This window comes from Streptomyces sp. HM190, from assembly GCF_009857135.1.
GTDB lineage: Bacteria > Actinomycetota > Actinomycetes > Streptomycetales > Streptomycetaceae > Streptomyces > Streptomyces heilongjiangensis.
In genome coordinates this window covers 4,593,267-4,705,791 of record NZ_CP047318.1, presented here as the reverse complement: position 1 = coordinate 4,705,791, position 112,525 = coordinate 4,593,267, and the positions used below count along the sequence as shown (strand labels likewise).

Genomic DNA, 112,525 nt, shown 5'->3' with positions numbered 1-112,525 from the left:
CCGCCCGCTACAGCCCGGAGAAGCTGGCCTACGTCGACCAGGTGGCCGGCAAGGTGGAGATCCGCACCATCGACGAGCTGGTCGAGCGCCTGATCATCTGCGACGAGACGGTCGCGTTCATCCCCACCCGCGACGACCAGCAGGTCGCGCTGGAGCTGCGCCACCCCGGACTGGTCCGCTACCTCATCAAGGTGTTCGAGTTCATGTGGGCCCGCGCCGTCCCGCTGAGCACCGACGCCCCCTACGAGGCCACGTCCGAGGGCATCTCCCACATCCAGCACTCCATCGCCAAGCTCCTCGTCGAGGGACACGTCGACGAGGCCATCGCGCGTCGGCTCGGGATGAACGTACGGACCTGCCGCGCGCACATCGCCAAGCTGGCCACGGCGCTCGGCAGCGGCAGCAGGGCGCAGCTCGGCTATCTCATCGCGCAGTCGGGGATCCTGGAGCAGGAACAGCCGCTCCCCTAGGGCACCCCTAGGGGCCTTCCGACGGATCTCCGGGGGCGAGGGAGCGGGGTTCGGTGCGCACTCCCGGCGTGCCGGGCGCCGCGACGCCGCGGAGGTCCGTCAGAGGGCCCCTGGGCCCGGCGGACGGGGCGGGCAGGGACAGCAGGTCGTCCCCGGTCTCCGCCGGGGGCCGCTGCGGGCCGTCCAGCCCCACCTGGGCGATACGGACGCCGAGCTGGGTGCGGCTGGCGGCGCCCAGGGTCTCGGAGAGGCGGGCGATGTGCGCCCGGCAGGTGCGAACGCTTATGCCGAGGCGTTCGGCGACGACCGCGTCCTGGTGGCCCTCCGCGAGGAGCGCGGCGATGGACCGCTCCCGGTGGGTGATGCCCGCGATGCCGGAGGACGGCAGCGGGGCGGTCAGCGGGATGCCGAGGCGCCAGAGCCGTTCGAAGACGGTGACCAGGTACTCCACCAGCGCGGGGTGGCGGATCTCCAGGGCCATGGTGCGGTCGGCGTTGGCGGGGATGAACGCCACGGTGCGGTCGAAGACCATGAGGCGTTCCACGACCTCGTCGAGGGTGCGGGCCTCCGCCACCTCGCCCATCATCTCCATGTAGTTGTGCAGGCCCTGGCCGTGCCGGGCCACATGCGTGTACAGGTCCCGCATCCGCACGCCGCGCCGGCACATGGCGAGCGCCCGGTGCAGCCCCTCCCGCAGTTCGTCCTCGCGCCGGATGCCGCCCGGCTGCACGGTCATCACCTCGGTGGTGCAGCGGTCGGTGGCCTCGTCGATGGCCGCCCGGATGCGGGACAGCCCGTCGAGGACCCGGATCGCCGCGCCCTCCGCCGGCTGGCCGGGCCGTACGGCGCTGAGGCCCGCGTACCACTCGACGGCCTCGACGGCCGCGCCCACCCGGGCCTGACTGGCACTGACCTCGGCGTGGACGCCGCGCAGCAGCCGGGTCATGACCTCCTGCGGGGAGGTGGGCACCAGCCAGCCCATGTCGTCGGGGTCGGGGTGCAGCAGGGCCAGTTCGACCAGGCAGGGCACGCTCTCGGCGTCCTCGCGCGGGAGACGGCCCCGCCGTACCGCTCTGGCGTACACCCGGTCCCCGGCCTCGCAGAGCCGGTCGGCACCGTGGGGATGCCCGTCCGTCGCATGCCCGGCCATGACCAACTCACCCCCGGTTCCAGCCTGTTCGCAGCGCAACTATGCGCGGCCCGCACCGCCTCCGCAACACGACGACACCGTCCCACTGCCCCAAATGACGGCTCTCTGTCACAGTTTGCCCACCCCTCAGGTAGTGCGCCCTGCAACAAGCTGAAGAAACGATCCCTGGAGATCGCATGGAGGGTCCGTGAAGACCTGGACGGGGCGGGGCCGGGGGCTCCGGCCGTCCGGAGGTCGCCCGCAGCGGTGTCACGGGGCCGGGCGCGTCGGTGTCACGGAGCCGGGCGCGCCGGTCGGCCACGGGTGGCTCGCGCGGAGCGACTCCCCTGCGCGGACGGACTTCAAACCCTTCGTTTCCGCTGGTCACGATCGCTCCCGCAGGACGGCGAAAACAAGACAGTGAGCAGCGCGCCACGCGGCGCACGTGCGAAGGGTCATGACGGACGCGTTCGACGCCTCCGCGAGGGCCGGCGCGCGGGGCGGGAGGTTCGAGCGGCCGGGTGAGGCCGGGGCGGCCCGCGAGCCGGCGCCGGGCGCGCTCCAGCCGGTCGAAGCCGCCGGTCGAAGCCGTCGGCCGCACCGTTCGAACTGAGGTTCAGGGCGGACCGGACGGTCCGGACGTTCACGGGCCGGGGCGCGGCCTACGCGGGTCCGGGCGCCGGCGGCGTACCTCGCCGACGCCTGCGGGCCACGTCCGTGAGGGCGTCGCCGGAGCCGGCGGCGGCGGTGGCGGTGGCGGCGAGGGTCGTGGCCGGCCGCTCACCGCCGCTGACGTCGCCGGTCACCGCCGGTGTGATGGCCCACGCTGACGTCGTTCTCATCGTTGACGTCGTTCTCACCGCTGACGTCGTGGTCGTCGCCGGCGTCGTTGTCGTAGCCGCTCGGTGCTGGTGCCGCGGCAGGCAACGTCTGCCCGTCGAGGAGCGGCGTCCGGTGCGTGCTCTCGGCGCGCCGGGCGCACGTCCTCGTACGGGATGTACTCGGGGCGTGTGCCCGGTGCGGCGAGAGTGCGTGCCGGGCGTCGCGACGGGGTGAACGTTGCCCGTCGCGGCACTAGTTCAGCTTGAGCGCGTCGCAGTCGGCCTTGTACTCGGCCGTGCAGATCTGCTTGACGGTGTAGATCTTGTCGGCGATGACCGTCTCCAGGATGTTCTTCCTGGTCAGCGCGACCGGCGGGACCAGCTGGGAGGGGATGTTCTTGGTGGTCGGGGAGTCGACGCGGTCCTTGGCGAGGGCGTCGAACTCGATGGAGCGGCCCTGGACCTTGGCGACGGCCATCTCGGCGGCGGCGTTCGCCTGCAGCGGGAACGACTTGTACACGGTCATGTACTGGTCGCCCGCGACGATCCGCTGCACCGCGTCGAGGTCGGCGTCCTGCCCGGTGACCGGCGGCACCTTGGCGACGCCGGAGGACTTCAGGACGTCGATGACGGCGCCCGCGATGCCGTCGTTGGCTGCGTAGACGGCGTCGATGTTGCCGACGCCGAGCTTGGCGACGGCCTCCTCCATGTTCGCCTTCGCGACGACCGGGTCCCAGTCCTTGGTGTCGTACGTCTCGGAGATCGTCACCTTGTCGCCGAGTTCGGAGAGGGCGCCCTCCTTGAACATGGCGGCGTTGGGGTCGGTGGTCGACCCGTTCATCATGACGATCTTGTTCGCGGCGCTGTCGCCCAGCTTCTCCACCAGGGAGCGGCCCTGCACCTGGCCGACCAGCTCGTTGTCGAAGGAGACGTAGCCGTCGATCGGGCCCTGGGCGAGCCGGTCGTAGGCGATGACCGGGATGCCGGCCTGGTCGGCGGTCTCGACGGCGCTCGCGATGCTCTTGGAGTCCACCGCGTCGACCACGATGATGTCGACCTTGTCGGTCACCATCTGTTCGAGCTGTTCGATCTGGGTCTCCGGGTCCTTGTCCGCGTTGGCGTACTGGACCGTCGCCTTGTTGTCCGTCAGTTCGCCGATCTTCTTCTTCATGATCGGCAGGTCGAACTGCTCGTAGCGCTTGGTCTCCTTGTCCGGGAAGAGAACGCCCACCGTGATGTCGTCGCCCTTCGTGGGGCTCGCCTCCGCGCTGCTGCCGACGTCCACGACCCCGCAGGCGGCGAGGGAGACGGCCGCGGCGGACGCCGCGAGGGCGGCGGCGGCGCGACGCGGGGCGGTGCGACGTATCCGGCTGGTGCCGGTCGTGCTGGTCTTACGGGCGTTCACATCAAGGGCCTTCCGGGCGTGGGTCGGCACTGAGACCCAGGTGGCTGAAAGCCAACGCGCTGATCACCGCAGCGTCAAGGAGTAATCACTTAACGAGATGACAACAGCGTCGTGTGGTCTCGGTGTGAAGAGGGTAAAGCAAGGGGCTCGCGATGTCGCCGCGCACCCTTCACGACCGGCGGGGCCGGGGGCGGCGCCGGAAACGCCAGGGGACGAACGGCCGCTCGCACACTGCGCGTTGACGCGCCACCGGGGTCCGGGAGGGCGACCGTCGGGGCCGGCCTCCGGGGAACGGGCAGGCCAGAGCGGGTGACGGGCCCGCGAAGGCGGCCCGGACATGCGCCGCGGGACCGACACGGACATGTAGGAGAAGAACGGGACGATCACCGCGAACGGCCGCCCCGCGCGCCGCCCCTGGGACACCGGGGCGGGGCCGACGGGTGGCGGACGTCACTCCGTACGACCGCGGCGGCGGGGCGGGCCGCGAAGATCACCGGGCGGTGCGGCCGCTGACCGCGCCCACCGACTCTCCGGTCACTGTGTGTGAGCGTGACCGACTCGCGTCGCCGGGGCCGCGTGGCCGGGGCCGGCCGGGGGCAGGGGCCTCAGCCCTCGGCCCACTTCCGCAGCAGCGCCTCGCGCTCCTCACGTCGGGGCGTGCCCTCCCCGGCGAACGCGCGTCCCCAGTCCTCCAGGGGGCCGACGTCCGCCGTGCCGTCCACGAGGCGGTTCAGGAGGGCGACGGAGAGGTCGTACTCGGACTCGACGTGGCCGCCGACGGCGGACGCCATGTACGCCTCCAGTTCGACGGTGGCCCCGTCGGCGGTCTCCAGGTGCACCTCGAAGGCGGCCGGGCTGTCGCCGCCTCCGGCCACGGCGCTGAGGGCGAGGTCGACGGCCGCGGTGACCATCAGCCGCCCGGCGGACCTGATTCGCACGTACCGCGTGGCGACCGACCGCAGATCCGCCCACCGCCACTCGCCGCCCTGGTCCGCACCGAGTCCCACGACGCCGTCCCGCGTCAGCCGCACCCCCCGCCCGGCCCCCTCGGGCTCCGCCCCGACGTACACCCCGCCGTCCCCGGCGATCCAGAACAGTCCGACCATGGCCATGAGTTGCCTCCCCAGCGGCGCCTTGCGCGCGTCGCCTGGTGAGACACCGACCGGAGCCGGATGGTTCAGTCGCCAGGCGTCCGGTGAAGGCCCCGGTCCCCCGCCTCCTGCGCGACGGCGCAGCACCCGACCCCGTTCCCGCGGCCGTCGGCATCGGCATCGGCATCGGCATCGGCATCGGCATCAGGGTCGGGGCCGGTCAGCGCAGCAGCAGGTCGACCACACCCGTCAGATCCTCCTTGCCGCTGCCCTCGGTCAGTCGGCGGCGCATCAGCTCGAAGTAGGGGGTGAGCAGTTCGGGGCTGACGCCCTGCTGCCGCGCGGTCTCCAGGAACGTCGGCGTGCCGGCCACCTGCATGGCCAGGTCGGAGACGACGTTCCTGGTGTAGTCGCCGCTGCGCAACTGGTCGGCGGTCTGGTGCACGGACGGAGCCATCGCGGTGAGCCAGCCGGCGAGCAGTGGGGCGAACCCGGCGGGGTCGATGTCCTCCGTGCGGATCAGCGCGAAGGCGTGCGCGGCGCCCGCGAACATGCCGTACATGGCGCTGAGCAGCGCCACGTCGTACAGGGCGGCGAAACCCGCGTTCCCGCCGACGTAGGTGGTGCCCGCCGGGACGCCCAGGGTCTCCCGGTGCCGCTCGAACACATCCTGTGAGCCGCTGTAGAGGACATAGCCGCCGGACTGAGGTACGCCGATCATCGGAGGGACGGCCATGATGCCGCCGTCCAGGTAGCGGGCGCCGAGCCCGTCGGCCCATCCGGCGCGGGCACGGGCCTGTTCGGGGGTTCCGGTGGTCAGGTTGACCAGGTCCCGGCCGGCCAGGTCGGTGCCGTCCAGCACCTCGGCGACCGACGCGTCGTCCAACAGGCATACGACGATTAAGGAGTTGGCCGCGACCGCCTCGGCGACGCTGTCAGCGACCGTCGCGCCCTCGGCGGCGAGTGCCGCGGCGCGGGCGGGGGTACGGTTCCAGACGGTGAGCGGATGCCCGGCGGCAAGCCAGGCACGGGCCAACGCGGTGCCCATCGCGCCGAGCCCCAACAGCGTGACGGGTGTCTTCTCCATCAGGTTCTGTGTCATGCCGAACAGGCTGGTCACGGCCTCATGAATGATCAAGTACGCACTTGGCGGTGGGTGGTTACCCCGCGGTGAGCGAGCACGTGGGAAAGGGTGGGGCATGACGACGCTGAACCGGCCGGGCACACCGGACGGACACGTCTGCGGCATCGATACCGCGATGGAGGTGATCGGCGGCAAGTGGAAGGTGCTCATCCTCTGGGCGCTCCACGAGCAGCCCTGCCGCCGCTTCGGCGAACTGCGCCGGCTGCTCCCGGGGATCACCGAGAAGGTGCTGGCCTCGCATCTGCGGGAGCTGGAGGCCGCCGGTGTCGTGCACCGTGTCTCCTACGACGAGGTGCCACCGCGCGTCGAGTACTCGCTGACCGAGTCCGGCATCCGCCTCAACGACGCGCTCCAGCCGCTGGCCGCCTGGGGGCGCGAACAGCCGGCCCCGGCCCGCGCGACCTGACAACCACCGCCAGTCGTTCCGGCATGCGGCCCCCCGTTCCCACCCATGGAGGCATCCCTTATCCTCGCCGCTACGCGCTCAGGCGTCCCAGCAGCCCCACCTGCGCCGTAGCGCCCCACCACCCCCACGCCGAAGGTCATTCGTTCCGTGTCTGTGGGTCGAAAGGGCTGCGAGTGATGTCCGAGGGTTCTCGTTCCGCGTCCGGGAGGACGGGGCGTCGGTGGCGCCGTGGGCGTCGTCGGCGGCGGGTGGGGACCACCGCCGTGGCGACCGTCATCGCCGCGGCGATGGGCGGGGTGTACGCGCTGACCGCCGAGGCGGCCGTGACCTGTGCGCCGTCGGTGTTCAAACGGCAGATGTTCGCGAACACGTCGTTCTCGGGTACGCCGTTGACGACGGACTGCGACAGCGCGATCGACCAGGACTGGGGCACCGACGCGCCCGCGCCGGGGCTGCCGGACGACCGCTTCGGCGTGCGGTGGAGCGTGACACGGGACTTCGGTTCCGGCGGTCCGTTCACCCTCACCGTGTCGGGGCGGGGCGGCGGCGTCCGCGTGTACCTCGACGGGCATCTGCGGAGCGACCTCCGCGGCGACGCCCCGACGCCGTTCGCGACACCGGGCGGGTCGGCGGGTGCGTCGCCGCTCGCGACGGCCGTCCCGGCGACGGTCCCGGTCCCGGTCCCGGTATCGGTGCCGGTATCGGTCTCGGAGAGCGTCGATGTCACGGTCCCGCCCGGACGGCACACCCTGCGCGTCGACTACGTCCACCGGCGCGGCGCTGCCGAGGTCGCCTTCACGGCGGTTCCGCTGTCCCTCGCGGGGACCGTCACCCCGCCATCGCCGCGATGATCTCCTCCATGTCGTCCACCGCCGCGTGCACGCCCTCCGTGAGCAGGACGGCGCTGGGGTTGAGGAGGATCTCGTCGACACCGGCGGCCCGGTAGCGGGCCAGTGTGGCGGCGATCTCCCGGGGTGTGCCCGTGACGACGACGTCGGCGCGGAGCAGTTCCGCGGCGGGGTCCGCGGCGCCGGTGTCCACGCCGGCGCGGCGCAGCATGTCGGCGTAGTGCGGGGCGTCCAGGTGCGCGCCCGCGGCGACCCGGGCCAGCCGGCGCGGGTCGCGGCCCGGCCGGGCGACGGCGACGTGCACGGCCGTCGCGATCCGGGGACGGCCGGCACGCCCCGACTCGGCCGCGCCGGCCGTCAGTTGGGGGACGAGCACGTCCCGGACGTACGCCGGCGGGGTCATCCAGGTGATCGCGACGTCCGCCGTCGCGCCCGCCGTGCGCGCCATGCCGGGCCGGAGCACCCCGGCCCCCACCTCCACGGGCGCGTGCGGCCCGGCCGGGGGCAGTTCGGCGTGGAGCCGGTGGTACGGGCCGTCGTACGCCACGCTCTCGCCGTCCAGCAGGGCGCGTACGGAGCGGACGTAGTCGCCGACCGCCGTACGGGGGCTGCGGTACGGCTCCGGCGCGAGGGCCCTGGCGAAGTCGGGCGTGCCGACGCCGTAGCCGGCCACCACCGGCTGCCCGGTGAGCAGCGCCAGCGAACGGGCCTGGAGCGCCGCCTCGTACGGGTGCCGCAGCGGCAGCAGCGTCACCGCGGTGCCCACGGGGACGGTGTGCCCCGCTCCGGCCAGATGGGCCAGCACCTGGTGGGGTTCGGCGCGGAAGGACTGGCAGAGCCACAGGCGCCGCGCCCCGGTGCGGGCCACGCAGGCGGCGAACGGGGCGACGAGTTCGGGGTGGTCGGGCTGGAGGGGGTAGAGGACGGCGGGGCGTTGCCGCGCCGGGGAGGGAGCTGTCGTCGCGGCGGTCGGCCGGGGTCCGGGCGTCGTCATCGGGGTCCTCACGAGGGGTGGTGGTCGAGGGTGGCCACGAGGGTGCGGGACGGGTCGAGGTAGTGGGCGGCGGCCTCGGCGACACGGTCGTCGGTCACCGCGGCGAGGGCGTCCGGGTAGGTGGTCAGCCAGTCCACGGGCAGCCCGGCCGCCACGAAGCCCGCCAGGGCGCTCGCCTCCTCCGCGCGCGTGGCCAGCGCGAACCGGGTGAACCCGGCCGCGTAGCGGCGGGCCCGGCGCACCTCCTCGGGGGTCGGGCCGCCGCGGGCCAGTTCCGCGAGGCAGGCGGTGACCTCGTCGGCGAGCCGGTCGCCCGTGCCGGGGGCGCCGGCGCACGCGATCTCCAGCCAGCAGCCCGCGGCGTTCTGCCGGATGCTCGCGTCGACCCCGTACGACAGACCGTGGCGTTCCCGCAGCCGCCGGGTCAGCCGGGAGGAGGCGTGGCCGCCGAGGACGACCTGGGCGAGGTGGAGCGCGGTGTGCCCCGGCTCGGGCGCCGGGACCGCGGGGCCGGCGGTCAGCAGCAGCGCCTGGCCGACGTCCGGGGCGTGCAGGGCGAGGCGTCCGGGGGTGGGCGCGGTGCGCGGGAAGGGCGGCAGGACCAGGCCCGACGGTCCCGCGCCGGTCCACTGCGCCCACTCGGCCTCGACGGCGGCCCGGACCCGCTCGGGTGCCTCCCCGCTCATCACCAGCAGCACGGCACCCCGCGGGACCACGGCCCGGCGGTGGAACGCGCGGATGTCCGGGGAGTCCGCCCCGTCCGGGGTGTCGTCGACCAGCGGGTGCGGCGCGCCGAAGGCGTGGCGCAGCTGGGCGCGGCGGAGGGCGCCACGGGGGCCCGCCGGGCGGGGCGGGGGCGTCGGTCCCCTGCGGGCGTCCCGCGCGACCGGCGGCGGGAGGGCGGGGCGCAGCACCAGCTCCGCGAGGAGTGCGAGCGCGCCCCGCAGTCCGTCCGCCAGCACGCTCGCCGACAGCACCAGTTGCTCGGCGGTCACCACGGTGCTGAACTCCCCGCCGAGATCGGCGGCCAGGTCCGCCACGGCCTGCCGGTCACGGGTCGTCGTCGCCGTCCCGAGGTGCGCGGCGAGCAGCTCCCGGGCGGCGGCGAGTCCGGGTTCGGTCCGGGCGTACGGCAGCACGAGCCGGATCTCGGCGAGCGGGGCGCCCGGCACGGTCACGAGGACGGTGTCCAGGCCGTTGGGGAGGACCGTGCGGAAGGTCTCGGCGGTGCTCATGCGGAGGGTCCTTCCAGGGGGTGGACGGTTCTGGGCGCGGCCAGCAGGGCCCGCGCGGCGGTCGACACGTCGGCCGGGGTGACGGCGGCGAGGTGCGCCGGGAGCGCGTCCGGGGTGGCGTGCGGGAGGAGCAGGGCCGCGCGGGCGTGGGTGACCGCGCGGGCCGGGAGGGAGTCGGACTGACGGTGGCATCCGGCGCGCAGCACGCGGGACGCCCGCCGCAGTTCCGTCGCCGCCGGCGGGGTCGCGGCCAGCTCGCCGAGCGCCCCCAGCCACCGCCCCACGGCCTCCTCCGTACCGGCCCCCGGCACCCGGCCGAGCAGCACGAGGGCGAGGTCGGGGGCGGCGGAGGCCAGCCACTGGCCCTGGTAGCCGCACTGGACGGCCGCCGCGTCCACCTCCGGTGCCGTGGCCACGAGCCGGGGCAGGCGGCTGCGGCGGAGCAGTTCGCAGAGGACGACCTGGGCGACGTACAGCCGGAAGTCATCACGCGGATCGGCCAGCGCGTGGCCGACGGCCACCCCGTCACGGGCGTACGGGAAGGCCGCGCCGAGCGGCGAGCGGTGCGCGGAGGGGAGGTGACCGGAGGGGGTGCGGGGGACGGCGGCCGGACGCGTGAGCGGTGGCACGGCGGCCGGACGAGGAGGGGGCGCCATGGCGGGCGGAAACGTGGCGGGTGGCACGGCGGCCAGGAACCCGGGGGCCCATGTCCCGAACTCCCGCTCCACCAGGGCCGCCACCCGTCCCGCGTCCACGTCGCCGACGACCGACAGCACCGCCCGCTCGGGCCGGTAGTGCGCCCGGAAGAAGGACTCGGTCTCCTCGACCGTCACCCCGGTCAGCTCGGCCGTCGTGCCGTAGGCGTGCCGGGCGCCCGGGTGGAGGGCGGCCAGGACGGTGTCCCAGAGACGGGCGCCCGCCCCGGCCGCGCGGATCTCCTCGGCGACGACGGCCGTCTCGGAGCGCACGGTGGCGGGCGCGGGCCGAAACCGCAGGAGGCGCCGGGCCTCCAGGGCGAGGACGTCGGGCAGCGCGTCGGCCGGGACGACGGTGTGCAGGACGGTGTGGTCGCGATGGGTCTCGGCGTTGCACATCCCGCCGGCCTCCTGCACGAGGGCGACGAAACCGGCACCCCCCGCACCGGCACCCCCCGCACCGACGGCGCCGGCCCCGTCCGAGCCCTCTGCCGCAGCTCCTGCCTCAGACCCGCTCCCCGCGCCACGAGCCGCGCCGGCAGCCATGTCGTCGGCCGCGCCGTCGCCGCGTCCCCCGCCGTGTCCGTCACCGTCACCGTCACCACGGGGGAACATCAGGTGCTCCACCAGGTGCGCCATCCCGTGGCGTCCCGGCGGGTCGTGGTCGCCGCCCGCCGCCACGGTGAGGGCGACCGCCACCAGGCCGCGGCCGGGGGTCTCCTCGGTGACCAGCCGCAGGCTCACCGCAGGGGCCGGTACACGGAGACGCACATCTTCCGGCTGTCACCGCCGTCGAAGGGCTGCTCGCGCCAGCCGGAGTAGCGGGCGGACAGTTCCAGCCGGGCGATGCCGGCGAGGAGGTCGAGTTCGCTCGGCCACAGGTAACGCATCACCGTGGTGGCCGACCTGGGAGCCGCACCGTCCAGGAACAGCGTGTTGTGGATCATCATGTTCTGCGAGGCGGGCAGCACGCCGATGGACTCGATCATCGCGCCGCGCCCGTCGATCGGGTACGTGCTGATCTCGTTCTTCTTCTGCACGTGGTAGTCGCTGGGGTCGAACGTCTCGATGACCACGTGCCCGTCGGGCGCCGTGTGCCGGGCGACCGCGTGCATCAGGGCGATCTGCTCGTCCGGGGCGACCGCGCAGCACAGGGAGTTGAAGGGCGCGAGGACGACGTCGAAGGTGCGGCCCAGGTCGAGGGTGGCGAAGTCGGCGTGGACGGGGGTGATCCGGCCCTCGGGGTCCTTGCCCGCCAGCCGGGCCAGCATGCCCGCGGAGGAGTCGACGCCGTGCACCCGGAAGCCCTTGTCGGCGAGCGGCAGGGCGACCCGGCCGGTGCCGACACCGAGTTCGAGGACGCTCGCGCCGGACGCGGTGAGCGTGAGGAGGAAGTCGGCGATGTCCTCCAGGTCGGGGGTGGCGGGGTAGATCTCGTCGTAGACCTCGGCGAGCGCGTCGCTGTACGCCGTGGTCAGGGCGGTGCCGAGCCCCGCGCCGGGCTCGGGATCGCCGGCGTCCGGGCCGGTCGCCGGGGTCTCTTCGGTGGCCACACTGGTCGTCATCGTCCGCCTCCGGAGCGGGTGTCGAGATTGTTCTGGGGGTGCAGCGGGTCGATGCCCGCCTCGTGGAAGGCCCGTACGACGTACGCCTCGCGGTCCTCGTCGCCGTCGGACAGCGCGTGGGCGACGAGTCCGCCGGCGAGGGCGAAGGCGCGGTGCTGGCCGAAGCTCATGCCGTCCTGACCGGGGCGCGGGTCCTCGGGGTCCCAGGCGGCGGCGACGCCGGGGGCGAGTTCCTCGGTGAAGACGGACGTGCCGTCGCCGGTGAGGGTGCCCGCGTGGGGGGCGACGGCGGTGGCGACCGCGTGTTCGCCGGGGCGGTGGTCGCCGTGCAGGTAGACGACGACGGAGTCCCGGCGCGGGAAGTCCTGCGGGTCGGAGAGGACCTTCGCGTGGTACAGCGCGCCCGTCTCCTCCAGTGCGCCGAGCGCCGTGCCCCACAGGGCGACCGCCGCGTCCGCGTCCCGCGCGTGCAGGAAGAGGCGGCGTACGGGGCCGGCGGGGCGGGGCAGGGGGCGTGAACCCATGACGTAGAAGAAGCCGGGGGAGAGCGCGGGGCGCGCGGCCTCCAGGGCGAGTTCGACGAGGTCGCCGGGTGCGGGCGGCGCGGCCGGGGTGGCCGGGGTGAGCAGCCGCCCGGCCGGGACGCGGGTGGTGACCTCGGGGAGGCGTACGACGAGCTGGTCGCCGTCGGGCCGGTGGAGCACCTCGACGAGGCGGCCCCGGGTGGGGGTGGTGGTGTGCGGCACGGCCGCCGCGAGCCGGGCCTCCAGGGCGGGGTCGCGGAGCGTACGGCGGGGCGGCGGGCCCTCGGCGGCCGGGCCGCCCCGGTCGCGGCCCGCGTGCAGTTCCTCGTACAGGGCGTTGGTGAGGCGGCCCCGCAGGTCACGGGGGCTGTCGGCGGTGACGGTACGCCCGGCGACGGCGGCCTCGCGCGCACCGGGCGCCACGCCGACGCCGTCCAGCGCGGTGCGCAGCCGGGGCGCGAGCCCCCGGTGCCGGGCGTCGGGGGAGGCGCCCGGCACCGGGGGGTCCAGGAGGGGGAGAGCGGTCATCGGTGGTGGCTCCCGTTCGGGTGGTCGGGGATCGGGCCGGACGGTCGGAGGGCCGGGGCCGTAGCCGTGGCCAGGGCTGCGGCTGCGGCTGCGGCCAGGGCCGGGACTGCGGGCGCGGCTGCGGCCGGGGCCGGGGTGCGTGGGGCCGGGCGGTCAGGAACGGCCGAGGCGCACGGAGCCGCGCGACCCGCCCGGCTCGGCCTCCGGCGCACCGGGGCGACTGCCGGGACCGGCGCGGAGCGCTGGTCACCCCCGGCGCGCGGGTCACCCCCGGCGCGGGCGGCGTTCGTCATCGGGCCGCGCCCGTCGCCGGAAGGGTCAGGCCGAGCGTCCGTGCCGCGCCCGCCGGGTCCAGCAGGACCGTGCGGCCGATGCCGGCGGCGGCGCGGGCGACCGGGTTGAGCGTGGCGTGGGACTCGGCGGTGGCGATGAGGCGGTCGTACATGTGCCAGCCGGCGTAGGCGGCGGCCCGCGCGGGCAGGCCGGGGTCGGGCGTCCGGCACTCCAGGTAGCCCTGCCAGAAGGCGTGGACGCGCGGCAGATGGCGGCGCAGGCTCGCCGAGCCCCGCGCGATGATCTCCTCGTGCGCGAGGCCGAACGTGTCCGCCGCGGAGCCGGATCCAGACCCGGCGCCCCGCCGCTCGTTCCCACCGTCCCCGCTGTCCCCGCCGTCCCCGCCGTCCCCCGAGCCCCCGGCGGTCACGGCCTCCCCGGTCGGCGCGAACACCGAGTACGTCGCGTGGAACAGCCACTCCCCCGCGAACGCCCCCACGTCCCGCGCCGGGTCGGCCAGCCGGAACTCCTCCCAGTCGCACAGGTACAGCGGCCCGCGGCCCTCGTCGGCGCCGATGAACTGGTCGAAGCGGAGGTCGCAGTGCGTGGGCGCGTGCGGCACACCCGCCTCGCCCTCCCGCAGCCGGGCCAGCGCGTCGACCACCTCGGCGTCGTCCTGGACGAGCTGCCAGGCGGCGATCTGCGCCATGCTGCGCTCCCGGACGGCGCTCCAGGGCAGCGCGCGCAGCCAGGCCAGCGGCGGCAGCGGCGCCTCCCCGGTGTCGAGCCCGTCCCCGGGCGGCAGCGAGTGCAGCGTCCCCACCGCGCGTCCCGCCGCCCGGCACAGCGCGTCGTCGAACTCCCCGTCCAGCGCCAGCTCCGCCCCCGAACGGGCTCCGGGCACCAGCCGGTGCACGGTCACCCCGGCCGCCGGGTCCGCGCCCAGCAGCCGCGGCGAGCGCAGCGGCGAGCCGCTGGGCAGCCATCGGGTCGCCGACTCCTCGAAGCTCAGCGCGCGTTCGAGCTCGGGGAAGCCCCCGTCCGGCAGCGGGGTCACCGTCTTGACGAAGACCTGCTCGCCGGTGGTGGTCGGCCCTGCCCAGTTGTCGTTGCGGCCGCCGAACGCGGTGACCGCGGCCGTGTCCAGCCGGCCGAGCCCGAGGCGTTCCAGCAGGGCGTTCACGGCGGGCACGGTGCCCAGTTCGGTGGGCCGGTAGCGCTGCCGGGTGCGGACCGGCTCCGCCGGGTCCGTCCTCGTGGCTGTGTCGGTGGTGATCGTCATCGTGTCGTGGCTCCCCCGGGGACCGCGCGGCGGCCCTCCTCGTCGATCAGGTCAGCGATGAAGGCGGTGTAGTCGGCCAGTTCGTCGCTCCAGCCGCAGTAGGCGGCGAAGTCCCGCGTGTGCGCGGCGATCCGCAGCACCGCGGCGCGGGCCGCGAGGTCCCGGTCCGCGCCCGGCCCGTACGCGTCGAGCAGGACGGCCGGCAGGTCGACGCCGGCCCCCTCGCCCCACACGGGCAGGGCCCAGGCCAGTTCGGCCAGATCGCCGAGCAGCCAGCCCAGGTCCAGCTCGGGCCGGGCGGCGCCCAGGTCCTCGCCCGTCAGCAGCGCCACCGGACCCCGGCTCAGGGGTGGGATCAGCGCGCCGAGCGAGGCGAAACCGTGCACGAGCACGAGACCGTGCCCGTCCCGGCCGCCGTGCCCGTCCCGGCCCCCGCGTTGGTCCCGGCCGCCGTGTCCGTTCCCGGCGGCGGACGCGGGCACGGGTGCCGCGACCTCGGCGCACCAGGAGCGGAGCACCGTGAGGCGGGCGGGACCCCACACCCGTACGGCGTGCTCCCGCAGCCGCCGTACGGCGGCCCGGTCGCCGTCGCCGTCGTCCGTGCCGTCGGCGAAGCGCCGCAGTCGCGTGAGCGCGGGCGGCGGCGCCCCGGTCGGCGGGGGCGTCGCGTGCAGGTCCCGCAGCGCCGCGCCCGCCGCCGCGAGCGCGTGCGCGGCCAGCCGCCGGGCCGCCGGCCGCGGGTCGCGGAGCCAGGCCGCGGCCGAGTACGGCCCGTCGGCGAGGTAGGTGAGCCCCGTGTCCGAGACCACCGGGGTGGCGAGCCGGGCGCCGTCGGTGTGCAGGGGGACGTGTGCGGCGAGGGGCGCCGTCGGCGGGGCCGCCCGCCGGGATCCCGCCCCGTGCCACCACGCGTGGCGTCCGTCGGCCGTGGGCCGTACACGGGTGAGCTGGAGTCCGGTGCCGAACTCGGCGACGGGAGCGTCGACGCGGGCCGCCGGTGTCACCGGTGCCGTCCGTGCCGCGGATGCCGTCCGTACGGTCACGCGTCCTCCCCCTCGGCGCACCGGGCCCGCGCGTACGCGCCGACGCACAGGCCCATCAGCTCCGACAGCGGCAGCGCCCCGCCGTCCTCCAGCTCGCCCGTGCTCGCGCTGACGGCGGGCACGGTCGGCGCGACGACCACGCCGGGGCGGTCGCGCAGGGTGTCCAGGTGCCCCTGGACCACGGGGCTGAGGTGCGCGCCGGGCGGCAGCGACGGGGCCACGCCCACGAGGGCGGACGTCGACTGCAGGGCGCACAGCAGGGGGGTGTCGGTGAGGCCGAGCGCGTAACGGCCCAGGAAGTGCATCGTGGCCGGGTGGACGAGCACGAGGTCGGGCCAGCGGGCCAGTTCGACGTGCGGGACGGCGCCCGGCGCCGCCGCGGCCCAGTCGTCGGTGACGACCTCCCGTCCGCAGAGCGCGGACATCGCGTCCGCCGAGACGAAACGCCGCGCCGAACGGGTCAGCACGACCCGTTTCTCCATTTCCGGAAAGGTATTGCCCAGCCAGTTGATCCAGAACGGCAGGAATGCCACGCTGAGCGCGCCGGTGCCCACGAGGAGCACTCGGCGGAATCCGGGATCCGCGACTCCTGTGGGGTCCATTCCCGCCTCCTCGTACATGCTTTTCGGTGTGTGTCGCGCGGGCCGCGCCGCCCCGGGGAGGGACCGGTGGCCGGCACCGGCCCCTCCCCGCGGGTCACTGCTCCGGTCGCCCGGTCGTCAGCACTTCTTCTCGATCGTGCGGGCGGTCAGCGAACCGAGGGCCGCGGCGCACTGCTGCGAGGAGCGGGCGGTGATGATGGTGGCGCGGATCGCCCACGGGATGGTCGGGCTGAACGCGGGCGCGGCGTCCTTGCCGTCGTACAGGCCCAGTTCCTCGGCGGAGGTGTAGGCGGTGTAGCCCTCGAACAGGTCCTTCTCGTTCTGCGTCGACTGCATGGTTCTCTCCTTGATTGTCACGGTGCGGAATTCCGGGTCTCCGAATTCCCGGCCGCCTCCCGGGCTTTCCGGCTTCCCGGCCGGTGCCGCTCGGCGACGGGACAACCATGGCCCGCCGGAAAAGCCGCCCGCTATTGACAGTTGCGGCATGACCGCCCCCGGCATGACCGAACCCGGCAATACCGCCACTGGCATGACCGTCCCCGGCAATACCGCTGTCGGCATGACCCGAACGGGCATGGCCGGGCCCGGTATTGCCGCAAGCGCCAATACCGCCGCACCGCCCGTACGCGTAGAAAGTCCAGGGTGAACACACATGACTCCGCGAGGCCCGAGCCTCCCCCGCCCCGGCTGACACAGACGCCCGAGCCCGTACGGGCGCCCGAGCGCGCAAAGGCGCCGGACCCCACGAAGGCACCCGCCCCCGCACCGGCACCCGCCCCGGCGCCCGACGGCTCGCAGACCACCGACGGCCCGCAGGGCGCCGACCCCCCGCGCCGCCCCCCGCTCCGCGCGCTGCTCGCCCACGCCCGCCCGCACCGCAGGGTGCTGCTGCTGATCCTCGTCCTGACCCTGGCCGGCAGCGCGGCGGGGCTCGCGCAGCCGATGGTCGTGGAGTCGTCGCTGACGGCGCTGATGACCGGCGGCGACCTGACCCGCGAACTCCTGCTGATGCTGGCCCTGTTGGCGGTCTCCATCGCGCTGACCTGGACGCAGGCCCTGGTGAGCGAGCGCACGGCGGAGAAGGTCGTGCTGCATGTGCGCCGAGGGCTGATCTACCGTCTGATCCGTTTGCGGACAGCCGAGTTGGACCGTACGGAGCCCGGCGGTCTCACCACTCGCGTCACGTCCGACAGCACGCTCGTCCAGCACGCGGCGACCAGTGGTGTGATCCAGCTGCTCGACGGCGGTGTCCATCTGATCGCCACCGTCGTCCTGATGGGTATGACCAGCCTGCCGCTGCTCGGCATCACCTCCGGTGTGCTGCTGGTGGTCGGGGTCGCGATGGGCGTGGTGATGCCGCGGATCCGCCGGGTGACCACGCGCGCGCAGACCTCGGTCGGCGAGATCGGCGCCGCCCTCGACCGCGCGCTCGGCGCCGCCCGCACCGTGAAGGCCAACGGCGGCGAGGCGACGGAGACCGCGCGGGCCGTGGCCGCCGCCGAGGACGCCTACCGGGCCGGCCTGACCGGCGCCCGCTACCACGCCACGATCGCCGTGCTCTCCGCCCTGGTCGTCCAGGCGTCGTTCCTCGCGGTCATCGGCTTCGGCGGCGCCCTGGTCGCCACCGGCGCCCTCGACCTGGCCGCGCTGATCGCCTTCCTGCTCTACCTGTTCAACCTGGGCGGCCCCGTGCTGTCCCTGGTCGGCGGCACGACCTCGCTCCAGCAGGGCCTCGGCGCGCTCACCCGCATCGAGGAGGTCGAGCGGATGGAGATCGAGACGGACGTCGACGAGACCCCGGCCCGCCCGGCCGGTCCGCCGCCGCGCGTCACCCTGGAGAACGTCACGTTCGCCTATCCGGGGCGCGCCACCACCCTCGACGGGGTGGGCCTGGTCGCCCCGGCCGGCGGCGTCACCGCCCTCGTCGGCCCCTCCGGCAGCGGCAAGACGACCGTCTTCTCGCTCCTCCAGCGGTTCTACGAGCCGGACTCCGGGCGCGTCCTCCTCGACGGCACCGACATCGCGACCCTCAGCCGCGCCGAGGTGCGCCGCCGGATCGCGTACGTGGAGCAGGACACCCCGATGCTCGCCGGCACCCTCCGCGAGAACCTGCTGTACGCCGCGCCCGACGCGGCCGACGACGAGGTCGCCCGGGTCCTGCGGGACACCCTGCTCGACACGCTGGTCGCCCGGCTCCCGGAGGGCCTCGACACCCAGGTCGGCGCCCGCGGTCTCGCCCTGTCCGGCGGGGAACGCCAGCGCCTCGCCATCGCCCGCGCGCTGCTGCGCCGCCCCCAGGTGCTGCTGCTCGACGAGGCGACCGCCCACCTCGACGGTCTCAGCGAGACGGCGCTGCGGCACACCGTGGAGCGGGCCGCCGCGCACTGCACGGTGCTGCTCATCGCCCACCGGCTGTCCACGGTGACCTCCGCCGACCACATGGTGCTGCTCGCCGGCGGACGGGTGCGCGACCATGGCCGGCACGGGGAACTCCTGGGCAGGGACGAGCTGTACCGGGACCTCGCCGCCACCCAGCTGACCGCCGCGGGAGCGTGAGCGCACCGCCCCCCGTCCTACCTGACGTACTGACCACCGTCGGACCCCCACACAGCGAAGGAACACCGCAATGCCGAAGGACCCGGCCCCCACGACCTCGCTCGCCAAGCACACGGACGACGACGCGTACGACGCCCACGAGGACCACCCGTACGACGACCGCGGCGACGACCACGGCCGCGACGACGCGGACGAGTACGAGGAGAGCGGGCCCGAGCCCGTGGTCGAGCACACCGTCGACGACGACCGGTTCGGCGCGCTGACCGTCCGGCTGGACAGCGAGCGGGGCGAGGTCACGGTGACCGGCGAGCGGGTGCCGCGGGTGGAACTGTGGCGCGCCGAGGGGACCGAGGGCGAGGACCACATCCCGGTCGGCACCCGTGACGGTGCGCGGCTCACCCTGACCGTCGACGGCGAGAAGGCGGAGATCGACCCCGCCAAGGGCCGGCTGACCCGACGCTCGTACCGCGTCGACGTGCGGTACGCGGAGCGCTCCTGGCGGCTGGTGCCCGACTCCATCCCGGGCAGCCGGCTGGTGCGGGCCGGGTCGTACCTCGGGGACTTCACCTCCGGCGGCGACGGGAGGGTCCTGGTGGAGTGGCGCGAGGACGCCGAGCCGGAGGCGCTGGACGCGGCCCTCGGCTACGCCCTCGCCGCCGCGTTCGGCACCGGCGCCCAGCCCCTGTGGATGTCGGCGATCGAGATGGTCGGCGACCTCCTGCCCGGCTGACCCCGGCATACGGCGGGAAGGGCCCTGCCGGTACTCCCCAGTACCGGCAGGGCCCTCGTGACGTCTCCCGCGGAGGTCAGCCGCAGGTCTGCCTGATGTCGTCCTCGTACAGGTGCGAGACGATCGCCGCCTCGAACCGGGACTTGAGGTCGAGCTTGCGCACGATGCTGGCGGTGTGGGCCCGTACCGTGCGTTCCGCGATGCCCAGACGGCGGGCGAGCCAGCGGTTCTGCTCGCCCGTCGCGAGCAGCAGCAGCACCTCCCGTTCGCGATCGGTCAGCGCGGAGAAGTCGAGCGCGTCCTCCCGTACGGCAACAGCCATGTGAGTCCCCCTGGTCGTGTTCGGTCGTGTCGGCTTCCGCCGGCTCGTGGCCGGAGAATCCGTGCGCCGGAGAATCCGTGCGCATCCATCGGTTCGTGACCGACGCCCACCGGTTCGTGTCCGACGTCCATCGGTCCCTGTGCGACGGTTTCCAGCCTGCCAAGCCCTTTCGGCCGGATCCCGCCCCGCGGCGCGCAGCTTGCTGCACCCGCGCGGCACCATGCTGCGAGCGAGACTCCCGGCCGACGCCGTTCGTCCGTGTCGTGGCCGGGGCTCCTCCGTCACACGTTCGCCACACTTCTCCGGCGTGCCGCCGTGACCGGGCGAAGGCTTGACCAACGCATTACTGTGAGTCCCGATCATTTCGGTGGATTCCGCATCGCCGTGGCCCGACCAGTCACACCCGCGGTACGGACCACCGGCCCGGGCTGTACGGGAGGAACACGGGGGGACAGATGAACGATGCGGGCAGCATGGGGCTGTTGGGGCTGACCGCGCTGGAGGAGCGCGTCTACCGGCATTTCCTGAGGAATCCGGGGACGACGGCGGAGGACATCCACCTCCTGCTCCACGCGTCGCAGGACGTCGTCGGGGCCGCGCTGCGGCGGCTGACGGAACTGGGCCTGCTCCGCCGCGCGGAGGGAGCGGCCGGGGCGGCGGAGGATCCGGCCGCCGGGAGCGGGGCCGGCGGCACCCTGACGGCGGCGGACCCCGAGGTGGCCGTCGGCCTGCTGACCGACCGGCGGCTGAGCGAACTGCACCACGAACTGCAGCAGGTGACCCGGCCCCGGCACCTCGTCGCGGAACTCCGCGCCGAGCAGGGCGCCCACACACAGGCGGGCGGTGGCGTGGAGCGGATGACGAACCTGGCGCAGATCCGCGACCGGATCGACGACCTGGCGTTCTTCGCCCGCGAGGAGATCCTCTCCGTCGAGCCCTACCGGGCGCTCACCCGGGAGAACATCGCGCACGCGCGGCCCCTGGACAGCCGCTGTCTGCGCCGGGGCGTCCGCATCCGCAGCGTCGTGCTCAAGGACGCCCTGGACGATCCGCCGACCGCCGCCTACCTGCGCGAACTGAACGCGCAGGGCGCGCGGATCAGGGTCGCCGCCGACATCACCGAGCGCGTCCTCGTCTACGACCGGCACACCGCCCTGGTCCCGGCGGACCCGTCGGACACCTCGCGCGGCGCGCTCGTCGCGCAGGAACCGGGCCTGGTGGCCAGCATCCTGGCCCTCTTCGGGAAGATCTGGGACCAGGCCACGGACCTCACCGATCTGCTGGGCGCCCCGGCACCCGGGTCGGAGTCCCTGACACCGATGGAGCTGGAGGTCCTGAAGTCGATGTGCCGGGTCACCAAGGACGAGATCGGCGCCCGTGAACTCGGTGTCTCGCTGCGCACCTACCGCCGCCACGTCGCCGACGTGCTGCGCACCCTGAACGCCAGCAACCGTCCGCACGCGGCCCTGCTGGCCCGGGAGCGCGGCTGGATCTGACCCCGCCGGTCAGGGCTCCTGGGCGGCACGCCAGCTGCGCAGCGCCGGATCGGCGAGGACCTCCGCCAGCCAGTCCCGCACGGCGTGGGGCGGCGAACCGGACGGGGGCCGGATCCGCAGGTGGATCCGGCCCCCGTCCTCGTCGAGTCGCCAGGCGTGGTCCCAGCCCCCGGGCAGTTGGCCGAGGACCCTGATCACGGCCGTCGCGGCGGGTGCGTCACCGTCAGCCCCGCGGACGAGGACCAGTTCCCGGAACCCGCCGTCCCGGCACCGCTCGTCCCGGTGCCCCCCGCGGTGCTCCACGGCCGGGCACCCACCGTCCCGGAACCCCCCGTCCCGGAACCTGCCGTCCCGGAACCCGCCGTCCTGGAACCTGCCGTCCTGGAACTCCACGGTCGTCATCCCGTCCGTTCGTCCCGCCGGCTCACTGCCAGCCGTTGACGGACAGCGCGACCGACGGACCGGAATTGACCGCCACCGTCGCTCCCAGCGGCAGGGCCATGATCAGCGCGAGCGCCGACAGTGCCCTGATGACGCGTGTGTTCCCCGTGTTCCCCGTGTTCTTCATGACCACGACTCTGCCAGCGGGGTCGCCCCGCCTGAAGGCTCCGCGATGTCAGGATGCTGCACCGGGCGGGACACTTGCTGCCAGGCACTTCGCTGCCACGGGGCGACGGCTCGCGGGCGGCTGTCAGTCCGACGTCTGCTGGCGCTTCGGCCGCCACACCACCAGCGCGCTCGTCCGCTGCGCCTCCTGGTAGGGCACCAGGTCACGCCGGTACGACGCGTGCACCGCGGCCTCGCGCTGCTGCATCGCCGCGGCGGCGCCGTCGAGCGCGCCCTCCAGCTCGACGACCCTCGCCTGGAGGGCCGCGACCTGGTTCTCCAGCTCGATGATGCGCTTGATGCCGGCCAGGTTGATGCCCTCGTCCTGCGACAACTGCTGCACGGTGCGCAGCAGTTCGATGTCACGGGCCGAGTAGCGCCGACCGCGCCCGGCGGTGCGGTCGGGGGAGACCAGGCCGAGGCGGTCGTACTGGCGCAGGGTCTGCGGGTGCAGACCGGACAGCTGAGCGGCCACCGAGATGACGTACACCGGTGTCTCTTCCGTCAGCTCATAGGGGTTACGACGGCGGCCGGATGTGTCCATGGTGTGGTCATGCTCCCTTCGCGGCCTGGAACAGCTCCGCCCGCGGGTCCTCACCCGCGGTCGCCTCGCGATACGCCTCCAGCGCGTCACGAGCCTTCCCCGACAGATCCTTGGGGACACTCACCTCGACGGTGATCAGCAGGTCCCCGCGGGTGCCGTCCTTGCGGACCGCTCCCTTGCCGCGGGCCCGCATCGTACGCCCGTTGGGAGTGCCCGGGGGCAGTTTCAGGGTGACCGGGGGCCCGCCCAGGGTCGGGACCCTGACCTCCCCGCCGAGCGCCGCCTCCGGGTACGTCACCGGCACCGTCACCGTGAGGTTGTCGTCCTTGCGGCCGAACACCGGGTGCGTGTCGACGTGCACCACCACGTACAGGTCGCCCGCGGGGCCGCCCCGTTCGCCGGGCGCGCCCTTGCCGCGCAGCCTGATCCGCTGCCCGTCGGCGACGCCGGCGGGGATGCGGACCTGCATGGTGCGGGACGACTTGGCCCGGCCGGAGCCCTTGCAGATGTCGCAGGGGTTCTCGGCGATCAGCCCCCGGCCCTTGCAGTCGGGGCAGGGGTCCGTCAGGGAGAAGCCGCCGCCGGAGCCCCGCGCGACCTGGCCGGTGCCGACGCACGTCGGACACACCCGGGGGGTGCCGTTGGCGTCGCCGGTGCCCGAACAGGCCTTGCACGGGGACTGCGAGGACATCCGCAGCGGCACCGTGGCGCCCTCGATGGCCTCGGTGAAACTCAGCGTGACCTCGGACTCGATGTCCTGGCCGCGCCGGGGCTGCACCCGCGTGGTGCCGGAGCTGCCCCGGTTGAACAGGCCCCCGAAGACGTCACCGAGCCCGCCGCCGAAGCCGCCCGCTCCCTGTCCGCCCTGGGCGCCGCCTCCGAAGAGGTCGCCCAGGTCGAAGTTGAACGAGCCGCCGCCCGCGCCGGGGCCCGGGCGGAAGCCGCCGTTGCCGAACAGCGCGCGGGCGTCGTCGTACTCCTTGCGCTTCTTGGGGTCGCCGAGGACGTCGTTCGCCTCGGAGATCTCCTTGAACCGCTCCTCGGCCTTGGCGTTGCCCTTGTTGGCGTCCGGGTGGAACTCGCGGGCGAGCTTCCGGTACGCCTTCTTGATCTCGGCCTCGGTGGCGTCCTTGGGGACGCCGAGGACCTTGTAGTAGTCCTTCTCGATGAAGTCCTTGGTACTCATCCCCGGCGTCCCTCCTTCCCCTCGTGTTCCGCGTCGTGGACGTCAGCCCTCGTCCGGGCCACCGTTCTCCTTGTCGTCGGGCGTCTCCGCGGACTCGGCGTCCGCCTTGACCGTCTGCGCCCCCGGCTGGGGTTCGGCCACGGCCACCCGCGCGGGGCGGATGGTCCGCTCGCCGATGCGATACCCCGGCTGCAGAATCGCCACGCACGTCGTCTCGGTGACATCCGGCGCGTAGCTGTGCATCAGGGCCTCGTGGATCGTCGGGTCGAAGGGCTCGCCCTCCTTGCCGAACTGCTGCAGACCCATCTTCGCCGCGACGGTCTCCAGCGACTCCGCGACGGACTTGAATCCGCCGACGAGTTCGCCGTGCTCCCGTGCGCGGCCGATGTCGTCGAGCACGGGCAGGAGCTCGGTCAGGAGGTTCGCCACGGCGATCTCCTTGACCGTGATCCGGTCCCGCTCGACCCGCCGACGGTAGTTCTGGTACTCGGCCTGGAGCCGCTGGAGGTCCGCCGTGCGCTCACCGAGCGCCGTACGCACCTGGTCCAGCTGGGCCGTCAGACCGGCCACCTGGGCCGCCGCTGCCGCGTCCCCGGCCGGGGCCGCCCCTTCCTCGGGGGCGGCCTTCGGCTCGGCGTCCTCGGAGCCGGAGGAGGGGACGTCGGGCTGCTGCGGCTGACCTTGCGGCTGCTGCTCGTCGAAGCCCGGGGTCTCCTCCGTCACGCGGCACCGTCCTTCCGGTCCTCGTCGACGATCTCGGCGTCGACGACGTCGTCGTCGGCCTTGGCGCCGGCGGCGGCACCCTCGGGACCGCCCGCGGCCTGCGCGGCCTGGGCGTCCGCGTACAGGGCCTGGCCGAGCTTCTGCGACACGGCGGCGACCTTCTCGGTGGCCGTGCGGATCTCGGCGATGTCCTCACCCTTGAGGACTTCCTTCAGCTCGGCGACGGCGGCCTCGACCTCGGTCTTGACCTCGCCGGGAACCTTGTCCTCGTTGTCCTTGAGGAACTTCTCCGTCTGGTAGACGAGCTGCTCGCCCTGGTTGCGGGTCTCGGCGGCCTCGCGGCGCTTCTGGTCCTCCTCCGCGTACTGCTCGGCCTCCTGGCGCATCCGGTCGACCTCGTCCTTCGGCAGCGAGGAGCCGCCGGTGACGGTCATCTTCTGCTCCTTGCCCGTGCCCAGGTCCTTGGCGGTCACGTGCATGATGCCGTTGGCGTCGATGTCGAAGGACACCTCGATCTGCGGGACGCCGCGGGGCGCCGGCGGCAGACCGGTCAGCTCGAACATCCCGAGCTTCTTGTTGTACGCCGCGATCTCGCGCTCGCCCTGGTAGACCTGGATCTGCACGGACGGCTGGTTGTCCTCGGCCGTGGTGAAGATCTCGGACCGCTTGGTCGGGATCGTGGTGTTGCGCTCGATGAGCTTGGTCATGATGCCGCCCTTGGTCTCGATGCCGAGGGACAGCGGGGTCACGTCGAGGAGCAGGACGTCCTTGACCTCACCCTTGAGGACACCGGCCTGGAGCGAGGCGCCGATGGCGACGACCTCGTCCGGGTTCACACCCTTGTTGGCCTCCTTGCCGCCGGTCAGCTCCTTGACGAGCTCGGCGACGGCGGGCATACGGGTGGAGCCACCGACGAGAACGACGTGGTCGATCTCGGACAGGGCGATCCCGGCGTCCTTGATGACGTTGTGGAACGGCGTCTTGCAGCGCTCCAGCAGGTCCGCGGTCAGCTGCTGGAACTGGGCGCGGGTGAGCTTCTCGTCGAGGTGCAGGGGGCCCTCGGCGGAGGCCGTGATGTAGGGCAGGTTGATCGAGGTCTCCGTGGAGGAGGACAGCTCGATCTTCGCCTTCTCGGCGGCCTCGCGCAGACGCTGCAGCGCCATCTTGTCCTTGGCGAGGTCCACGCCGTGGCCGGCCTTGAACTGCTGCACCAGGTAGTCGACGACGCGCTGGTCCCAGTCGTCACCACCGAGGTGGTTGTCACCGTTGGTGGCCTTCACCTCGACGACGCCGTCACCGATCTCCAGCAGCGACACGTCGAAGGTGCCGCCACCGAGGTCGAAGACCAGGATGGTCTGGTCGTCCTTGTCGAGGCCGTAGGCCAGGGCGGCGGCGGTCGGCTCGTTGACGATGCGCAGCACGTTGAGACCGGCGATCTCGCCGGCTTCCTTCGTGGCCTGGCGCTCGGAGTCGTTGAAGTAGGCGGGGACGGTGATGACCGCGTCCGTGACCTTCTCGCCCAGGTACGCCTCGGCGTCACGCTTCAGCTTCTGCAGGATGAACGCGGACATCTGCTGCGGGTTGAACGGCTTGCCGTCCAACTCGACCTTCCAGTCCGTGCCCATGTGGCGCTTCACGGACCGGATCGTCCGGTCCACGTTCGTGACCGCCTGGCGCTTGGCGACCTCGCCGACCAGCACCTCACCGTTCTTCGCGAAGGCGACGACGGACGGCGTGGTCCTGGCACCCTCGGCGTTGGTGATGACGGTGGGCTCGCCGCCCTCCAGAACGCTGACGACGGAGTTAGTCGTGCCCAGGTCGATGCCGACCGCACGTGCCATTTCGATTCCTCCAGCTGACTTGAGTGGAACGGACTCAAGTGTGCACCACCCCGTCCCGCCGGGTCAACAGACCTGAGTCAGACCGACTCAACTTTTATGTTTTACTTATACATAGGAGGCTCCTGACCTGCACATATGTAGATCACTCCTGCCTTCAGGCCGCTCTCGCACGTCGGGCCGGGGCCGGACGTGCGAGAGACCGCCCGGCGGGGCACGCCGTACGCCGCGGCGCCGCGGGGCGCGGCGGCCCCGGGCACCTCGGCGAGGGGCCTCCCCTCACCACCCGGCCTGCGCACGGCGTTCGAGAGCCACCGCGTCCGGCCGGCGCGACGCCCCGACCGCCGGCGCCGCGGCGGAGGCACCCCGGGGCGGCGGCGCATCGGCCGCGGGGAACCGGCCGGCCGCCGGCGCCGGATCGGGCCGTCTGGGACGGGACATCGCCCGCGCACCCCGGGCGCCGGAGGCGCCGAGCCCGTACACCCGCACCCGTGACATCCCCGCCACGACGACGACCGCCGCGCCCACCACCCACCACACCCCGCCCGCCGTCATCCACAGCATGTGGACGGCGACGCCGACGACGACCGACGCGACCGCGCACACCCCCACCACGACGACGACGCCGACCGGGGTGAGCCCCAGCCGACGCAGCCGGTGAGGGAGGTGGTCGGGGCCGCTCCGCCAGGATCGGCGGCCGGCGAGCCGCCGGGAGAGGAGAACGAGTACGGCGTCGGCCGTCGCCGTCGCGGTGAGGGCGAACGGTCCGCCGATCCCGACGCCGTGCCCAGCGGCGTACGCGTACACCTGCACGACGCCCCCCGCGAGCAGGAACCCGACGAACAGCGCCCCGCACTCCCCGAGCGCCACCCGCGCGGGCGGCCAGTTCTGCATCAGGAACCCGGTGAGCCCGGCGGCGAGCACACTGCACAGCGCGGCCAGCCCGTCGAGCACCTCGGCGGCGGCGCACACGCTCAGCCCGAACGCGGTGACGACGCCGACGACGCCGAGCACCCCGTCGGGCCGCCCCAGCCCCTTGAACCCGTGCACGGCGAACACGATCCACGCGACGGCGCCCACGCCGCCGAGGACACCGACCTCCTCGTACGGCACCACGAACGCGGCGGCACAGGCGACCCCGACGACCCGCGGCACCCACGGCAGCCCCCACAGATCACCGATGAGCCCGAGCCCGCCCACGGCCACGCCCGCCAGGAGCAGCCGCCCGGCCTCCGCACCGAGCGGCGCGGCCCCGCTCCACTCCCCCAGCCACGCCACACCGCCCACTCCGCAGACGAGCGCGACACCGCCCAGCAGCGGCACGGGCCGCATCCGCCGCCGCTCCACGATCCCGAACCGCTGCGCGGGCACGCGGACGGCCGCCGTCAGCACGGCGGTGACCAGAAGGGCGGACGCGGCGGCGAGGATTCCGTACAGCACGGAACCAAGTTAGGGGGGATTGTGGCGATTTCATACGAATAACACGATCGTTTTGAAACAGCACGTTCGCCCCACCCCTCCACCGAGGCACGGACAGCACGCACCGGGGGCCGGCAGCGCGGCCCCACTCAGGCGACCCTCAGCGACGCAGATCACCGCGTCGCTGGCTACAGTGCGGCAGAAGAAGTGGGTAGTCTCAGACGGACTGCATAAGTTACCGCTTAGTAATGACCCTCGCAGGCCCGAGGAGCCCCCAATGCAACTCGCCGCGATCATCGTGTCGCTGGTACTGACCGTGGTCGGCGTCGCGCTGCTCGCACGCGCCATCGGTCAGTTCGTCCGGTACTTCAAGCTGGGCCAGCCGGTCCCGGCGGGCAGCCGTACCGACAATCCCTACCAGCGCAGTGTGACGCTGGTGCGGGAGTTCCTCGGGCACACCCGGATGAACCGGTGGGGCATCGTGGGCTTCGCCCACTGGTTCGTGGCCGTCGGCTTCCTCACCCTCCCGCCGACCCTCGCCCAGGCGTTCGGCCAGCTCTTCGAGGCCGACTGGGTGCTGCCGGTCATCGGCGGGTTCCTGCCGTTCGAGCTGTACATCGAGTTCATCGGCGTGATGACGGTCCTCGGCATCGCCACGCTGATCGTGATCCGGCTGCTCAGCCTGCCCTCGCGGGCCGGCCGCAAGTCCCGCTTCGCCGGTTCGAAGGCCGGTCAGGCGTACTTCGTCGAGTACGTCATCCTCACCATCGGTCTCGCCATCTACGTGCTGCGCGGCCTCGAGGGCGCGCTCCACGACGTCGACCACTACGAGGCCGCCTACTTCGCCTCGTACCCGCTGGTCCTCGCCTTCAAGGGGCTCAGCCTCCCGGTCCTGCAGAACCTGGTGTACTTCACCGCGATGGTGAAGATCAGCACCTCGTTCATCTGGATGATCGTCGTCTCGCTGAACACCAACATGGGTGTCGCCTGGCACCGCTTCCTCGGCTTCCCGAACATCTGGTTCAAGCGGAACGCCACCGGTGAGACCGCCCTCGGCGCCCTCCAGCCGATGACGAGCGGCGGCAAGCCGATCGACTTCACCGACCCCGGTGACGACGACGTCTTCGGTGTCTCCCAGGTCGAGCAGTTCTCCTGGAAGGGCCTGCTGGACTTCTCCACCTGCACCGAGTGCGGCCGCTGCCAGTCGCAGTGCCCCGCCTGGAACACCGGCAAGCCGCTCTCCCCGAAGCTGCTGATCATGTCGCTGCGCGACCACGCGCACGCCAAGGCCCCCTACCTCCTCGCCGGTGGCGGCAAGACCATGGAGGGCGAGGAGAAGGCGTCCGAGGAGCAGCTCAAGGACGTCCCGGCCGCCGCGCTCGCGGAGGCCGAGCGGCCGCTGATCGGCACGGTCGAGGAGAACGGCGTCATCGACCCCGACGTGCTGTGGTCCTGCACCACCTGCGGCGCCTGCGTCGAGCAGTGCCCCGTCGACATCGAGCACATCGACCACATCGTCGACATGCGCCGCTACCAGGTGATGATCGAGAGCGCGTTCCCGTCCGAGGCCGGGACGATGCTCAAGAACCTGGAGAAGAAGGGCAACCCCTGGGGCCTGGCCAAGAAGCAGCGGCTGGAGTGGCTCAAGGAGGTCGAGTTCGAGGTCCCGGTCGTCGGCAAGGACATCGAGGACCTCAGCGAGGTCGAGTACCTCTACTGGGTCGGCTGCGCCGGCGCCCTGGAGGACCGCGCCAAGAAGACCACCAAGGCGTTCGCCGAGCTGCTGCACATCGCGGGCGTCAAGTTCGCGATCATGGGCGGCGACGAGAAGTGCACCGGTGACTCCGCCCGCCGCCTCGGCAACGAGCCCCTGTTCCAGGAGCTCGGCATGGAGAACGTCATGGCGCTGAACATGGCGTTCGGCGAGGAGACGGACGAGGACGGCAAGGTGACGCCGGAGTCGGCGAAGCCCAAGTCGGCCAAGAAGATCGTCGCGACCTGCCCGCACTGCCTCAACACCCTCGGCAACGAGTACCCGCAGCTCGGCGGCGACTACGAGGTCATCCACCACACCCAGCTGCTCCAGCACCTGGTGGACGAGGGCAGGCTGGTCCCGGTCACGCCGGTCGAGGGCATCATCACGTACCACGACCCGTGCTACCTGGGCCGCCACAACAAGATCTACACACCGCCGCGCGAGATCATCGGCAAGGTGCCGGGCCTGCGCAACGAGGAGATGCACCGCCACAAGGAGCGCGGCTTCTGCTGCGGCGCCGGTGGCGCGCGGATGTGGATGGAGGAGCGGATCGGCAAGCGCATCAACAACGAGCGCGTCGACGAGGCCCTCTCCCTCAACCCGGACATCGTCTCCACCGCCTGCCCGTTCTGCCTCGTCATGCTGACCGACTCGGTCAACGGCAAGAAGAACGAGGGCAAGGCCAAGGAGTCCATCCAGGTCGTCGACGTGGCCCAGCTGCTGCTGGAGTCCGTCAGGACCCCGGCCGCCGACGAGGACGAGCCCCCCGCGGGCGCGGCCGAGACGGAGAACGAGCCGGAGCCCCAGCCGGTCAAGTGACCGGGCGGCCCTCCGGCCCCGCGACACCCCCGATGCCCCCTTGCTCCCCCCGAGCACGGGGGCATCGCCCCGTCGCACGCGCCGCGCGGTACCGCGCGAACGCCTCGCGGGCGTCCGGTACGAACACCGGGTCCCGCACCATCCGGGCCAGCTCCGCCTCACCCACCCAGCGGTACGAGGCGACCTCGGCGGGGTCGGGCCGCAGCGGGCCCGTGACGACCAGCTCGTGCAGGCCCAGCCAGTAGGGGCTGATCACCCCCGCGCACCGGATCTTCAGCACGGACCGCGGTCGCCCCCGGACCCCCAGCTCCTCCCACAGCTCCCGCGCGGCCCCCTCCTCGTACGACTCGCCGACCTCGGTGGCGCCGCCGAGCAGCCAGGTGAGGTGACCGGGGAAACGGGACATGTCGTCGGGGCGGCGGTGGACCAGGTACCGGCCGGCGGGGTCGCGGCACACGACCGTCGCCACCCGGTGCAGCCACCCCCGGCGGATCGCCTCGCCCCGCTCCACGACACCGATCACCTCGTCGTCGTCGCCGACCCGCTCCACCCGCTCGCCCATGCGGCCCACCCTCGCAGAGGGCACCGACAACGCCCGCCGGCGACGGCCCCGCGGCCCTGCTGCGCCCGTCCGCACCGACCCGGCGCTCACCGCTCCGCGAGCTGCTCCGCCGCCTCCGCCTCCGGCGGCGGCTCCTCGCCGGGGCGTGTCAGGAGGACGAGCCGGCCGGCCGCGTCCTCCTCCCCTCGCCGGTCGCGTCGCCGTCCCCCGCACCGGTCGTGTCGCCGCCGTCCCCCTCGCCGGTCGCGTCGTCCCGGCCGAAGATCCGGGCCGCCGCGTCCGGGAGGGACTCGTCCTCCCCCGGATCCACCACCACGTGCACCTCGTCGCCGGGTGACTCCCGGACGGCGAGGGCATCGGAGGGGTCGACGCCCTGGACGGCGTACGCCGTGTAGACGGTCCGGTCCTCCTCGGCCGGGGCGTCGGCGGCGTCCTCCCCGCCGCCCTGGTCGTCGCAGAACGCCTGCCGGGCCGTGCCCACCTCCGCCCCGAGCGCGTACTCCACACGGCCCACGTCGATGTACCGGCCGTCGCGGAAGTCCACGACGAACGCACAGGACGCCGAGGACTCCCCGCCACCGCCGAGCGCGGCGCAGCCGACGGCCAGGGGGGTCAGGACGACGGCGGCCAGGGCGGTCCGCGCACGGGCGACGAGCATGGTCACGTCTCCTTCGTCAGGGTTCGCTTCGCTCCCTGGACGCACGGCCCCCGTCGAACGTTCGCCTCACTCGCCGGTCACCCGCACACAACCCTTCGTACGCCCCACGTGTCACACCGACGAGGCACACCCAAGAACCGCCCTACGCCGTCCTCCTGGAGGTCACCCGTGGTTGCAAGGAAGCTCGTCGTGGCCGCCTGTGCGGGAGCGCTCGCGGTGGCGGGGCTCGCCCTGCCGCTGGCCGGGAGCGCGGTCGCCGCGCCGGGGGCGAGGGACGACTTCAACGGCGACGGGTACCGGGACCTCGTCGTCGGCACCCCCGGGGCCAACGCGGTGACCGTCACGTTCGGGTCCTCCTCGGGCGTCGGCACCGGCTCCGCCAGGTCGGTGACCCTCACCCAGGACTCCCCGGGCGTACCCGGCGTCCGGGAACCCGAGGACGAGTTCGGCGAGAACGTGACCAGCGGCGACGTGAACGACGACGGCTACGCCGACCTGATCGTCGGCGCCCCCGGCGAGAAGGTCGACGGCAGGCCGGACGGCTCCCTCACCGTCCTGTGGGGCGGCGCCCGCGGACTGCGCACCGGCGGCACGGTCCTGGGCGCCCCCACCGCCGAGGACGTCCGCTTCGGCGAGGGCGCCTCCTTCGTCGACCTCGACGGCGACGGCTCCGGCAACCTGGTCGTGGTCTCCGAGAACCGCTTCTGGTGGTACGCCGACGGCGTACCGGACGGGCCCGCGCTCGCCCCGGAGGTCGACTTCCTGCCCGACGGGGTCCGGCTCGACGGCGTCCTCGGCGGGCACTTCTCGGGCGGCTCGGGCAGCGACTACGTCCTGCACGGCACCGACGCCGCCGGCCACGGCTTCGCGGGCTACCTGCGGGGCGGCGCCGGCGACATCGGCTCCTCCTACCGGCCCCTCCACCGGGGCGCCGTGTCCGACGTGATCACCGAGCCGCGGGTCGCCGCCGCCGACGTCGACGGCAACGGGTACAGCGACCTCGTCCTCGGCGAAGCGGGGGCCGGCACCGGCGGACGGATCACCGTGTGGCCCGGCAACGACCGCGGCCTCGGCGTCAACACCTGGCCCTCCCGGTCGTACAGCCAGGCGAGCACGGGCGTGCCGGGCGCCGACGAGCCGGGCGACGGCTTCGGCGGCTCGGTCGCCGCGGACGACGTCACCGGCGACGGATACGCGGACGTGGCCGTCGGCGCGCCCGGCGAGACCGTCGACGGGGTGCGGGGGGTGGGCGGCGTCGTCCTGCTGAAGGGGTCCGCGGGCGGCCCGGGCCGGGGAACGTCATGGCACCAGGCCACCCCCGGCGTGCCCGGCGCGGCCGAGACCGACGACGCGTTCGGCGCCGCCGTGCGGCTCAAGGACATCAACGGCAACGGCCGCGCCGACCTGGCGATCGGCGCGACCGGCGAGGACATCGGCACCACGCGGGACACCGGCGCGGTCTGGGTCCTGCGCGGGACGGCCTCCGGTCTCACCACGTCCTACGCCGCCTCCTTCAACGCCCTCGACCTCGGTCTCGGCGGCACCGCGTACCCCGCTTTCGGCACCCTTCTCCGTTAGGGGGTGTCGTTCGGCCGGCGTCGGCTGCAGGATCGGTGCCGTCGGGTCGGCGAGACCCGCGGACCGGGCATGATCCGAACGACAAGGCTCGGCCCCCGTCAGACCCGACGCCGCGACTCCCGCCGCCCCCAGACCAGTTGGAGCCCTCGTGTCCACCACCCCCCATCGCCGCGGCCCCCGGCCGCTCGGCGGACGAAGAGCCCTCACCGTCGCCCGTCCCTCCGCCCTCCCCGCCGCCGTCCTCGTCACCGTCGCCGGCCTCGGCCTCGGCCTCGGGATGGTCGTCGCGCCCCCGGCGACGGCCGCGGGATCCGTACGCGGCGACTTCGACGGCGACGGCTACGCCGACCTCGCGGTGGGCGTGCCCGCGGGCACCGCGGACGGGCACGCGCGGGCCGGTTTCGTGCACGTGCTGTGGGGCTCCGCGGACGGCCTCGGCGGCCGGAGCACCAGGATCGACCAGGCGAGCGGCGGCATCCCGGGCACGGCGGAGGCCGGTGACCAGTTCGGGTACGCCGTGCGGGCCGCGGACTTCGACGCGGACGGGTACGCCGACCTCGTGGTGACCGCGCCCGGCGAGCAGGTCGGCGGCACCGGCGGGCACGAGGGCGCCGCCTATGTGCTGTGGGGCTCGGCGAGAGGGCTCAGGGCGGGGCTGACGGTGGCGAAGGGAGAACCCGGGCAGCGGCTCGGACGGCTGGTCACCGCCGGGGACTACGACGGCGACGGCGACCGCGACCTCGTCCTCGCCGTGAGCGGCGAGGAGGGCGGCGCGACGGTCCTGCGGCCGGGGCCGCTCAGCGCCGCCGCGCCCACGACGCTCGTCGAGGGCTACGACTTCGGTGACGCCCGCGCGCTGACCAGCGCGGACTTCGACGGCGACGGCAGGGACGACCTGGCCGTCACGTACAAGGGCCTGGAGATCTCGGGCACCCGCGTCCGTTCCCTGGCCCCCGGCGGCTGGACGACACGCTGGCAGGCCGCCGACTTCGGCTCCGCGCTCGCCGCCGGTGACTTCGACGGCGACGGCCGGACGGACCTGGCGATCGGCGAGGTGCTGCCCGACCCCGAGGCGGAGCACCCGTCCTGCGCGGACCGTCTCGGCGGCGCCCTCGCCACGGTGTACGGGGCGGCGGACAGCACGCTCGGCGGCCAGGTCACCTGCACCACGCAGTCCTCCCCCGGGGTGGGCGGCACGGCGGAGGCCGAGGACAACTTCGGTGCCGCGCTGGCGGTCGTCGACCTCGACAGGAGCGGCCCCGACTCCCTGCTGGTCGGCGCGAGCCATGAGGCGGTGGGGTCGGTGGTCCGCGCGGGCGCCTACTGGGAGCTGGAGGCGGGCGGCGACCGGGTGTTCACCGGCCCGGCCTTCACCCAGAGCTCCGCCGGGGTGCCGGGCACGGCCGAGGAGGGCGACCTGTTCGGGGCGGCGGTGGCGGCGGCCGACTTCGACACGGCGGGCTACGACGACCATGTGATCGGGGCGCCCGGCGAGAACGCCCCCTCGGGCGCCCTCTGGTACCGCCCGTCGGCGGGCGACGCCTCCCGTCTTCCGGCGGTGTCGCTGACCCCGGCGAAGCTCGGACTGACGGGAGCGTCCGGGTACGGGGCGGTGCTCGGCGGGTGAGCCGTGCGGAGCGCGGGGGAGTAAGAGGGTCCCCCGCGCCCCACCGGTTCCACGCGCCACAGAAATTTCTCGAACTCCCGTACAACCGTCGCGTGTCTTTGGCGGTCTCCTGTTCGCCGACTTCCCCGTGACCCCGGAACGAACTACGGGCGAACCGGACAGGAAGGGCACCCCATTGACTGCGGACGCCCGCGAGCGTCCCCGCATGCAGCAGGAGATTCCCGCATGCACAAGCATCTGCGACTCGCCCTCGCGACGGCCTCCGCGGCCGCGCTGACGGGCGGTCTGCTCACGTTCTCGGCCGTGACGGCGACGGCGGCCGACTCGGTCCACCACCCGGTGGCGGACTTCAACGACGACGGCTACGGCGATGTCGCGTACGCGGCCGGAGAGGCCACGGTCGGCGGCAGGAAGCACGCCGGACAGATCGTCGCCCTGTACGGCTCCGCGAGCGGTGTGACGTCCACGAAGCGCACCTCGATCAGCCAGAACACCTCCGGTGTGCCCGGTACCGCCGAGACGAACGACGCGTTCGGCTGGGTCAGCGCGTACGGCGACTTCAACGACGACGGATACGACGACCTCGCCGTCTCCGCGTACATGGAGGACGTCGGCAGCGACGCGGACGGCGGCACCGTCGTGATCGTGTGGGGCTCGTCGGCCGGGCTGTCCGGCGCCACGACCCTGAACGACCCCGCGCCCTCCTCCCACGACAGGTGGGGCAAGACCCTGGCCGCGGGCGACTTCGACGGCGACGGCAAGGAGGACCTCGCGGTCGGCGCCACGTCGAGCACGATCCACGTCTTCCAGGGCGGCATCAGCAAGTCCGGCACCTACGGCAAGCGCTCCACCGTCAAGCCGCCCATCCTGTCCGGCGACGGCACCGGCCCGCTCAACCTCACCGCGGGCGACGTCAACGGCGACAAGCGGACCGACCTGATCGTCGACGGCTTCGAGACCGACAGCGCGTACAACTGGAACGCCAACTACTACGTGCCGGGCACCGCCTCCGGGCTGTCCGCCGCGTCCGCGCAGAAGCTGAAGCCCGGCGTCATCACCGGCATCGGCGACGTCAACGGCGACGGTTACGGCGACATCGTGACCGGTGAGGAATGGGACCCGTCCAAGGACGGCAGCGAGCCCTCGGTTCCCGAGTCCGCCACCGGCGGCAAGGTCCACATCGTCTTCGGTTCCGTCGACGGCCCGGCCGGGTCCACCTCGCTGACCCAGAACACCGGCAACGTGCCCGGTTCCTCCGAGCGCGGCGACTTCTTCGGCAACGATCTGTCGCTCGGCGACATCAACGGTGACGGCTACCAGGACCTGGCGGTGGGCGCCGCCGGCGAGAACCTCGGCGGAGCCGTCAACACGGGCGCGGTGACGGTCCTCTACGGCTCGGCCGCCGGTCTCGACACCTCCTCCGGCTCCCAGTACTTCGCCCAGTCCACGGCGGGTGTCCCCGGCTCGGACGAGACCAACGACTTCTTCGGGTCCGAGGTGAAGCTCACCGACGTCACCGGCGACGGCCGGGCGGACCTCACGGTCGGCGCGTACGGCGAGAACGCGGGCAACGGCTCGGTGGTCTACCTGCCGTCCAACGGCACGAAGATCAGCACGACCGGGTCGCGTTCCCTCGCCCCGTCCTCGCTCGGCGTGTCGACGGACGCGTCCCCGCTGTTCGGCGGCAACGCCGCCAACTGACCCTTCGCAGGCAGGAATCGGGCCCGCATCCTCGGGGGTGCGGGCCCGCTCCCCGTCCTCCCGCACCGCATCACCCCCACCCCTCACCTTCACCCAGGGAAGAGACCTCATGAAGCGCCCCCTGCGGACCGCCCTGGCCGCGGCGACGGCCGCCGCCCTGACCGGCGGCCTCCTCACGATCGCCACCGCCGCCCCCGCGTCCGCCGCCCCCGCGAAGTACGCCGACGACTTCAACGGCGACGGCTTCCGCGACTACGCCGTCTTCTCGTACGGGCCGGGCGAGCCCAACAAGGGCGGTGGAGTCCTCGTCACCTTCGGCACCGCCGACGGGCCGGGCACGAAGACGCAGTTCATCGACCAGTCCAGCGCGGGCGTCCCCGGCGCCGACGAGAACGACGACTTCTTCGGCGAGGTCCGCACGGCCGCCGACTTCGACAAGGACGGCTACGGCGACCTCGCGGTGTCGGCGAACGGCGAGAACGTCGGCTCGTACAAGGACAACGGCACCGTCACCGTCCTGTGGGGCAGCGCGAAGGGCCTGTCCGGCGGCACGACCGTGCCCGACAGGGGCGCGAAGGGCGCGTCCGGTCTGGCCGCCGACCTCGCCACCGGTGACTTCAACGGCGACGGCAACCAGGACCTGGCCCTCGTCCGCGACCACAAGACGTACGTCTACCGGGGCGCGATCACCAGGTCGGGGGTGAAGGGCTCGGTGACCGTCCTGGACAAGGACACCTCGTCGTTCTACTCCACCGCCGTCGTCGCCGGGAGGATCGACAAGGACGGCAAGACCGACCTGGTCGTCGTCGGCGACGTCGTCACCGACACGTACATCGCCTCCGACGCCTGGTTCGTCAAGGGCGGCAAGGCGAAGCTGTACCCCGGCAAGACCCTCCGCCTGGAGTCGGTGAAGGGCAACGGCGGCCAGGCCGAGCGGGGCGGTGACGGCGTGATCGCCGACTTCGACAAGGACGGCTACGGCGACCTCGCGATCGGCACCCCGCTGTACGACAGGTACCGGGGCCGCGTGACCGTCTGGTACGGCGGCTCGACCGGCCCCTCCTCCAGGACGGCCCGTTTCACCCAGGCCACGAAGGGGGTCAAGGACACCCCCGAGGTCGACGACGCGTTCGGCGCGTCCGTCTCCGCCGGCGACGTGAACGGCGACGGCTACCGCGACCTGGCCGTCGGCGCGTACGGCGAGAAGCTCGGCACCCACCCGTACGCCGGCGCCGTCCACGTCCTCCTCGGCTCCAGGTCGGGCCTCACCGGCACGGGTTCGCAGTGGTTCGCCCGCGACACCCCCGGCGTCCCCGGCGGCCTGCAGGACGAGTCCTTCGGCAACACGGTGCGCCTGCGCGACACCAACCGCGACGGCAAGGCGGACCTGTACGTCGCCGCGAACTACGGTTCGCTCGTGCTGCGGGGTTCGTCGAAGGGCATCACCACCACGGGCGCGCAGCAGGTCGGCGGCGACATCATCCCCGGCATGCTCCAGTAGCCCGGCGGATCGCTGGAAACCGGGGCCGTCGTTCGCCCCCGTGGCTGTTCGCCGGGCCCGTGGCCGTCCGCCGGACCCCGGTCACCAGGGCCCGGCGGGCGCCGGCGGTCAGTGGCCGCTCAGGTGCCTGCCGTACGACAGGGCCGTCGTCGGGGACGGCAGGCCCAGGTTGGACGGGGTGAGGGCGTACGGGCCCGTCGTGGAGGTCCTCGGCAGGACCCAGACGCCGCCCGAGCCGCCGTTCTCCCCGGGGGCGCCCACCGCCGTGTCGGGGACGCCGTCCCTGTCGTAGTCGCCGGTCGCGACGGCCGTGCCGAACGCGTCGCCGGTCTCGGCCACGCCGGGGACGCGGGGGCTGTCCTGGTGGTACGGGACGGACGTGGCCTCACCGTACGGGTCGACGATGCCGCTGCCGTGGCCGAGCAGGAGCGTGGCGGCGCCGGCGCGGGCGCGGCTGCCGATGGCCTCGCCGGGCGCGCCGGCGACCAGGTCGTCGCGGCCGTCGCGGTTCCAGTCCAGCACGGCGAGGGACGCGCCGAAGCGGTCGCCGTCCTCGGCGACGCCGTACACGCCGACGGTGTCCTGGTTGAGGGTCTGGGTGCGCGCGCCGAAGGAGCCCGCGTGGCCGTAGAGGACGTGGATGCCGCCGCCCTCGGCGTACGACTCGGGGCCGCACGGGTCGTCGATGTTCTCGTCGGCGATCTCGCGGCACTCGCCGAGGGCCAGGTCGTCCAGGCCGTCGCCGTCGAAGTCGCCGGTGGCGAGGGCGGAGGCCGCGCCGTTGTCGGCGTTCCAGAAGTTGGCCATGCGGCGCTCGGCCGGGTCCCACGTCCACAGCCGGACGTGCGACCGGGTGGAGGGGGCGTCGACCGTGTGGTACGCGAGGGCCAGGTCGTCCGTGCCGTCGGTGTCGAAGTCGCCGGTGGCGAGGACGGGGGCGCGGCCGCCCATGGGTGCGGCGAGGACGGTGGTGATCACGAGGTCCTCGCCGTCGTCCACGACGGCCCGCAGGACGACCTTGTCGCGGCCGCCGACCACGATGTCCCGGCCGCCGTCGCCGGTCACGTCGGCCGCGGCGACCGACCAGCCGTACGCGGCGCCGGCGGACGGGCCGACCAGGGCGTTCGAGCCGGGGCGTGAGGTGCCCTTGCCGCCGCCCACGACGACGACCACGCCCGCGTCCGTGCCGCGGCCGTTCACGTCCTCACCGGGGGCGCCGACGATCAGCTCGGCCGCGCCGTCGCCGCTGAGGTCCTCCAGCGCCACGGCGGCACCGAAGCGGTCGCCCTGCTCCGGGGTGCCGGGGACCTCCGCGGTGGCCTGACTGATGCGGATGCCGCCGTGGCGGCCGACGCCCTCGGCACCGCCCCACAGGACGTGGACGTAGCCGGCCCTGGCCTTGCCGTTCACGGTCGCGTCGGGCAGGCCGACGGCGAGGTCCGGGTAGCCGTCGGCGTTGAAGTCGCCGGTGACGGGGGAGGGCCGGGGCGCGGCGAGCGCGTGGGGCGCCGCGGCGAGCGCGAGTGCCGTCGTGGCCGAGCAGGCCGCGACGGCGGCGGCCAGGGCGTACGTCCGTCTGTGCACGGGAGGCTCCAGGTGGGTGGCCGGATATCGGCGGTGGTGCGGGTGCACCTGTTGGACACCTGGAGACCGGGTGGGGTTGCGCTCCGCGTGAGGACGGGGCGCGCGGTGGCCCGGGAGTCGTGGGACGGCGTCAGGACCAGAACTCCTCCACCTCGTCCAGGTCCTCCTGGCACTCGTCGATGTCGGTGATCTTGTCTCCGACGATGCGGAAGACCAGGCAGCTGACCTGGTCGATGTGCTTGCCGCCCCGCTCGGCGGTGTAACGGTGCACGGCGACGACGTGGCCCCGGCCGTCGACGCACACGTGACTCAGGTCGACGTTGAACGTTCCGCCGGTCTCGTCGAAGAGCCGCTGGTAGAGCTGGACCATCGAGTCCTGGCCCTTGTGGTCGCCGGAGAGCATGTGGCTGCCGGGGACGTGGTGCGTACAGTCCGCCGTGCTGAGGCCGCGCAGAGTGTCCATGTCACCGCGTGAGAATGCCTCGTAGCACGTGCGGACGAGCTGTGCGTTGGGGTGTTCAGCCATGGGGGATCGCCGGCTTTCCCTTTGGATTCTTTGGGTCATGTGCCTGCATTTGCCCGATAAGGAAATTATCTGCGCCGGTGTGGGCCTCCGCGAGTGCGCCCCTGTGCGCACTCCGAGCGAAAAGCACGCACCAGGGCACGCCCGGCACCGGCGCCCCCCTGACACACGCCCGGACGCACTCCCGGACGCACTCCCGGACGCACTCCCTGACGCACCCCTCGCGCCCCCGTGCCCCCCTGAGTCCTCCCGGATGATCCCTGAACGGAATCTCCGACCCGAGTACCTGACGATCCCTTAGGGGATGTCACAGCTCGGCCGCAAAGCCGGTCCGGTGCCCCCCGGCCCGGCACGCCGCTCGCCGGGACCAGGTACGTTCGATGACGTGGCTGGATTCAGGATCGGACGCGGCCGGGACAACGGCGCTCCTCAGACGCGACCGCAACACCCCCCGCACGGACAGCAGGCCCCGCAGGCCGGCGGCCCGTCGTACGGCTATCCCCAGACGCCCCCGGGCCCGCCGTACGGCGGCGGCCGGGGCGGCAACCAGGGCTGGCCCCAGACGCACGGCGGCAGGCCGGGCGGCTACGGCCCCCAGGGCCAGCAGGGCCACCAGGGTCACCAGGGGAACCACGGCGAGCCGGAGTACTTCGGCGACGGCGGCGGCCACCACGGCGGCGCCGGCGCGGACCCGTACGCGGCGAACAACCCGGGCCACACCCAGATGTTCGCCGTCGGCGAGGACCCGTACCAGCAGGGCGACACCTACCGCGCCGGGCACGCCCCCGCGGCCCCGGTCGGCCCGCGCCTGCACTGGAAGGACCTCCTGAAGGGCATCGTCACCAGCCCGAACCAGACGTTCCTGGTGATGCGTGACTACGCGGTGTGGGGCCCGGCCCTCGTCGTGATGTTCCTCTACGGCCTGCTCGCCGTCTTCGGCTTCGACACGGCCCGCGAGGACGCGATCAACGCGACGCTGTCGAACGCCGTGCCGATCGTCCTGGTCACCGCCGTGACGATGGTGCTGAGCACGTTCATCCTGGGCGTGGTCACCCACACCCTGGCCCGCCAGCTGGGCGGCGACGGCGCGTGGCAGCCGACGGTCGGCCTCTCCATGCTGATCATGGCGCTCACGGACGCGCCGCGCCTGGTCGTGGCGATGTTCGCGGGCGGTGACGCGCCCTTCGTCCAGATCCTCGGCTGGATCACCTGGGTCGCCGCGGGCGCCCTGCTGACCCTGATGGTCTCCAAGTCCCACGACCTCCCCTGGCCGAAGGCCCTGGGCGCGTCGGCGATCCAGCTGATCGCGATCCTGTCCCTGATCAAGCTGGGCACGTTCTGACCCCGGAGCAACAGCCTCCCGCGCACACACGAACGACGCGATGAGGGGCTCCCGGTCACCCGACCGGGAGCCCCTCACCCACCTCAGGCTGCTGGAGCCCCCCTGTACTCACGGCAGGTCGGCGGGGGTGTCCGCCGGCCCGCTCCGGCCCCTCAGGCAGGGAAGCCGAGCACGGCGACCGGGGGCGAGGTCGGTTCCCTCGATCCGCCCGCCGGCTCCACGGTGACTCCCATGCCCGAGGCACCGTCGACGGCGCCTCGCAGCAGAACGGCCTGCTCCGTGCGACCGGAATCCATCAGACCGGCCGAGCGCATGGTGCCGCGGTCGTCGAACCAGAGCTGATAGACCTTGCCCGCGGCGGGCCGGGCCATCCCGGAGACGAGGAACACGGCCTTGTCCTGCTCCCGGGAGACCACGACCGTGCCGGTGGCGCCGCCGCCCAGTGCCGCGGTGCGCGTCCTGGCGTCCGGTGATGCCAGGACGGCCGCGATCGCCTCGGTGCCGCTCTGCGCGCTGCGCGCCTGGCGCAGGGCGTCCTCGGCCCGCTGGTGCTGCCAGACGGTCGTACCCCCCAGCGTGGCGGCCGCGGCGAGGCATGCGGCCAGGGTCCACCGGGACAGCAGCCGGGCGCGTACCGCGGCCCGAGCCGTACGTACCGCCGTCAGCCCGTCCGGCGTTTCCTGCCGTACGGACGAGACGCGGTGCAGCACCCGCGCGCGCATGGCGTCCGGAGGCGGCACGGTGACGGCGAGTCCCAGCCGGGCCGCGGTGGCCGACAGTTCGGCGGCCTCCTGCGCACACGGCTCGCAGCCCGCCATGTGGCGTTCGAAGGCGACGAGTTCGTCGCCGGACAGGGCGTGCAGGGCGTAGGCCCCTGTCAGACGGTGCAGATCGGCGGTGGTGGTCACGCGGTCACCCCCAGGCAGTCACGCAGGCGGATGAGCCCGTCCCGCAACCGGGTCTTGGCAGTCCCCAGCGGAAGGGTGAGCGCCTCGGCCACCTGGCTGTAGGTCAGCCCGCGGTAGTAGGCGAGAGTGACGGCCTGGCGCTGGATCTCGGTCAGCGTGCGCAGGCACCGTCGGACCTGTTCCCGTTCCAGCCTGGCCTCGACCTGCTCGCTCACCTCGTCGAACTCGGGTGTCCGCGCCAGCAGCGCGGCCCGGTGGTCCCGGGCGGCGGCGGCCTCGACGGAACGGACGCGGTCCACCGCGCGGCGGTGCGCCAGGGTGAGGATCCAGTTGACCGCCGTCCCACGCTCGGGCCGGTAACGGGGGGCTGTCCGCCACACCTCCACGAGCACCTCCTGCGCCACCTCCTCCGACTGCGCCGGATCGCGCAGCACGGCGCGCGCGACCGCCAGGACGGACCCGGCCACCGCGTCGTAGACGGAGGCGAACGCGTCCTCGTCCCCGAGAGCGACGCGGCCCACCAGTTCATCGAGATCCGGTTCCGGCGATGGTCTTCCGCCGATGTGCACGGCTTCTTTCACTGGATCCTCCGCGGTCGGGGCAACTCCGGACGTAATCCGATTCCGCCGTGACCGCGGATTGGTCCCGGCGGCGAGGAATACGCGCAGGTGTTCCGGAACGGGGCCGGCGCGGCGATCGGCCACCCGACTGGATCAGGTCCGGGCGGACCACCGGGTCCGGGTGGATGCCGCGGTGTCCACCCGGCACCAGACCGACGTGCCCTCGCTGTGGAAGCGGGTGCCCCGTGCCGTGGAGAGGGCGTCGACGAGGAGGAGACCCCGGCCGTCCTCGTCGGCAGATGCGGCGCGGCGCGGCCGGGGCGGGAGCGCACTGTGGTCGGTGAGTTCGACGGTGAGTTCTGTGCCCGCGAGGTGGAGGGACAGGACGAGACTGCCGTCGCCGTGTCGAATCGCCCGGGTGACGAGTTCGGTGACGACGACCTGCGCCGCCTCCGTGAGGTCCTCGGCGCGCCAGTCGAGGAGCGCGCGGGCGGTGAAGTGACGGGCACGTGATGCCGACCGCGGTTCCGAGGGCAGAACCAGGCCACGGGTGCGGGTGTCGGGCAGGCGCACGGCGAGCAGGGTGACGTCGTCGTCGTGGCGCTCCGGCCGAGGGATGAGAGTACGAAGGGCGAGGTCCGCGGTCTGTTCCAGGGCACCCAACGTGTGGTCCGCTCCCGTCAGGCCGGAGTGCAGGGTCTCGGCGAGCAGAGCGATGCGGGCGTCGAGATCGGCACCCGGTTCCTCGACGAGGCCGTCGGTGTAGAGGAAGAGGGTGCTGCCGGGTGCCAGGGTGTGCGTGGTCTGCCGGTGCGGGACTCCGCCGACACCGAGCGGAACGCTGATGGGGGCGTCGAGTTGCCGCGGCCGGCGTCCGGCGTCGGCGGCCAGCACGGGCGGATGTCCCGCACTGCACAGGCTGAGCTGCCCCTGGTGGTGGTCGAGGAGCAGGTAGCAGCAGGTGACGAGTTGGTCGCGCAGCTCGCAGACGAACGAGTCGAGGTGGTTCATCAGCCGCTCGGGGTCCATGCCGGCCTTGGCCAGGGCGTGGGTGGCCGCCCTGAGCTGCCCCATGACGGCTGCCGCGTCGATCCCCCTGCCCATGACGTCCCCGATGACGATGCCGGTACGTCCCTTCTCCAGGGGGATGACGTCGAACCAGTCGCCGCCGACACCGGCGTCCTGCGCGGACGGCAGGTAGCGGCGCGCGGTGGGCAGGTGCGCCAGCCGGGGCGGATCGCCCATGAGGCTGTTCTGCAGGGTGTAGGCGATGCGCTGCTGCTGCCGGTAGCGGTCGCTCAGTTCGGCTTCGAGGCGCTTGCGTTGGCTGATGTCCCTGACCGCGAGACTGAGCAGGTGCCCGGCCTCGCCCTTGATCGTGCCGAGGCTCACCTCGACGGGGAAGACGCGCCCGTCCGCGTCCGTCGCCCACACGTCCTCGTCGAAGGTCACGGGGCGGTCGCCGCCCAGTCGTTGGTAGGCGCGCCGGAGAGCCGACAGCCGAGGACGGTGGGCATCGGGTGCCAGGTGCTCGACCGGGATGCCCAGGAGATGGCTGCGCGGCATGCCGAAGAGCCGTTCGGCCTGGGCGTTGGCCATGACGACGGTGCCGTCGGCGTCCGTGATCAGAAGGGCGTCAGGGGCGGATTCCATCAGGTCCCGGAATCGCTGGTGGGCTCGCTCAACCTGCTGGTGTGCCGCGACCTTCGCGGTCTCGTCGACGGAGATCCCGCACACCGCGTGCGGCCGGCCGTTCTGGTCGGGCAGCGGGAAGAGCGTGGTGGAGTAGATGTGGGCGCGGTCCTCGATCGTGATGTGGTCCACCCGGTGCACGGCCGAACCCCGTGCCAGCATCTCCGCGTCGGCCGCACGCGCCGCCTCGGCGAAGCGCGGAGAGAGGACTTCCTGCGTCAGCCGGCCCACGATCTCGTCCCGCGGAAGCCCCGTGGCGCGTTCGAACTCCGCGTTGGCGGCCGTGTATCGGCCTTCGAGGTCCTTGATGAAGACCAGGGCCGGCAGATGGTCCATGAACTCCTGCGACCAACGGGACCTGGCCAGCCGATTCTGTGCGCGTGAGTGCGCCACCTCCACCCGGTGTCCGGCACGCAGCGACAGAAGGACGACGGTCATGAAGACGCACACGTGCCCGGAGACCAGCAGCGCGGCGCCCAGACGGGTGCCGTACCAGCCGATGTCCTGTCCCTGGAGCAGCAGCCAGCCCATCAACGGTGGTAGGACGAGGACCGTGGCCGTCATCCTCCGGCCCAGCATTCCCGTTGTGCCCGTGTTGCACAGCAGGCCCGCGAGTCCCTGCCGGGGCAGGGCCAGGAAGATCCCCGTGCCCAGCAGCACCAGGGCGGAGGCGGTGTGCGGGGCCATACCGACGTAGGCGCCGATCCGTCCCAGTTCCGGCACCCGGTAGATCAGTCCGTACCAGCGCAGCAGCCCCAGCATCAGTACGAGCAGGCCGAGAGCCTGCCCACAGGCGACCACCGATTGCCGGGGTCGGCTCAGCATGAGTTGCGCGGAGCCCGCAAGCATGAGCGCCACGGCGGTGTTCGGTGCCATCCGGCCGGGTGGGGAGCCCGCCGCGAGCAAGTGGTCCGCCGTGTCGTCGCGAACGAAGAACTGATCGATGCCGAAGCATCCTCCGCTGACGTACTCCATGAGGCTCGCGAGTCCGATCACGGCGCCGCACAGTGCGGCGGCTCGTCCCGCGGAGACGGACAGCCTGCCGGACGCCCTGCTCACGACTCGGGTCAGCCCGAGGCCGAGGAGTGTGAGCGCCAGCGCGGTATTGGCCTTGATCCATCCGTCCGGTCCCGGCCAGGCGCCCCGCAGTGCGCCGGCGGGCAGGATCCAGCCGAGGAGACCGACTGCGCCGAGCAGGGCGGCGCCCCAGGCCAGAAGGCTTGCCGCGCGCTGGGTCCGGCTGACACCCGTGGTGCTGAAGGGCAGTCCGGAAGGATCTGGGGCGGCCGGGACGGAAACACGTGATGAAGCACTCGGCGCCGACGGGGACGGCGTCACGGCCTCGTCGCTCCGGTCGCATCCAGCTGCTCGGTAGCTCATGATCCCGCTTCGGGTGCTGCGGCGCCGCTGCCGTGGTCTACGGCCTGCCCGGTCGCGCTGTTGGGTGGGGGACGGCCTCATAAGACGTCCGAACCTAGGCGAGCAGGATCGCGGGTCATGACACTTTGGCTTTTATGATGGATTCTTCAACTAGTCAGCCGTTTTTCGTGTCGGATTGATCATCCGTCGGTGCGCCGGTGAACGCCTCTCCCACCGTGCGCGGCCGGTGACGTCCGAGGCGGACGGCGCGAACGTCCGCGACGAACCGCGCGTGCGTCCGGCACTGTCCGGCACCCGCGATGTGGTGCTTCTCCGGGGAGCGGAGAGCCTCCCGCTGGAACCGCGCGGCAGAGTCAGCGCCCGAAGTCAGTGTGCGCGACGGGCCGTGCCTGGAGCAGCGGCCGTCCCTGGCTCCCCCATGACGAGCACCACGACGGTGTCAAAGCGCGACCCACGACAGGATGCGAAGCGCAGGTCAGATCGCTGCCGATGGGATTCCCGGTCGGAACGAACCAGCTCAGAGCGCTTCCTTGGACGGAGCAACAGGCTCCCCCGCCTTCCGTACCACAGGCAGAACACTCCACGGAAAGTTGATCCACTCGTCCGTCCGCTTCCACACGTACTCGCACTTCACGAGGGAGTGGGACTTCTCGTAGATCACGGCGGACCGGACCTCGGCGACGGCGTCGAGGCAGAAGTCGTGGACGAGCTTGAGCGTCTTGCCCGTGTCGGCGACGTCGTCCGTGATCAGGACCTTCTTGTCGGAGAAGTCGATCGCGTTGGGCACGGGCGCGAGCATGACGGGCATCTCGAGGGTGGTGCCGACGCCGGTGTAGAACTCCACGTTGACCAGGTGGATGTTCTTGCAGTCGAGGGCGTAGGCGAGCCCGCCGGCGACGAAGACGCCGCCGCGGGCGATGGAGAGGATGATGTCGGGCTCGTACCCGTCGTCGGCGATGGTCTGCGCGAGTTCGCGCACGGCGGCGCCGAACGCCTCGTAGGTGAGGTTCTCCCGGGCCTGGGACACGCTCACACCTGCGTCCGGTGGAAGTTGAGGAAGGACCGGGAGGCGGTCGGCCCGCGCTGACCCTGGTACCGGGACCCGTACCGCTCGCTCCCGTACGGGGACTCGGCCGGCGAGCTGAGCCGGAACATGCACAGCTGCCCGATCTTCATACCGGGCCACAGCTTGATCGGGAGCGTGGCGAGATTCGACAGCTCCAGCGTCACATGGCCGGAGAACCCGGGGTCGATGAACCCGGCGGTGGAGTGGGTGACGAGCCCGAGCCGCCCGAGCGAGCTCTTGCCCTCCAGACGGGAGGCGAGATCGTCGGGCAGCGTGATGACCTCGTAGGTGCTGGCGAGGACGAACTCCCCGGGGTGCAGGATGAACGGCTCGTCGCCCTCGGGCTCCACGAGGCGGGTGAGATCCGCCTGCTCGATGGAGGGGTCGATGTGCGGGTACCGGTGATTCTCGAACACCCGGAAGAAGCGATCGAGCCGCACGTCGATGCTCGACGGCTGCACCATGGATTCGTCGTACGGATCGATCCGCACCCGTCCCGCGTCGATCTCGGCCCGGATGTCCTTGTCTGAGAGAAGCACGCCCCGAGGATACGCAACTGCGGAACACGCAAGACGCGCGGACCGCCCGCAACCCGGACGGACCCGCGCGCCGTACGACTACCGCGGTGCTTCCCTGTCCACCTCTACCGCTTCTCCAACGTCACCGGCACGGCACTGCGCAGCCGGGCGCAGCGAGGACAGCGGACGAGCCGGCCGGGGCCGAGTCGCTCGGCCTGCTGCATCGGGAACGAAGCGGTGCTGAACACGTGCCCATCGGCACAACGGACGACGGTGCGCTCCATCAAGTCCAAGAGTCCCTTCCCCAAGAGCCGCGTCTGATGGCCGGCCTGACGCCGGCCTGACGACGAAAGCCACATTACGGGATGAATGGGACGGCCCTCCAGGCGGCACCCCGACCCACCGGAGGCCCCCGCGGACCCACTTCCGCGCCCCCACCGTACGCCCCAACTCCCGCCCCCCGCAGCCCCCGTCCCGACTCCCACAACAGACCCGGGCCCCACGGCATCGACACGCGGGGCCCGACATGAGGTAAAGTAACGAAGCGTTCCGACACCGGCACCGACCGGCGTCTTACGCGGGTGTAGTTTAATGGTAGAACATCAGCTTCCCAAGCTGAGAGCGCGAGTTCGATTCTCGTCACCCGCTCCACGACTAAGGCCCAGGTCAAAGACCTGGGCCGTTTTGCTGTCCGCTGTGATCACTCGTCGCGTGCCAGATTCGTGCCAGAACGCTCGTCGGGCCCCTTGCCGCGCTGGGTCTCCCTGGCCGCAGCCCGAGCCTTCCGCACGGTCGCATCCAGCCCGGCGGCGACCTCTTCCTGCCGCTCGTCGTCGGAGTGCTGATAGATCAGCGCCGCCTTCTCCGAGGACTGCCCGGCACGCACCATGGTGTCTTTGAGCGTGGCACCGGAGCGCGTAGACAGCGTGTGCCCGGTGTGCCGGAGGTCGTAGAACCGGAAGCCCTCGGGCATCCCGACGACCTCTCGCGCCCGCCGCCACTTCCGCCCGAAGGTGCTGCGCCGGAACGGAGCACCCTTCTCCCCCACGAAGATCAGCCCATCGGGGCCCGGCTCGGCATAGCTCTCCAGATGCCAGCGGAGCTCCCGGCGGAGGAACGCGGGAAGAATCACAGTCCGAGTGCCCGCCTCCGACTTGGTGTCGCCCTGGACGCGCCGCCCGTTCATCCGCTCAGGCTCGGCGAGGCGGACGCGGACGCGAAGGTTGTCGAGGTCGACGTCTCGACGGCGGAGGCCGGCCAGTTCCTCCGGCCGCATCGGACCGTACGCGCCGAGGTAGACCATAAGCCGCCACCGCATCCCGACCGCTTCGGCGAGGGCATCGACCTGGGCAACGGTCGCGATGCGCCGCTCAGCCGCCTTCTCCTTCCCCGCGCCCTTGATCCGGCACGGGTTGCGCGTGATCAGCTCGTCGTCCACGGCCGTTTCCATGATGGCCTTGAGGAGCCGGTACGCCTTGGCCGTCATCGTCTTGGCGTTCGTGGTCCGCAGCCGATCGGCCCGCCACTCCCGGACGCGTGGAGCGGTGATCTCGTCCAAGTCCGACTCGGCGAAGGCGAACAGGTGCTTGTCGAGCAGGTAGCGGTACAGGTCGCGGGTGAGCGGCGCGAGCTCCCGTTCGTCGACCCACTTGTCGGCGTAGGCCCGGAAGCTCACGGCGCCTGCCTCGGGGTCGCGCCATTCTCCTCGGCGGATCTCCGTCTGTTTCTCGGCAAGCCAGTCGTCGGCATCAGCCGTCGTCTCGAAGGTGACGGGAGCCGGACGCATCACGCCGTCAGGGCCCGGATACCGAGCCTGATACCTGCCGGACGGAAGCCGTCTGATCGCGCCGAAACGGCGGCGCCTGCCCTTGCTGTTGGCCATCAGGCAGCAGCCCTCCCGAAACGGGAGCGAGGCCGCCGCAGCGGCTCCACCGTGCGAGAGGCGAGGTATTCGCGAAGGGCGCTCTCAGGGATGCGGACGTGTCGGCCGACCTTGACGTACCGGATGCGCCGCTCCTCGATGAGCCGCCGGGGAAAGCGGGCGGTCGTGCCCAGCAGCTCGGCGACCTGGTCCACGGACAGGTAGCGGTCGTTCATGTGGTCGGCTCTCCTTCCGTTCCGGGAGCGGGTTCGAGGGATGCCGCCAGCCAGGATTCGCCCGAGCTGAGGCCCGTTCCGGCGAAGACCCAGTGCGCGAGGACGAGCGTGGTTTCGCCGTCCTGAGTTGCGGGCGGGGCGGCTTGCGCGCGGCGCCACTCGGCGCGGGCATCGCGGAGGGCGCCGAGGGTGGTGGAGTAGCGGCGGGACTTGGTGGAGAAGTGGCCGCGGAAACCGAGCATGTGCGCCCAGGCCCGTAGGCGGAGGTCTGCCAGCTCGGGGCGTGCGCCGAGGGTCCAGGCGGTGCGGATCATGCGGCGGGCGTGGTCGGTGATCCGGGCACCGGCCAGCTCGGCGAGGAAGCGGATCGGCCGGTCAAGGGTGCCGATCGCCGTCTCGGCGCCCTTGGTCGCGTACTTGGCGATGTACGCCGCTACGGCCCGCTCGGTCAGCTCCTGGCCGCCGTCGAAGTCGGCGGAGCGGATCGGACGGACGTCGAGCTGACAGCCGAAGGTGAAGGTGTGGGCCCGTCCGTCGACGGTCGGGCCGCCGAGGCGAGCGGCGGTGGCAGCGGCGTCAATGGCGTCGCTCAGCAGCTCGGCCGTGGCCCAGGCCGGGGGCGAGGTGTCGCCTCCCTCGGGGCCGTCGAGGCGGATGACCGCGTGGAAGTGGACGGCTCCGCGCTTCTGGTACTCGGCGACCTTGGCGAAGGAGATGCGGGCGTGATCGCGGAAGGCCCGTTGTGTGAGGCCGGCACGCTTGGCGACCTCACGGCGGAGGTAGATGGAGAACCGGCGCCACAGGGCCCCGGCGTGCGCGTTCCAGAGCACGGCCGCTTCGTAGTCGTACGTGTCCGGGTCGAGGGGCGTGCCGAGGGCCGGGTCTGTGTCGTCGTGCCGGGCCCCGCAGCGGCAGGACCGCCCGCTGGAGGGGCGGTTGTGAACCGGGCCGAAGCTCGGCGCGGTAAACGTGGCGAACACGCGCGGGTGCGTGCCGACCTGTTCGGGGGTGCCCTTGCCGCCGCGGAGTCCGGCGGTGATCAGGTGGTAGGTGTCGCGGCGGTAGACCTCGGCGCAGGCGGGGCAGCGGGTGGCGCGGCGGTTGTTGCAGCGGACGAGGAGGTTTCCGGCGGGGAGGGCGGTGGAGTCGAAGTGGTGCAGGACGCGCCCGACCTCACCGGTCGTGGTGTCGACGGCGTACTCGGTGCGGTGGCCGTCGAGGCGTACGGGGTGGGTGCAGCCGCCCAGGCCGGAGAGTTGGCGGGCCAGTTCGGGCAGGGTGCCGAGTGAGGCGAGCATGGAGAGTTCCGCCAGCGGTGGCGGAGTCTGCCGGGTGATGATGGGTCTTCCTTTCGGCTGTTTCGGCGGTTGAGAGGGACGGCCCCGGGGCGGCGGGATGCTTGGCGGCTTGTTGCCGCCCCGGCGACCGGTCAGCGCTTGGGCGCGCTGTTGACGAGGGAGCGCAGGACGACGGCGGTGATGGCCACGGAGATGGCCGAGACGGCGACCGCCGCCAGGAGCGCGGTGAGGACGACGCCCACGACGACCACGGCGGCGACCGCGCCGACACCGACGCCCACGAACGGGGCGATCGGGCGGCTGGCGGAGTGAGCCGGAACCGGGGCGTGGTTCTGCGGGATGTGCGTGGTGATGCTCGGGACGTGCGGAGTGTCTGGCAGCTTGGGACGGAACACGGCGAGTCTCCTTTGCGGTTGCTTGCGGTCGTTGGCTCAGTCGCGGTTGCCGTTGACGACGTCGACCCCGGAGCGGGTGCCGGACTCGATGGCCGGGGCGAGGACGGTGTGCGAGAGCCAGAAGCCGAACAGGGCGATCACGACGGCGACCCACAGGCGGATGCCGAGGAACTTGATCGCGGCCCAGGCGATGACGCCCAGGACGAAGACGAGCGGCAGCGAGACGGTCACGGGATCTCCTCGGGGGTGTCGTCTCGGGTCAGCGGACGGCGCAGCGGTGGGTGCGCGCGGCCAGCTCGGCGGCGGCCCGGCTGTCGTAGCCGGTCGAGAAGCCGCAGCGCGGAGCCGTGCAGGCGGCGGTGTGCTTCTCACGGCCTCGGCCGTCGTAGTACGTGCCGACCTGGACGGGACCGATGCGGACGAGGTTGCGGAAGCGGCGGTTGGTGGGCATCAGGGGTTCTCCTTCTGGTCGTCGCCGGTCTCGCCGGTGAAGTCGGTGACGTGGTCGGCGAGCCAGCGCAAGATCTCGTCGCCCTCGTAGCTGTCGGCGGCGAGGATCACGGGTTCGGCGATGAGCACGGCTTCGGTGAGGCGGTTCTGTCGGGTCAGCTCGGCGGCACGCTTGAGTGCGCGGAGCGTGGACGGTCGCAAGGTGGAAAGTCCTCCGAGGTCAGATGAGTTGCGCGGCGATGGCTTCGGCCAACGGCAGGGGGACACCGAGCCGGGCGCGAAGGGTTGGAGTGTCGATGGGGGTACCGGTCCGGGCGTGGTGCTCGTCGGCGAGCTTGCGGGCGAGGGCGACGAGGGCAGGGGGCACGGGAGCGGACGAGGGCTGAGCCGACCCGACTTCGACGGACGGAAGCTCGGCCACCGTCACGGGCGGCTCCACCTCTGTGGCGGGCGGTTGGGGCGCCGAGTCCGTGACCGTTGAGGGCGGTTCGGTGTCGGCCGCAGCACGGGGTGTCTTCGGTGCACCGTGGGCAAGGAGCGTGCCGCCGAGGAAGGCGACCGCGGGCCAGCCGGCGACGAGGATGCGCAGCCAGGCGGGCACGTCGTCCAGGTCGAGCAGCCCGGCGGTGGCGACGTTGGCGCCGAGGGAGGCCGCCAGCGCGACGAGGAACCAGCACCATCCGGCGGCTTTCGCCTCCCCCGAGCGGAGTCGCCGCCAGGCCGCCACCATCAGCAGGTCGACGGATACCGGGTAGGCCCACGCCTTCCAGCCGTCCTGTCCGGCGGCGGAGGCAAGGTCGTGCAGGTGGGCGAAGGACAGCGCGGCGGCGATGAGCGCCTGGACGAGTACGGCGTCCACGCGGACGGGCAGGGCACGCACGGCGCGACTCCTTCCGGTTTCGGGCATGGGTGGGGTAGGGACATGGCGCGGGACGGTCGCGCCGACCGTGGGAGCGGGTGCGACTACTCAGCGACGGGGCGAGGAGTGGCTACCGGCCCGGACACCTCCACGGGCACGGGCGGGACGTGGGGACGGAAGGGCGCGAGCGCGGGCACGTCGGGTGCGAGGTGGGCCGTCTCGCGGCAGGTGGCCGCCGCTTCGGCGAGGGTCAGGTGAGGCGTGCGGATGCGGGACCAGCCGCCGGACGTATCACCCACGACGGCGAGGCCGGGCAGCTCGGGCGCGATGGCACAGGCCGCGTAGACCGCTTCGGGGGCGATGTCACCGAGCGCCATCTTCGCGGAGGCTTCGTCGTTGACGCGGTGGCAGACCCGGCCGGTCAGCTGGGCCCGGAGCATGGTGGCGCCCTTGCCCAGCTCGGCGCCGAAGCGCTGTCCGCACACCTCCAGATAGATGCCGGCCGCACGACCGAGCTGAGCGAGCCGGATGAGCTGAGTGACCATCTCGTCCCGCCGTTCCTCCTCCTTCCTGGTGGCGACGAGGAAGAGTTCCGCCACCTCGTCGATGAACAGCACGATGGGAACCGGGCGTTCGTCGTCCGGCAGGCCCCAGATGTCCGAGGTGATCAGCTCATCCGGAGTACCGGGGGCGATACCCTGCCTCGCCTTGATCAGGTCGTATCGGTCCTCCATTTCCTTCACCAGCACGGGCAGCAGCTCGGCCGCCTGTACCGGATCGGTGGCCAGGGCGGAGAGCCGGGCCGCGAACGGCGCCAGCTCCACCCCGCGCTTGCAGTCGATCCCCACGAGGACGACCGGCTGAGCAGCCAGCCCGACGAGCAGGTTCCGCAGGAACATGGACTTGCCCGACAACGTGGCGCCGAGGACGAGTTCATGCGGAACGGCCCGGTAGTCCCGTACGAACGGCGTCGCATCCTCGCGCAGAGCCACCGGCACCCGAAGCGGCCCGGCGACGGTCCGACGAGGCATCCGGACGTTCCGCAGGACGTCGAAGCCGACGAGCCGCAGTTCCACGACTCCAGGCTTGACGTCCCGCACGTACACGGCGTGAACGCCCCAGGCGTGCCGCAGCCGTTCGGCCGAGGCCGCCACATCCGCAGGTTCCTGCCCCGGAGCCAGCCGCAGCCGGAGCCGCAGGCCGGTCGAGGTGGGCCGGATCATGCCCCGCCGAGGCGGTACGGGCCGGATCTCCCGTCGAGTGGTCACCTTGACTGCCAGCGCCCGCAACCGGGACGGCGGGACCGTCAGGCCGCACGCGTCCATGGTCGAGGAGTATGAGGCCAGCAGCCGGGCCACCGAGACCGGCAGCCCGACCGTGGACCAGTACGCCGCAGGGTGGGCGTGCCGGGCGTAGAGAGCACCGCCGCCTATCGCAGCAAGCGGCGCGCCCCACTCGGCCAGCGTCACCAGGTCGGTCACGGCGATCAGCCCGCCTGCGCCATCGGGAAGGCACCCGGAGCCACGGCGGTGGCCCGGTAGGCGATGCCGTGCCGCTGCTGGCCGTTGAACACGCTCTCCCACGGCCGGGCGACGAGCCCCGGCAGCGAGACAGGAGCGCCGACCGTCAGCCCGTCGGTCACCCCGCTCTCGGGGATGGTGACCTGGATCAGGGACGACTCGCCCTCGTCGATGAAGACGACGCCGACCGTCATCAGTGCCTCACCGCTCACGGCATCCTTGGCGATCTCGCCGGTCTGCCGGTCGCGCACCTTGGGCGCCGGCGCTTCGGTGAGCAGGATCGTGGCGGTCGAGGCGTCAACGCGGATCACACGCACAGAGATTTCTCCTTCGAGTCAATCAACTCGCCACCTGACAAGTTGACTTAGCAAGTTTGAAGCTAGAGATGACAGGTTGACTTGTCAAGTGGAGTTAGGGGCGAACTCGCCTGGACCAGCTGTCAGTTCAAGCGATAGGTGTCTTCGAGTTCCTGACGGTCGGCCGGAAGCAGCACGTCAGAGACTTGTAGCGCCTGCCCGGACGCATCGCACGCGATGACCAGGATGCTGAGCACGGGCACACCGTCCGGCAAGCCCAGAAGCTCGGCTTCACCGCTCTCAGGCAGTCGAGCCGAGACCCGTTCCGTCACGTGGTCATAGCGGAACTTCTTCCGAGCCTCCACATGCTCGCGCACACTGCCGCTGAGGGCATCAGTGCTCGCCAACTCGGTCCCCTCGACCAGGCCGGCGGGGAAGTACGTCGATACCAACTCGACCGCTTCGCCGTCCTCCTCCGCCAGGAAACGGCGCATCAGGACCTTGGCTCGCTTCGGGAGCCCTAGCGCGGAGGCGACCCGCGCCGGAACAGGCACCTCAGCGACTTCGACCAGGCGCCCGGAGGACCGCGACTCGTCGCGCTTCAGGACCTCCCGCCCGCGCCGGTCCTGTTGCTCAACAACTTCAGGACGGCCCCGGACGATCGTGCCGTACCCCTGCCGAGACTCCAGCCAGCCATCCCGCTTGAGCAACTCCAGGGCCCGCACCACGGTCGGGCGGGACATCCCGAAGGACTGCACCAGCTGGTTCTCACTGGGCACTCGGGTGCCGGGCGGATAGGTGCCGTCCTCGATGCGGCGCTGAATCGTCTGCGCGAGGCGTACGTACTTCGGTGCCTCCACTTCATACGCCATGAACGCCGCCGCCTGTCGAGATTGGCCAAGTCAACTGGTCAACCAGACTAGCGACAACTGCGCCGTCAGAACAGAACGGGCCCGAAGACCTCATCAGGCGACCATGCGTCGGCCATGGTGAACGAGACAACCGTCCCCCCGAAGCGGCTGGGACCGGAGTGCCACGAGTCGGCGATGGAGTCGACGAGGAGCAGCCCACGCCCATGGGCATCGCCGGCGTCCGGTTGCCGCATGCGCACACTCGCCGGGAACCCCGGATTGTGTACCTCCACCCGAAGCGACGTCTCCACGCGGTACCACGCAACGCGCACCATCCAGGTCTCGTCAGCCCGCCCGTAGAGAATCGCGTTGGTCACCAGCTCCGAGATCATCAACACGCAGTCGTCGATCGAGCAGGCCGGGTTGTACGGGGCGATGAACTTCCGGAACCAGCGCCGCGCCCGCGGGACGGACTCCGCGACGGGGTGCAGGGTCATGGCACCGAGTCGCGGCGAGTCCGCAGAGGGATAGCGGTCGATCGAGTAGGCCATCCGCACTCACTCCTTGCCGCTGCCGTCGCAGTCGAGGCAGCGTCGTTTCGACGTGGCACGGACGCGGTCGGTGGCCGTCGAGAGCGCCAGAGCCGTGCGAGAGCCGACGCGCTTCCATCCGCGCCCCCGACATCCCCGGCAAGTTGCACGCGCGCCCTGGTCCGGCCGCTGACTCGTCACTCCGTGCCCCCTTCCGAATCCAAGTGGCCTTAGCCACTTTCTGGATAGTGGCATTAGCCACTTGGACTGTGCAAGCGGTTCGACGCAACTGCCAGGCCATCAGGTGAGCGGGTAGCCCTGCTCGAACGCCCAGCGATGCGGCGGGTAGGTGGCTTCGGCGAACTCCAACGGCCGGTCCTGGAGGTCGAAGACGACGTGGTGAACGATCAGGACGGCGGACCCGGAGCGCAGTTGGAGATCCGCGGCCTCCTCTTCCGTCGCATCGCGAGCACACATGCGATCTTCCGCGTAGCTGCCCTGACGCCCCGTCATGTTCTCGACGTACATGAGCGTCCCTTCCTGAATCCGTTCCGGCTCCAGGAGCTTCGGCGCACGCTGACCGACGTCCGGAGCGAACCACGAAGTGGACAGCGTGATCGGCCCGTCCTGGTTGTTCGTCACCCGCCGCCGATGCACGGCCCGGCGGTCCTTGACCAGGCCCAAAGCCTCAGCAACGTGATCCGGGGCCTCCATCCAACCGGCCGAGGTGATCACCGCGTACTCACCGGGCGTGTAGATCTTCCCGGTCTGCCGAGCCCGCCCGTACAACTCGCGCGCCCGACGGTTGACCTCCAGGCTCCGCACGTACGTGCCCGAGCCCTGACGCTTCTCGACGAGCCCCTGATGGCTCAGCGCCTCCAGCGACCGCGCGGCAGTCGGGCGGGACACGTTCCAGCTCGCAGCCAACTGCCTCTCCGAGGGAACCTCGTCCCCCGGCCGCAGGTCACCCCGAAGAATCTGATCACGGATGTAGTGCGCGATCTGGAGATACTTCGGCTGAGCCTCCTCGATCTGCGGCATGCCGCCTCCTCACCTTTCCCATAGCCAAGTGGCTATGGCCAGTAGCCACTATAGGATGAGTGGTCAACCCCGGACCCCGTAGGCTGAACCGCATGAAGCGGTTGATCGTCGCAGCAGGAGGAGGGGGCGACGCAGTCGCCGCCGCAATGCTTCACACAGCCCTCTACGGCGACGAGGACCCGGCGGTGATCCTCACGTATGCGTGGGACCGCCTGTTGATCGACCCTGTACCGGGCCCCCGAGGACCGAACAACTTCACCGGCCTCCAGCACCTCACCCCAGCAGTCCGGGCAGTGTCGGCCGAGGCCCGCCCGATCGCTCCGGCAGGCTCCACCCTCCCCCGACTCGCGGCAGAGCTCCCGCACACCTTCGCGCTGATCGACCCACGCCACGGAGTCGAGGGCATCACCCGCCAACTCGAAGAGCTGGTAACCCACTTCTCACCGGAGTCGATCGATCTCCTGGACGTCGGCGGAGACATCCTCGCCCGAGGCGATGAGCCGACGCTCAAGAGCCCGCTTGCCGACGCCGTCACGCTTGCCGCGTGCTGCCAGGTGAACGCACCGATCCGCCTCTTGGTGGCAGGCCCCGGCCTGGACGGCGAACTGCCTCCTGATGACCTGCGCGGCATGCTTGGCCCGCTCGTCCACACCTTCACCGCCAAGGACGTGGAGCCGATCAGCTCGGTCCTGGAGTGGCACCCGTCCGAAGCAACCGGGATGCTCGCAGCGACGGCCCGCGGCGTACGCGGCACGTGCGAGATGCGGGACGCCGGCCTTCCCGTCCCTCTCACCGACGAGGGTCCGACCGTCCATGAGGTCGACCTGGACGAGGCGCTGAGCCGCAACGAGTTGGCCCGCGCTATCACGACGACGGCCACCCTGGACGAGGTCGAGGCCCACAGCCGCGAGATCTGCGGGTACTCAGAGATCGACTACGAGCGCAACAAGGTCACGTGGCTGAAGGACCAGCCGCCGACGAAGCTTGACCCCGAGGCTGCATTGATCCGACTCGATGAGTTCGAGGCGGAGGCCCAAGGCCGCGGAGTGACCCATACGACGTTCCGCCGCATCACCGAGGCACTGAACTGCAACGGCTCTCTACGCGAGGACCTGCGCCAACTGCTGATCAGCAGCCGTCCGGAGCAGTACGACGCGCCCTTGTGGCGGATCACAGGTCCTGCTGAGTAACAACCTTCTTCACGGGTTCAAGTGCGGCTCGCTCCGCTCACCGCGCGCGGCCCGGCCCCCGGCCGGGCCTGCGCTCCAGTCTCCGCCCCGCTCCAGCCCGGCCGGCGCCCGTACCGCGCCCATGGCAAGCAACTGCCTGGCATCAAATGGAGTCAATCAGGGTTGGGACGAGTGACCCTACCGAAGCTGAATGACACAGAGGAGGTGGCGGAACCCGCTACAAGTGCTCTCACGTCTCACCAGCGGACGAAGATTCGTCCAGCCCATCCTCTACATCAAGTTGACCAGTTACCCCCTCCGCTGCTAGCTGTTCCGGATTAGCCTTGAGGAGCCTACTTATTGCAGCTTGCCTTTCGGCATCACCACTTAAGAGAACTTCCAGCCGGGAGGTATGGAAGTGAACCTTACCTTTAAGCTCCCTCTTCCCTAAAACCGTAGCCATGCCACGGAGGAGGGTCACCTTCAAAGAATTTAGCTCTTTCGCCTGCCATTTAGCAGAAATCCCAAATGTGGCTTCGCGCAACAGGTCGTCACCTATCAGGACCACGGAGTCAGGTACCTGAGCTGTACCGAGCACGCGTACAGCGGCGAGGTAAACCCGTTCCAACAACTGCCTATAGCAGTACTCTTTCTCGACAGGATCCTGATTTTCGGCCGTCGTGGGATCGTACGGGATCAGGTAAAGGGGGCGCGAGTCTCCGCCGACAGCGGATGAGACAAGAACTCGACCCAATACCTTTACAATGTGGGATTTATTGCAAGGCCGACTAAGCCTCAGCTCTGCCCATAAGCCGCTATCATCTATTTCGAGACCGAGTGTCCCATATTCCGCTGTGTCAAATCCTGCCTCTGCGACCTCAGTGCGCAGTTCCTCAAGACATTGCATTTGCAGCTCAGCATCCTCAATCGGAAGCGTGTAGAGGATGAAAGCCTCCCCTGAGACGCTGAGCGATGATTCAGCATCCGCGCCTGCTATTAGCAGCTTACGCGCCTGGCCAGCCGTGCTGGACTCGGAGCCGAATCCTGAGGCTTTACACTCCAACACCAAATGATCGCCGGATTCGTGATGGTGAACCACGATATCCGGCTCGGGCGGAGCCGGATTCCATCCGATTGAGACCAACTTCGGCTTGATAGACGAAGAGAATGGAAAGCGGGGCCCAAGCGCCCGTAGCCGATAACCGGCCTCGAAGTAGGGACGTGTCGGACTTACGCCCTTCGCTTGATCCGAAACTAACCACAAACACGAGTTAACCTGAAAAACAGGATCACGAGTGAGCAATTCCCCCCCTTTTTTGACACAGAGGCGCTATGCCGCAACGCTTGGAATTAGGGTACCGTATTCCCTGTCACCAATGTAAGCGGCGACCTTTGGATCAATGAAACGCTGAATATTTGACACCAGGCGATTGACAGAGTTTCCGCACGTACCATGCGGAAGTATGGCCACGACGCGCGCAGGAGTAAACTCCATTACTAGTGGCTGCCAAAGGTGTTGATCGATGGCGTTTGCGTGCACCTTAGTTGCATTCAGCCAATTAGCGTAGCCCGTAAGCCTAAACCTGTTGCGCCTATTGTTGAACATGCTCATGACCCAGCGCCGAAACAGATCCTCCGTGAGTGGCTTACTGAATACAATTTCAGCTACAGAACCGATGCTAGTCGCACCGAGAGAGCCGGAAGAGGCCACAGAAGTCCAGAGTTGTCGCTCCACGCTGCGCGTCAATGACCTGTACATTCCCACCACCCCATGTAACGTGGTGCGGTGGTCGACAAAGGATCCACTTCGATTGGTGACTTTGCCGTCATAGTAGAGATCGTGACCACCTCGACCCTGCGCAGGTAGACGCATTTGAGTAATCGAGGCCAGCGGCGCATATTCCTGCTGTAGCGGATCCATCTTCTGCGCCATCACTTCGAGCTTATCGACCATGGTGAAACGTGAGGTACGCCGCTCGTCTGGAAGATACTCCCCTGCTTCTTCCTCAGATACCTCGTAAATCGATTCATGCTCGAAGGTAATTTTCCCGTAACGCCGACCGCTGTTCCCTGCCAGCACATTCGACCACAACGCCATGAAACTCTGTGACGACAGCCAGAGGTGATCAAGAAATGGGTTGGTTGCGACAGCGGCACGCACTAGCTTGTCTGACTGATTGGATGGCAGCAGGGTGTAGAGAGTCAGGTACCTGGAGTCGACCTGCTCCACTAGAGCGACACGTTCACCACTCTCGGTAGAAACGTCGAACGCAGTTTTTTCCTTCGAAAGTGGCACCGCTTGCAAGCCACTTCGCGAGAACAATTCCTCAACAGGGAGGCGTGCACTCGGGTTACCACCGTCGACCGTTTCTAAGATATAGCTTTTCTGAAGTCCTGCGGTAAGCCTTTTATCTTCAAGCTGCTGAACCGCGGAGCCGTCACCCGAAAAATAGTCAAAGTAGTCAGACTTGCGATCGAATTTCGGCAATAAGGCATTCTGTGGCACTTTCATTTTCCCCCCTATTTCCGCCGTTGCCGCATGCCAACACCCAATCGTACCTGTCGTGACACATCGTCAACAGAGCTATACCACGACCGAAGGGCGCCATACCTCGCCCATCCATGATCCTTTCAAAGTGACGGCTGACGTGAAGCCATGTGGAAGCAGTGTCTTCCTGCCCTGGCCGGGTACCTCCAAGCGCCTAAGAAGGGCCCTGAAGTGCGCTAACGGCCCCGCCGGCACAACTTGCTCTGAGGGACGGCACTAGACAGCGTGGCTGAGCCCGGTGGGGGTGCGGCGAGGCATACGCGCGCCTGGTCAGTCGGCGCACCCGCCGTCGTGGCTGACTGTCGTCGGCTGAGGTTCGTGCCACAACCGTGCCAGATGCAGAGGTCAACCACGGTTAACACTGGTGTCCCGCGGTCGAGTAGCGGCTCGCTTCCTCGATCGGCAAAGCCGCAGCTCAGCCCGCAGATCACCCAGCCTCTCTCCTAACGCGGTGATCGTGGGCTTCCGGATCGTCGTTGTAGCTGGCTAGGAAGTCGGCGTCGGGCCTTCTCCCAGGCCGGGCGTCCCTCGGCCCTTCGCAACTCCCTTCGAACCCTGACCTTGGCGAGTACCCCCGGGGGCTTCTCGAGCGTGCGTACCAGGTCGTAGTCAGGACCGCAGCGCGGATCCTCGGGGCAGATGTTCAGCCGTTCCATACCCTGAACCATCAGGCTGTTCACAACCGCACGTGCGCGGTATGCGTCGAGCGCCTGCCGTTGATCCGCTGGGAGGCTTTCGATCAGGTCGCCCCGGAGGAACGCCGAGTTCTCGGGACCCAACCGCTCCATGGCTCCTGCTTCGCCAGCCCGATGACCGGTACCGGAGACGCCGCACATCCACGTCATGTAATGCCCTGGGTTTCCGAAGTAGTACGTCTCGTAGTACTCGTGACGCCGAGCACCCTTCCACGACGCAATCTCTTCGGGATGCGGCAGGTGGAGGGCATCGCTGACTTGGGCGAGACGTGTACGCCCCAGGCGCACGTAGAGGGCAGGACCATTGGAGTACCAGGAGGAACCTATTCGGATCTTGGGCTTGAACCGCTCACTGGTGGTGGTGAGAGAGTATGCGACGACGTCTGACTCACCGCTCCAGGTCGTCAAGTAGCCCTCGGTCGCCAAAGGCCATACACGTTCTGTGAGCCCCAGGCGGCTGCCCTCACCGGGTGTGATGCTCAACACCGGCACCCTGAGTTCAAATGCGGGCTCCCCGAAGAGGGCTTCGACATAGGCCGGCCGCACGCCGGGAGCGAGCTGCTTGAAGTTGTTGGTCCAGGTGCGTCGCCTGCCCGGGCCCTTCTTCCACCACTTGGTCACCGTTCCCATGAGGGTCAGTGCCGCCACCACCCCACCCATGATCTTGCCGATCTCGGCAAGAGTGCTCAGCCAATCCACGGAAGGCATCTTGCATCCGAGCGGCGCGCCGCGTGTCACGTTCCACCAACTCGGTGAACACTTCTCCTGATCACGTCGACAGCAGAGAAGACCTGGCTGCCTTCGTCCGTGCCCTTCACCGCAGCCACACCGAGCAGGGCCACTCATGGGAGAACGCGGACCTCGCGGGTTTCCTGGAGGCGCTGGCAGCCTGGATCGACGACGCGGACGGCTGGTACAGCAACGCCGGCCGCAGTCTGCCCGCCAGCGGTGACTGGAGCTGCTTCGCGCGAGCCTTGCAGGCTGCGACCGCCTACGAGTAGTCCGTGGCTCACAGCAGACGCGCAGAGCGGACGGCAGCGCCCGTGCCAGACACGTGCCAGATCGTGCGGGGAGCCACGGGGAACGGCGGGGACCAGGCCGCCCGGTCAGTCAGGCCGTGCGCCCGCTCCGCCGCAGTTCAGCCAAGCAGCCGCCTACCGAGAACCCAAGCTTCCCAAGCTGAGAGCGCGAGTTCGATTCTCGTCACCCGCTCCATGCGAAACCCCCAGGTCAGAGACCCGGGGGTTCTTTGTTGTCCAGACCGGTGGGTGATCGCCACACCACAACCGCACCACTTGTTCTCCGTAAGCTGGCCCTGCCCCCTACGGACGCACCCCGTCCGAGCGGGCGCTCACGGCCCCTCACGGGTGCGGCACCGCAGGCGGTGGCGGAGCCGTCCGTGTCCGGCGACATGCCGACGTCGCGTGCCGGTCGCCCCTGTCCGGTCACTGCCCTTGCGCGGAGCCGACGGTGGCGGTCCCGCGACAGGTGTTCTGGAGTGACCGTAGTGGAAGGCGGCGATACGGTCGCCGTGCTGTGAGTTGAGCCGTTGGATGAGGAGCGCGCCGAAGGCGATCATCGCGATGATCACGATGAGGGTCAGGAATGTCTCCACGGTTCTCACCTTCCCGTCACCTGATGCGGCATCGCTGCAGTCACGGCGGCGGCGGTCGAGAAGTGAAGCGGTCAGCGGTTTCGGCTGCCGGCGGATGGGAGACGGTCACGTTCATGTCGCGGACCCTGCCCCGGGCCGGTGACGACCAGCCCGGTGTACTCGATCGCCGAAAACGGCACGAGCCTGACAGCGGTGCGCGAAATGTCCTCGGTGTCTTCGAGCGTACTCCTCGAACGGGCCCCGCGGAGCGCCGCTCGACGGAAGCCAGGTCCCCTACGGGGCCCCGGTCCCGTAGACCACTGGTCCCCCGGGTCCCCCGGGTCCCCCGAACGACTGTCCCCGGGGGCACGAACACGTCGAAGCTAGCCCCGCGAGCGACTGGCGGCGCCTGCCCGGCTATTCACCGTCGGGCTGTTCGCCCGGGGACTGTTCACCGGGGCTCTTCACCACGCCCCCGAGGACTCGTGCAGTGCTCGGGTCCGTTCGTCCGGTGCCCGTGTCGATGAGGATCTGCTCGGCCCGCCTCCTGCTGCCGGCGCGGACCGCCTCGGCCATGGCGGCGCGCGCGGCGTCGGGCGTCGCGTGCGGTGGGACCACGAGGAGGGAGAAGAGATCCTGCTCGCCCCGGGTGATGAGGACGGTGTCGTCGCCGACCGGGAAGGAGTCGATGTGGACGACGCGGTCGTCGACGGTCATCCGCGTCGGAAGTTCGTCCCATGCGTCGGTGTCGAGGCCGACGCGTGTGATGGGCCCGAGGTGCTCGGTCAGTGCGCCGATCAGGCTGGGGAGTTCGGCGGCGATGTCGCGGGAACGAGGCCACCACACCCCGTCGAGCACGCCCTGCCGGTCATGGGTCGTCTGCAGCCGCACGAGAGCAGTCCCCGGCCGCACGGCCTGGTGCACGGCGTCCGGCAGAAGTCTCGTCACCCGCGGGGAGTCGGAGCCGGAGTCGACCATCGCACTCGCCTGCCTACCTGGATCGAGGGGACCGGGTGGCTTCCTCGTTCTCACGGTACTCCGCGCCCCGTCAGCGTGCGGGAGGCCGCCGGTGACCCGCAGGAACTTCGACGGCTGTCGGAGTAGGGCGGGAATCCGATCCGTCTCGTACGGGCACGTCCGACTCCGATGACTCCGAGGTCGTCATGCGGTCCATGGAAACACCCTCGGACGGCCGCGCCGAGGTCTGTGTCGTAGCCGCCTCGCCCGAAGTCGCCCGTCGGGTCGCGGAGGTTCTCCGCCGTTGCTTCGACTCCACCGAGCAGCGCAGCTACCCCTCGGGTCCCGACGGGGGAACTCGTCTCGACCTCACCGTGGACACCGCCCACGCGGCAGAACCCGCTCGGTCGTGGCTGGAGAGCAGCCGGTCCGCGGGAGGCGGGCCGTTCACGGGGGACGGCCCCTCCACGGGAGACAGCCGTTCCGTGGAGGACGGCGTACGGCGGTAGGGGGACGGGCGTCAGGGAACTGAGCGGTCTGCCATGCTCCGCCCTCACGAGACCGCCGGCGGGCCGTACGCCAGGTACCGGCGTACGGCCCGGAGTAGGGTGAACAGGGAGAGCCGGTCCGGGAGCCCAGGACGAGTGGCGGCGACCATGGCAACACTGCACCAGCGGAAATCCCACCGCGAAGCGATCATGAAGACCCTGTACCAGGACATGGAAGCACGTGGCCTTCCGGATGTCTCCGGGGCCAGGCTGCGTGACGAGTTGGAGATCCCCGACCACGACCTGGCCGCGGCGTGCACCTATCTGGTGGGCGAGGGACTGGTCACGGTCCGCTGGGCCCATGGCGAGGTGCCTGCGACAGTCGTGCTGACGCATCAGGGGATACGGCTCATGGAGGCCGAGGAGGAGAACAGCGGCTGACCGCGCCGCGGGGGGGGCGCCTTGAGACGCGAGGGCCGGGGTACTCGTGCGCACCACCCGGCAGAGCGCGCAGACAGGGAGCAGGCCATGATCCGTCCAGCCGACATCCGCGAGTGGCGCAACCAGGACGTGGTCGACGAGAAGCAGCACAAGATCGGCATGCTCGAAGCGGTCTACGTCGACACCGCCACTGACGAACCGGCCATGGCCACGGTCCGGACCGGACTGCCCACCCGTCACCGGCTGGTCTTCGTCCCGCTCGACGACGCGGTCGTCGGACCGGACTACGTCCGGGTCTCCTACGCCAAGGGGCAGGTGCGGAAGGCCCCGTCGATCGGGACCGACGACGTCCTGCCGGCCGAGCGGGAGGAGGAGATCTTCCAGCACTACGGCATGACGTACCGGACGGGGGCGGCCGGCGAACGACAGCTCGCACGCCGGTGAGCGTGGGCGCACGGCCGGGACGAGGTGGTACGCCGTGATGGCGCTCTTCCTCCTGCTGCTGCTTGTGGCCGTCGTGCTGGGAATCATCGGTGTGGCGGTGAAGGGCCTCGGCTTTCTCCTGGCCACGGGCATCGTGGTCTTCGCCGCAGCCGTGATCTCCTTCACGGTGCTGGTGTCCCGGCGCTCCCGGCGGCGTCCCGTCCGCTGACGCCGAGGCGGCGAGCCTTCGTCCACCACCTGCCGCGGCCCAGCGAACGCTCCCTCGACCACGGAACCTCCGACCGGGACCGGCTTGGCCTCCTCAGTGGCTCATGACCAACCCTCGTCGCCGATTCTCACGTGTGACCCGCGGTCGGCGGAGCGGTCGCTTCCGTCGTGGTCGCGCGGGGTGTGGGGAGAAGGTCCGGGTCCAGGCTCTCCTCCAGGCGGTCGAGAGCGCGTCGCGCCTCGGCGATGCGGTCGCGGAGGTGTCGTTCGCGGGAGGCCGCCGCCCCCGCGACTGCCGCAGCGTGTCCGCCGCCTTCCCGGCGTTCCGCTTCCTGCTCCATCTCGCGGGCCTCGTCGAGGGAGGTGATGACCACCCCGATGAGGACGTTGACCAGCACGAAGGAGCCGAGCAGGACGTACGAGGCGTAGTAGAGGATGCTCCAGCGGGAGATCTCCAGTCCCGCGCGGACCGCGTCGCCCAGTCCGTCCAGGGTCATCAGGAGGAAGAGGGTGAGGACGGCACGGCCGATGGAGCCGTAGTGCTCGGGGTCGTCGTCGGCGAAGAAGACCCAGCCGACCATGGCGTAGACGTACAGCAGCAGCGCGCCGACCAGCAGGAAGCTGACCGTGCCGGGCAGGCTGCGGGCCACCGCCACGAGCACGATGCGCAGTTGGGGCAGGAACCGGGCGGCGCGCAGCACGCGTGCCAGGCGCAGCAGCCGCAGCACGGTGGCGTTCTCGCGGACGGCCGGCAAGGCGGCGGACAGGACGACGGCGAGGTCGAACAGGTTCCACGGGTCGCGGAAGAAGTCCCCTGGGCGGTCGGCGTGCGCACACGCGCGCAGGAGAATCTCGGTCGCGAAGGCGGCCAGGAAGCCGTACTCGATCAGCTTCAGCTCGTCGTGCCACCGGTCCACGACGCCGGAGTAGGTATCCACGCCGAGGACGACCGCGTTGGCGATGATGAGGGCGAAGACAGCGACGGCGAACCAGCGGGCCTCGGTCACCGCCCGGCAGTGGCAGGCCACGAGGTGGCGAACGGATGGGCGAGCCGTCAAGCGTGTGGTCCCGTCGTGCGTCATCGGGTGTCCGCGGCTCCCTCACCGGCGAGTCGTACGGGGGCGAGCCGTACGGGCTTCTGCAGGAAGTGGATCTTAGCCAGTCCGCACTTCCGTGCGATGTCTGCCGTGTGAACCCCGGTTCACCGTAGGCGCGTTGAGCGCTGCGTACGGCGTGGCCGACCGCCCGGCCGGGCCTCCTGCGCGTGCAGGGGCCTGGCCGGCACACCAGCACACGCGACCTCACCCCGCCAGGCCCTGCGGCGGTCCGGGCCCAGGTGGCATGCTCCGCCGACGCCTCGCTCCGATGCCCGATGCCCGACATCCGGTATCCGGTATCCGATGACCGATGACCGATGACCGGGAACGGCCCTCCGGCCAGCTCACGTATCCGTTTTCGGACTTTCCCGCCGCGTCCGCGCCGACCGTCGGCTTCCTCGCCCCTGGCGACCCTATGCTTCTACGCATCTGTAGAAGGTCCGGCGCGGGCCGGGCCCCGCACCCACCGTGGAGGCGACACGCATGGCTTCGATCGATCTGGACAAGGTGCTCGACAAGGCATGGGCGGACAAGAGCCTGGCCGAGATCCTGGCTGCCCCGGTCGGGGCGCTTAAGGGCGTCTCGGACCGCGACGGCGAACTGCTCCAGGAGGCTTTCGGGGTCAAGACCGTGGCCGACCTGGCGGACCTCAAGTACGTCCGCTGGGCTCAGGCTCTCGCCGCTCTCGACGCGGCCGGGTAAGCGGCCCGCGAACCGCCGTGCCGCCGCGAAGCCCCGGCCATGACGCGCCGACCCGGTTCACCGTCTCCCACGAGGGCGTCGAGCAGCAGGACCGGAACGCGATCGTCGACGGCTGGATCCAGCAACTGGTGGAGCACCGGGCGCCGTACGGCTCGCACACCGCCCACGGGCACGGGGACCCGTACGCGCACGGCCACGGGCAGGGCGGCCACGGCGATCACCACCAGGACGGCCACCGTTCCGGCCCCGGCGTGGGCACGACCGGTGCGGCCGGTGCGGCCGGACTGGCGGTCGGCGTCGTCGTCGGCGGGATGGTCGCGGCCGAAGTGGTCGACGAGGTCGGCGACTTCTTGGAGGGGGACAAGGAGGAAGAGGAAGGCTGACGGGCCCCGGACACACCCCCGGCCGGACCGCGGACGAGGGTCCGGTCGGCCGGATCGGCATCCCGTCGTCCCGGTAGACCTCCCGTCGAACGCCCGGGAGACGAAGGGAACCCATCCGGCCCGCCGCCAATTTCTACATTGGTGTAGAAAAAGAGGGTGCCGGGTCGCTACCGAGGCGGCCCGGGCCTCGATCGACCGTATGGAGTTCTCATGGCCCTGTGGGACCGCATCAAGGAGTCCACGTCGACGCTGCAGACGCAGCTCATGGCGAAGAAGAACGACCTGAAGAGCGGCGCCTTCCGGGACGCCAGCATGGCGATGTGCGCGCTCGTCGCCGCCGCCGACGGCACCATCGACCCGTCGGAGCGGCGGCGGGTCGCCCAACTCATCGCCACCAACGAGGTACTGCAGAACTTCGACGCCATGGATCTGCAACGGCGCTTCGACGACAACCTCAACAGGCTCACCGCCGACTTCGACTTCGGCAAGGTGAGTGTGCTGCAGGAGGTCGCCAAGGCGAGGAAGAAGCCCGCCGAGGCCCGCGCAGTGATCCAGATCGGCATCGTCATCGGCGGCGCCGACGGCGACTTCGACAAGACCGAGCAGGCCGTCGTGCGGGAGGCGTGCTTCACCCTCGGCCTGCCGCCGCACGAGTTCGACCTCTGAGCGGCCTGCGGGGCGCATGCGCCGGGCCCGGGCCGAGTCCCTGGCCGGGGCCCGGCACATACGCCCCGGCCGAGAACAGGTGCATGACCGTGGACGCCGGGCCGCCCCGCACACGGGCCCGGACCCCGACGGCCTGCCGGGGCGGTGTGAGGGCTGCCGCCGCACGGTGCCGTTCGAGGACCGCCGGACAGGCGGTGGCGCGGTCGCCGTGGTGGGCCTGGCGCGGCCCTCGGCGTCGCGCCACCAGCGGTCGACCACCCGATGTCACCGGGTACTTGGGGCTTTCCGGCGGTCGGACTCGGAGGGCTTTCCGGCGGTCGGAGTCGGTCGTCGACCGAAGGAGAAGGGCGCGGCCTCGGCCTGGCCCGGCGTCCTGACCGGCGGGCTGACGCCGGTCGTCCGCCTGCTCTCGGCCCCGGCCTCCCGGGGCCTTGCCTGCTCCCGGGGCCTGCCGCTCGGCCCCGGCCTCCCGGGGCCTGCCGGACGGCCCCGGCCTCCCGGGGCCCGCCGCCGGACCCGGCGTCCTGCCGGACGGCGCCCGACCGGCGCCGTCCCACTCACAGGGGTGTGGCGGCGTACAGGATGAAGAACATGGTCACCGCGGAGTTCGCGGACGACATCGCCGACACGGCCGTGCCCGCGGCGGCTCCCCAGGCGGCCAGGCCCACAGTGGTGAAGACCGAGGGCCAGTTGCGTACCAGAGGAGCCGGGCCGAGGAGGGCCGTCACCCGGCGCGGAACCGGGCCGGGTGCGGCGAACCCCGCGAGGGTCGGCACCGGGGTCCCCCGGGAGACCAGGGCCGCCTTGCCGATCGCGCGCGCCACCGTGCGGCGGCTGCCCACCGTCCGAGCCGCCTCCTCGTCCGCCCAGCGTTCCGCCGTGTACGACACGGCCGTCCGCAGCGGTCGCAGGAACGGGTTGGCGCGCGCCGCGAGTTGGACGGCCAGCAGGAACCGGTGGTGCCGGGCGGCCAGATGGGCGCGCTCATGGGCGAACAGGGCCCGGCGCTCGGCCGGTTCGAGACAGGACAGCAGTGCGGTGGTCACGACCACACGGTCCCGGAGCCCGCCGGGCAAGGCGTACGCGTAGGGGACGTCATCGGGCAGGACGACCACCTCGGTGGCCGGCAGCCCGCCGAGCGCCCGGTGAGCCGTGCGGCGCACCCGGCCGTGCCGCCACAGTGTCCGACCGCAGACCACCAGCACGGCGAACAGCGCGGGGATGGCGGCCTTCCCCACCACTTCGTCGTACGGCACCGCCGCGCGCACCTCGGGGTCGGACCAGCCGTCGGGCAGCGGGTTGCCGGGCAACTGGGCCGTGCCGACCACCATCACCAACCCCAGGCACAGCGTGCTGCACGCCGCCATCACCGCGGCCACCCAGGTCAGCAGCCGCGTCGCGGCGCGTGGATGCAGGTGCTGTTCGGCCAGGCGCGCCATGGGCCATGCCGTGAGCGGCAGGACCAGCGGCAGAAAGACGAAGACCCCCATGAGGTGTCAATCTTCCCCTTCGCTCCCGCTCCGACCCAGCAGTTCCCGCAACAGCCGCTCGTCGTCGGGGCCGAGGCCGGTGACGAAGCTGGCCAGCACCGCCCCGCGGTCGCTCTCCGCGTCCAGCACCTTGCGCATCTTGTGCGCCGCGAGGCCCGCCTGGTCCGAGGCGGGTGTCCAGGTGAAGGACCGGCCCGCCCGCTCCCGGGTGACCGCGCCCTTGGCCAGCAGCCGGGTCAGGATCGTGATCACCGTCGTGTAGGCGAGGTCGCCGCCGAGCCGGTCCAGCACCCAGCCGACCGTCGCCGGCCCCTCCGCCTCCCGCAGCGCCGACAGGACCTGCGCCTCCAGCTCGCCCTGCCCCCGCCGCCGGGGACGCTGCCGGTGATCCGTCACGCCCTGTCTCCTGTCCGCCGCCGCCCGTTTCCCGATCGGACATCGTATCGACGCCCCCCGGCCGATCGTCCCACCGCGAGGCACCACCTGTTATCTACAGAAGTGTAGAAGGCGGGTCGCGCGGACAGACACCTCCGTGCCACACCAATGACAACGGCGGTACGAGGAGAGTGGAAGACATGGGCGTCATCGCATGGCTGGTACTGGGGCTTGTCGCCGGAGCGATCGCCAAGGCGATCCTGCCCGGACGTGATCCGGGCGGCTGCGTCGGCACGACGGTCATCGGCATCGCGGGTGCCTTCATCGGCGGCTGGCTGTCGGCAAAGATCCTCGACCGGCCGGTGGAGCGGGAGTTCTTCGACGCGGCTACCTGGGGCTCGGCCGTCGCGGGCGCGCTTCTCCTGCTGATCGGTTACCGCATCCTCTTCGGACACTCCCGCGACTGACCCGAGACCGGCAACCCATTTTCTACAGTGTTGTAGATTTAAGGTCGGCCCCTACGGGCCTCACCCGACGTCATCGAGAAGGAGTGCGCAGTGGGAGTTTCCCTGTCCAAGGGTGGCAACGTCTCGCTCAGCAAGGAGGCCCCCGGCCTGACCGCGGTCCTGGTCGGCCTGGGCTGGGACGTGCGCACCACGACCGGCACCGACTACGACCTCGACGCCTCCGCCCTGCTGCTCGACGCCTCCGGCAAGGTCCTGTCCGACAGGCACTTCGTCTTCTACAACAACCTCACCAGCCCGGACGGCTCGGTCGAGCACACCGGCGACAACCTCACCGGTGAGGGCGAGGGCGACGACGAGTCCGTCAAGGTGAACCTCGCGGCCGTACCCGCCGAGGTCGACAGGATCGTGTTCCCGGTCTCCATCCACGACGCCGAGAACCGCGGCCAGAGCTTCGGCCAGGTCCGCAACGCGTTCATCCGCGTCGTCAACCAGGCGGGCGGTACCGAGATCGCGCGGTACGACCTGTCCGAGGACGCGTCGACCGAGACGGCGATGGTCTTCGGCGAGTTGTACCGCCACGGCGCCGAGTGGAAGTTCCGCGCCGTGGGCCAGGGTTACGCCTCCGGCCTGGCCGGGATCGCCGCCGACTTCGGCGTCAACGTCTGACCCGGGACCGCCCCGGCCGGGACCTCTCCTCGCACAGGTGGGCCCGGCCGGTCCTCGCTCATCCCCTGCCGAAGTGCCCCTGCTGCCGAAGTGCCCCTACCGTCAGGAGACCGTGTGGCCACCCCGCTCCGCCTCCACCCCGAGGACCGGCCGGACTTCGAGGCGGTACTGCACCTGGCGCTGAACAGCCCGGACGTCCGGAACGCCCTGCGCTCCGACCCGACCGACCGGACCACCGCCCGCCTGCGCGTCCGGGCGCGCGGAGACGCCGACGCGATCGTGTCCGCGGCGCAGCGCGAGTACCGCGCGTACCTCGACCTGCGTACGTTCACGCGGGAGAACACAGAGCAGCACCGCCCCGCCGATGCCGGCTTGCTGCCCGCCGTGGCCGTGCTCACCCCGCCCGTGGCCGCCTCGTCCTCCGCGATCCTGCTCGTCCTCGGCTACACACTCCAGCTGATGGACGTGGGGGGAACGCTGCCGGACTCGCTCGTCACCGCCGGCTGGACCCTGGCGCTCGTCGCGTCCATCAGCGCGTACGTGGCCATGGCGGGACTCGTGACCACCGCCGTGCGTCGACGTGGCGGCTCCCCGCCGCCCGCGCGCCTCGAACAGACGCGGCTGGACTGGCAGCAGGCCCTGCTCACTCAGGGCATGCTGCCCCACCTGCGCAGATACCTCAGCGAAGAGCAGGCACTCCAGCCCGCGGCACAGCCACCGGCCGACTTCACCACCGACTCCCCCGCTGACGTCCCGCCCGCCGGTCGGTAGCCGCACGCCCGCCCCGACCGTCCAGCGGGCCGATCCGGCAACGCCGTGGATCCCGTACGCCGTGGATGCCGTACGGCGTGGATCCCGTACGGCCCGAGAGCGAGCGCCCCGCATCGGCGACGGCCGGCAGATCAGCCTGACCAAGGCTGACAGCCACGCCCTCGCCTGCAGGCGCGGCCTCCACCGACGGCGGACGGCGGACGGCGGGCCGGGTCGACTCCCCGGGCAGCCGCTCGGTCCCCGGCGCGGGTCGGCCTCCTTTCGAGAGCCCGGACGGGGCCGGGCCGGGCCGCACGACGGAGACCCCGGAGAGCGGCAGCAAGCTGTAGAGGCACGAGCACGCAGTCGAGCATTTGTCCGCAGCGCGCTGCGACAAGGCCCTCGGAAGGGTGAGCCGCACTCGTCCGTCACCGAGCGTTGCCATTCTCACCGAGCGTCGCCGTCCGTCGCCGTGCGCGCTTCGTCCGTCACCGTGCGCGCTCCGCTGTGCGATCCGCTGGTCGGGCGAAGCGGCCCCGGGTGTTATTGAATGGGTATGCGGTCAGGAACCTCGGGGCCCCGACGCCGGGGTTCTGATACGGCCCCGGCGCTGTGTCGGGGTGGGCGAGCGAACTGAGAGAAGCCGCATGGACTCCACGCCCTCCCCCTCGTCCTCGTCGCCGTTCGACATGGTCAGCAGCGCTCTGGGGAAGTACATCCCCCGCGGCGGAGCGGCAGCGGCCGCCGGTTCTGCCGGCACACGGGACGACGGCGCCGCCCACCGGCGCACGCACGCCGATCCGCCCCCCGGCGATCAGGAGCAGATCCTCGGCGCGGTCAATCTGGACCGGGACCTGGTCATCACCCGCTGCAATCTGGACGCCCCCGTCTTCGCGGGCGTGGAGGCCGTGCCCGGAAGGCCTTTCGTCGCTCTTCTGCCTCCCTGGGACATACCGACGGTCACCCGGAGGTTGCGGCAGGTCCTGGAGACCGGTGAGCCGCACGTCGCCCGGGTCCAGCGCCTGCGGCGCAGCGACGGGTCGGAGCTGGTGGTCTCGATGAGCATCCTGGCCGCCGCGGAGCCTCAGGAGGGCCTGACCGTCACGCTGATCGCCATGGCCAGGAGGCTGCACCTGTACGCCGCCGAAACCGTGATCGGCACCTCCCTGGACATCGGCGAGACCGCGCAGTCGCTGGCGGAGTCCCTGCTGGCCTGGGGAGACGTGACCGCCATCGACCTCGACTTCGCCGTGTGGACCGGCGAGGCGGTCACCGAGCGGCCGCAGGGACGGATCCGGTTGCGGCGTGCGGCCCTGGTGCCGGACCGGGCGTGGCCCGACGGCTACGTGACCCCGGGCGACGATCTTCCCTGCGACGCTAGCCGCCTGCTGTCGCGGGCGATACGGCGTGACGACGCCGCGCAGGCCATCGTCCTGCCCGACCGGGAAGCGATCGAGCGGGTCCTCGACACCCCACGGCTGGTGCGGGCCCTCGTACCCGGTGACCAGGCGGCGTGTGTGGCGTGCATACCGCTGGTCCTGGACGGCGCGCCACCCGTCGTCCTGGGGGTGGCGGAGGTCTGGCGGCGGGCGGGCCACCCCTTCGAGGACAGCGAGCTGCTCGACCTGCAGGAGCTGGTGGCCAGGACCTCCCACCACGTCGACCTGGCCCGTCAGCACCAGCGCGAGCACACGCAGGTGCTGGCGTTGCAGCGCCGGCTGCTGCCCCGGTCCGGCGGCGACACCGTCGAAACGGCCAGCGTGTACCAGCCCGCCACCCCCGACAGCGCGGGCGTCGGCGGTGACTGGGTGAACAGTTTCCCGCTGCCGGACGGCCGTACCGCGCTGGTGGTCGGTGACGTCGTCGGGCACGGCCTGGGAGCCGCGGCGACCATGGGACAGCTGAGCATGGAGGCGCGCGCGCTGCTGTCCGCCGGGCTGGCGCCCGACGAGGTGCTGGAGCACCTGGACGAGACCGTGGCGCTGCTGGACGACGCGGAGTCCGGGCTGGTGGCCGGTTACAGCGCCCTCGGGTCGACCTGCTGCATCGCCGTGTACGACCCGGTCAGCCACCGCGTGGCCCTGTCCAGCGCCGGCCACCTCCCCCCGGTCCTGGTGACACCCGACGGGCCCGCCGGTCCGGTCGCGGTACGCCCCCACCCCGGGCTGGGCGCCGAGTTCGCGCTGCGCGAGCCGTTCGACGTGCACACGTTCGCCGCGCCCCCGGGCTCGCTGCTCGCGCTCTACACCGACGGTCTGGTGGAGGATCCCGCGCTGTCGATCGACGAGGGCATCGCGAGGCTGGCGGACACCGTCTCCACGGTGCACCCCTGGGACGCCCTGCCGCAGGCCGCGCGCCACGTGGTCTCGGCGCTGGCGCCCGCGCACCGGCGCGACGACGTGACCCTGCTGCTCGCCCGCATGATCGGCTATCGCAAGGGGGACACCGCGACCTGGCGCCTTCCCGCCCGCGGCGACGTGGCCGCCCGGGCCCGCACGCTGGTCTCCGGGCTGCTGGAGCGATGGCGCACCAGGGACGACACCCGGCACAGCGTGCTGCTGGTGGTCGACGAACTGGTCGCCAACGCGGTCCGCTTCGCCGAAGGCCCCCTCACGGTACGGCTGATCAGGACCGGTCACGGGCTGCTGTGCGAGGTGGGCGACACCGGCAACGGCAGGCCGCGGATGGGCGGCGGCGGGCTCCTCGACGACAGCGGTCGCGGCCTGCGCGTCGTGCACGCGCTCACCACCCGGTGGGGGGTGCGGTGGACCGACACCGGCAAGGTGGTCTGGGCGTCCGTCGAGAGGTGACGCGGCTGCCTGCGGGTCGGCGGGCGGCGCGCGCTCGTCGGACGGTGGTACGGGCGGCGCGAACGCGCGCTACAGCCACTCCCCTTCGAGGGCGGTGGCCGTGAGCCCCGGGGCCGCCGCGTACAGGACGGCACGACTGCCCCGTTCCTGGCCGGCGTCGTACGCCCTGCGCATGATGTCGAACACGGCGGCGCCTCCGCGGTTGCCGGTGGTGTAGCTGTCCCGGCTGTGGTCCAGCAGTCCCGACGGCCATCCGTCGGGCATCGTCTGCTCCATGTACTCCAGCACGCGCGTCCCGCCGGGGTGCGCGAGCAGGACGTCGGGGTGCCAGGAGTCGGGGTCGTCCTCGTAGCGCAGGCGCAGCCACTCCCACATCGCGGTGACCGTCTGCTGCACGGCGCGCGGCCCACGCCGGTCCATCACGAAGTGGGTGCCGTCCTCCCGGGTCTCCAGGCGGTGCAGGTCCCGGGTGCCGGGCAGAGTGTGGTGCCACGCGGCGTCCAGCCGCAGCGCCGACGCGGGCGTCGGGCGGCCCGTGACGACCGCGGCGACCGCGGTGTCCGCGAACAGCAGCCGGACGATCAAGGACTCCAACGTGTCGTCCGCGGGCTGGTAGGTCGTGCTGAGTGCCTCCGCGATCACGACCAGGACCACCCGGTCGGGGTCCGCGGCCACGAGATCGGCCGCCAGCGCCAGCGAGCGGGTCCCGGCTATGCACGCCCACTGCGTGGCCGGCAGCAGCATCACGTCGCCCCGCAGCGGGAGTCTGTTGGCCAGGGAGACGTCCAGCCCCGGCAGCGCCGGGGTGGTGGAGTGACTGGTGATCAGGCAGTCGACGTCCGCGGCGTCCAGCCCGGCGATCTGCAGGGCCCCCCGCGCCGCACGCTCCCCACAGGACTGGACGGCCGCCCAGGCCGGCGCCGTGCGTTCCTGGACGGTCTGCGGCGCGGGCATCGCCTCGAGCGCGGCGATCACCCGGTCCACGTCCTGTTCGCTGAACCCCTTCCCGGCCAGCGCCTCCCGGGTCGGCCCCGGGCCGGCCGCCGGCAGGCCGTTCCCGCTGCCGGGCGCGACGGCGGTCTCCAGCGGCAGCATCCACCCGCGCTTCTCGATGCCGGTACTGGCGGCGATGCCGTCGATCCGCTGCGCCCACGGCGCGTGCGGATGGCGAGCTCGCACTTCCGCCACGATCTGGCTGGTCCGGACGGTGTGCTCACCGTGTATGACGGAAGGCGGGCACAGGTAAGCGGCCATGGGGGGCACCTTTCTACGGGGAACGAGGCAGAACGTCATGAGGGCCGCGGCACAGGCGACTTGGGTGGGGATCACGCAGATTGACGGCTGTGCGCTCCACTTTGGGCTTCTGACCCGTTTCGAGCATGGATGCCACAGGGGTATTCACGCTGTGATGTGGGCAACTTGAGACGTTCCGCGATACGTGACACCGCGCACACTGCCGCGCGGCGGGCCGCGGAGGTGTCGCGGCGGCGGTGCCGCGATCACCTGGCGCGGCGTCAGCAGAGCCGGTGCGGAGGGGCGCCCCGGCGCGATGTCGTCCGGAGCGCGGCACGGGCACGGCACGAGCGCGGCACGAGCGCGGCACGGGCACGAGCGCGGCACGGGCACCGCACGAGCGCGGCACGGGCACGAGCGCGGCACGGGCACCGCACGAGCGCGGCACGGCACGAGCGCGGCACGGGCACGGGTCCCGGCACGCCCGTGGCGCGCCGACCCCAGCACTCGGGACTCCCTCCGTCCCCCCAAGGCTTCCGCTCTCCGTGGCCCCGGGTCGTGCAGGCCGTCGCTCGAAGCCTTCGTACTCCACGATGCTCGTGCCGCTCACCCGCCGCCAGACACACACCGGCCAGGGGGCGGAATGGCTGAACGCCATCGATCGCGCGCGCCCCGCCCGGCACTTGTCGGGGCACCGGTCGCCACGAAGGCCCGCCCAGGTGATCTGGGCGGGCCTTCGGGTACGGCTTCACCCCGACCGGTGTTCGGAGCCGCGGATCCGGACCGCTGGCCTCAACCGGTGATCTCGACCTTCCCGTTCGACGGCGCCGGCTCCTGACCCTTCACCGGCGTCCGCTCGGTGAGGCCCCGCAGCAGCCCGGCGAGGTCCACGCCCGTGGTGGAGCCGAGGAGTTCCATGCCCTGGGCGACATTGTCCGCGACCGCGCGCGGGATGCGGCCGGCGCCGTCGGTGGAGATGACGGTCAGCTTGTCGATGGCGCCGATCGGCTCCGACGCCTTGGCCACCACCTGCGGCAGCACCTCGACGAGCATCTGCAGGACGGCCGCCTCGCCGTACTGCCCGAACGCGTCCGCCTTCTTCCGCATCGCCTCCGCCTCGGCGGCACCCTTCGCGCCGATCGCCGCCGCGTCGGCCTCACCCTCCAGCCGTACCGCCTCCGCGATCGCCGCGCGCCGGGACCGCTCGGCCTCACCCTGCTTCAGGCCCTCGATGGCCTCCGCCTCGGCCAGCGCGCTACGGCGCTGCTTCTCGCCCTCACCGGTCAGCCGGGCCCGCTCGGCCTCCGCCTGCGCGGCCGCGATGCCGGCCGCCTTCTCCGCCTCGGCCTGCTTGACCCGCGCCACGCGCCTGGCCTCGGCCTCCTGCTCCGCCGCGTAGCGCTGGGCGTCGGCGGGCTTGCGGACCTGGGTGTCGAGCTGACGGTCGGTCAGCGCCGCCTGCCGTTCGGCGACCTTCTCCTGCTCGGTGAGGATCTCCTGCTGCCGGGCTGCCTCGGCCAGCGGGCCGGCCGCCGCCGCCCGCGCCGCGGCCTCGTCGGTCTCGGCCTTGATCTCGGCCTGCTTCAGCGCGAACGTCCGCTGCGCGACCGCGATCTCCTCCTCGGCCTTCAGCCGGGCCTGCTCGGCGGCCCGGCGGGCGACGGCCTCCGCGATGTCGGCCTCCTGCCGCGCCCGCGCCGCCTCCGGCCGGCCGAGGTCCTCCAGGTAGGAACCCTCGGTGGTGATGTCCTGGATCTGGAAGGCGTCCAGCACCAGCCCCTGCCCGGACAGGCTGGCCTCCGCCTCCTCCGCCACCTGGCTCGCGAAGGCGGCCCGGTCACGGATGACGTCCTCCACGGACATCCGCCCCACGATCGCCCGCAGCGCGCCCGACAGCACCTCCTGGGTGAAGCCGACGATGCCGTCCTGCTGCATCAGGAACCGCTGGGCCGCGGCCCGGATGGAGTCCTCGGTGCCGCCGACCTTGACAATGGCGACACCGTCGAGGTTCGCCTTCACACCGCGCAGGGTGACCGCGCCGCGCACCGCCACCGGGATGTGGCGGGAGGACAGGTCGAGCGTGAACTTCTGCTGCACGAACGGCACGACGAACACACCGCCGCCGACAACGACCTTCTGCCCGCTGTTGTCGGTGAACACCCGGCCGGTCTCCGGGTCGGTGGCCTCCTTCCCGCGCCGCCCGGTGACGATGAACGCCTCGCTGGGCCCGGCCACCTTGTAGCGGTTGATCACCACGAGTGCCAGGAGGACGAGGAGGACCACGACCCCCACCACGGCTACGACGACAGGACTCATCACAGTGCCCCCGAATCACGTAAGAGAAGGAGAGGAGAAAGAGGGAGGTCAGGAGGAGGGGAGCGGGCTGAGGCTTCAGTGGTCGACCGGGCGGACCACTACCGACGTCGCGGACGGCGCCGCCTCCACCCAGACCTCGGCGCCCCGGGCCACCGGCACCGCGCTGCGCGCGGCGAACTTCACCGGCTGGCCGGCGAGCCGCAGCAGCACCTCGCCGTACCCGCCGGCCGGGATGGCCGTGACCACGCTGCCCGAGGTGCCCACCAGGTCGTCCCCGGTGGGCGCGAGCGCCGTCCGGTCGCGCGTCAGGACACGGCTGAAGCGGTACGTCAGCCAGCCCGTGCCCGCTCCGGACACGGCCCCCGCGGCCGTGGCGGCCACCGGGCCGGCGCCCGCCGCCCCCATGGCGATGGCGCCCGCGAAACCGGTCATCGCCAGGAATCCGGCGACGACCGGCAACGACAACCCCCCGTCGAGAGTGCCGTCCAGCGCACCGTCGAGCACTCCGTCGAAGACCAGCGACAGGGCGAGCAGCACGACCCCCGTGATGCCGAGTCCAAGAAACCAGGCCATGCGCGCCGTCCCCCTCCCACCCGTCGCTGATCCCCGGCTTGAGGGGATCGTCACATGCGGGGCCCCCGGTTTCATTGCCGTGTTCCGGCAATCTTTACGCGTCTTTGATGCCGAGTCGGGGCGCCCGCCGTCGGCGTCCGCGTCCGCACGGCGGACCCGCGCCGGTGGGCGCGGCGCCGCCGTGCGGAGCGCCGGGGCGGCCTACGGTGAACCGGTGCGACTTGTGCCCCGGTGGGCCCTGCTCCCGTCGATGAGCGCGCCCGTCCTGCTGATCGCGGGCTGGACGGGCGCGGCGCTCCTGGAGGGGCCCGCCTACGACCCTGCCCGGCAGACGATCAGCGTCCTGGCCGCCTACGGGGCACCGGGGTTCTGGGTGATGAGCGGGGCGCTGCTCGCCCTGGGGCTGTGCCATCTGCTGACCGCCTGGGGGCTGCGGGCGGCCGCGCTCGCCGGGCGGGTGGCGCTGGGCGGGGGTGGTCTGGCGGCGTTCGCGGTGGTGCTGCTCCCGGCGCCGAGCAGTGGGGGCTCCCTGCGCCACGGTTCGGTGGCCGTGGTCGGCTTCACGCTCCTGGCGGTCTGGCCCGTCCTGGCCGCCGACCGCAGCACAGAGGCGCCGTGGGGGCTGCGTCCCGTGCCCTCCTGGGCGGCGACCTCGGTGATGGGCGCCGGGGCGCTCTGGTTCGTGTTCGAGTCGAACGACAACGGTGCCGCCGGTGTCGCCGAACGCTTCGTGACGTCCTTCCAGTCGCTGTGGCCCCTGGTCGTCGTGCTCTCCTGCCTCCGCCATCCCGGCTCGCGCTCGGACGGAAACGCCGGTGACCCCACCGGGTACGCCGGCGACGACCCTCGGTGACGCCTGCCTGTGACGCCCGTCCGTGAGGCCCGTCCCTGAGGCCCGTCCGACCGTCAGTCCCGGCGGTCTCCCGTCAGACCTGTCCGGTGATCGTCACCCTCACCCGGGCGCCCGGTCGTGCGGGGAAGCGGAGGGCCAGATGGGTCTCCACCGCGGAGCGGACGGCACGGGCCACGTCGACCGCCCTGGCCCGGCGGACCACGACCACGTGGACGTCGACGTGCCAGCCGGCGGTGTCGTCCGCTCCCGGTGTCAGGCGCACGCCCGCGGTCGGTGTGCGGCCGGCGCCGGGGTCGGGGCGGGACAGCGCCGAGCGGAGCCGGGCGGCGAGTCCCGGCCTCAGGAAGGCGACGCCCGGTACGTCCTCCACGACCCGGGCGATGTCCTCGACGAGCACGGTCTGTGCGGCGGACGGTGTGTGCGCGGTCATGCGGTGTCCCCTTCCCGGCCCTCGGCCCGGACGTCGACGAGGTCGGTGACGCGGATGTCGACGGACGCGGTGACCAGGCCGAGTTCCCGGTCGGCGGCCTCCCGCACCCGTTGCCGTACCCGCTCCGCGAGGGGCCGCAGGGCGGCGTCCGCGGGGGCGTGGATGTCGAGGCGGACCTCCACCGCGCCGCCCTCGTGGCCGTCGGCGTCCACGATGCGGCAGGAACCCGCGCGGACCCCCTCCACCGTCTCCGCCGCCGCGCGGAGGACACGTGCGGCGACCGTCTCCATGATCCAGAGGTCCTCGGCGGGTTCGCCCAGGGGCAGCGGGCGGCCGGGGCGCAGTTCGAGGCGCACGAGGTCCATGACCCGCCGGGTCAGCGGTTCGGCGTCGTGGGCCGAGGGGTCGGGGGTCTCCTCGCGCAGGCCGCGCACGGCGCTCTCCAGCAGGGCGAGGTCGTCGACGGCGGTCCGGCAGTGCGGGCAGGTGGCCGTGTGGGGGTCGTCGGTCTGCCGTTCCCAGTCGTCCCAGACCCGGGACAGCGGCCGTCCGCACGGCAGCGACTCGTCGTCGCCGTCGGCGCGGGCGCCCTCGGGCGGGTCGGTGTGCGTGGTCATCGCCAGGCCCCCAATGCTCGTGTCAGACAGCGGCGTGCGCGGAAGACGCGGGCGCGGACGGCCTCCTGGCTGATGCCGACCGCGTCCGCGATGAACTCGTAGGACCGCCCGTCGAGTTCACGCAGTACCCAGCATGCTCGCTGCTCGGCCGAGAGCAGGTCGAGAGCGTCCCTCAGTTCACGGACGGCGTCCCGGCCCTCGGTGATGCGGGCCGGTGAGGTGGCGTGCTCGGCCGCCGGGACCTCCCCGGCCGCCTCCAGCGGCGCCACCGGTCTGCGGGCGCGCAGGACGTTCAGGCAGCGGTTGGTGACGATGCGGTACATCCAGGTGCCGAAGGACGCCTCGCCCTGGAACTCCGGCAGGCGGCGCCACGCGCTGAGGAAGGCGTCCTGCACGGCGTCCTCCGCCTCCGCCGGGGTGCGCAGCATCCGGGTGGCCAGGCGGAGCAGCGCCGGCGCGTGGCGTTGCACGAGCGTCGCGAAGGCGTCCTCGTCGCCTTCCGCGGCCCGCACCACCAGCAGGGCGTCAGCGGTGACGCCGGTGTCGCCGGTGCCGCCGTCGGCCTCGGGTGGTGCGGTCGGTCTGCGGGCCCCCGCCACTGGGTGGCTCCTCTCGTCCGGTCTCTCGGGGTTGGACACCTGCGCGCGGCGTCCGTGACGCCCCGATCGGATTCGCCGGCACGGGCGCGCCCGGATGCGGACACGGACCGGTCGCTCGTCGCGGCTCCACGGACTTCCCCACTGCACGGTTCACCGACTTCACGGCGCCCGTCTTCCCGGCTTCCCGTTCCTCCTCCGGGCACCTATTTCTTTTCTTTATCCGTAGCGGAACAGGCTGCGGATGGGTGCGGAAAAAAGTTTCACCCGATCGGATGGACGACCAATCCGCCGCCGGTCGGGGACCGGATTCCCCACGTGATCGACGACGACAGGAACACACACGGGCCGGCCCGACCGGTGCGCCCCGGCGTGGGTGCGCTCGCGGGTGTGGTGGCGGGTGTGGTGAGCGGATACGCCGCGATCGCCGTGGCGGAGCTGGTGTCGACGGCGGTCAGGCCGCAGGCGGGGCCCGTGGTCGCGGTGGGCGGCGCCGCGATCGACCGCACCCCGGCAGCGGTGAAGGACTGGGCGGTAAGGAATTTCGGGACCAACGACAAATTCGTTCTCCAGCTCGGAATTCTCGCGGTTCTCACGCTTTTCGCGGCGGCTCTGGGAATGACCGCGCTGCGGTTCCGACGCGCGGGGGCGGCCGGTGTGCTGGTGTTCGGCGCGGTGGGGGCGCTGGCGGCCGCCACACGTCCCGACACGCGGGGTTTCACCGACACGCTCCCGTCCCTCGTGGGCGCTGTCGCCGGGGCGGTCCTGCTGTACGTCCTGGCCGGCCGCGTCACGTGGCGGCGGCCGTCGCAGGCGGCGCCGTCCGGCGGGCCGGGGGCCGACCGGGACCGGCGGGGTTTCGTCGTCGCGGCGTCCGCCGTCGCGCTGGCCGCCACGGGAGCCGGCGCCCTGGGCCGGTCCCTGAACGGTTCGAACGGCCGGAGCGCGGTCGCCTCCCGCGACCGGCTGGTCCTGCCCGCCCCCGCCTCCCCCGCGCCCGCCGTTCCCCGCGGCGCGGGACTGCGGATACCCGGTGCGGTCCCCTTCCTCACCCCGAACACGTCGTTCTACCGGGTGGACACCGCGCTGGTGGTGCCGAAGGTGGACGTCGGGTCCTGGCGGCTGCGGATCCACGGCAAGGGCGTCGCCCGGCCCGTCACGCTCTCCTTCGACGACCTCCTGCGGCGTGAGCTGGTGGAACGCGACATCACCCTCACGTGCGTCTCCAACGAGGTCGGCGGCCCCTACGCCGGCAACGCCCGCTGGCTCGGGGTCCGGCTGGCGGACCTGCTGGCCGAGCAGGGGGTGCGGCCTCCCTCGCGGGGCGGCCCCGCCGACCAGCTGGTGGCGCGCTCGGTGGACGGCATGACGATCGGCACTCCGGTCGAGGACGTCATGGACGGCCGCGACGCCCTCCTCGCGATCGGCATGAACGGCGAACCGCTGCCCTTCGAGCACGGCTTCCCGGTCCGCATGGTCGTCCCCGGCCTTTACGGGTTCGTCTCCGCCTGCAAGTGGATCAAGGAGATCGAACTCACCACCTTCGACTCCTACGACCCCTACTGGGTCAAGCGCGGCTGGGCCCGCAGGGCGCCGGTCAAGACCGCGTCGAGGATCGACACCCCCAAACCGTTCGCCCGGCCGCGGGCCGGCACGGTGATGGTCGCCGGGGTCGCCTGGGCACAGCGGCGAGGCATCCGCAAGGTCGAGATCCGGGTCGACGACGGGCCCTGGCAGAGGGCCCGACTCGCCGCCGAGGACACCCGCGACACCTGGCGCCAGTGGTCCTTCCCCTGGCAGGCCACCAAGGGCGGCCACACCCTCACGGTCCGGGCGACCGACGGTACCGGTGCGGTGCAGACCGCGAAACGGGCCCGCCCGATCCCCGACGGTTCGAGCGGATGGCACTCCGTGGTCGTCACCGTCGACTGACCCCCGCACCACCCCCCAAGACCACTTTCCCCTTCCTCAGAAGGCAGCCGCACGCTGCCGTGACACATAGGAGAAGTACCGTGAACACCTCCCTCCGCCGCATCGCCGTGACCGTGGCCGCAGCGGCCGTCCTGCCGCTGACCCTGAGCGCCTGCTCCGACAACGGCGGCGACTCCGCCTCCTCGGACTCCTCGTCGAAGACGAAGGCGTCGGCGTCCGCGTCCGCGTCGGACGACGGCATGACGGGCTCCGGCAGCGGTGCCTCGGCGGACAAGCCCTTCGGTTCCGCCTGTTCCGCGGTGCCCGAGAGCGGTGCCGGTTCCTTCGACGGCATGGCCGAGGACCCGGTCGCCACGGCCGCGTCCAACAACCCCGCCCTGTCCACGCTGGTCTCCGCGGTGAAGAAGGCCGGCCTGGTCGACACCCTGAACAACGCCGAGAACATCACCGTGTTCGCGCCGACCAACGACGCCTTCGCCAAGATCCCGAAGGACACGCTGGACAAGGTCCTCAACGACAAGGCCCAGCTGACGAAGATCCTCACGTACCACGTCGTCGGCCAGAAGCTCGCGCCGAAGGACCTGGAGAACGGCTCCTTCGCCACGCTGGAGAAGTCGAAGCTCACCACCTCCGGCTCGGGTGAGTCGTACACCGTCAACGACGAGTCCAAGGTGGTCTGCGGCAACGTCAAGACCGCCAACGCCACCGTGTACATCGTCGACACCGTGCTGATGCCGGCCTCCTGACGACACGGCACACGAGGGGCCGGGACCGCGCTGGTCCCGGCCCCTTCGCCGTTCGCCGGGACTTTTTCGGGGCATCCGCGTCACAACGGCGCGCGGAGCGGGTCCGAACCAGTACAGGCACCCGACGAAGCAGTCACGACAGGAAGGACACCACCATGGCCACGCAGACCGCGGTAGCCGCGAAGGAAACCCCCTCGTCCCGGATCGGCGGGACCGAGGGCACCACGGCCGTCTCCGGTGGCGTCAGCGGAGCGGACCAGCCGGCCCGCGACCGCGGCCGGACCTCCATCGCCGACCTCGTCGTCGTGAAGGTGGCGGGCATCGCCGCCCGCGAGATCCCCGGCGTGTACGACATGGGCGGCGGGCTCTCCCGCACCATCGGCGCCGTCCGCGACCGCGTGCCCGGCGGCCGGCCGAACGTGGGGCGCGGGGTGAAGGTCGAGGTGGGCGAACGGCAGACGGCCATCGACCTCGACCTGGTCGTCGAGTACGGCGTGCCCATCACCGACGTCTCCCGCGACGTCCGGGAGAACGTGATCGCCGCGGTGGAGCGCGTCACCGGTCTGGAGGTCGTCGAGGTGAACATCACCGTCAACGACGTCCGGCTGCCCGACGAGGACGAGCCGTCCGCCGGTACCGAGGCCCGCGTGGAGTAGCGGTTCCCGACGTGAGTGGACGGCAGCGGATCGAGCTGGGAGGTGGACGGGCGTGAGCGCACCGTTCGTGGGGATGATCGCGGGGATGGCTCTGGCGTTCGCCGGGTACTTCGGCGGCTTCGGCGCGTTCCTGCTCGTGGGGGCCCTCGGCGGCCTCGGCTGGGCGGCGGGCCGCTGGGTCGAGGGCGGCGGCGGCATCCGGGACGTACGCGACGCGTTCGAACGGAGCCGGCGATGAGCACCGCCGCGCAGCGGGGCACCACCACGATCGCGGACCGGGCCGTGCGCAGGATCGCCGAACGGGTGGCCGACGAGGCGCTGGCGGAGCGGACGTCGCGCGCGGCGGTGTCCGTGCAGGGGCACCGGGCGCGGGTGGCCCTCGACGTGGCGCTCCCCTATCCGGCGCCGCTGAGCGAGTCGGTCCGCAGCCTGCAGGAGCATGTCGCGGGCCGGACACAGGAGTTGACCGGCCTCGACGTGCCCACCGCACGCGTCAGGGTCACCTCGCTGACACCCCTGGCCGGCGCGGACGAGGGGACCGGGGAGCACGGCACCTCTCCCGCCGCCCCGCCGGCGCCCGAGGCGGGCGCGGACGGGGCGGCCGGTGAGCGTCGGCCCGCTGCCGCCGCCCGCACGCCGAGGCGACTGTGGTCGCGGCGCCGCGTGCCGGTCGCCGTGCTGGCCGCGCTGGGCGCCGCGGTCTGCGGCGCCCTCGCCCTGGACCTGGTCATGGTGCACGCCGCGCACCGCCCGGCGGCCGCCTGGCGGGTCGACGCCGTGCACTGGCTGTCGGAGCACGGGCCGGGCGACCGGCCCGTGGTCGTGGCGGGCGGCCTGATGGCGCTGCTCGGCGTGTGGATGATCGTCCTGGCGGTCACCCCCGGACTGCGCCGGCGGACCACCCTGCGGTCACCGGCGCCCCGGGTCGTCGCGGCGGTCGACCGCTCGGCCGTCGAGGCGCTCACGCGGGACGCGGTGGGCGAGGTGGCCGGGGTCGGCGAGGTGCGGGTACGGGTCCGTCGCCGCCGGGTCTCGGTGCGGGCCGCGCTCCTGTTCGGGGAGCGCGCGGCGGTCCGGGCCGACGTCACCGCCGCGGCCGGGCGGGCGCTGGCGTCCTGCGGCCTGCGCACCCCCCTCAGGACGCGGGTGCGCCTCACCCCGGCGCCCGTCTGGCGGCCCCCGGCAGCGGACGGGGAGACGGCACAGCGACCGGCCGGGTCCGTCCCCGGCCCCGGCCCCGGCCCGGAAGGAGAGGCGTGATGCGGCCGTTCCGCACCCCGGTGAACCGGCTGGTCCTCGGTGGCACCGGCCTGGCACTCCTGCTCACGGGCGGGTGGCTCGCGGTCACCGGAACCACCCTCGCGCACCGGCTGCCGTCACCGTGGGCCGGGCCCGCCGCCGGGGACAGCGTCCTGCTGGACGCCGGCCGGCTGGCACGGCTGCGGGGTGAGGGCTGGTGGACGCCGACCGTCATCGCGGTGGCCGTCACCCTGAGCCTGCTCCTCGTCTGCTGGCTCCTCGCGCAGTTCCGTTCCGGGGCGGCCCGGCCGCTGCCGCTGGCCGCGCCCGGCGGCACGGTCCGGACCCGGGCGCTCGCCGAGGCGCTGGCCCGGCGCGCGACCGCCGTGCCCGGCGTGGCCCGCAGCCGCGCCCGCGCCCTGCCCCGCTCCCGGCGGCGCCTGGAGGTACGGGTGCGGGTCTGGCTGCGGCCGGGCGTCTCCCCGCAGTCCGTGCTGCCCGCCCTGTGCGCGGTGGCCGCCGAGGCCGAAAAGTCCGCCGCGCCGTACACCGCGCACACCCGCCTGCGCGTCAGCGCCGAGTCGCACCGCATGCCCCATGTCCGCTGACCCGTACCCCGGCGGCACCCGCCCCGCCGTCCCCCGACCCGCCCGCGCCCGGCCGCTGGTCGGCCGGTGGCCCGCCGCCTGGTGGCCGGCGCTGCGGCGCACACCCGTGTCGCTGTGGAACGACGACATCACGGACCACGCGGCGGCCCTGACGTACTACGCGATCCTCTCGGTGCTGCCCGCGCTGCTGGTGACGGTCCTGACGTTCGGGCTGATCAGCCCGGACACGGCACAGCAGTTCGTCGCCCATGTCACCGCGTACGCGCCCGCCGAGTCCGCGAACGACCTGCACGCCGCGCTGTCCCGGATGCTGAGCGCGGACAGCGGGGTGTGGCCGCTGCTGGTGACCGGCACGCTGAGCGCGCTGTGGTCCGCCTCCAGCTATCTCGCCGTGTTCCGCCGTGCCCTGCACCGCATGCACCGGGTCGAGGACAGCCGTTCCCCCTGGCGCCGGGCGCACCGCATCGTGCTCACCGCGTTCGTCCTGCTCGTCCTGTTGCTGACCGGCTCCCTGGCCCTGCTGCTGACCGGGCCGCTGGCCGCGGAACTCGGCCGGGCGTTCGGCCTCGGCGCGACCGCCGCCTGGGGCTGGAGCGTGCTGCGCTGGCCGCTGCTGCTGTGCCTGGTGGCGCTGCTGGTCGTCGTCCTCTTCCACACCGGCCCCGCCGAGGCCCGCCGGCGCGCGCACAGTCTGCCCGGCGGGGTCCTGGCCGCCCTGCTGTGGCTGGCCGTCTCCAGCGGTTTCGCCCTGTACACCTCCACCCTGAGCGCCTACAGCAGGCTCTACGGCTCCCTCGCCGGCGCCGTCGTCTTCCTGATCTGGCTGTGGCTGTCCAACCTGGCGCTGCTCAGCGGCGCGCAGTTCGCCGCCGAGCTGGGCAGGAGGTCCGGCTGACGGCGCGGTCAGTGCTCCGGCAGCGGGCCCCCCTGGGAGGCCCACGTCATGAGGGTGCGGGTGTCGTACCGGGTCGTCTGCCGCAGGGCCCGGGTGTACGCCTCCCTGCCCAGGGTGTGGACGAGGCGTTCCTCGCAGTCGTCGCGGAGCGAGGCCATCTCCGGGGTTCCGCGCTGGGGGTGGCCGACGCGCTCCCAGAAGCGGAGCGCCGCGCCGAAGGCGTGGGCGGCGGCCCGCGCGTCCCCCGTCTCGGACAGCGCGATGGCGAGGACGTCCAGGGCCATGGCGACCCCGAAGGCGTCCCCGATGTGCCGCTTCGCGTCGAGCACGGCTCGCGCGTGGCGTACGGCGTCCGCGGCGCGCCCTTCCAGTACGGCGATGAGGGCCAGCTGGTGGTCGACGTAGGACCGTGTCCAGTACTCCTCCACCTCGACGCAGACGGCGCGGAGCCGGAGCGCCTCGTGCCGTGCCTGGTCCAGCCGGCCGGATCCGGTGAGGGCGAAGACGCGGACGAGGCGGCAGAGCACCGTCGCGGCGGTCGGACCGTCGGGGTACCCGGCGGCGCGGCCGGACAGGGCCGCGTCGGCGACGGCCGACGCGGCCAGCGGGCGCCCCTCCAGCAGGTGCAGCACCCCTTCGAGGTAGGCGGCCCTGCCCAGTTCCTCGGTGTCGCGCGCGGCTCGGGCCGCCCGGGTGCAGGCGACGGCCGTCGCGCGGGCGGCGTCGTAGTCGCCCTGCAGTGTCTGGGTCAGCCCGAGGCTCCACAGCCCCCGCACCCACGCCTCGTTCCGTCTCTCCTCCTCGGGCAGCAGCTCGATCGCCCGTTCCAGGTACTGCCGGGCCTCGTAGAGGAATCCGGAGCACACCCAGAAGAAGGTGTAGTGGCCGATGAGTTCCAGGGCCGCCCTCGGGTCGGTCCGCAGGAAGTGCTCGGTCGCGAGGCGGATGTCGGCGTGGAGGACGGCTACCCGCCGGTACCAGGTCCGCTGGGCCGGGCCGAGCCACTCCTGGTGGGCCCGACGGATCTCGGCGAAGACGTGTTCGGCGTGGCGGATCGCGATCGTGTGCTCCTCGCCCAGCTCGGAGAGCCACATCCGGCCGTACTCACGGACCGTGTCCAGCATCCGGTAGGTGCCCCGCTGCTCCATGACGATCGACTTGTCGCACAGCGCGGCGAGCGTCCGCCGCACCCCGTCGGGTGACAGGGGGCTGCCGCAGGCCACCTGCCAGGCGGTGGTCCCGTCGAACGGACCGGGCAGGAACGACAGCCGCGCCCACAGCAACCTCTCCTGCGGGGTGCACAGTTCGTGGCTCCAGCCGATGGTGGTGCGCAGCCCGCCGTGCCGCGGGGGTGCCGCCTGCCGCGGCGGTTCCGTGTGCCGGGGCGGTTCCGCGTGCCGCGGGGGTGCCGTGCGACGTGGCTTCGGGGGGAGGTCCACCGCGGCGCGCGGCCGTGCGTGGAGTTCCGCGAGCGGCATGCTCCGCAGCAGCGCGGCGGCCAGTTCCAGCGCCAGCGGCAACCGGTCCAGGCGGTCGCACACCATCGTGGCCAGCCGGCGTTCGCCGGCGTCCCTCAGGGGGCTGCCGGCCGCCGCGGCACGGTCGGCGAACAGGGCGAGTGCCTCGTGGGAGGAGGCGAGGGGGCCGATCCGGACGACCGCCTCGGTGGCGACCCGCAGCGGTTCCCGGCTCGTGGCCAGGACACGCAGGTGCGGGCACGCCGTCAGCAGGTCGCCGACGAGGTCGCGGCACTCGGCGGTCAGGTGCTCGCAGGAGTCGAGGACGAGCAGCATGCGGCGGCTGCCCACCCACGCGCAGACCGCCTCCGCCGGCGGGCGCGGGGTGTGGTCGGACAGCCCGAGCGCGTCCGCGACGGTGGCGGCGAGGAGGCCCGGATCACGCAGCGGGGAGAGGTCGGCCCAGGCGACGCCGTCCTCGGCCGCCACCGTCCCGAGGGCCCCGGCCCGCCGGGCGAGGCGGGTCTTGCCGGCCCCGCCGGGGCCGGTGAGCGTGACGAGCCGCCCGGCGCGCAGGGCCTCGCCGATCAGAGCCAGTTCCCTCGACCGGCCGACGAAAGAGCTCTCTTCATCCGCAATCATCCTCTCCATGCGGACATCCTTCCGCGCGGCCGGCCCGTCTCTCCACGAAGCCCGGGCACGGCGGACGGGGGCCCCGCCCGCCTCCTACAATGGGCAGGCTCCGGGCACATGAGCGGACGCCGGGGCTCGGTCACCGGCCGCCCACGGGCACGCGGTGACCGGCCCTCCCGCACCGCCGCCCGGCGGCTCGACGGGGGCGTGGAGTCGGGGCGCGCGCGACGGCCGCCGAGGCAGTGAGGCCGAGGCGACGCACACCGGAACGGCCGCCGGGGTCTCCCCCACGACGTCTTCGCCGACGTGGAGGCCCGCCGGGGGCGGCGGGCGGCCAGGCAGAGCCGGGCGGCCCGGAGCGGGAGGCGGGCGACCGGGGCACGGGCGTCCTCGGGCCTCCGGACTGGTGGCTCAGTGGCCGGGCAGTGTCTGTTCGGCCCAGATCACCTTGCCCTGCGGGGTGTAGCGCGTTCCCCAGCGCTCGGTCAGGTGCGACACCAGGAACAGGCCCCGGCCGCCCTCGTCGGTCGTCGCCGCGTACCGCAGATGCGGCGAGGTGCTGCTGCCGTCGGAGACCTCGCAGATCAGGGTGCGGTCGTGGATCAGTCGCAGCCTGATCGGCCCGCAGCCGTAGCGGACCGCGTTGGTGACGAGTTCGCTCAGCACCAGTTCCGTGCCGAAGACGAGTTCCTCCAGCCCCCACGCGTCGAGCTGGGCGGTCGCCGCGGCCCGCACCCCGGCGACGGCGGCCGGGTCCGGCGGCACGTCCCACTCGGCGATCCGGTCCGGCGGCAGCGCGTGCGTGCGGGCGACGAGCAGCGCCACGTCGTCGGCGGGGCGCTCGGGCAGCAGGGACTCCAGCACCGCCCGGCAGCTGTCCTCCGGCGCGCGGTCGGGGTGGCCCGCCAGCGCCTTGCGCAGCAGGTCCATCCCCTCGTCGAGGTCGCGGCTGCGGTCCTCGACGAGGCCGTCGGTGTAGAGGACGAGCTGGGAGCCTTCGGCGATCTCCAGCTCCGCGGTCTGGAAGGGCATGCCGCCCAGGCCCAGCGGCGGCCCCGGCGGCAGGTCGGGGAAGGTGACGTCGCCGTCGGGGTGGACCAGCGCGGGGGCCAGGTGACCGGCGCGGGCCAGGGTGCAGCGGCGCGTCGTCGGGTCGTAGATCGCGTACAGACAGGTGGCGCCCACCACGGCGGCGGGGCTCTCGGTGCACGCCTCGTCCTGGTCGATCCGCCCGACCAGGTCGTCGAGGTGGCTCAGCAGCTCGTCGGGCGGCAGGTCGAGCGTGGAGAAGTTGTGCACCGCGGTCCGCAGCCGGCCCATGGTCGCGGCGGCGTGCAGGCCGTGGCCGACGACGTCGCCGACGACCATCGCCACCCTGCTGCCCGGCAGCGGGATCACGTCGAACCAGTCGCCGCTGACCCCCGACTGGGCCGGGAGGTACCGGTAGCCGACGTCGACGGCGCTCTGCTCGGGCAGGCCCCGCGGGAGCAGGCTGCGCTGGAGGGTGACCGCCAGGGCGTGCTCGCGCGTGTACCGGCGGGCGTTGTCGATGCTGACGGCGGCGCGGGCCACCAGCTCCTCCGCGAGCGAGAGCTCCTCCTGGTCGAAGGGGGCGTGCTCCTTGGACCGCCAGAAGTTGACCATGCCGAGGACGACACCGCGGGCCTGGATCGGGACCGCGATGAGGGAGTGGATGCCGTAGTCCACGATCTGCTCGGTGCGCTCGGGGTCCTGCAGCTGCCAGCCCGTCTCGGTCGACAGGTCGGCGACGAGTTCGGAGCGTCCGGAGCCGTAGCCGCGGGCCTGGGGCGTGGAGGGCAGGAAGTCGATCAGCCGGCCCTTCTCGTAGAGCGGCTGGTCGTCGCGGATGCCGCACACGGCGACGCGGCGCATGCCCTTCGCGGTGGCCGCCGGTTCCTCGCCGTGCAGGACGGCGTCGGCCAGGTCCACGGTGACGAAGTCGGCGAAGCGGGGCACGGCGATCCGGGCGAGTTCGTCGGCGGTCTGGACGACGTCCAGGGAGGTGCCGATGCGCAGTCCGGCGTCGTAGAGCAGCTTGAGCCGCTCACCGGTGATCTCGGCCCGGCCGGAGACGGCGCGCAGCTCGGTGGAGTCGCGCAGCGTCACCACGGTGCCCCGGGCGCCTCCGCCCCGGTCGGTGGGCCGCTGGTTGACCACCAGCAGCCGCGGCCCGGCCAGGTGCACCTCGTCGGTGGCCTCTCGGCCGGAGCCGAGCAGCGCCACCATCTCGGGTTCGAGGGACGGCATGTCGGCGACCTGGCGGCCCTCCGCGTCCGGGGGCAGTTCCAGCAAGCGCCTGGCCTCGTCGTTGACGAGCAGCAGCCGGCCCTCGTCGCTGACGATGAGCACCCCTTCGCGTACCGAGTGCAGCACGGTGTCGTGGTGCTCGTACATGCGGGACATCTCGTTGGGGGCCAGGCTGTGGGTCTGCCGGCGCAGCCGCCTGCCGACGAGGGCGGTGGCGGCCGTGGCGACGCCGAGGGCGACGGCCCCGGCGGTCAGGATGATCGGTATCTGCCGGTCCACCAGGCTGGTCACGTTGGTGACCTTCAGCCCGGCGGAGGTGAGGGCGACCACCTTCCCGGCGTCGTCCTTGACGGGCACGGTGGCCTGGACCTCCTGGCCGAGGGGCCCGTGCACGCTCTCGGTGTAGACCTTGCCCGCCAGTGACGGTGCGATCTCCCCCACGAACCGCTTCCCGATGCGGTCCGGCATGGGGTGGGTGTAGCGGATGCCCTTGGTGTCCATCACGACGATGAAGTCGACGCCCGCCGACTTGCGGCCCGCCTCGGTGAGCGGCTGGAGGATCTTCGCGGGGTCGGGGGACTTCAGCGCGGACAGCACGCCCGGGGAGTGCGCGAACGTCTGCGCCACGGCTATGGATCTTCGTTTGGCCTCGGCGTTGGTGTGCCGCTGTGACTGCATGACGAGGGCGAGGACGGCGAACGCCACGAGCAGCACGACCAGCGCCACCTGGAGGAGGAAGATCTGCCCCGCGACACTGCGGGTGTTTCTTCGCACCAGAGACCAGAATGACGATATGCGGCCGACTCGGACGAAACGGTCCTTCATCCGGCCTTTGTAACATCCCTCATCCCCGTAGTCACGGCCCGCCCACGAAGCGGACCGGGGCCGGACCGTCGCCGATCACTCCTCGGGCCACTTTCGATCACTTCCGCCACTCCCGTCGCTGATCAACGACCCCTTCTCGTGCGTCACCGCCGAAGACCTCCTCATTCAGGTGATTTTCGTTCAGTCGGTCACTTCACGACATCTACTATCCCGTCTCGTGACAGACAGGAAGATCCGGAAAGCGACCGATGTGCTCATCCTCGGCGCCGGACCGGCCGGGCTCGTGCTCGGCAACCTCCTCCAGGACCACGGCGTCGACTGCGTCGTCCTGGAGCGTGCCGAGCCCGCGCACCTGCGGACACGGGCGCGCGCCGGGTTCCTGGCCGCCGGCACCGTACGGATCCTGGAGCGGCACGGGCTGGCCGACGGGCTGCACCGGCACGGACGGGCCCACAGCACCTGCGAGTTCCGCACCACGGACGGCCGGTTCCGGCTGGACTACAGTCGGCTCGGGCGGGGGGAACGGCACACCGTCTACCCCCAGCAGCAGCTCGTCACCGACCTGTTGACCCGGTTCACGGCCGCCGGCGGGCGCGTCGAGTTCGCCACCGAGGCCGTGGCCGTCCTCGGCGCCGACACCGGCCGGCCCTCGGTGACCGTGCGCGAGGCGGACGGACGGCCCGCCACCTGGCGGGCGCGGTACGTGGCCGGCTGCGACGGACGGCACGGCGCCGCACGGCGCTCGCTGCCGACGGGCTCGGTGCGCCGCCACCACCACGACCACGGCGTGACCTGGCTCGGACTGCTCGCCGAGGCGCCGCCCAGCCTGGACGCCGTCGGGTACGCGGTGCACGAGCGGGGCTTCGCCGGGCACATGGCCCGCACCCGCGAGATCACCCGCTACTACCTGCAGTACGAGCGCGGCACCCCGGCCGACGCCTGGTCCGAGGACCGGATCTGGGACGAGCTGGAGCTGCGGATGCGGACGACCCAGTACGGGCCGCTGCGCCGGGGCCGGATCACCCAGCGGGCCGTCGTCGACCTGGAGTCCGATGTGCTCGAACCGCTGCGTCACGGGGCGCTGTTCCTGGTGGGCGACGCCGCCGGCCTCATCAGCCCGTCCGCGGCCAAGGGCGCCAACCTCGCCGTCCTGGCGGCGTCGCTCCTCGCCCGTGCCCTCGCCGACGACCTCCTCCACGGCGACCCCGCGGGACTCGACGCCTACTCCGCGCGGTGCCTGACGTCCATCTGGCGGGCGCAGGAGTTCTCCCACTGGATGATCGGGCTGCTGCACGGCCCGTCCGGCCCGGACGGCGCCGCCCTGTTCCACGACGCCCTGCGGCGCTCCCGCCTCGCCTCGCTGCGCACCTCGCGCAGCCACCAGGACTGGTTCGCCGAGCACTACGTCGGTGTGTGAGGACGAGGCCGTCCCGCCGCCCTTCCCGGTCCCGGCCGCCGGTGCCCCTCTCCTGTCCGGCCTCGCGTCACCCTCCCGCCCGACCGCATCCGCTTCAGCCCCACTTCAGCTCCCGCTCCCGCTCCCGCATCCGCCCCCAGCACAGCTCCCCGCTCCCGCTTCCGCCCCACTTCCGCCCACTTCAGCTCCCGCTCCCACATCCGCCTCTCCTTCCGCGTATCCGAATGAGGACTCCCGCACATGATCACGACGTTGTCGGGCGACACGTCCCGCCTGCTCGCGACGGTCGACTTCGTCAAGGAGCAGGACACCGCCGCCCTGCTGCCGCTCCTGCTGCCCGGCCTCGACGGCCCCGAGCTGCGGGCCCTCGCGGAGCACTGCCGCTTCTCCCATGCCGCACTGCTCGTCTTCCCGTCCGGCGAGGCCGAGCTGGAGGCCATGCTCGCCGACTGCGGGCTCGCCGGGGTCGCGCCGCGGCAGCCGAGCGTGGTGGTCCGCGAGCGGCTGGCCCTGCGGCACCGGCGGCCGACGGCCGAACTGGACGTCGGCATCGTGCGCCGAGCCGTGGTCGGCGGGGACGGGGCGCACCGCCTGGTCGAGGTGTTCGCGCTGACCGTGCCGCCCGGATCGGACCTGGACGCCGTCGCCGCGCACGAGCGGGAGCGGCAGCACGAGACCCATGTCGGCTTCGACGTGGTGGCCCCCGACCCGCTGGTGCTGCGCGGCCTGTGCGCCACGTTCGCGCGTTACGGGGCCACCCCGGACGGCGGTGGCTACAACCCGCACGAGGACGGCACCGTCTTCTACTTCGACGCACCCGACGAGGCGAAGGCCGGGTACCGGCGGGTGGAGCTGTACGTGCCCGGTGACCACCGCGACCTGCTCGCCGCGCACCTCGACGAGCATCGCGCACGGCAGCCCGCTGAAACGCTCCTGCGCCTGCTGACCGGGGCCTGGACGACGCAGGCCCTGAGCACGTTCGCCCAGCTCGGGGTGGCCGACGCCCTGGACGGCGACCGCGTGGTCGGGGTGGAGGAACTGGCGCGGGAGGTCGGCGCCCGGCCGCGGAACCTCGCGACGCTGCTGCGCTATCTGGCGATGCTGGGCGCGGTGACGGAGAGCCGGGACGGCTTCCGGCTCACCGGGACGGGCGCACTGCTGCGCGACGGCGTCCCGGGCTCGATGCGGGCGCTGGCGCTGATGTACGGCGGCCCGTTCTACACCTCCTTCGCCGGGCTCGGGCACACCGTGCGCACGGGGCAGGTCGCCTTCGAGCACCTCTTCGGCGAGAACCACTTCGACCACTTCGCCCGCGACCCCCGGCTCGCGGACCTCTTCGACCGGTCGATGGCCGCCGGGGCCGCCATGTTCGACCCCGTCCCCGCGCACCCGGCGCTCACCGCCGCCGCCGGGGCGCCCGCCGGGGCCACGGTGGTCGACGTCGCGGGCGGCAACGGGGAGTTGCTCGGCCGGGTCCTCGCCGCGCACCCCCGGCTCCGCGGGGTGCTGCTGGAGCGTCCGCACGCCGTGGAGGCCGCCCGCGCCCGGCTCGCCGAGGCCGGCCTCGGCGCGCGGTGCGCCTTCCTGGCCGGCGACTTCGCGGACGTTCCCACGGGCGGTGACGTGTACGTGCTGTCCCGCGTCCTGCACGACTGGGACGACGAGCGCTGCCGCGGGATCCTGCGCCACTGCGCCCGCGCGATGCCCGACCACGCCGATCTGCTGGTCGTCGAACGGGTTCTGCCCGCCGACGGCTCGGTGTCGCTGGCCACCGCCTGGGACCTGCACATGATGTGCAACGTGGGCGGACGCGAACGGCGCGCCGAGCACTACGCCCGGCTGTTCACCGACGCGGGCCTCACCCTGGTGGACCGCTCCCCGCTGCCCCTGGACGGCCATGTGCTGCACGTCCGCAAGGCCGCCCCGGCCACGGAGTGAGGCGGCCCGCGCTCAGCCGAGGAAGTCGGTCCGGTGGCGCCTGTGGTGCTCGGCGGCCCTGCTCGCCAGGCGCAGCTCGACGCCGCCGGTGACCGCGGCGGCGAAGCCGGGGGTGTGCGCGGCGAAGTGGGCGTAGGCCGCCTCCCCGAAGACGGCGTAGGCGGCAGCGGCCTCGTCGGGGGCGTACGGCCGTGCGGCGGGCCGCTTCGCCGGGTCCAGGTGGGCGTGGCGGGCCCGCGCCTGACGGACCACCTGTTCGCCGCGTTCCGTCAGCACGGGCAGCCGCAGTTCCCTGGGGCTGTCGCCGTCCGGCAGGGCGAGCCCCCAGGCCACCACGATCATCGCGATCGACGTCCACCCCGCCACCAGCGCGTACCGCCAGTCCAGGAACGCGTACGTCTCCAGCGCGGCGAGCGGCAGGGTGAGCGCGGCGACCGTCCGGGACCAGAAGAGGCAGGGGCGTTCGAAGTCGATGTACACCCCGCGGCCCCGTAGGTACCCCTCGGTCATCAGCCGGTCGGCGGTGGGATGCATGACGCTGTGCGGGTCCGCGGCGGCGGGGTTCTGGTGGGCGGCGTGGCTCCGGAGTTCCGCCTCCGCCTCGGACGCGTCGGGCGGGCAGGCGCGGCGGCGGTTCGCGATCCGCAGGGTCGGGGTGCCGTCGTCCTCCGTGGCCGGCTTCAGGACGCCGCGCGCCACCATGTCGGTGATCACCGTGAAGAAGGCGCGGTGGACGCTGCCGTCCCCCTGGGCGAGGACGGCGACGGCGGCGACCCCCAGCCTGAGGTCCTCGTCCGGTACGGCGTCGGCGGGCTCCGGCTGCGTCGCCCGGTGGCGGGCCAGGGCCTGGGCGACCGCCCGGGTGTGGATGCGCTGGTCGAGCGAGAGGGCCCCCAGCACGAGGACCGCGTACCCCACGGCGGAACCGGCCCACGCCAACCAGACGATCATCACGACAGTGTCGAGGACATGACCAGGCAGCGACAAGACATCTGCGGGCCTCTCGTCGGAGTCCCACGGGGGCCGTCGACACCGTGGCCCCGCCGACGGGTTCCGGCCTGCCCCGGCCCCGGCATCGGCATCGGCGCGACCGGCGCCTTCGGCCGCGTCCACGCCGGCACCGACGGGCGCGGGCTGCGGTACGGCGCCCGTCCTGACCCCACGCCGTCCTCCCCGGCGCCCGAGCGGGGCCGCGGCCACCACGGTCCGCGGCCCCGCCCCGGTCCCGGGGGCGCGCCCGCGGGTCAGCGGACGCGGTTCGCCAGCCGGGTGGCGTGGGTGAGCAGGTGCTCCAGCGGACCGCGGCGGAAGAAGCGGGACCAGGTCGCCGCGAACAGGGTGGCACCGAGGACGAAGCAGAACAGCAGCGCGGCGGAGGCGGACCGCGGCGGCGTGGCCGACTCGCCGGGCAGGGCGAGGATCACCAGGATGTGGCCCACGTAGAGGGTCAGGGACATGGTGCCGACGGCGATGACCGGCGCCGCCCACCGGCGCAGCGCGGGCAGCCGGTCCAGCGCCACGGTCAGGCACAGCAGGACCGTGATCGCGATGCCGAGACTGCCGATGAGGTCGAAGGTGGACCCGGTGTGCGGCTCGGCCGCCAGCAGCCCCCAGGCGTCGGGGCCCCACAGTCCGCCGCCGACCGGCATGTCGAAGGCTCCCGCCGACGCGCCGGCGTCCTTCAGGGCCTCGAAGTCCTTCATGTCGGGCATCGTGGCCGCGATCTGCCTGTCGCCGCCGGTCACCCGCAGCACCAGCCACGAGACGCCGTAGCCGAACGCGATGAGCGCGGGACCGGCCAGGGCCAGCCGCCGCCGCACCGTGCCGGAGGACAGGTCCAGCCGGCCCAGCGCCATACCGGTGACGACGAACGTCATCCAGGTGATCGCCGGGTAGAGGCCGGTGAGGAGGAAGTCGAGCACGCCCACCCCGGAGAGCCGGGCGATCGGGTCGTACCCGTCGATGGTGGTCACCAGCGACTCGGTGAGCAGCGCGCGCAGGACGTACGCGAGCTGCGGTGTCACGAACGCCAGGGCGACCGCGATGAGCGCGAGGGTCCTGGCGCGCAGCCGCAGCAGGGGCAGGGCGAGCAGGAAGTACACGGCGTAGAAGTTGAGGATGCCGGCGCCGCCGAAGTCGGTCATCGCCAGCGCGGTGCCCACCACCAGCAGGATCACGGCCCGGATGACGATACGGGCCCTCGCCCGGCGTCCCGCCGCGCCGGTCCTGGGCTCCGGGCGGCCGGCGATCAGCGTCAGCGAGAACCCGGCGAGGGTGGCGAACAGGGCGGACGCCCGGCCGCTCGCCAGCTCCAGGAACCAGTCGCCGACCCCTCCGCCGGGGGTGGGGAAGGGGCCGACGTGCACGGCGAACATGCCGAACACGGCGAGGGCGCGGGCGAGGTCCACCCCGACCAGCCGCGCCGTCGACACGGTGCCCGCCGGTGCCGTGGCGGACTCCGTCGCCGGGTCGTGGTCCGGCGTCGCGGCGGCGCCGGGTGCGGGTGCGGGTCGCTGGGGCGCCTTCGCGGCGCTGTCGGTCTCGGTCACCGGGACAACGTTGCCGAGCCCCGTCGGCGGTCAACCATCCGATGGCTAACGGGAGTTGACCCGCCGACCGGCCCCGTTCACCCCGCCGGTCGGCGGGGAGCGCACCGACCGACCGACCGGGGCGCGGTGTCAGGAGGTCGGCGCGGCCCGGGTCAGCAGGCGGCCCATCGCGGCGAGCACCGACGGCTCGACCCGGTAGAACACCCAGGTGCCGCGCCGCTCGGAGGTGAGCAGTCCGGCCTCCTTGAGCTTCTTCAGGTGGTGGGAGACGGTCGGCTGCGAGACGCCCACGTCGGAGATGTCGCACACGCACGCCTCACCGCCCTCGTGGGAGGCCACGGCGGAGAACAGCCGCAGACGCACGGGATCGCCGAGGGCCTTGAACATCCGCGCGGCCGTCTCGGCCTCGTCCGCGGTGAACGGGCGCTCGGTGAGCGGCGGGCAGCAGGGCGCCGCGGCCTCGCCGGGCGCGGGATCCAGCAGCGGCAGCGCCTTGGTGTTCGACATGCATCTATGTTGACACACATCGAACCAGCACTCGGCGCACCCTGAACCTCCCCCCATGATTCGACGAACGTCTATGTTGACGCTCATCGATACAGGTGCCATGCTGGGCCGCGCAAGAGATCGACGAACATCGAAACAAAGGGGATTCCCGTGACCGCGACCAGCACCAGAGCGCTCACCGACGACCGGCTGCCCGTCGTGGTCGTCGGCGCCGGACCCATCGGCCTGGCCGCCGCCGCCCACCTCGTCGAACGCGGCCTGGAACCCCTGGTCCTGGAGGCCGGCCCGGCCGCGGGCAGCGCCGTACGGGAGTGGGCGCACGTCCGGCTGTTCTCCCCCTGGGCAGAGGTCGTCGACCCGGCCGCCGAGAAGCTGCTCTCCCCGACCGGCTGGGTCCGCCCCGACCCCGTCGCGTACCCGACCGGCGGCGACTGGGCCGAGCGCTACCTCCAGCCCCTCGCCGACACCCTCGGGGACCGGGTCCGCTACGGCACCACGGTGACCGGGATCGCCCGCGCCGGACGCGACCGTGTCGTCGACTCCGGCCGCGACGAGCAGCCGTTCACCGTGCACGTCCGGTCCGCCGACGGCCGCGAGGAGCGGCTCACCGCCCGCGCCGTCGTCGACGCCTCCGGCACCTGGTCCGTTCCTGGCCCCCTCGGCGCCGACGGTCTCCCCGCGCTCGGCGAGCGGGCCGCCGCCGACCGTGTCACGTACCGCGTCCCCGACCTGGGCGATCCCGCCGTACGCGCCCGCCACGCCGGCCGGCGCACGGCCGTGGTCGGCTCGGGCGCCTCCGCCTTCACCGCCCTCGCGCTCCTCGCCGACCTGGCCGGGGAGGACGACGGCACGTACGCGGTGTGGGTCCTGCGGCGCGGCATCGGGGCGAACACCTTCGGGGGCGGCGAGGCCGACCAGCTCCCCGCGCGGGGCGCGCTGGGCCTGCGGGCCAAGGCCGCCGTCGACGCCGGCCACGCGAGCGCCGTCACCGGGTTCCGTACACAGGCTGTGGAACGCGCGGGGGACGGCCGGCTCGTCCTGGTCGCGGAGGACGGCCGCCGCCTCGACCCGGTCGACGAGGTCGTCGTGCTGACCGGGTTCCGCCCCGACCTGTCGTTCCTCTCCGAACTCCGCCTCGGCCTCGACGAACGCCTCCAGGCGCCCACCGCGCTCGCCCCGCTGATCGACCCCAACGTCCACTCCTGCGGCACGGTGTACCCGCACGGTGTGAAGGAGCTGTCCCACCCCGAGCCGGGCGTCCACCTGGTCGGCATGAAGTCCTACGGCCGGGCCCCCACGTTCCTCGCCATGACCGGCTACGAGCAGGTCCGCTCGGTGGCCGCCGCCCTCGCCGGGGACCACGAGGCCGCCGAACGCGTGGAACTCACCCTTCCCGAGACCGGGGTGTGCGGCGGCGCGGGCCTGTTCGACGAGCCCGACGCGGCCCGCGCCGACGACGGCGGCTGCTGCGGGGCCCCCGCCACCCTCCGGATCGGCGCCGCCCCCGCCACCGGCGGCTGCTGATCCGCCGGTGACCGACCTCCGCTCCGGCGGGGCCGTGACCGGGACGGGGGTCCGGTCACGGCCCCGGGCGGCGCTGCCCGCCCTGTGCGCCACCCAGATCACCAGCTGGGGGATCGTGTACTACGCCTTCCCCGTCCTGAACCCCCGGATCACCGCCGCCACTGGCGCCTTCTCGGGCGCGCTCCTCGTCTCCGCCCTCACCGGCATCCCCGTGCGCCGCGTCCTCGACCGACGGAGCCCGCGCGCCGTGATGACCACCGGCTCCGTCCTGGGCGTCCTCGCCCTGCTGGCCGTCGCCTGCGTTCCCCACCCGGCCGTGTTCGCGGGCGCCTGGCTGGTGGCCGGCGCGTCCATGTCGAGACCAGCGGCTGGGCGCAGTACGACGTCCTGACGTCAGCGGCGACGGCCAGGGCTCGCTTGGGCCCCGGACCCGGATCGCGACGGGCTGGAGCGGCTACAGGTCCCTCTTTCGGGAGACATGGCCCACAGGCACCGACGAACACGTCCCTCACGGGGTACCCGTACCTGTACAGGCGATGACGGCCCCAACTGTTGTCGTTTGACAATAATAGCCGAGAGACAACAAAGTAACCGTGTCGGACGGGCACGGGGAAGGACTAGGGATGCTCCGGTGGACGGAGACCGCTCCGTGCGCGGGTCGCCGCCGCGGTCGGGCGACGATGCCGCCGACGCCGCCCGGGACCGCTCAGGCGGTCCGGCTGCTGGAGTCCGGGGCCTCGTCGTGGATCTGCGTGGCCGCGGTGGCACAGAACGACTCCAGCCCCTCCAGCAGGGCGGTCCGCTTGGCCGCGGGCATGTCCGCCAGCACCTTCCGCAGCTCCCGCTCCCTGCGGGTCCGCAGGTCGGCGAGGAAGGCGCGGCCCCGGCTGCTGAGGTGCAGCCGCACCTCGCGCCTGTCCTCCGCGCTCACCACCCGCTCGATGAACCCCGCCGCGTGCAGCCGGTCGCACAGCCGACTCGTGGACGGCGGCGTCGACGCCAGCGTCTCCGCCAGGGTGCGCAGATTGATGCCGTCCTGGTGCTCCAGTATGTGCAGGACGCGCAGCTGCGACGCCGAGGTGGGCGCGGTGGAGGCACGGCCCCACACGACTTCCAGCAGCTCGACGGCCGTCGTGGTCACACGCGCGACCTCGTCGGGCTCTGGGCGGCGGCGGAAGGCAGTCACGGTCACACTCTCGCAGGCGCTGGGCTGACTGTCAGCGTACTAGGGCGCTCGGCGCGCACTCGGCCGTGGATGCCCCGAGCGCCCGGCACGACCCGTCCGGACCCGGCCTCACAGCGCAGGCACGCATCCCCGCGGAGAAAGATTGGTGTATTCCCCGTCATGAAGAGATTCCTGGCCGCCGAGCGCGCGCTGCGCACCGCGGCTCCCCACGCGTTGCTCGACGCCACGCGTTCCGTACTGGTCGAGCAGTACGGGGCGGAGGAGACCGAGCTGTTCATGGCCGACTACAGCCTGACCGTGCTCCAGCCGGTGTCGGTCCTGCCGCACACCCTGGAGCCGGTCCCGGTGCACAACGCCACGGTCGGCCGGGCCTTCGGCTCGCAGAAGCCGTACCAGGAGCAGCGGCCCGAGGGGCGGACCCGCCTCCACCTGCCGGTCAGCGTGCGCGGCGACCGGCTCGGCGTGCTGTCCGTCACCCTGCCCGACGCCGCCGCGCGGGAATGGGAGTCCGAACTCGCCGAGGTCGCCGACGTCCTCGGCCACGAGGTGCTCGTCGCCGAACGCGACACCGACCTCTATCTGCAGACGCGCCGCAAGGACCGGCTCACCCTGGCCGCCGAGATGCAGTGGCAGCTGCTGCCCGGCCGCTCCTGCTCCCGCCCCGAGTACGACCTGGGCGCCCAGCTGGAGCCCGCCTACGCCATCTTCGGCGACAACTTCGACTGGTCCGCCACCGCCGACCGGCTGACGCTGTACGTCACCAACGGCATGGGCGAGGGCATAGAGGCGTCGCTGCTCACGAACCTGGCCATCAACGCCCTGCGCAACGCCCGGCGGGCCGGCATCTCCATCGCCGACCAGGCGGCCCTGGCCGACCAGGCCGTCTACGCCCACTACCGGGGCCGCTGCTATCTCTCCGTCCTGATGTTCGACTTCGACCTGGCGACGGGCCACGCGAGCGTCGTGGACGCGGGCTCGCCCCAGCTGCTGCGGCTGCGCTCCGGCACGGTGGAGCGCGTCACGTTCGACGCCCAGCTCCCCCTCGGCATGTTCGAGGAGACCGACTACGTCGCCCAGGACTTCCACGTCGAGCCCGGCGACCGGCTGGTCTTCGTCAGCGACGGTGTCCACGGGGTGGCCTCGCCGAAGGGGGAGACGTACGGGGACGCGGCCCTCGCACGGGCCATCCACTCCACGCGGCTGCTGCCCGCGGCCGAGGTGCCGCGCGCGATCCTGCGGGAGCTGACCGGCCACCGCGGCGAGGCGATGGCGGACGACGACGCCCTGGTCGTCTGCCTGGACTGGCGCGGGAGGCCGTCGGCCGGCTGACGGCCGGGCCGGGGTGACGGCACAATCTCCGTGTCCCGCAAGCGCGTTGTCCGCTCCTCGGACCACACGCTAATGTTGCTATGCGGCAATAATTGCCTGATGGACGCCTTCCGGTCGGCCGCGGGGCGCGCGGCAGGGAGAAACGCACGTGACGGAGAGCGAAACGACCGCCGCGGCGACGCGGGAGCCGAGCGGCTTCCCGGCGGCGGGCGCACCGGCCGCCGTGCGCACGCCCGGCCCGAGGGCGGCGGGGACGGCGACCGAGGCCTGCGGCTGCGGCGGAGAGCCGGTCGCGCCGCCGCGCGGGCGACTGCCGGAGGTGGCCGCGCACACCCGCGTCTCCCCCCGCGCCGGCACCGGAGCGAGCCCGCGGTGACCGGCTCCCCCGCCGGATCCACCGCCCCGTCGGCGGCCCCGTCGACGGCCCCGCCCGTCCGCCCGCAAGGGGGTGCGTGATGCATGCCCCGGACGACCCGACCACACGACTTCCCATCGCCTCGGACGCCGATCTGGCCTGGGTGCGCCAGCAGGTGCGCCACTCGGCCGCCGGCGTCGGGTTCGGCCTGGTCCAGCAGACGAAGCTGGTGACGGCGGCCAGCGAACTCGCCCGGAACACGCTCGTCCACGGGGGCGGCGGACACGCCGAGATCACCGCGCTGGACGACCGCGGCCGACGCGGGCTGCGGCTCTCCTTCGTCGACACCGGCCAGGGCATCCGCGACATCGACCTGGCCATGAGCGACGGCTACACCACCGGCGGCGGACTGGGCATGGGCCTCGGCGGCGCCCGACGCCTCGTCGAGGACTTCACGGTGGACAGCCACCCCGGCACCGGCACGACGGTCACGGTGACCGAGTGGCTCCCGGACGTACCCGCACCACGCTCCGGGTCGATGTGAAGGGAGGGAAGGGGGAGAGAAGGGGAGAGAAGGGGCGGAGACGGGAGAGGGAACAGAGGTGGCTCGGCTGGGGGTCGGTGACGACCGGCGATGAGCCGGGTACGACTGTGAGGCCAGGGGAGCCGGGAAGCCGGAGACGGCTGCGAGGCCAGGGAGTTGGAGAACCGGTGGCGGCTGCGGGGCCGGGCAGCCGGAGGCCAGTCTGAGAGCCGGGAATCCGGAGACGCCCAGGCGGCCGGGAGGCCGACATGCCAGGAACGGCCGGGCGGCCGGGAGTCGAGGTCGGGAAGCCGGAAAGTCGGGGCGGGGACGACCGGGGGCCGGGAAGCCGGGGCGGCCCGGGGGCCGGGAAGCCGGGGACGGCCGTACAACCGCAGACGCCCGCAGCACCGAGCCAGGCCGGAGATGCCGGAGTGGCCCGAAGGGGCCCGAAGGGGCCCGGAGCGGTCGGCCGCAGGTGAGGCGCGGTCAGCTCCAGGAGCCATCGGTGTCAGGTCCGACGCCCCGCGAGCCGCAGCCGTCGCCGTCCACCCCCCTCAGCCCCGCACCGTCCGGCCCAACCCCACCCGACCCCAAGCCGCCCGGCCCCGCACCGTCGGGTCCGAACCCACCTGAGCCCGAGCCGCCGCCCGGCCCCGCACCGTCCGGTCCGGACCCGTCCGAGCCCGAGCCGGCCGGCCCGACCCGGCTCGGCCCTACCGGCTTGCCGTCGGCGTGACCCACCCCGGGCGGTCCGCCCTCGGCCGAGCCCACACCGTCCGCGTATCCCGGCCCGTTCCCGGACCGGCCCGCGCCGTCCGGGCCGGCGGCAGGGGGACCACCGCCGTCCGAGGTGCTCTTGTGGGCCGTGAGGAACGCGCGCATTCCCCGGCCCAGGGCCTCCCGTTCCGCGGGGTGCATGGCCGCCAGGACCGCGGCGAGGGCGTGGGAGCGGTTCGACGCCACCTCGTGCAGGACCTGACGGCCGTGTCCCGTGAGATGCAGCTGGACCTCGCGCCGCCTGTGCGGATGCAGCGCGCGCTCCACGAGGCCCGCCGCCTCCAGACGGTCGCAGAGACGGCTGGCGGTCGGCAGTCCGATCTCCATCCCCTCGGCGAGAGCGGTGAGGTTGAGCCCCGGTCCCGACTCCAGGATGCGCAGCGCCTTCAACTGATGGAGCGACAGACGCAGACTCGCCCCCTGACCTGCGGTCGCCCACAGATGCGCCAGGCTTTCCACGGCATCGGCGATCCGCAGCGCGAGGGGCAGAGCATCGCCCGTTCCCCTCGCCCCGTCGTCCCCGAAGCCGCTGAGACGAGTCACGAACCCTTCGCTTTCAGCAATCGCCTGACCATACGGATACCACCCTTATGAGAACGCGGTACCCGAACAGCCGCCGGGCAAGCCAGCGGATCCGGGGCGAAGCGACGACCACACGGGGGAGGAGGGTGAGCCGTACGGGGCAAGGAGGCCGCGCCGCACCGGCTTTGCGGCCGGAACGGGGACGTCCCGGCGTGCCGCGGGGCGTCCTCGGCGGCGGCTCGGCACCGCCGCCCCCATCGCCCCAGCCGCCCCCATCGCCCCGGTCACCCAGGTCGCTCCGGTCGCCTCGATCGCCGCCCCCACCGCCGTCGCCGCCCCCGCCGCCGTCCGAGCCCCAGCCGTCGCCGCCGCCGGAGTCGTTGTCGTCACCGCCGGTACCGAGGTTGGGGGAAGGGCCGACAGGGGGACGGGGCGCCGCCCGGTGCCCCCGGTCGACCCGCCGGAGGCACCGGGCCCGTCCGCCGCCGCGTCAGCCGGAGTGGGACGGGGTCTGCCTGATGCCGTCGACGATGGCGCGCTTCATGATGGCGCTGGTGAAGACGACGGTGCCGGGCCTGATCAGGTCGTCGCCGTCGACCCGGTTCACCTGGACGATCCGCTCGCCGAGGTAGTGGTGCGTCTTCTTGTCGAAGATCCACTCCTCGCGCTGGCCGCTGGTCTCGTCGAGACGGGCCACCGCCACACCGCGCCGGCCCACCGCGTCCACCGCGTCGTCGACCACGACGACACCGGGGATCTTCGCCGCGGCCTTGAACAGGGCCGGCACCAGCTCGGCCGGCGGGTAGCTCTCGCCGAGCAGGTCGCCGATGGTGGTGAACGCCTGCTGGTCGGGGGTGTTGCCGTGCCCCTCGGTCTCCTTGTAGATCTTGGCCAGAAGGGTGTCGGGGTCGGTGGTCAGCTTGGCCAGATAGTCGTACGAGGGGGCGTTCAGGTTGGCCCGCGGGGTGTTGCCCTGCTCGTCGGGGAGGCTCAGGGTCTCGCCCTCGGGGCCGTCGTTCACGGCCGGGTCGATCAGCCAGCCCTTGGTCCCGTCCGGGGACTGCCACACCTGGCGGGTGTGCAGCGCGTGGCTGGCCAGGCTGCTCTCGCCGTCGACGGTCCGCACGAAGGTGTCGGCGGTCTTGGACTCGATGTAGATGTACTGGCCGGGCCGGGCCACCGGGTGCGTGCCGTCCGCCGCCGCCAGCGCGATCTCGTCGAGCAGCCGGGGCGCGTCCTCGGCGTTCGCCACGCCGATGGTGGTGGTCAGGGCCGGGCCGGTGGCGACGCCACCGGGCCGGGCCGGTCCGCCGGACGTCACCAGCACGGCGCCGATCACCGCGGCCACGGTGGCCGCCAGCGCGGGCAGCGCGATCGCCGGACGCGGAAGCCGGAACCGCCGGGCCTTCGCCGGGGCCGTCGCCTTCGTTCCGGCGGCGGTGAGCCCGGTCTGCCGGGCCTCGTGGATCTGGGCCATCATGCGCTCCTTGTGGAACTGGTGACGGCCCGGCGGCAGGTCGCGCGTCGTCCGGTCGAAGAGCTGGTCGCCCTCTTCCCTGGCGGCAGCGTTCTGCCGGGACGTGTTCGCGTTCATCGGTTTCCTTCCTGTGCGGGCCGGATCACGGGTGCGTGATCGCCTCTTGTCTGTCGGCCCGGCCGGCCGCCTTCCCGTTTCACGGGACTTTCCCGAAGACTCCGGCCGAGCGCCGCGGATGCCGGGGCGCTCGGCACCCGGCCTTCCGCGAAGCCCTTGCGACGCCCGTCCTCGGTGGCCCCGGCGAGCTTGCGCAGCTTTGCGCGGGCCCGGGACAGGCGGGAGGCGACCGTGCCCACGGGGATGCCGAGCGCCTCCGCCGCGGCCTCGTAGTCCAGGCCCTCCCCCAGGCAGAGCGCGATGACCTCACGCTCGGGGCGGCGCAGCTTCGCGAGGGCGGTCAGCGCCGTCGCGAGGCGCTGCCGGCCGTCGAGCCGGTCGGCCACCTCCTCGGCGTGGTCGGGGACGGAGAGTTCGGCCGCCGCAGCGGCCTGGGCCGCCGCCCGGTAACGCCGGTTGCTCCGGTACTGGTTGCGCGCGGTGTTGGTGGCGATGCCCAGCAGCCAGGGCCGCAGGGAACCGCCCTCCTGGTCCACCCTGTCGCGCAGTCGCCACGCCTCCATGAACGTCGCGGCCATCACGTCCTCGGCCGTGGACCAGTCGGCGGTCAACCGGAAGGCGTGGTTGTAGACCGCGCGGGCGTAGTCGTCGAAGAGTTCGGCGAACGCGCTCGGATCCCCGGCCCGTACCCGGGTACGCATATGAGTGCTCACCTCGATGAGCTGTCCGGCACCTCACACCGGCTTCCCGTGACCCCCGTCACACCCGGCGCCGGGGGCGCGTGGCCGGTGGCGGAGGCCGGGACGGCAGGGACGGCAGGGACGGCAGCATCGCACACGTTCCCGAGCCTCCGCGGGGAGCGGCGTCCGTCGGCCTCAGCCCGCGTGGAGGGGCAGACGGACGGTGAACGTGGTCGAGCCGGGGGCGCTGTCGAGGGCGACGGTGCCGCCGTGGGCCTCCGCAACCGCCGCCACGATCGACAGGCCGAGACCGGTGCCGGTGCCGGCGCCCGTGTCCCCGGTGCGGCGGCGGTCCGCCCGGGTGAAGCGTTCGAAGACCTGGGGGCGGACGTCCGGGGCGACGCCCGGCCCGTCGTCGTGGACCTTCAGCACCGCCGTCCCGTCCACGGTCCCCAGCGAGACCGTCACCGTCGTGCCGGGGGGCGTGTGCAGGCGGGCGTTGGCCAGCAGGTTGGCCAGCACCTGGTGGAGGCGGTGGGTGTCACCCGGCACCGTCACCGGTTCCTCGGCCAGCTCCAGCGTCCAGCGGTGCCCGGGGCCCGCGGCCTGCGCGTCGGTCACCGCGTCCAGGACGAGGCGGGTCAGGTCGACGGGGAGGCGTTCCAGGGGGCGGCCGGCGTCGAGCCGGGCGAGGAGCAGCAGGTCGTCGACCACCTCGCCCATGCGGGCCGCCTCCGCCTCGATGCGCTCCAGGGCGCGCGCCACCTCGTGCGGCACCGGTCCGGGATGCAGCAGCGCGAGTTCCGCGTGGCCGCGGATCGACGCCACGGGCGTACGCAGCTCGTGGCTGGCGTCGGCGGCGAAGCTGCGCAGCCGTTCCTCGCTCGCGTGCCGTTTGGTCAGCGCGTCCTCGACATGGCCGAGCATCGCGTTGAACGCGCCGGCGACCCTGCCCACCTCGCTGCGCGGGTCGCTCTCGGGCGCGCGGGGCGCGGGCGCCACCTCGCCGCTGGACAGGGGCAGTTCACTGACCCGGGTGGCGGTCTCGGCGACACTGTTGAGCGGGCGGAGGGACCAGCGCACCCACAGGGCACCCGCGACTCCGGCGACGGTGAGGGCGGCGCCGAGGACGACCGCGGCGACCAGTTCCAGCCGGTGCACGGCGGCCTCCACGGGCTCCATGGGCAGCCCGGTGATCAGCACGTCGCCGTCCCGGCCGGCGGTCGCCATCATGCGGTAGTCGCCGAGCGCCGCGAGTTCGGTGGTGTGGCCGGCGCCGTCGGCCGGCAGCGCGGCGAGCCTGCTCTGGTCCCGGGGGCCGAGGCGGACGGTGACCGTGCCGGTGCCGCTGCCGGAGGCGACCACGGCGGCGTTGGTGACCGTGTCGCCGACCAGCCGCGCCCCGAAGGTCCCGGCGGCCTGGCGGCGGGTGTCGCCGTCCTCGTCGCCGTCGTGGTCGGAGGGCGGGGTGACGCCGTGTTCCAGGCTCGCGGGGAACCGTACGCCCGCCTCGCGCAGCTGCTGGTCGAGGCGGCCGGTGAGGAAGCCGTTCAGCTCGACGACCGCCGCCACCCCGACGGCCGCGGAGCTGATCGCGAGCAGCACGACGAGGCCGGCGGTGAGCCGGGCCCGCAGCGTGTGCGGCCAGGGCAGGCGGGAAAGACGGGGCAGCCACCGTCGGGACCGGGCCGGAGCGGGGCGGCCGGCCACGGAACCGTCGGGTGCGGAACCACCAGGCACCGAGCCGTCGGGCACCGAGCCGTCGGGGGCGGGGTGCCGCCGTCCGGCCGTCACCGGGTCACCGGCTTGAGCACGTACCCGGCGCCCCGCACCGTGTGGATCATGGGCTCGCGTCCCGCGTCGACCTTCTTGCGCAGGTAGGAGATGTAGAGCTCGACGACGTGGGCCTGCCCGCCGAAGTCGTAGGACCACACGCGGTCGAGGATCTGGGCCTTGCTGAGCACGCGCCGCGGGTTGCGCATGAGCAGCCGCAGCAGTTCGAACTCCGTGCGGGACAGCTCGACGAGTTCACCGCCGCGCGTGACCTCACGGGCCTCCTCGTCCATGACGAGATCGCCGACGGTCAGCCGCGGCCCGTCCTCCAGCTGCCGGGCCATGCCGGCGCGGCGCAGCAGTCCGCGCAGCCGGGCCACGACCTCCTCCAGGCTGAACGGCTTCGTCACGTAGTCGTCGCCGCCCGCCGTGATGCCGGCGATGCGGTCCTCGACCGCGTCCCGCGCGGTCAGGAAGAGCACGCACACGTCGGGTCGGACGGCGTGCAGTGAACGCAGCACGGCGAAGCCGTCGGTGTCCGGGAGCATCACGTCGAGGACGACGGCGTCGGGCAGCAGCTCCCGGGCCGCGGCGACCGCCGAGACACCGTCCCCGGCGGTACGCACCTCCCAGCCCTCATAGCGCAAGGCGCCGGAGAGGACCTCCGCGAGGTCGGGGTCGTCGTCGACGACGAGGACCCGGAGCGGGGTGCCGTCGGTCCGGGTCAGGGCGGGGCGGCCGGGGCCGCGCGGGCGGGGCGTGTTCATCTCAGCTACCAGGATGCGGCCTCCGCGCGGCCGGGGCCCCTCCCCCGACCTCTGAGTTCCCTCTGAGTCCGCTGTGCCGCGGCTCTGCCCCGGCCCTCCGCGCACCCCCCGCCACCTGCGGCGGAGCCCGTGGACCGGCCCGCGCGCTGAGAGCGGGCTCAGAGGTTGCTCCGGCACCGTGGCGACCCGTCCGGCCGGAAGGGCGGACGCACTGCCGAAAGGACCCGCGGATGACGACGGTGTACACGCGACCAGGGGCCGCCCCCGCGCCCCCCGCGCCTCCCGCCCCCCGGCGCTCTCCCGCCGGGCCCGTGCTGGCCGCCCTGTGGGCCGGGGCCGCCGCCGTGCTCGCCCTGTGGTGGTGGGACACGGAGTCGGTGGTGGGCGTCGCCGGCTGGCTGACGGGCGCCGGGCGGATCACCGGACTGCTGTGCGGGTACGCCTGCGCCGTCCTCGTCGGTCTCATGGCCCGGGTGCCGCTGCTGGAGCGGCGCGTCGGCGCGGACCGGGTGGCGCGCTGGCACGCACGGGCGGGCCGCTACACGATCTGCCTGCTGGTGGCCCACGTGGTGCTGATCCTGCTCGGGTACGCCGCCCAGGACGGCTCCTCCGTCGTGCGCGAGACGCTGACCGTGGTCCTGGACTACCCGGAGATGCTCAAGGCCACCGCGGGCACGGTCCTGCTGGTGGCGGTCGGGATCGTGTCGGCGCGGGCGGTGCGCCGACGGGTCAGCCACGAGTTCTGGTACTACACGCACCTGTTCACGTACGCGGCGGTGTTCCTCTCCTTCGGCCACCAGCTCGCCCTGGGCGCCGACTTCACCGGCTCCCCGGCGGCCCGCGCCGCCTGGTACGCGCTGTACCTGGGCGTCGCGGCCCTGGTGCTGTGGTTCCGTGTGCTGACCCCGGTACGGCTCAACCTGCGGCACCGGCTGCGGGTCGACTCCGTGCACCGGGAGGCGCCGGGGGTGTACTCCGTCGTCGTCCGCGGCCGGCGGCTGCACGAGCTGGGGGCGCGGCCGGGGCAGTTCCTGCGCTGGCGGTTCCTCACCGACGGCATGCGCTGGACCTCCACGCCCTACTCCCTGTCGGCGCCGCCGCGCCCGGACCTGCTGCGCATCACCGTCAAGGCGCTCGGCGACCACAGCGCCGCCGTCGCCCGGCTGCGGCCCGGCACCCGGGTGTGGGCCGAGGGCCCCTACGGGGCGCTGACCGCGGACCGGCGGACGGCGCACCGGTCGCTGCTCGTGGCCGGCGGGGTGGGCATCACCCCGCTGCGGGCCCTGTTCGAGACGCTGCCCGGGAAGGTCACCCTCCTCTACCGCTGCCGCACCGCCGAGGACCTCGCCCTGGGCGCCGAACTGGAGGCCGTCGCCCGGTGGCGCGGGGCGACGGTGCTCTACGCGCTGAACGGACCGCACGGCCGGCGGCCGGACCTGTCCGCCGGTTCCCTGCGCGCCGCCGTGCCCGACCTGGACGCCCACGACGTGTACCTGTGCGGGCCGGAGGGGTTCGCGCGGACCGTCTACGAGGCCCTGCGCGCCGCGGGCGTCCCGGACCGCCGCATCCACCACGAATCCTTCGACCTGTGAGGCCGTCTTGCACGCACTGAGGAAGAACCGTCCCCTGCGCCGGATCGTGCTGACGAGCGCCGCGACCGCCTCCGGTCTCGTGCTGCTGCTGTCGCTGAAGCCGCACACGACGCCGGCGCTCGCCCAGCCGCCGTCCTCGGCGGCGTCCGGCGGCGCGAGCGCGTCGGGCGGAGGGACCGGGTCGAGCGGGTCGGCCTCCGGCACCCGCACCCTCACCGGGGACGAGGTGCAGACCCGCTACGGCCCCGTGCGGGTCCGCGTCACCCTGAAGGACGGCAGGCTCACCGACGTCACCGCGCTCGCCTACCCCTCGGACAGCCCCCGGGACCGGGAGATCAGCTCGTACGCCGTCCCGCAGCTGACCAGGGAGGCCCTGTCCGCGCAGAGCGCCGACATCGACACGGTCTCCGGTGCCACGTACACCAGCGAGGGCTACCGCCAGTCGCTCCAGTCGGCCCTGGACGCCGCGCACAGCTGACCCCGGCCGCCCCCGGACCCGGAGCGCGGCCGGGGGCTCCGTGGCGCGAGGGGGCAGGTCAGTCGAGGTCGACGCGGGGGAGGTGACGGTCCAGGAACGCCGGCAGCCACCAGTTGGCCCGGCCCGCGACCTTCATGAACGCCGGCACCAGCAGCAGGCGGACGAGCGTCGCGTCCAGCAGGACGGCGACGGCGAGCGCCAGGCCGAACTCCTTCAGTTCGAGCACGTCGGCGACGAGGAAGCAGCCGAACACGGCCGCCATGATGACCGCGGCCGCCGCGATCGGCCGCGCCGTGTGCGCGAGGCCCTTGGCCACCGCGCGGTCGTTGTCGTGCGTGCGGAGGTACTCCTCCCGCATCCGGCCGATCAGGAACACCTCGTAGTCCATGGAGAGGCCGAACAGCAGAGCGAAGACCATGATCGGAAGGTAGACCTGGACGAAGCCCACACTCGTGAAATCGAACAGTTCTTCGAGGTGTCCTTTCTGGAACACCCAGGTCGTGATCCCGAAGGCGGCGAAGGTGACGAGCAGGTTCATCAGCACCGCCTTGAGCGGCAGCAGCAGCGAGCGGAAGATCACCGTCAGGTAGCCGAACGA

Annotated in this window: 110 protein-coding genes, 1 tRNA gene and 3 pseudogenes (2 of these 114 only partly in view); 43 read left to right on the top strand and 71 right to left on the bottom strand. The window is 72.5% G+C overall.

Annotated elements, in window-relative coordinates; genetic code table 11:
* Window positions 1-470: the 3' portion of a helix-turn-helix transcriptional regulator gene (locus GSY65_RS20080; RefSeq protein ID WP_380967114.1), read on the top strand. 547 nt of this gene lie to the left of the window's left edge; the window shows 470 of its 1,017 coding nt (coding positions 548-1,017); its start codon lies off the left edge, out of view; it ends in the stop codon at window positions 468-470.
* A gap of 7 nt (window positions 471-477) precedes the next feature.
* On the opposite strand, the gene GSY65_RS20075 is transcribed toward GSY65_RS20080, so the two are convergent.
* From GSY65_RS20075 to GSY65_RS20055, 5 genes are all read right to left on the bottom strand, one after another.
* Window positions 478-1,620, bottom strand: coding sequence for a helix-turn-helix transcriptional regulator (locus tag GSY65_RS20075; RefSeq protein ID WP_236579918.1), 1,143 nt, complete (start codon window positions 1,618-1,620; stop codon window positions 478-480).
* Between the two features lie 641 nt (window positions 1,621-2,261).
* The gene (locus GSY65_RS20070; protein WP_159770704.1) at window positions 2,262-2,441 is read right to left on the bottom strand and encodes a hypothetical protein; all 180 of its coding nucleotides are present in this window, start codon (window positions 2,439-2,441) and stop codon (window positions 2,262-2,264) included.
* A 232-nt stretch (window positions 2,442-2,673) separates the two neighbouring features.
* Window positions 2,674-3,825, bottom strand: a complete 1,152-nt coding sequence (locus tag GSY65_RS20065) for a sugar ABC transporter substrate-binding protein (protein WP_159770701.1) — start codon at window positions 3,823-3,825, stop codon at window positions 2,674-2,676.
* A gap of 605 nt (window positions 3,826-4,430) precedes the next feature.
* The gene (locus GSY65_RS20060; protein WP_159770698.1) at window positions 4,431-4,937 is read right to left on the bottom strand and encodes a hypothetical protein; all 507 of its coding nucleotides are present in this window, start codon (window positions 4,935-4,937) and stop codon (window positions 4,431-4,433) included.
* A 199-nt stretch (window positions 4,938-5,136) separates the two neighbouring features.
* Window positions 5,137-6,018: an NAD(P)-dependent oxidoreductase gene (locus GSY65_RS20055; RefSeq protein WP_159770695.1), complete on the bottom strand. Its 882-nt coding sequence runs from the start codon at window positions 6,016-6,018 to the stop codon at window positions 5,137-5,139.
* Between the two features lie 97 nt (window positions 6,019-6,115).
* Between GSY65_RS20055 and GSY65_RS20050 the strand changes: the two genes are divergently transcribed.
* Both GSY65_RS20050 and GSY65_RS20045 read left to right on the top strand, forming a co-directional pair.
* Window positions 6,116-6,466 carry a winged helix-turn-helix transcriptional regulator gene (locus GSY65_RS20050; RefSeq protein ID WP_159770692.1) on the top strand — a complete coding sequence of 117 codons (351 nt, stop codon included), beginning with the start codon at window positions 6,116-6,118 and terminating at the stop codon, window positions 6,464-6,466.
* A 263-nt stretch (window positions 6,467-6,729) separates the two neighbouring features.
* The gene (locus tag GSY65_RS20045; RefSeq protein WP_328707504.1) at window positions 6,730-7,317 is read left to right on the top strand and encodes a PA14 domain-containing protein; all 588 of its coding nucleotides are present in this window, start codon (window positions 6,730-6,732) and stop codon (window positions 7,315-7,317) included.
* On the opposite strand, the gene lxmJ is transcribed toward GSY65_RS20045, so the two are convergent.
* The 9 genes from lxmJ to lxmA all read right to left on the bottom strand — a co-directional run bounded on the left by lxmJ (window position 7,295) and on the right by lxmA (window position 16,391).
* Window positions 7,295-8,308, bottom strand: a complete 1,014-nt coding sequence (lxmJ, locus tag GSY65_RS20040) for a F420-dependent peptide dehydroalanine reductase LxmJ (RefSeq protein ID WP_159770686.1) — start codon at window positions 8,306-8,308, stop codon at window positions 7,295-7,297. The two genes, GSY65_RS20045 and lxmJ, sit on opposite strands and share 23 nt — an antisense overlap.
* An 8-nt stretch (window positions 8,309-8,316) precedes the next feature.
* Window positions 8,317-9,543: a M16 family metallopeptidase gene (locus tag GSY65_RS20035; RefSeq protein ID WP_159770683.1), complete on the bottom strand. Its 1,227-nt coding sequence runs from the start codon at window positions 9,541-9,543 to the stop codon at window positions 8,317-8,319.
* Complete coding sequence (locus GSY65_RS20030; RefSeq protein WP_159770680.1) at window positions 9,540-10,982, bottom strand: M16 family metallopeptidase; 1,443 nt, start codon at window positions 10,980-10,982, stop codon at window positions 9,540-9,542. The genes GSY65_RS20035 and GSY65_RS20030 overlap by 4 nt, the downstream gene beginning before the upstream one ends.
* Window positions 10,979-11,803 carry a class I SAM-dependent methyltransferase gene (locus GSY65_RS20025; protein ID WP_236579916.1) on the bottom strand — a complete coding sequence of 275 codons (825 nt, stop codon included), beginning with the start codon at window positions 11,801-11,803 and terminating at the stop codon, window positions 10,979-10,981. The genes GSY65_RS20030 and GSY65_RS20025 overlap by 4 nt, the downstream gene beginning before the upstream one ends.
* Window positions 11,800-12,855 (bottom strand): T3SS effector HopA1 family protein, encoded by a 1,056-nt coding sequence (locus GSY65_RS20020; RefSeq protein WP_159770677.1) that lies wholly within the window; start codon window positions 12,853-12,855, stop codon window positions 11,800-11,802. The genes GSY65_RS20025 and GSY65_RS20020 overlap by 4 nt, the downstream gene beginning before the upstream one ends.
* 289 nt (window positions 12,856-13,144) lie before the next feature.
* Window positions 13,145-14,410: a phosphotransferase gene (locus tag GSY65_RS20015; RefSeq protein ID WP_159770674.1), complete on the bottom strand. Its 1,266-nt coding sequence runs from the start codon at window positions 14,408-14,410 to the stop codon at window positions 13,145-13,147.
* On the bottom strand, window positions 14,407-15,453 hold the full coding sequence (locus GSY65_RS20010; RefSeq protein WP_201452600.1) for a hypothetical protein: 1,047 nt from the start codon (window positions 15,451-15,453) through the stop codon (window positions 14,407-14,409). Before GSY65_RS20010 ends, GSY65_RS20015 begins: the two co-directional genes overlap by 4 nt.
* Entirely contained in the window at window positions 15,450-16,055 is a 606-nt protein-coding gene (gene lxmD, locus GSY65_RS20005; protein ID WP_159770671.1) for a peptide terminal cysteine decarboxylase LxmD, read from the bottom strand. Before lxmD ends, GSY65_RS20010 begins: the two co-directional genes overlap by 4 nt.
* 117 nt (window positions 16,056-16,172) lie before the next feature.
* Window positions 16,173-16,391, bottom strand: coding sequence for a lexapeptide family class V lantibiotic (gene lxmA / locus GSY65_RS20000; RefSeq protein ID WP_055513948.1), 219 nt, complete (start codon window positions 16,389-16,391; stop codon window positions 16,173-16,175).
* Window positions 16,392-16,697: 306 nt separating this feature from the next.
* Between lxmA and GSY65_RS19995 the strand changes: the two genes are divergently transcribed.
* Both GSY65_RS19995 and GSY65_RS19990 read left to right on the top strand, forming a co-directional pair.
* Window positions 16,698-18,611 carry an ABC transporter ATP-binding protein gene (locus GSY65_RS19995; protein ID WP_443043240.1) on the top strand — a complete coding sequence of 638 codons (1,914 nt, stop codon included), beginning with the start codon at window positions 16,698-16,700 and terminating at the stop codon, window positions 18,609-18,611.
* 70 nt (window positions 18,612-18,681) lie between these two features.
* On the top strand, window positions 18,682-19,341 hold the full coding sequence (locus tag GSY65_RS19990; protein ID WP_236579914.1) for a hypothetical protein: 660 nt from the start codon (window positions 18,682-18,684) through the stop codon (window positions 19,339-19,341).
* Between the two features lie 76 nt (window positions 19,342-19,417).
* Here GSY65_RS19990 and GSY65_RS19985 read toward each other — a convergent pair whose 3' ends face one another.
* Window positions 19,418-19,663 (bottom strand): helix-turn-helix domain-containing protein, encoded by a 246-nt coding sequence (locus GSY65_RS19985; protein WP_159770668.1) that lies wholly within the window; start codon window positions 19,661-19,663, stop codon window positions 19,418-19,420.
* 455 nt (window positions 19,664-20,118) lie between these two features.
* On the opposite strand from GSY65_RS19985, the gene GSY65_RS19980 reads away from it, so the two are divergent.
* Window positions 20,119-21,159, top strand: a complete 1,041-nt coding sequence (locus tag GSY65_RS19980) for a helix-turn-helix transcriptional regulator (protein ID WP_159770665.1) — start codon at window positions 20,119-20,121, stop codon at window positions 21,157-21,159.
* 9 nt (window positions 21,160-21,168) lie between these two features.
* On the opposite strand, the gene GSY65_RS19975 is transcribed toward GSY65_RS19980, so the two are convergent.
* From GSY65_RS19975 to GSY65_RS19945, 7 genes are all read right to left on the bottom strand, one after another.
* On the bottom strand, window positions 21,169-21,561 hold the full coding sequence (locus GSY65_RS19975; RefSeq protein WP_159770662.1) for a hypothetical protein: 393 nt from the start codon (window positions 21,559-21,561) through the stop codon (window positions 21,169-21,171).
* Between the two features lie 22 nt (window positions 21,562-21,583).
* Window positions 21,584-21,727 carry a hypothetical protein gene (locus GSY65_RS19970; RefSeq protein WP_159770659.1) on the bottom strand — a complete coding sequence of 48 codons (144 nt, stop codon included), beginning with the start codon at window positions 21,725-21,727 and terminating at the stop codon, window positions 21,584-21,586.
* A 123-nt stretch (window positions 21,728-21,850) separates the two neighbouring features.
* Window positions 21,851-22,309: a heat shock protein transcriptional repressor HspR gene (locus GSY65_RS19965; RefSeq protein ID WP_159770656.1), complete on the bottom strand. Its 459-nt coding sequence runs from the start codon at window positions 22,307-22,309 to the stop codon at window positions 21,851-21,853.
* A 7-nt stretch (window positions 22,310-22,316) separates the two neighbouring features.
* Entirely contained in the window at window positions 22,317-23,495 is a 1,179-nt protein-coding gene (dnaJ, locus tag GSY65_RS19960; RefSeq protein WP_159770653.1) for a molecular chaperone DnaJ, read from the bottom strand.
* 42 nt (window positions 23,496-23,537) lie between these two features.
* A complete protein-coding gene (gene grpE, locus GSY65_RS19955; RefSeq protein WP_159770650.1) occupies window positions 23,538-24,218 on the bottom strand; it encodes a nucleotide exchange factor GrpE in 681 nt (226 codons plus the stop codon).
* On the bottom strand, window positions 24,215-26,059 hold the full coding sequence (dnaK, locus tag GSY65_RS19950; RefSeq protein WP_159770647.1) for a molecular chaperone DnaK: 1,845 nt from the start codon (window positions 26,057-26,059) through the stop codon (window positions 24,215-24,217). Before dnaK ends, grpE begins: the two co-directional genes overlap by 4 nt.
* A gap of 276 nt (window positions 26,060-26,335) precedes the next feature.
* Window positions 26,336-27,496, bottom strand: a complete 1,161-nt coding sequence (locus GSY65_RS19945; protein ID WP_159770644.1) for an MraY family glycosyltransferase — start codon at window positions 27,494-27,496, stop codon at window positions 26,336-26,338.
* Between the two features lie 256 nt (window positions 27,497-27,752).
* On the opposite strand from GSY65_RS19945, the gene GSY65_RS19940 reads away from it, so the two are divergent.
* Window positions 27,753-30,050 carry a (Fe-S)-binding protein gene (locus GSY65_RS19940; RefSeq protein ID WP_159770641.1) on the top strand — a complete coding sequence of 766 codons (2,298 nt, stop codon included), beginning with the start codon at window positions 27,753-27,755 and terminating at the stop codon, window positions 30,048-30,050.
* On the opposite strand, the gene GSY65_RS19935 is transcribed toward GSY65_RS19940, so the two are convergent.
* Complete coding sequence (locus GSY65_RS19935; protein WP_159770639.1) at window positions 30,043-30,612, bottom strand: NUDIX hydrolase; 570 nt, start codon at window positions 30,610-30,612, stop codon at window positions 30,043-30,045. The two genes, GSY65_RS19940 and GSY65_RS19935, sit on opposite strands and share 8 nt — an antisense overlap.
* A 148-nt stretch (window positions 30,613-30,760) precedes the next feature.
* Window positions 30,761-31,270 (bottom strand): DUF6281 family protein, encoded by a 510-nt coding sequence (locus GSY65_RS19930; RefSeq protein ID WP_159770637.1) that lies wholly within the window; start codon window positions 31,268-31,270, stop codon window positions 30,761-30,763.
* 168 nt (window positions 31,271-31,438) lie between these two features.
* On the opposite strand from GSY65_RS19930, the gene GSY65_RS19925 reads away from it, so the two are divergent.
* The 4 genes from GSY65_RS19925 to GSY65_RS19910 all read left to right on the top strand — a co-directional run bounded on the left by GSY65_RS19925 (window position 31,439) and on the right by GSY65_RS19910 (window position 37,677).
* Complete coding sequence (locus tag GSY65_RS19925; protein WP_159770635.1) at window positions 31,439-32,848, top strand: FG-GAP-like repeat-containing protein; 1,410 nt, start codon at window positions 31,439-31,441, stop codon at window positions 32,846-32,848.
* 148 nt (window positions 32,849-32,996) lie between these two features.
* A complete protein-coding gene (locus GSY65_RS19920; protein ID WP_159770633.1) occupies window positions 32,997-34,475 on the top strand; it encodes an FG-GAP-like repeat-containing protein in 1,479 nt (492 codons plus the stop codon).
* 225 nt (window positions 34,476-34,700) lie between these two features.
* Window positions 34,701-36,176, top strand: a complete 1,476-nt coding sequence (locus tag GSY65_RS19915; RefSeq protein WP_159770631.1) for an FG-GAP-like repeat-containing protein — start codon at window positions 34,701-34,703, stop codon at window positions 36,174-36,176.
* 109 nt (window positions 36,177-36,285) lie between these two features.
* Complete coding sequence (locus tag GSY65_RS19910) at window positions 36,286-37,677, top strand: FG-GAP and VCBS repeat-containing protein (RefSeq protein ID WP_159770629.1); 1,392 nt, start codon at window positions 36,286-36,288, stop codon at window positions 37,675-37,677.
* Window positions 37,678-37,785: 108 nt separating this feature from the next.
* On the opposite strand, the gene GSY65_RS19905 is transcribed toward GSY65_RS19910, so the two are convergent.
* Together GSY65_RS19905 and GSY65_RS19900 are read right to left on the bottom strand one after the other, a co-directional pair.
* Window positions 37,786-39,261, bottom strand: coding sequence for an FG-GAP-like repeat-containing protein (locus GSY65_RS19905; protein WP_236579912.1), 1,476 nt, complete (start codon window positions 39,259-39,261; stop codon window positions 37,786-37,788).
* Window positions 39,262-39,391: 130 nt separating this feature from the next.
* Window positions 39,392-39,787 (bottom strand): nuclear transport factor 2 family protein, encoded by a 396-nt coding sequence (locus tag GSY65_RS19900; protein WP_159770627.1) that lies wholly within the window; start codon window positions 39,785-39,787, stop codon window positions 39,392-39,394.
* A gap of 301 nt (window positions 39,788-40,088) precedes the next feature.
* Here GSY65_RS19900 and GSY65_RS19895 point away from each other — a divergent pair, with 301 nt between their 5' ends.
* A complete protein-coding gene (locus GSY65_RS19895; protein ID WP_159770625.1) occupies window positions 40,089-41,126 on the top strand; it encodes a Yip1 family protein in 1,038 nt (345 codons plus the stop codon).
* A gap of 152 nt (window positions 41,127-41,278) precedes the next feature.
* Here the strand turns inward: GSY65_RS19895 and GSY65_RS19890 are convergent, their stop codons facing one another.
* The 6 genes from GSY65_RS19890 to GSY65_RS34330 all read right to left on the bottom strand — a co-directional run bounded on the left by GSY65_RS19890 (window position 41,279) and on the right by GSY65_RS34330 (window position 47,498).
* Window positions 41,279-42,034: an anti-sigma factor gene (locus tag GSY65_RS19890; RefSeq protein ID WP_201452599.1), complete on the bottom strand. Its 756-nt coding sequence runs from the start codon at window positions 42,032-42,034 to the stop codon at window positions 41,279-41,281.
* Window positions 42,031-42,615, bottom strand: a complete 585-nt coding sequence (locus GSY65_RS19885; protein ID WP_159770623.1) for a sigma-70 family RNA polymerase sigma factor — start codon at window positions 42,613-42,615, stop codon at window positions 42,031-42,033. The genes GSY65_RS19890 and GSY65_RS19885 overlap by 4 nt, the downstream gene beginning before the upstream one ends.
* Window positions 42,616-42,747: 132 nt before the next feature.
* The gene (locus tag GSY65_RS19880) at window positions 42,748-45,666 is read right to left on the bottom strand and encodes a SpoIIE family protein phosphatase (protein ID WP_159770621.1); all 2,919 of its coding nucleotides are present in this window, start codon (window positions 45,664-45,666) and stop codon (window positions 42,748-42,750) included.
* A gap of 517 nt (window positions 45,667-46,183) precedes the next feature.
* Complete coding sequence (locus GSY65_RS19875; RefSeq protein ID WP_159770618.1) at window positions 46,184-46,699, bottom strand: phosphoribosyltransferase; 516 nt, start codon at window positions 46,697-46,699, stop codon at window positions 46,184-46,186.
* A complete protein-coding gene (gene dcd, locus GSY65_RS19870) occupies window positions 46,696-47,271 on the bottom strand; it encodes a dCTP deaminase (protein WP_055717030.1) in 576 nt (191 codons plus the stop codon). The genes GSY65_RS19875 and dcd overlap by 4 nt, the downstream gene beginning before the upstream one ends.
* Window positions 47,272-47,375: 104 nt before the next feature.
* Window positions 47,376-47,498: a hypothetical protein gene (locus GSY65_RS34330; protein ID WP_268978267.1), complete on the bottom strand. Its 123-nt coding sequence runs from the start codon at window positions 47,496-47,498 to the stop codon at window positions 47,376-47,378.
* 329 nt (window positions 47,499-47,827) lie between these two features.
* On the opposite strand from GSY65_RS34330, the gene GSY65_RS19860 reads away from it, so the two are divergent.
* Window positions 47,828-47,901 (top strand) — tRNA-Gly (locus tag GSY65_RS19860).
* A gap of 49 nt (window positions 47,902-47,950) precedes the next feature.
* Here GSY65_RS19860 and GSY65_RS19855 read toward each other — a convergent pair.
* The 13 genes from GSY65_RS19855 to GSY65_RS19795 form a co-directional block, all read right to left on the bottom strand.
* Window positions 47,951-49,132 carry a tyrosine-type recombinase/integrase gene (locus GSY65_RS19855; protein WP_159770615.1) on the bottom strand — a complete coding sequence of 394 codons (1,182 nt, stop codon included), beginning with the start codon at window positions 49,130-49,132 and terminating at the stop codon, window positions 47,951-47,953.
* Window positions 49,132-49,347 (bottom strand): excisionase family DNA-binding protein, encoded by a 216-nt coding sequence (locus tag GSY65_RS19850; RefSeq protein ID WP_159770613.1) that lies wholly within the window; start codon window positions 49,345-49,347, stop codon window positions 49,132-49,134. Before GSY65_RS19850 ends, GSY65_RS19855 begins: the two co-directional genes overlap by 1 nt.
* The gene (locus GSY65_RS19845) at window positions 49,344-50,645 is read right to left on the bottom strand and encodes a replication initiator (RefSeq protein WP_159770611.1); all 1,302 of its coding nucleotides are present in this window, start codon (window positions 50,643-50,645) and stop codon (window positions 49,344-49,346) included. Before GSY65_RS19845 ends, GSY65_RS19850 begins: the two co-directional genes overlap by 4 nt.
* Before the next feature lie 131 nt (window positions 50,646-50,776).
* Window positions 50,777-51,040: a SpdD protein gene (locus GSY65_RS19840; RefSeq protein WP_159770609.1), complete on the bottom strand. Its 264-nt coding sequence runs from the start codon at window positions 51,038-51,040 to the stop codon at window positions 50,777-50,779.
* A gap of 36 nt (window positions 51,041-51,076) precedes the next feature.
* The gene (locus GSY65_RS19835; protein WP_060880374.1) at window positions 51,077-51,271 is read right to left on the bottom strand and encodes a hypothetical protein; all 195 of its coding nucleotides are present in this window, start codon (window positions 51,269-51,271) and stop codon (window positions 51,077-51,079) included.
* 28 nt (window positions 51,272-51,299) lie between these two features.
* Entirely contained in the window at window positions 51,300-51,491 is a 192-nt protein-coding gene (locus tag GSY65_RS19830) for a mobile element transfer protein (protein ID WP_159770607.1), read from the bottom strand.
* On the bottom strand, window positions 51,491-51,691 hold the full coding sequence (locus GSY65_RS19825) for a hypothetical protein (RefSeq protein ID WP_159770605.1): 201 nt from the start codon (window positions 51,689-51,691) through the stop codon (window positions 51,491-51,493). Before GSY65_RS19825 ends, GSY65_RS19830 begins: the two co-directional genes overlap by 1 nt.
* A gap of 19 nt (window positions 51,692-51,710) precedes the next feature.
* Window positions 51,711-52,370 carry a DUF2637 domain-containing protein gene (locus GSY65_RS19820; RefSeq protein ID WP_159770603.1) on the bottom strand — a complete coding sequence of 220 codons (660 nt, stop codon included), beginning with the start codon at window positions 52,368-52,370 and terminating at the stop codon, window positions 51,711-51,713.
* 83 nt (window positions 52,371-52,453) lie between these two features.
* Window positions 52,454-53,830: an FtsK/SpoIIIE domain-containing protein gene (locus GSY65_RS19815; RefSeq protein ID WP_159770601.1), complete on the bottom strand. Its 1,377-nt coding sequence runs from the start codon at window positions 53,828-53,830 to the stop codon at window positions 52,454-52,456.
* Between the two features lie 5 nt (window positions 53,831-53,835).
* Entirely contained in the window at window positions 53,836-54,186 is a 351-nt protein-coding gene (locus GSY65_RS19810) for an SCO3933 family regulatory protein (RefSeq protein WP_073934345.1), read from the bottom strand.
* Between the two features lie 122 nt (window positions 54,187-54,308).
* Complete coding sequence (locus GSY65_RS19805; RefSeq protein WP_159770599.1) at window positions 54,309-55,037, bottom strand: GntR family transcriptional regulator; 729 nt, start codon at window positions 55,035-55,037, stop codon at window positions 54,309-54,311.
* Between the two features lie 65 nt (window positions 55,038-55,102).
* Window positions 55,103-55,567: an ATP-binding protein gene (locus GSY65_RS19800; RefSeq protein ID WP_159770597.1), complete on the bottom strand. Its 465-nt coding sequence runs from the start codon at window positions 55,565-55,567 to the stop codon at window positions 55,103-55,105.
* Window positions 55,568-55,846: 279 nt separating this feature from the next.
* Window positions 55,847-56,587, bottom strand: a complete 741-nt coding sequence (locus tag GSY65_RS19795) for a GntR family transcriptional regulator (protein WP_159770594.1) — start codon at window positions 56,585-56,587, stop codon at window positions 55,847-55,849.
* A 92-nt stretch (window positions 56,588-56,679) separates the two neighbouring features.
* Here GSY65_RS19795 and GSY65_RS19790 point away from each other — a divergent pair, with 92 nt between their 5' ends.
* Window positions 56,680-57,777, top strand: coding sequence for a DUF1152 domain-containing protein (locus GSY65_RS19790; protein ID WP_159770591.1), 1,098 nt, complete (start codon window positions 56,680-56,682; stop codon window positions 57,775-57,777).
* A gap of 229 nt (window positions 57,778-58,006) precedes the next feature.
* On the opposite strand, the gene GSY65_RS19785 is transcribed toward GSY65_RS19790, so the two are convergent.
* The 3 genes from GSY65_RS19785 to GSY65_RS19775 form a co-directional block, all read right to left on the bottom strand.
* Window positions 58,007-58,900, bottom strand: a complete 894-nt coding sequence (locus GSY65_RS19785) for a hypothetical protein (protein ID WP_159770588.1) — start codon at window positions 58,898-58,900, stop codon at window positions 58,007-58,009.
* 186 nt (window positions 58,901-59,086) lie between these two features.
* Window positions 59,087-60,268 (bottom strand): hypothetical protein, encoded by a 1,182-nt coding sequence (locus GSY65_RS19780; RefSeq protein ID WP_159770585.1) that lies wholly within the window; start codon window positions 60,266-60,268, stop codon window positions 59,087-59,089.
* 479 nt (window positions 60,269-60,747) lie between these two features.
* Complete coding sequence (locus GSY65_RS19775) at window positions 60,748-61,698, bottom strand: ETEC_3214 domain-containing protein (RefSeq protein WP_159770582.1); 951 nt, start codon at window positions 61,696-61,698, stop codon at window positions 60,748-60,750.
* Between the two features lie 53 nt (window positions 61,699-61,751).
* Here GSY65_RS19775 and GSY65_RS19770 point away from each other — a divergent pair, with 53 nt between their 5' ends.
* Window positions 61,752-62,000, top strand: coding sequence for a DUF7660 family protein (locus tag GSY65_RS19770; RefSeq protein ID WP_159770579.1), 249 nt, complete (start codon window positions 61,752-61,754; stop codon window positions 61,998-62,000).
* Window positions 62,001-62,350: 350 nt separating this feature from the next.
* On the opposite strand, the gene GSY65_RS19765 is transcribed toward GSY65_RS19770, so the two are convergent.
* Entirely contained in the window at window positions 62,351-62,614 is a 264-nt protein-coding gene (locus GSY65_RS19765; protein WP_159770576.1) for a hypothetical protein, read from the bottom strand.
* A 396-nt stretch (window positions 62,615-63,010) separates the two neighbouring features.
* On the bottom strand, window positions 63,011-63,571 hold the full coding sequence (locus tag GSY65_RS19760; RefSeq protein WP_236579909.1) for a DUF5994 family protein: 561 nt from the start codon (window positions 63,569-63,571) through the stop codon (window positions 63,011-63,013).
* 185 nt (window positions 63,572-63,756) lie between these two features.
* On the opposite strand from GSY65_RS19760, the gene GSY65_RS19755 reads away from it, so the two are divergent.
* From GSY65_RS19755 to GSY65_RS33345, 4 genes are all read left to right on the top strand, one after another.
* Window positions 63,757-64,059, top strand: coding sequence for a hypothetical protein (locus GSY65_RS19755; RefSeq protein WP_159770573.1), 303 nt, complete (start codon window positions 63,757-63,759; stop codon window positions 64,057-64,059).
* A 147-nt stretch (window positions 64,060-64,206) separates the two neighbouring features.
* The gene (locus GSY65_RS19750; RefSeq protein WP_159770570.1) at window positions 64,207-64,479 is read left to right on the top strand and encodes a hypothetical protein; all 273 of its coding nucleotides are present in this window, start codon (window positions 64,207-64,209) and stop codon (window positions 64,477-64,479) included.
* Between the two features lie 87 nt (window positions 64,480-64,566).
* Window positions 64,567-64,923, top strand: a complete 357-nt coding sequence (locus tag GSY65_RS19745; protein ID WP_159770567.1) for a PRC-barrel domain-containing protein — start codon at window positions 64,567-64,569, stop codon at window positions 64,921-64,923.
* A gap of 37 nt (window positions 64,924-64,960) precedes the next feature.
* Window positions 64,961-65,131, top strand: coding sequence for a hypothetical protein (locus GSY65_RS33345; RefSeq protein ID WP_201452598.1), 171 nt, complete (start codon window positions 64,961-64,963; stop codon window positions 65,129-65,131).
* A 127-nt stretch (window positions 65,132-65,258) separates the two neighbouring features.
* Here GSY65_RS33345 and GSY65_RS19740 read toward each other — a convergent pair whose 3' ends face one another.
* Window positions 65,259-66,212: an ion transporter gene (locus tag GSY65_RS19740; protein ID WP_159770564.1), complete on the bottom strand. Its 954-nt coding sequence runs from the start codon at window positions 66,210-66,212 to the stop codon at window positions 65,259-65,261.
* Window positions 66,213-66,710: 498 nt separating this feature from the next.
* On the opposite strand from GSY65_RS19740, the gene GSY65_RS19735 reads away from it, so the two are divergent.
* The 3 genes and pseudogenes from GSY65_RS19735 to GSY65_RS19725 all read left to right on the top strand — a co-directional run bounded on the left by GSY65_RS19735 (window position 66,711) and on the right by GSY65_RS19725 (window position 67,978).
* Complete coding sequence (locus GSY65_RS19735; protein ID WP_159770561.1) at window positions 66,711-66,929, top strand: hypothetical protein; 219 nt, start codon at window positions 66,711-66,713, stop codon at window positions 66,927-66,929.
* Window positions 66,930-66,958: 29 nt separating this feature from the next.
* Window positions 66,959-67,312: pseudogene (locus GSY65_RS19730) on the top strand (sporulation protein); the annotation flags it as partial.
* A 210-nt stretch (window positions 67,313-67,522) separates the two neighbouring features.
* On the top strand, window positions 67,523-67,978 hold the full coding sequence (locus GSY65_RS19725; protein ID WP_159770558.1) for a tellurite resistance TerB family protein: 456 nt from the start codon (window positions 67,523-67,525) through the stop codon (window positions 67,976-67,978).
* Window positions 67,979-68,535: 557 nt separating this feature from the next.
* Here GSY65_RS19725 and GSY65_RS19720 read toward each other — a convergent pair.
* Together GSY65_RS19720 and GSY65_RS19715 are read right to left on the bottom strand one after the other, a co-directional pair.
* Entirely contained in the window at window positions 68,536-69,468 is a 933-nt protein-coding gene (locus GSY65_RS19720) for a M56 family metallopeptidase (RefSeq protein ID WP_159770555.1), read from the bottom strand.
* A gap of 6 nt (window positions 69,469-69,474) precedes the next feature.
* Window positions 69,475-69,864 carry a BlaI/MecI/CopY family transcriptional regulator gene (locus GSY65_RS19715; RefSeq protein WP_159770553.1) on the bottom strand — a complete coding sequence of 130 codons (390 nt, stop codon included), beginning with the start codon at window positions 69,862-69,864 and terminating at the stop codon, window positions 69,475-69,477.
* A 179-nt stretch (window positions 69,865-70,043) separates the two neighbouring features.
* Here GSY65_RS19715 and GSY65_RS19710 point away from each other — a divergent pair, with 179 nt between their 5' ends.
* The 4 genes from GSY65_RS19710 (at window position 70,044) to GSY65_RS19695 (ending at window position 74,536) form a co-directional block, all read left to right on the top strand.
* Window positions 70,044-70,310 (top strand): GlsB/YeaQ/YmgE family stress response membrane protein, encoded by a 267-nt coding sequence (locus GSY65_RS19710; protein ID WP_159770551.1) that lies wholly within the window; start codon window positions 70,044-70,046, stop codon window positions 70,308-70,310.
* Window positions 70,311-70,400: 90 nt separating this feature from the next.
* On the top strand, window positions 70,401-70,976 hold the full coding sequence (locus GSY65_RS19705; RefSeq protein WP_159770549.1) for a TerD family protein: 576 nt from the start codon (window positions 70,401-70,403) through the stop codon (window positions 70,974-70,976).
* Window positions 70,977-71,090: 114 nt separating this feature from the next.
* Complete coding sequence (locus GSY65_RS19700; RefSeq protein WP_159770547.1) at window positions 71,091-71,747, top strand: hypothetical protein; 657 nt, start codon at window positions 71,091-71,093, stop codon at window positions 71,745-71,747.
* A 626-nt stretch (window positions 71,748-72,373) separates the two neighbouring features.
* Complete coding sequence (locus GSY65_RS19695; RefSeq protein WP_159770545.1) at window positions 72,374-74,536, top strand: ATP-binding SpoIIE family protein phosphatase; 2,163 nt, start codon at window positions 72,374-72,376, stop codon at window positions 74,534-74,536.
* Between the two features lie 69 nt (window positions 74,537-74,605).
* Here the strand turns inward: GSY65_RS19695 and GSY65_RS19690 are convergent, their stop codons facing one another.
* The 3 genes from GSY65_RS19690 to GSY65_RS19680 all read right to left on the bottom strand — a co-directional run bounded on the left by GSY65_RS19690 (window position 74,606) and on the right by GSY65_RS19680 (window position 78,658).
* A complete protein-coding gene (locus GSY65_RS19690) occupies window positions 74,606-75,790 on the bottom strand; it encodes a type III polyketide synthase (protein WP_159770543.1) in 1,185 nt (394 codons plus the stop codon).
* 771 nt (window positions 75,791-76,561) lie between these two features.
* The gene (locus GSY65_RS19685) at window positions 76,562-78,085 is read right to left on the bottom strand and encodes an SPFH domain-containing protein (protein ID WP_159770541.1); all 1,524 of its coding nucleotides are present in this window, start codon (window positions 78,083-78,085) and stop codon (window positions 76,562-76,564) included.
* 75 nt (window positions 78,086-78,160) lie between these two features.
* Entirely contained in the window at window positions 78,161-78,658 is a 498-nt protein-coding gene (locus GSY65_RS19680) for a hypothetical protein (protein ID WP_159770539.1), read from the bottom strand.
* A 214-nt stretch (window positions 78,659-78,872) separates the two neighbouring features.
* Between GSY65_RS19680 and GSY65_RS19675 the strand changes: the two genes are divergently transcribed.
* Window positions 78,873-79,511 carry a DUF998 domain-containing protein gene (locus GSY65_RS19675; RefSeq protein WP_159770536.1) on the top strand — a complete coding sequence of 213 codons (639 nt, stop codon included), beginning with the start codon at window positions 78,873-78,875 and terminating at the stop codon, window positions 79,509-79,511.
* Window positions 79,512-79,584: 73 nt separating this feature from the next.
* Here the strand turns inward: GSY65_RS19675 and GSY65_RS19670 are convergent, their stop codons facing one another.
* The 3 genes from GSY65_RS19670 to GSY65_RS19660 are packed head-to-tail and all read right to left on the bottom strand — an operon-like array spanning window position 79,585 to window position 81,157.
* Window positions 79,585-79,941: a hypothetical protein gene (locus tag GSY65_RS19670; RefSeq protein WP_201452597.1), complete on the bottom strand. Its 357-nt coding sequence runs from the start codon at window positions 79,939-79,941 to the stop codon at window positions 79,585-79,587.
* Window positions 79,938-80,558, bottom strand: a complete 621-nt coding sequence (locus GSY65_RS19665) for an Asp23/Gls24 family envelope stress response protein (RefSeq protein ID WP_159770533.1) — start codon at window positions 80,556-80,558, stop codon at window positions 79,938-79,940. The genes GSY65_RS19670 and GSY65_RS19665 overlap by 4 nt, the downstream gene beginning before the upstream one ends.
* Window positions 80,555-81,157 (bottom strand): sigma-70 family RNA polymerase sigma factor, encoded by a 603-nt coding sequence (locus GSY65_RS19660; RefSeq protein WP_159770530.1) that lies wholly within the window; start codon window positions 81,155-81,157, stop codon window positions 80,555-80,557. The genes GSY65_RS19665 and GSY65_RS19660 overlap by 4 nt, the downstream gene beginning before the upstream one ends.
* Window positions 81,158-81,526: 369 nt before the next feature.
* Between GSY65_RS19660 and GSY65_RS19655 the strand changes: the two genes are divergently transcribed.
* From GSY65_RS19655 to GSY65_RS19625, 7 genes are all read left to right on the top strand, one after another.
* Window positions 81,527-83,086 carry a molybdopterin-dependent oxidoreductase gene (locus tag GSY65_RS19655; RefSeq protein WP_236579906.1) on the top strand — a complete coding sequence of 520 codons (1,560 nt, stop codon included), beginning with the start codon at window positions 81,527-81,529 and terminating at the stop codon, window positions 83,084-83,086.
* Window positions 83,087-83,166: 80 nt separating this feature from the next.
* Window positions 83,167-83,832: a fasciclin domain-containing protein gene (locus GSY65_RS19650; RefSeq protein WP_159770527.1), complete on the top strand. Its 666-nt coding sequence runs from the start codon at window positions 83,167-83,169 to the stop codon at window positions 83,830-83,832.
* A 155-nt stretch (window positions 83,833-83,987) separates the two neighbouring features.
* Complete coding sequence (locus tag GSY65_RS19645; RefSeq protein WP_159770524.1) at window positions 83,988-84,488, top strand: Asp23/Gls24 family envelope stress response protein; 501 nt, start codon at window positions 83,988-83,990, stop codon at window positions 84,486-84,488.
* A gap of 52 nt (window positions 84,489-84,540) precedes the next feature.
* Window positions 84,541-84,726 (top strand): hypothetical protein, encoded by a 186-nt coding sequence (locus GSY65_RS19640; RefSeq protein WP_159770521.1) that lies wholly within the window; start codon window positions 84,541-84,543, stop codon window positions 84,724-84,726.
* Complete coding sequence (locus GSY65_RS19635; RefSeq protein WP_159770518.1) at window positions 84,723-85,748, top strand: DUF6286 domain-containing Asp23/Gls24 family envelope stress response protein; 1,026 nt, start codon at window positions 84,723-84,725, stop codon at window positions 85,746-85,748. The genes GSY65_RS19640 and GSY65_RS19635 overlap by 4 nt, the downstream gene beginning before the upstream one ends.
* Entirely contained in the window at window positions 85,748-86,335 is a 588-nt protein-coding gene (locus GSY65_RS19630; protein ID WP_159770515.1) for a hypothetical protein, read from the top strand. The genes GSY65_RS19635 and GSY65_RS19630 overlap by 1 nt, the downstream gene beginning before the upstream one ends.
* Window positions 86,325-87,230 (top strand): YihY/virulence factor BrkB family protein, encoded by a 906-nt coding sequence (locus GSY65_RS19625; protein ID WP_159770512.1) that lies wholly within the window; start codon window positions 86,325-86,327, stop codon window positions 87,228-87,230. Before GSY65_RS19630 ends, GSY65_RS19625 begins: the two co-directional genes overlap by 11 nt.
* Before the next feature lie 8 nt (window positions 87,231-87,238).
* Here GSY65_RS19625 and GSY65_RS19620 read toward each other — a convergent pair whose 3' ends face one another.
* Together GSY65_RS19620 and GSY65_RS19615 are read right to left on the bottom strand one after the other, a co-directional pair.
* Window positions 87,239-89,338, bottom strand: coding sequence for an ATP-binding protein (locus GSY65_RS19620; RefSeq protein WP_159770509.1), 2,100 nt, complete (start codon window positions 89,336-89,338; stop codon window positions 87,239-87,241).
* 393 nt (window positions 89,339-89,731) lie between these two features.
* Window positions 89,732-92,314, bottom strand: coding sequence for a SpoIIE family protein phosphatase (locus GSY65_RS19615; RefSeq protein WP_159776171.1), 2,583 nt, complete (start codon window positions 92,312-92,314; stop codon window positions 89,732-89,734).
* Between the two features lie 316 nt (window positions 92,315-92,630).
* On the opposite strand from GSY65_RS19615, the gene GSY65_RS19610 reads away from it, so the two are divergent.
* Window positions 92,631-93,830: a 4-hydroxybenzoate 3-monooxygenase gene (locus GSY65_RS19610; RefSeq protein ID WP_236579905.1), complete on the top strand. Its 1,200-nt coding sequence runs from the start codon at window positions 92,631-92,633 to the stop codon at window positions 93,828-93,830.
* Window positions 93,831-94,070: 240 nt separating this feature from the next.
* Window positions 94,071-95,768: a methyltransferase gene (locus GSY65_RS19605; protein ID WP_159770506.1), complete on the top strand. Its 1,698-nt coding sequence runs from the start codon at window positions 94,071-94,073 to the stop codon at window positions 95,766-95,768.
* A gap of 12 nt (window positions 95,769-95,780) precedes the next feature.
* Here GSY65_RS19605 and GSY65_RS19600 read toward each other — a convergent pair whose 3' ends face one another.
* The 3 genes from GSY65_RS19600 to GSY65_RS19590 all read right to left on the bottom strand — a co-directional run bounded on the left by GSY65_RS19600 (window position 95,781) and on the right by GSY65_RS19590 (window position 98,824).
* Window positions 95,781-96,719, bottom strand: coding sequence for a hypothetical protein (locus tag GSY65_RS19600; RefSeq protein ID WP_159770503.1), 939 nt, complete (start codon window positions 96,717-96,719; stop codon window positions 95,781-95,783).
* Window positions 96,720-97,012: 293 nt separating this feature from the next.
* A complete protein-coding gene (locus GSY65_RS19595; protein WP_159770500.1) occupies window positions 97,013-98,317 on the bottom strand; it encodes a DUF418 domain-containing protein in 1,305 nt (434 codons plus the stop codon).
* Between the two features lie 129 nt (window positions 98,318-98,446).
* Entirely contained in the window at window positions 98,447-98,824 is a 378-nt protein-coding gene (locus tag GSY65_RS19590; RefSeq protein ID WP_159770497.1) for an ArsR/SmtB family transcription factor, read from the bottom strand.
* Between the two features lie 150 nt (window positions 98,825-98,974).
* Between GSY65_RS19590 and GSY65_RS19585 the strand changes: the two genes are divergently transcribed.
* Window positions 98,975-100,348, top strand: coding sequence for an FAD-dependent oxidoreductase (locus tag GSY65_RS19585; protein WP_159770494.1), 1,374 nt, complete (start codon window positions 98,975-98,977; stop codon window positions 100,346-100,348).
* Window positions 100,349-100,355: 7 nt separating this feature from the next.
* Window positions 100,356-100,706: pseudogene (locus GSY65_RS19580) on the top strand (MFS transporter); the annotation flags it as partial.
* A 348-nt stretch (window positions 100,707-101,054) separates the two neighbouring features.
* Here GSY65_RS19580 and GSY65_RS19575 read toward each other — a convergent pair.
* Window positions 101,055-101,489, bottom strand: coding sequence for a MarR family winged helix-turn-helix transcriptional regulator (locus GSY65_RS19575; protein WP_159776168.1), 435 nt, complete (start codon window positions 101,487-101,489; stop codon window positions 101,055-101,057).
* A 204-nt stretch (window positions 101,490-101,693) separates the two neighbouring features.
* Here GSY65_RS19575 and GSY65_RS19570 point away from each other — a divergent pair, with 204 nt between their 5' ends.
* From GSY65_RS19570 to GSY65_RS19560, 3 genes are all read left to right on the top strand, one after another.
* The gene (locus GSY65_RS19570) at window positions 101,694-102,863 is read left to right on the top strand and encodes a PP2C family protein-serine/threonine phosphatase (protein WP_159770491.1); all 1,170 of its coding nucleotides are present in this window, start codon (window positions 101,694-101,696) and stop codon (window positions 102,861-102,863) included.
* A 148-nt stretch (window positions 102,864-103,011) separates the two neighbouring features.
* A complete protein-coding gene (locus GSY65_RS19565; protein WP_159770488.1) occupies window positions 103,012-103,239 on the top strand; it encodes a hypothetical protein in 228 nt (75 codons plus the stop codon).
* A gap of 79 nt (window positions 103,240-103,318) precedes the next feature.
* Entirely contained in the window at window positions 103,319-103,762 is a 444-nt protein-coding gene (locus tag GSY65_RS19560; RefSeq protein WP_159770485.1) for an ATP-binding protein, read from the top strand.
* Window positions 103,763-104,584: 822 nt separating this feature from the next.
* Here GSY65_RS19560 and GSY65_RS33870 read toward each other — a convergent pair.
* From GSY65_RS33870 to GSY65_RS19535, 5 genes and pseudogenes are all read right to left on the bottom strand, one after another.
* Window positions 104,585-105,064 (bottom strand): annotated as a pseudogene (locus GSY65_RS33870) (MarR family winged helix-turn-helix transcriptional regulator); the annotation flags it as partial.
* A gap of 469 nt (window positions 105,065-105,533) precedes the next feature.
* Window positions 105,534-106,637: a CU044_5270 family protein gene (locus GSY65_RS19550; protein ID WP_159770479.1), complete on the bottom strand. Its 1,104-nt coding sequence runs from the start codon at window positions 106,635-106,637 to the stop codon at window positions 105,534-105,536.
* Window positions 106,634-107,338, bottom strand: coding sequence for an RNA polymerase sigma factor (locus tag GSY65_RS19545; RefSeq protein WP_159770476.1), 705 nt, complete (start codon window positions 107,336-107,338; stop codon window positions 106,634-106,636). The genes GSY65_RS19550 and GSY65_RS19545 overlap by 4 nt, the downstream gene beginning before the upstream one ends.
* Before the next feature lie 174 nt (window positions 107,339-107,512).
* Window positions 107,513-108,988, bottom strand: a complete 1,476-nt coding sequence (locus GSY65_RS19540) for a sensor histidine kinase (RefSeq protein WP_159776166.1) — start codon at window positions 108,986-108,988, stop codon at window positions 107,513-107,515.
* A gap of 119 nt (window positions 108,989-109,107) precedes the next feature.
* Window positions 109,108-109,857, bottom strand: coding sequence for a response regulator transcription factor (locus GSY65_RS19535; RefSeq protein ID WP_159770473.1), 750 nt, complete (start codon window positions 109,855-109,857; stop codon window positions 109,108-109,110).
* Between the two features lie 230 nt (window positions 109,858-110,087).
* On the opposite strand from GSY65_RS19535, the gene GSY65_RS19530 reads away from it, so the two are divergent.
* Window positions 110,088-111,449 carry a ferredoxin reductase family protein gene (locus GSY65_RS19530; RefSeq protein WP_159770470.1) on the top strand — a complete coding sequence of 454 codons (1,362 nt, stop codon included), beginning with the start codon at window positions 110,088-110,090 and terminating at the stop codon, window positions 111,447-111,449.
* Between the two features lie 7 nt (window positions 111,450-111,456).
* Window positions 111,457-111,927 carry an FMN-binding protein gene (locus GSY65_RS19525; RefSeq protein ID WP_159770467.1) on the top strand — a complete coding sequence of 157 codons (471 nt, stop codon included), beginning with the start codon at window positions 111,457-111,459 and terminating at the stop codon, window positions 111,925-111,927.
* Window positions 111,928-111,985: 58 nt separating this feature from the next.
* Here the strand turns inward: GSY65_RS19525 and GSY65_RS19520 are convergent, their stop codons facing one another.
* Window positions 111,986-112,525: the end of an MMPL family transporter gene (locus tag GSY65_RS19520; RefSeq protein ID WP_159770465.1), read on the bottom strand. It continues 1,818 nt past the right edge of the window; only the last 540 of its 2,358 coding nucleotides appear in the window; its start codon lies off the right edge, out of view; its stop codon occupies window positions 111,986-111,988.

Coding starts and splice junctions, on each gene's coding strand:
- GSY65_RS20075 (WP_236579918.1), bottom strand. CDS start 1,620: ATGGCCGGGCATGCGACGGACGGGCATCCCCACGGTGCCGACCGGCTC.
- GSY65_RS20070 (WP_159770704.1), bottom strand. CDS start 2,441: ATGAGAACGACGTCAGCGTGGGCCATCACACCGGCGGTGACCGGCGAC.
- GSY65_RS20060 (WP_159770698.1), bottom strand. CDS start 4,937: ATGGCCATGGTCGGACTGTTCTGGATCGCCGGGGACGGCGGGGTGTAC.
- GSY65_RS20055 (WP_159770695.1), bottom strand. CDS start 6,018: ATGACACAGAACCTGATGGAGAAGACACCCGTCACGCTGTTGGGGCTC.
- GSY65_RS20050 (WP_159770692.1), top strand. CDS start 6,116: ATGACGACGCTGAACCGGCCGGGCACACCGGACGGACACGTCTGCGGC.
- lxmJ (WP_159770686.1), bottom strand. CDS start 8,308: ATGACGACGCCCGGACCCCGGCCGACCGCCGCGACGACAGCTCCCTCC.
- GSY65_RS20035 (WP_159770683.1), bottom strand. CDS start 9,543: ATGAGCACCGCCGAGACCTTCCGCACGGTCCTCCCCAACGGCCTGGAC.
- GSY65_RS20025 (WP_236579916.1), bottom strand. CDS start 11,803: ATGACGACCAGTGTGGCCACCGAAGAGACCCCGGCGACCGGCCCGGAC.
- GSY65_RS20020 (WP_159770677.1), bottom strand. CDS start 12,855: ATGACCGCTCTCCCCCTCCTGGACCCCCCGGTGCCGGGCGCCTCCCCC.
- GSY65_RS20015 (WP_159770674.1), bottom strand. CDS start 14,410: ATGACGATCACCACCGACACAGCCACGAGGACGGACCCGGCGGAGCCG.
- lxmD (WP_159770671.1), bottom strand. CDS start 16,055: ATGGACCCCACAGGAGTCGCGGATCCCGGATTCCGCCGAGTGCTCCTC.
- lxmA (WP_055513948.1), bottom strand. CDS start 16,391: ATGCAGTCGACGCAGAACGAGAAGGACCTGTTCGAGGGCTACACCGCC.
- GSY65_RS19990 (WP_236579914.1), top strand. CDS start 18,682: ATGCCGAAGGACCCGGCCCCCACGACCTCGCTCGCCAAGCACACGGAC.
- GSY65_RS19985 (WP_159770668.1), bottom strand. CDS start 19,663: ATGGCTGTTGCCGTACGGGAGGACGCGCTCGACTTCTCCGCGCTGACC.
- GSY65_RS19980 (WP_159770665.1), top strand. CDS start 20,119: ATGAACGATGCGGGCAGCATGGGGCTGTTGGGGCTGACCGCGCTGGAG.
- GSY65_RS19975 (WP_159770662.1), bottom strand. CDS start 21,561: ATGACGACCGTGGAGTTCCAGGACGGCAGGTTCCAGGACGGCGGGTTC.
- GSY65_RS19970 (WP_159770659.1), bottom strand. CDS start 21,727: ATGAAGAACACGGGGAACACGGGGAACACACGCGTCATCAGGGCACTG.
- GSY65_RS19965 (WP_159770656.1), bottom strand. CDS start 22,309: ATGGACACATCCGGCCGCCGTCGTAACCCCTATGAGCTGACGGAAGAG.
- dnaJ (WP_159770653.1), bottom strand. CDS start 23,495: ATGAGTACCAAGGACTTCATCGAGAAGGACTACTACAAGGTCCTCGGC.
- dnaK (WP_159770647.1), bottom strand. CDS start 26,059: ATGGCACGTGCGGTCGGCATCGACCTGGGCACGACTAACTCCGTCGTC.
- GSY65_RS19940 (WP_159770641.1), top strand. CDS start 27,753: ATGCAACTCGCCGCGATCATCGTGTCGCTGGTACTGACCGTGGTCGGC.
- GSY65_RS19935 (WP_159770639.1), bottom strand. CDS start 30,612: ATGGGCGAGCGGGTGGAGCGGGTCGGCGACGACGACGAGGTGATCGGT.
- GSY65_RS19930 (WP_159770637.1), bottom strand. CDS start 31,270: ATGCTCGTCGCCCGTGCGCGGACCGCCCTGGCCGCCGTCGTCCTGACC.
- GSY65_RS19915 (WP_159770631.1), top strand. CDS start 34,701: ATGCACAAGCATCTGCGACTCGCCCTCGCGACGGCCTCCGCGGCCGCG.
- GSY65_RS19910 (WP_159770629.1), top strand. CDS start 36,286: ATGAAGCGCCCCCTGCGGACCGCCCTGGCCGCGGCGACGGCCGCCGCC.
- GSY65_RS19900 (WP_159770627.1), bottom strand. CDS start 39,787: ATGGCTGAACACCCCAACGCACAGCTCGTCCGCACGTGCTACGAGGCA.
- GSY65_RS19895 (WP_159770625.1), top strand. CDS start 40,089: ATGTCACAGCTCGGCCGCAAAGCCGGTCCGGTGCCCCCCGGCCCGGCA.
- GSY65_RS19880 (WP_159770621.1), bottom strand. CDS start 45,666: ATGAGCTACCGAGCAGCTGGATGCGACCGGAGCGACGAGGCCGTGACG.
- GSY65_RS19855 (WP_159770615.1), bottom strand. CDS start 49,132: ATGGCCAACAGCAAGGGCAGGCGCCGCCGTTTCGGCGCGATCAGACGG.
- GSY65_RS19850 (WP_159770613.1), bottom strand. CDS start 49,347: ATGAACGACCGCTACCTGTCCGTGGACCAGGTCGCCGAGCTGCTGGGC.
- GSY65_RS19845 (WP_159770611.1), bottom strand. CDS start 50,645: ATGCTCGCCTCACTCGGCACCCTGCCCGAACTGGCCCGCCAACTCTCC.
- GSY65_RS19830 (WP_159770607.1), bottom strand. CDS start 51,491: ATGCCCACCAACCGCCGCTTCCGCAACCTCGTCCGCATCGGTCCCGTC.
- GSY65_RS19805 (WP_159770599.1), bottom strand. CDS start 55,037: ATGGCGTATGAAGTGGAGGCACCGAAGTACGTACGCCTCGCGCAGACG.
- GSY65_RS19800 (WP_159770597.1), bottom strand. CDS start 55,567: ATGGCCTACTCGATCGACCGCTATCCCTCTGCGGACTCGCCGCGACTC.
- GSY65_RS19795 (WP_159770594.1), bottom strand. CDS start 56,587: ATGCCGCAGATCGAGGAGGCTCAGCCGAAGTATCTCCAGATCGCGCAC.
- GSY65_RS19790 (WP_159770591.1), top strand. CDS start 56,680: ATGAAGCGGTTGATCGTCGCAGCAGGAGGAGGGGGCGACGCAGTCGCC.
- GSY65_RS19780 (WP_159770585.1), bottom strand. CDS start 60,268: ATGAAAGTGCCACAGAATGCCTTATTGCCGAAATTCGATCGCAAGTCT.
- GSY65_RS19760 (WP_236579909.1), bottom strand. CDS start 63,571: ATGGTCGACTCCGGCTCCGACTCCCCGCGGGTGACGAGACTTCTGCCG.
- GSY65_RS19755 (WP_159770573.1), top strand. CDS start 63,757: ATGCGGTCCATGGAAACACCCTCGGACGGCCGCGCCGAGGTCTGTGTC.
- GSY65_RS19750 (WP_159770570.1), top strand. CDS start 64,207: ATGGCAACACTGCACCAGCGGAAATCCCACCGCGAAGCGATCATGAAG.
- GSY65_RS19745 (WP_159770567.1), top strand. CDS start 64,567: ATGATCCGTCCAGCCGACATCCGCGAGTGGCGCAACCAGGACGTGGTC.
- GSY65_RS33345 (WP_201452598.1), top strand. CDS start 64,961: ATGGCGCTCTTCCTCCTGCTGCTGCTTGTGGCCGTCGTGCTGGGAATC.
- GSY65_RS19740 (WP_159770564.1), bottom strand. CDS start 66,212: ATGACGCACGACGGGACCACACGCTTGACGGCTCGCCCATCCGTTCGC.
- GSY65_RS19735 (WP_159770561.1), top strand. CDS start 66,711: ATGGCTTCGATCGATCTGGACAAGGTGCTCGACAAGGCATGGGCGGAC.
- GSY65_RS19725 (WP_159770558.1), top strand. CDS start 67,523: ATGGCCCTGTGGGACCGCATCAAGGAGTCCACGTCGACGCTGCAGACG.
- GSY65_RS19720 (WP_159770555.1), bottom strand. CDS start 69,468: ATGGGGGTCTTCGTCTTTCTGCCGCTGGTCCTGCCGCTCACGGCATGG.
- GSY65_RS19710 (WP_159770551.1), top strand. CDS start 70,044: ATGGGCGTCATCGCATGGCTGGTACTGGGGCTTGTCGCCGGAGCGATC.
- GSY65_RS19695 (WP_159770545.1), top strand. CDS start 72,374: ATGGACTCCACGCCCTCCCCCTCGTCCTCGTCGCCGTTCGACATGGTC.
- GSY65_RS19690 (WP_159770543.1), bottom strand. CDS start 75,790: ATGGCCGCTTACCTGTGCCCGCCTTCCGTCATACACGGTGAGCACACC.
- GSY65_RS19685 (WP_159770541.1), bottom strand. CDS start 78,085: ATGAGTCCTGTCGTCGTAGCCGTGGTGGGGGTCGTGGTCCTCCTCGTC.
- GSY65_RS19680 (WP_159770539.1), bottom strand. CDS start 78,658: ATGGCCTGGTTTCTTGGACTCGGCATCACGGGGGTCGTGCTGCTCGCC.
- GSY65_RS19670 (WP_201452597.1), bottom strand. CDS start 79,941: ATGACCGCGCACACACCGTCCGCCGCACAGACCGTGCTCGTCGAGGAC.
- GSY65_RS19665 (WP_159770533.1), bottom strand. CDS start 80,558: ATGACCACGCACACCGACCCGCCCGAGGGCGCCCGCGCCGACGGCGAC.
- GSY65_RS19645 (WP_159770524.1), top strand. CDS start 83,988: ATGGCCACGCAGACCGCGGTAGCCGCGAAGGAAACCCCCTCGTCCCGG.
- GSY65_RS19635 (WP_159770518.1), top strand. CDS start 84,723: ATGAGCACCGCCGCGCAGCGGGGCACCACCACGATCGCGGACCGGGCC.
- GSY65_RS19630 (WP_159770515.1), top strand. CDS start 85,748: ATGCGGCCGTTCCGCACCCCGGTGAACCGGCTGGTCCTCGGTGGCACC.
- GSY65_RS19625 (WP_159770512.1), top strand. CDS start 86,325: ATGTCCGCTGACCCGTACCCCGGCGGCACCCGCCCCGCCGTCCCCCGA.
- GSY65_RS19620 (WP_159770509.1), bottom strand. CDS start 89,338: ATGGAGAGGATGATTGCGGATGAAGAGAGCTCTTTCGTCGGCCGGTCG.
- GSY65_RS19605 (WP_159770506.1), top strand. CDS start 94,071: ATGATCACGACGTTGTCGGGCGACACGTCCCGCCTGCTCGCGACGGTC.
- GSY65_RS19600 (WP_159770503.1), bottom strand. CDS start 96,719: ATGATCGTCTGGTTGGCGTGGGCCGGTTCCGCCGTGGGGTACGCGGTC.
- GSY65_RS19590 (WP_159770497.1), bottom strand. CDS start 98,824: ATGTCGAACACCAAGGCGCTGCCGCTGCTGGATCCCGCGCCCGGCGAG.
- GSY65_RS19570 (WP_159770491.1), top strand. CDS start 101,694: ATGAAGAGATTCCTGGCCGCCGAGCGCGCGCTGCGCACCGCGGCTCCC.
- GSY65_RS19560 (WP_159770485.1), top strand. CDS start 103,319: ATGCATGCCCCGGACGACCCGACCACACGACTTCCCATCGCCTCGGAC.
- GSY65_RS19550 (WP_159770479.1), bottom strand. CDS start 106,637: ATGAACGCGAACACGTCCCGGCAGAACGCTGCCGCCAGGGAAGAGGGC.
- GSY65_RS19545 (WP_159770476.1), bottom strand. CDS start 107,338: ATGCGTACCCGGGTACGGGCCGGGGATCCGAGCGCGTTCGCCGAACTC.
- GSY65_RS19535 (WP_159770473.1), bottom strand. CDS start 109,857: ATGAACACGCCCCGCCCGCGCGGCCCCGGCCGCCCCGCCCTGACCCGG.
- GSY65_RS19530 (WP_159770470.1), top strand. CDS start 110,088: ATGACGACGGTGTACACGCGACCAGGGGCCGCCCCCGCGCCCCCCGCG.